Origin of the sequence: Bacteroides sp. 90-K9/2 (assembly GCF_047310725.1) — a bacterium.
Taxonomy (GTDB): Bacteria; Bacteroidota; Bacteroidia; order Bacteroidales; family Bacteroidaceae; genus Bacteroides; species Bacteroides vicugnae.
In genome coordinates this window covers 56,762-150,018 of record NZ_JBCGVL010000006.1, presented here as the reverse complement: position 1 = coordinate 150,018, position 93,257 = coordinate 56,762, and the positions used below count along the sequence as shown (strand labels likewise).

Below are 93,257 nucleotides of genomic sequence, written 5' to 3'. Positions count from 1 at the left end.
TTCCTCTTGGACTTGAACCAAGGACCCTCTGATTAACAGTCAGATGCTCTAACCGACTGAGCTAAGGAAGAATGTTTGCAATCAAGATTTTCAACTTTGCTCTTCCTCTTGGACTTGAACCAAGGACCCTCTGATTAACAGTCAGATGCTCTAACCGACTGAGCTAAGGAAGAATGTTTTTCTCAATTGCGATGCAAAAGTACTAGGTTTTTTTGAAATATGCAATATCTTTGCAAAAAAAATATTAGGAATGGACAAAATAATAGGATTGGGCAACGCCCTGGTAGACGTACTCGCAACCCTGAAGGATGATACTCTGTTGGATGAAATGGGTTTACCCAAAGGAAGCATGCAGCTCATCGATGACGCTAAGTTACAGCAGATTAACGCAAAATTTTCACAGATGAAAACCCATTTGGCAACAGGCGGATCGGCAGGAAATGCCATCCTCGGACTGGCTTGTCTGGGTGCCGGAACAGGGTTTATCGGAAAAGTGGGAAATGATAATTATGGAGAATTTTTTCGTGAAAATCTGTGGAAAAATAAGATTGAAGACAAATTATTGACGTCAGATCGACTGCCTTCCGGTGTGGCATCCACTTTTATTTCACCGGATGGGGAGCGTACTTTCGGAACCTATCTGGGAGCAGCGGCTTCTTTGAGAGCAGAGGAACTGACCTTGGATATGTTTAAAGGTTACGCGTACCTATTTATAGAAGGCTATCTTGTTCAGGACCACGAAATGATTCTTCATGCCATTGAACTGGCTAAAGAAGCCGGTTTGCAGATTTGTCTCGATATGGCTAGTTATAACATTGTGGCTAATGATCTGGAATTCTTCACCTTGCTAATCAACAAATATGTCGACATTGTCTTTGCAAACGAAGAGGAAGCGAAAGCCTTTACCGGCAAGGAGCCGGAGGAAGCTTTGAGAGTGATTGCCAAGAAATGCAGTATTGCTATCGTAAAAGTCGGGGCAAATGGTTCTTATATCCGTAAAGGGACAGAAGAAATAAAGGCTTCAGCCATTTCGGTTCAAAAGGTGGTGGATACTACCGGTGCCGGTGACTATTTTGCTTCCGGATTCTTATACGGATTGACTTGCGGATATTCGTTGGATAAATGTGCAAAAATAGGTTCTATTCTCTCGGGAAATGTTATTCAGGTAATCGGAACAACGATATCACAGGAACGCTGGGATGAAATTAAGTTAAATATTAACAGGATTCTGGCGGAATAACAAAGGATTGAGCTACTTTTACGACTCATTTAGATTGAAAGAGGTATGAAAAAATTGCTGAACAGGCAGATAGCTATTGTTGCAGTAGCGGTGATAGCCACAGTTGCTTTCTTTAGTTTCAAGAGTGGAGACGACCGTAATTTCCAGATTGCAAAGAATCTGGATATATTTAATGCGATTGTGAAAGAACTGGATATGTTCTATGTAGATACCATTGATCCGAATAAAACGATTCGGGAAGGAATCGATAATATGCTTTATACGCTGGATCCTTATACGGAATATTTCCCGGAAGAGGATCAGAGTGAACTGGAGCAGATGATTAAAGGATCATTTGGTGGGATGGGTTCTTACATTGCTTATAATACGAAACTAAAGCGTTCGATGATTTCTGAACCTTTCGAGGGAACGCCTGCTGCAAAAGCCGGTCTGAAAGCGGGAGATATCCTGATGGAGATTGACGGACAGGATCTTGCCGGTAAGAATAACGCGGAAGTCAGCCAGATGTTACGCGGACAGGCAGGTACCAGTTTTAAGTTAAAGATTGAGCGCCCGAATGAGAAAGGCGGACGTACACCGATGGAATTCACGATTGTGCGTGAGTCTATTCAGAATCCGGCAATTCCTTATACTGCCGTATTGGATAACAAGGTAGGTTACATCAGCCTTAGCACTTTTTCCGGCAACCCTTCCAAAGAGTTTAAGAAAGCATTTCTGGATTTGAAGAAACAGGGCGCTACTTCGTTGGTGATAGACCTTCGTAGTAATGGCGGCGGATTGCTGGATGAAGCAGTAGAAATTGCGAATTATTTCTTACCGCGTGGAAAGGTGATTGTGACGACAAAAGGAAAAATCAAACAGGCTAGTAACACTTACAAGACATTGCGCGAACCGTTGGATTTGGACATTCCGATTGCGGTACTGGTAAATAGCGGAACCGCTTCTGCTTCCGAAATCTTATCAGGTTCTTTGCAGGATCTCGACCGTGCCGTTATCGTTGGTAACCGTACCTTCGGAAAAGGACTGGTACAGGTTCCCCGCTCTTTGCCTTATGGCGGAACGATGAAAGTGACTACCTCCAAATATTATATTCCGAGTGGCCGTTGTGTACAGGCTATTGATTACAAGCATCGTAATGAAGATGGAAGTGTAGGAACCATTCCTGATAGTTTGACTAAGGTATTCCATACGGCTGCCGGACGTGAAGTACGCGACGGAGGTGGTGTAATGCCGGATATTGTTATCAAACAGGAGAAACTACCGAATATCCTCTTCTATCTGGTACGCGATAATCTGATTTTCGATTATGCAACACAGTATTGTTTGAAGCATCCTACCATCGTTGCTCCGGAGAAGTTTGAGGTGACAGATGCCGATTATAATGATTTTAAAGCGTTGGTGAAGAAAGCCGACTTCAAATATGACCAGCAAAGCGAGAAGATTCTGAAAACGTTGAAAGAAGCTGCCGAGTTTGAAGGATATATGGATGATGCTTCAGAGGAGTTCAAAGCACTTGAAAAGAAGTTGAATCATGATCTTGACCGCGACTTGGATTATTTCTCATCTGATATAAAGAAGATGATTGCTACTGAAATTATCAAGCGTTACTATTACCAACGTGGTAATATCATCCAGCAGTTGAAGGATGATGACGGTTTGAAGGAAGCAATGAAAATTCTGAATGATCCGGTGAAATATAAAGAAATGCTTAGTGCTCCGGCTGCTAAGGAATAAATGAATATATTTCGAACATAGATATATGCGGAAAACGCGGCTTTGTTACTAACAAGCCGCGTTTTCTGTATCTCTATATCTAATTGTAAAAGTCCTGTAAGGTCATGCCCGGACACTGATATTTGTGTCCTTAACCGATCTTTATTGGCGAATCAAAGGCAGGGTAAAATAGAATCTGCTTCCTTGTCCTTCCTGAGAGCGCAACCAGATGCGTCCGCCCATCTTCTCTACCAACATTCTGCAAAGAGTTAATCCCAATCCTGTTCCCTGAACAAAATCGTTGACCTTTCCAAAGCGCCGGAAAATAGTGGCAATTCTTGCTGCCGGAATGCCGATGCCGCTATCTTTAATATAGAACTCTACAAAATCCTCCTTTTCCCGATAGCCGAAATGGATTTCTCCTTTCGGGGTAAACTTCGTAGCGTTACTAAGCAAGTTACTTATAATTTGTATGATGCGATTCCAGTCTCCCGAAGCATACATGTCCGTATCTACGTCGTCCAAAATGAGCCTGACACCGTTTTGCGTCTTATGGCAGAATTGTTGTTCCAGTTGCAGGCAGATATCTATTAATTTGATCGGGCGGATATTGAATTTTAGAGAATCAGCTTCAAGAGATGCCAGATCCAGAATATCATTGAATAGATTCAGCAGCATTTCCGAATTTCGTTCGATGATTTCCGAATATTGGTTCTTCTCTTCCGCAGATGCTGCGGAAGTGATTAGTTTGGAGAACCCTACAATGGCATTGAGCGGGGTACGTATTTCATGGCTCATATTTGCCAGAAAAGCAGATTTCAGCCGGTCCGACTCTTCCGCCTTGATTCTGGCGGCCTTTAGCTCTTTCTGTTGTTGGGCATTCGTCTGTTCCGCCTCCCATTGTTGGGATATATCACGGCACATACACAATAGATATTCCTTATCCAAAGGAAAGATACGGTTTTCGTAGTGATGTAAAACACCGTCCAACATAAGATCATGTCTGGCTGTTGAACTTTCTCCTGTGAGAATCACCTTATCCATATTCTTGCGGACACTTTCATAAGCCTCTTTGGGTAGAATGTCTTTTACGTTAGTAGTGGTGATATTGTTGGCGCTGATACCTTCTACGTGATTAGTTGCCGGAGAAGAAGCAAGCTCTATGATGTTGGCGTCATGGTCGAAGACGGTGAGCATGTCAGGAAGAGCATCCAGTATCCGGGTGCTATATTTATCACGAAAACGTTCTTTGGAGGGAGAGGAAGAATCAGAAGAAGAATGAGAGGAAAGAAAATCTATTTTCTCCTCTAATTGTTCGATTATTTCTAAAAGGTCTTCCTTTGTTTTGTTTTTGTAATTCCTCATAGAAGATTTATTGTTATTCATTAGAATGTTGTAGAATTTGTTTTATCTGTTGCAAATATAAGACAATATTCCGAGATGCTGACTGCCTCCCTAGTTATTATAATATAAAAAAAACGGATAGCTTTTGCCCTACTAATCAGAATGTTCTATCTTTGCGTCCATTATATATAAATGATTTACAATATGTCTACAGAATTATTCTCTACTCTGCCCTATAAGGTGGCAGATATTACACTTGCTGATTTCGGACGCAAGGAAATCGATTTGGCAGAAAAAGAAATGCCCGGCCTGATGGCTCTTCGCGAAAAGTATGGAGAATCCAAACCGTTAAAAGGCGCCCGCATTATGGGCTCGTTGCACATGACCATTCAAACGGCTGTGCTGATTGAAACATTAGTGGCTTTAGGAGCTGAAGTACGTTGGTGCTCTTGTAATATATATTCAACACAGGATCATGCTGCTGCTGCAATAGCTGCTGCCGGCGTGCCGGTGTTTGCATGGAAAGGCGAGACTCTTGCCGATTATTGGTGGTGCACGTTGCAGGCATTGAGCTTTGACGGCGGCAAGGGACCGAATGTGATTGTAGATGATGGCGGTGACGCGACAATGATGATCCACGTGGGTTATGATGCAGAAAATAATGCTGCCGTATTGGATAAGGAAGTACACGCAGAGGATGAAATAGAACTGAATGCCATTTTGAAAAAAGTGTTGGCAGAAGACAGCACCCGCTGGCATCGTGTAGCGGAAGAAGTGCGTGGCGTATCTGAAGAGACAACGACAGGCGTACACCGTTTGTATCAGATGCAGGAAGAAGGCAAATTGCTGTTCCCGGCATTCAATGTGAACGACTCGGTAACGAAATCTAAGTTTGATAATCTGTACGGTTGCCGCGAATCGTTGGCCGACGGAATCAAGCGCGCAACAGATGTGATGATTGCCGGAAAAGTAGTAGTGGTATGCGGTTATGGTGATGTGGGTAAAGGCTGTTCTCATTCCATGCGTTCTTACGGAGCGCGGGTGCTCGTGACGGAGGTAGACCCGATCTGTGCACTGCAGGCTGCAATGGAAGGTTTCGAAGTAGTGACGATGGAAGAAGCTTGCATGGAAGGTAACATCTTCGTGACTACGACAGGAAATATCGATATTATCCGTATCGACCACATGGAGAAAATGAAAGATCAGGCTATCGTTTGCAACATCGGCCATTTCGATAATGAAATTCAGGTAGATGCTTTGAAACATTATCCGGGCATCAAATGTGTGAATATCAAACCGCAGGTAGACCGTTATTATTTCCCGGATGGACATAGCATCATCTTGTTGGCCGACGGTCGTCTGGTAAATCTGGGATGTGCAACAGGACACCCGTCATTCGTGATGAGTAATTCATTTACCAATCAGACATTGGCACAGATAGAACTGTTCAACAAGAAATATGATATCAATGTATATCGCCTGCCGAAGCATCTGGACGAGGAAGTGGCCCGCCTGCATCTTGAAAAGATCGGTGTGAAACTGACTAAGCTGACTCCCGAACAGGCTGCTTATATCGGTGTGTCGGTGGATGGTCCTTATAAAGCAGATCATTATAGATACTAATTAGATTTACGATTAGACGATTTACCATTTACGATTGATAAATGCAGGAGATTGATATCCCACCGTTATCAATTGTAAATGTTAGATTGCCAATCGTATTTATTTTTATATTCAAACTTCAATCGTAAATAGTAAATCGTCTAATCGTAAATGAAAAAGTTTCTTCCCGACTTAATAGCCATTCTGGCTTTTATCATTCTTTCTTTTGCCTATTTTTTCCCGGCTGATATCGAAGGTCGTATCTTGTTTCAGCATGACACGGCTGCCGGAGTCGGTGCAGGACAAGAATCGAAAGAGTACCTCGAACGTACTGGAGAACGTACACGTTGGACGAATTCGATTTTTGGAGGTATGCCTACCTATCAGATGTCTCCGAGTTACGACTCGACAACGTCTCTGAAAGGAGTGGAGAGGATTTATCGCCTCTTTCTCCCGGATTATGTAGTGCTGACTTTTATCATGATGCTGGGATTTTATATCCTCTTGCGGGCATTCGGAATATCGGCCTGGCTGGCAGGATTAGGCGGAGTGATATGGGCATTCTCTTCCTATTTCTTCATTCTGATACCGGCAGGGCATATCTGGAAGTTTGTGACATTGGCTTATATACCACCTACGATTGCAGGTGTCGTCTTGGCTTACCGGAAGAAATATCTGTTGGGCGGGATCATTACGGCCCTGTTCATCGCCCTTCAGATTCAGTCGAATCACATTCAGATGAGTTATTATTTCATGTTTGTGATCCTGTTTTTTGTAGGAGCTTACTTTGAAGATGCTTATAAAAAGAAAGAATTGCCTCATTTCTTCAAGGCCAGCGGGGTTTTGGCACTGGCTGCCGTGGTAGGAGTCTGTATCAATATTTCCAATCTGTATCATACGTATGAATATAGTAAGGAGACGATGCGCGGCAAGAGCGAATTGAAGCAGGAGGGAGCTGCTGCCAGTCAGACGAGTAGTGGGTTGGATCGTGATTATATAACCAACTGGAGTTATGGTATCGGTGAAACGTTGACGTTGCTGGTTCCGAATGTAAAAGGGGGAGGATCAGGATCTACGATGTCGCAGAGCGAAGCTGCTATGGCAAAGGCTAATCCAATGTATAACGGTATCTACTCACAGTTACCTCAATATTTCGGCGAGCAGCCGTGGACAGCCGGTCCGGTATATGTGGGGGCATTTGTGATGTTCCTTTTTGTATTGGGGTGCTTCATTGTGAAAGGTCCTCTTAAATGGGCGCTGCTGGGAGCTACTATCTTCTCGATTCTGCTTTCATGGGGAAAGAATTTCATGGGACTGACGGACTTCTTTATCGATTATGTCCCGATGTATAATAAGTTCCGCGCTGTATCTTCTATTCTGGTAATAGCTGAATTTACAATACCTTTGTTGGCGATTTTTGCCTTGAAAGAGATTTTGAGTAAACCGGATATGCTGAAACAGGAAAAGAACTGCAGAGGAGTGATTGCTGCGTTGGTACTGACTGCCGGTGTTGCACTCATTTTAGCTGTCGCACCGGGCGTTTTCTTCTCCAGCTTTATAACGACACAGGAGATGACTGCTTTGAAACAAGCACTTCCTGCCGAACATTTGGCTCCGTTTGTAGCTAATCTGACTGAAATGCGCGAAGCCATTATTGCTTCGGATGCATGGCGCAGCTTCTTTATTATAGTGATCGGTTGCCTGTTCTTATTCTTGTATCAACTGCGGAAGTTGAAAGCCTCTTTCACACTGGCGGGTATTGCGCTTTTGTGTCTGATAGATATGTGGAGTGTCAATAAACGCTATTTGAATGACGAACAGTTCGTGCCGAAGTCGAAGCAGTCAGAAGCATTCGTGAAGACACAGGCGGATGAGATTATTCTTCAGGATACGACTCCGAATTATCGTGTACTGAACTTCATCGGTTTCCCCGGTAATACATTTAACGAAAACAATACAGCATATTGGCATAAGAGTGTCGGCGGCTATCATGCAGCGAAGCTTCGCCGCTATCAGGAAATGATAGACCATCACATCGTGCCCGAAATGAAAGAAACTTATCAGGCTGTGGCTACTGCCGGTGGACAGATGGACAGTGTGGATGCTTCCAAATTCCGTGTACTGAATATGCTGAATACCAAATACTTCATTTTCCCTGCCGGAGAGCAAGGGCAGGCTGTTCCTGTTATGAATCCTTATGCATACGGTAATGCATGGTTCGTAGATAAGGTGCAGTATGTAAATAATGCAAATGAAGAAATAGATGCTTTGAACGATATTCTTCCAACGGAAACAGCCGTAGTGGATGTGAAGTTTAAAGAACAGCTGAAGGGTGTGACAGAAGGATATAAAGATTCATTATCTACCATCCAGTTAACCAGTTACGAGCCAAATCGTTTGGTTTATAAGGCTTCCACTCCTAAAGACGGAGTTGTCGTTTTCTCTGAAATATATTATCCGGGATGGCAGGTTACTATCGATGGTCAGCCGGTGGATATTGCCCGTGCAGACTATATCTTGCGTGCAATAAATATGCCGGCAGGAGAACATACCATCGAGATGTGGTTTGATCCGCAAAGCATACACGTCACGGAAAGTATTGCTTATGCAGCATTGGCTTTATTGTTAATCGGAGTTATGCTTCTTGCGTGGACACAGCGGAGCAAGATAGCGAAGAAGCCTTAAAATGTAATAGTCATCAACCTTATAATGTATTGTAAGGCTGTAAAATAAAGGCGGCTCTCTTCCTCACGAAGAGAGCCGCTACTTTGCATTCACTAAAAAAATTATGAAAAACAAACGCTGTTCATAGAAATATATTAAGTGTGATGTTTTAGAGATTTTTCTGTTCAAAATCCGGTCTTTCGCCAGAGTGATTATCTTTGTGCATTCTTCTTTGAGCAGCCTTTTTCCGTGCGGCATTTTGTTCTGCCTGCCACTTTTCGTACTGCTCTTTTGTCAGAATCTTTTTTATCTTCTTTTCTTTGGCTTCTGCAGCTTTCTTTTGTGAATCGGCAGAATTGTTATCTTTGCTCATCATCGGTCCACCTCCCATTCTACCGGGAAAACCACCTTCTCTCATCATAGGCGGTTGGCCTCCACCCATTGGTGGGCGTCCTCCCCGCATCCCATGACCTTCTCCCATTGGCGGACGTTGACCATCCGAATTTTGCATAGCCTTGAAGAATGCTTTCTGCTCTTTCAGGTTCAGCTTGTATATTTTTTTATATTGTTTATCTGTCAACTGGAGTAACTTGTTCATTTGGTCTGTCATCTGCGTGGCTACCTTTTCCGGATTCAACACCTCACGTGGAAGACGCTTTTCTTGTTGCCTTTCTTGCGGCTCATTGGCTTCTTGTGCATTTATAAAACCTGCACAGCACGTTAAGCAGACTGCCAATCCTATCAATTTCATGTTTTTTCTCATCTCTCTTATGCTTTTATTTGTTTTAATACTTCAAAGCTAAGCAGATATCGGAACAGATAAAAATAAAATCGACTAAGTGCGGAGTTTTGTCTATCAAAAGCTCGACTCTACTCTCCTGTGGCTTATATTATCTATGCCTTGGGATGGAAAGGAGTTACGAGGTGGTAAACAAGTAGTTTCAAGCGTTGAAACTGTTGTTTCTCCGGCGTGAAACTTTTGTTTCTCCAGCGTGAAACTATTGTTTCTCCACCTTGAAACTTTTGTTTCTAACGCTTGAAACTGATAGTTCCACGGCTTGAAACAAGTCGTTTCAATACGGGAAAGACTATTAAGAACGCGTTGATGTTCTCTTTAGCAATAACTATTATTTAATTTAGGTGGTGATAGGTGATAGATGCGGTGATAGGTTACTGACAACCTATCACCGCTCTGAAAACACTATGGATAAAGGGTTTGATAATGCTGGTGATAGGTTGAAAGAGGATTTCTGTTTTTATATATGAGAGAGAACCGGATATACACAGATTTCTATATCTATTCCTGTGTCGGCTGAATCAGCTGATGGTGTATCGGGTTGAATCATTTATTCTTTTTCGCCATAAGCAAGATCACCTGCATCACCCAATCCCGGAACAATATAAGAATGTTCGTTGATTTCCGGATCAATGGCAGCGCACCAGATGGTTGTCTTGTCTTCAGGGAATACATTCTTTATATGGTCAATGGCCTTTTGGCTGGCAATAATGGAAGCAACGTGAATTTCAGCGGGATGACCTTTCGTCAGCATTGCCTGGTAACTCAGTTCCATACTGCCTCCTGTTGCTAACATAGGATCGGTGATAATCAATGTCTTGTCATCAATACGGGGAGATGCGATATATTCTATATGTATATCGAATTTCAGCGTATCTTTATATTTGCGGTAAGCGGAAACAAATGCATTTTCCGCCCCGTCGAAATAACTAAGGAAACCTTGGTGGAAAGGCAGACCTGCACGTAGAATAGTGCTGATTACTAAATTGTTGTCCGGCGTACTGACCGGAGCAATTCCCAGTGGTGTCTGGATATTCTTTACCGAGTATTTAAACTCTTTACTCATTTCATAAGCCATGATTTCTCCAATCCGTTCAATGTTACGGCGGAAACGCAGGCGGTCGTTCTGAACTTCTACATTTCTAATTTCGGATATGTACTGGTTTAGAATCGAATTAGTTTGGCCAAAATCAATTACTTTCATATTATATTTTAATCAAATTTTAATCTCATTTTCATAGTATTGTCAGCATACTGGCTTGCAAAGTAAATGATAATCTTTCAAATTGCAATATTCAGTTTGCAGATATTGTTAGGAATTTATAAAAGAGTTTCAATTAAGGAAAAATTTCTTCAATACCTTCTTCCTTTCCAAAGAAAGTATTACTTTTGTAGCCGGATTTACAAGGGGGTATTCAAAGCTCCCCATGTTAAGGTGAAAAGAGATAGAAAACAAAATACCAATTTTAATTAATTCAAAGAAAATGGCAAATTTAGATTTAAGCAAGTACGGCATCACAGGTGTGACCGAGATTTTGCACAATCCGTCTTATGATGTTTTGTTCGCTGAAGAAACAAAACCGAGTCTGGAAGGCTTTGAAAAAGGTCAAGTAACTGAATTAGGCGCTGTGAACGTGATGACAGGTATCTATACCGGTCGTTCTCCTAAAGATAAATTCTTCGTTAAGAATGAAGCTTCTGCTGATTCTGTATGGTGGACTTCTGAAGATTACAAAAACGACAACAAACCATGTACTGAAGAAGCTTGGGCTGACTTGAAAGCTAAAGCTGTAAAACAACTTTCCGGCAAACGTTTGTTCGTTGTTGATACTTTCTGTGGTGCTAACGAAGCTACTCGTATGAAAGTACGTTTCATTATGGAAGTAGCTTGGCAGGCTCACTTCGTAACTAACATGTTCATCCGCCCGACTGCTGAAGAACTTGCTAACTACGGAGAACCTGATTTCGTATGTTTCAACGCTTCTAAAGCAAAAGTTGACAACTACAAAGAACTGGGCTTGAACTCTGAAACTGCTACTGTATTCAACCTGAAGACTAAAGAACAAGTAATCCTGAATACTTGGTACGGTGGTGAAATGAAGAAAGGTATGTTCTCTATCATGAACTACATGAACCCGCTTCGTGGTATCGCTTCTATGCACTGTTCTGCTAACACTGATATGGAAGGAACTAGCTCTGCTATCTTCTTCGGATTGTCTGGTACAGGTAAGACAACTTTGTCTACTGACCCGAAACGTAAATTGATCGGTGACGACGAACACGGATGGGATAACGAAGGTGTATTCAACTACGAAGGTGGTTGCTACGCTAAGGTTATCAACCTGGATAAAGAAAGCGAACCGGATATCTACAATGCTATCACACGTGATGCTTTGCTTGAAAACGTAACAGTTGACGCTAACGGTAAGATTGATTTCACAGATAAGAGCGTGACTGAAAACACTCGCGTTTCGTATCCTATTTATCACATCGAAAACATTGTTAAACCGGTTTCTAAAGGTCCTCACGCTAAACAAGTTATCTTCTTGTCTGCTGATGCATTCGGTGTATTGCCTCCGGTATCTATCTTGAACCCGGAACAGGCTCAATACTACTTCTTGTCTGGATTTACAGCTAAATTGGCTGGTACAGAACGTGGTATCACTGAACCGACTCCGACATTCTCTGCTTGCTTCGGTGCTGCTTTCTTGTCATTGCACCCGACTAAATATGCAGAAGAATTGGTTAAGAAGATGGAAATGACTGGTGCTAAAGCATACTTGGTTAACACAGGATGGAATGGTTCTGGCAAACGTATCTCTATCAAAGATACTCGTGGTATCATCGATGCTATCCTTGATGGTTCTATTGACAAAGCTCCTACTAAGGTTATTCCTTTCTTCGACTTTGTTGTTCCTACAGAACTTCCGGGTGTTGATCCGAAGATCCTTGATCCACGCGACACTTACGAATGTGCTTGCAAATGGGAAGAAAAAGCAAAAGATTTGGCTGGACGTTTCATCAAGAACTTCGCTAAATTTACTGGTAACGAAGCTGGTAAGGCTTTGGTTGCTGCTGGTCCGAAACTCTAATTGGAGAATCAGATATAATATGGAAGGCGGTTCGATTTCGAACCGCCTTTTTTTGTTTATGCCTGTGCCTTTCTATGGGAATAAATGCTGCCTGTTTAAAACTTTTCCCTATATTTGCCAAAACGGGAGTACTAACCTTTAAAGGCAGTTATGGTATATCTAGCTACTGACAAACAGACCTATGCGGATCTAAGCATTACAGAGACTGCTAGTAATGAGCAATTTCTTTTCTCTTTGTTTTCCAAAACAGAGACAAAAGAAGGAAGAGCCCTGATGTTGAACTGGATTATGTATCCATTAAGTGATTTGGAGGCAATCCGTAAAAGACAGGAGGCTATTGCATGGGATGCTTTGCCCGAACTTCTTTTGAATGAAGAAGAGCTGGATTTTATTGAATATTACCTGGCTTATCGTGACCAGATACGGGAAGCTCATATTCTACTTTCATGTGCTACTGTTATCGACCGTCTGGTGCGGTATGATTCGACCCGTTATGTGATTTGCAGAGGGGTGAAATTAGTGGTTCATCTCTTGCATTGTCTGAAGAAATGGGCGGCAGAGTTACCACTGGATGCCCCGAAACTCATGAAAGAATCTGCTGCTATGATCGATAATATTCTCCATGGAAGTGAATTGGAGGAAGTATTGGAGCAGACCTCTAATGAAGAAAAAAGACTGTCTAACTTTGTCATAGACAAGTTTGATTATCTGTTCCGGTGTACTCGGCTGTTATCCTTGAAAGAACTCTTGTCTGTTATATATCTGCTTGATGTTTGCCGTACAGCTCACCGTGTGGCAAAAGAGAAGAACTTTTGTTGTATGCCGACAATGGTATCGACAATGGACTTCTCGGTAGAGGGAGTCGTTCATCCTTTTGTGAAAGATGCGCAGCCAAACAGTTGGCAGATGTCCCGAGGGAATATATGCATTTTTACAGGCTCTAATATGGCAGGGAAGTCAACAACTTTAAAAGCATTGACCTTGGCTGTCTGGTTGGCACATTGCGGTTTGCCTGTTCCTGTGAAATCGATGATTTGTCCTCTTTACGAGGGAATTTATACCTCTATTAATCTGCCGGATTCTTTGCGGGACGGACGAAGTCATTTTATGGCGGAAGTGCTTCGTATAAAAGAAGTGATGCAAAAAGCTTTAACCGGAAAACACTGTTTGGTGGTATTGGATGAGATGTTTCGCGGGACGAATGCTAAAGATGCGTTCGAGGCTTCCGTTGCCGTCAATGAATTATTGAAAGGTTTCTCTCATTGTCATTTTTTGATATCAACACATATTCTGGAATATGCGAAAGCCTTTGAAAAGGATTCTTCCTGTTGCTTTTATTATATGGAAGCAGAAATTATTGATGATTCATTTGTCTGTCCTCATCGGTTGCTGTCGGGGATTTCAGAAGCCAGAGTCGGGTATTGGGTCGTGAAAAAAATACTGTCGGGTTTGATATAGCTTCAATTTGTTGTATCTTTATTAGGATTTCTAATTATTAACTAATACTATTCCGATACCTTGCAGGCTATAGCGACCGGATATCTGATTGCATCTGTCAGTTATGGGTTGGAACAGTATATGGGAAACTACTATGCAGTGTGGTTTAGCTTTGCCAACTATTTGATTGTATTCCTGATATAACGAATGATGTATAAACATGGAATGTTTTTGAAAATATAAGACGGTACTTTATTTTTAATAGAAGCATATTTTGACTACTTTTGTACAGACTATAAATGGGTTATTAATCTTAAATAACGACGCGACGACCATGAAGAAATTTTATTTCCTTCTTATCAGTTCCTTATTCCTTACCTCCGGGCTTTATGCCGGAGAAACCGATTATACTCAAGGACTTTCCATCTGGTTTGACACTCCCAATACTTTGCAGGGGTATGCTGCCTGGTATGGCGGAAGACCGGATTTGTGGAAAGGTGAAAATAAACCGGTAACAGCAGGAAGCGGACGTAATCTGGATGCCAGTTGGGAGGCACAGTCATTGCCTATTGGTAACGGCAGCCTCGGCGCAAATATTATGGGATCGGTGGAAGCCGAGCGTATCACTTTCAATGAAAAAACGCTTTGGCGCGGTGGTCCGAACACAGCGAAAGGTGCGGACTATTATTGGAATGTCAATAAGCAATCGGCCCATCTTTTAGATGAAATACGCAAAGCATTTACAGAAGGAGATCAGAAAAAGGCTGAAATGCTGACGCGGCAGAACTTCAATAGTGAAGTATCGTATGAAGCTGACGGAGAAAATCCTTTCCGTTTCGGCAGCTTTACTACAATGGGAGAGTTTTATGTAGAAACCGGACTGAATATGATAGGAATGAGCGATTATAAGCGCATTCTGTCTTTGGATTCGGCTATGGCAGTCGTGCAATTCAAAAAGGATCGTGTGGCTTATCAACGTAACTTTTTTATCTCTTACCCTGCCAATGTAATGGTGGTACGTTTTAGCGCGGATCAACCGGGGAAACAAAATCTGGTTTTCAGTTATGCGCCCAATCCCCTGTCTATCGGCAGCATGGCTTCTGATGGAAATAAAGGATTGGTTTACACAGCTTCTTTGGATAATAATGGAATGGAATATGTTGTTCGCATCCGGGCAGAAGCGAAAGGAGGAACACTGTCTAATGCAGATGGAAAGTTGACGGTGAAGGATGCAGACGAAGTTGTATTTTATGTCACAGCGGACACTGACTATAAGATTAACTTTGATCCGGATTTCAAAGATCCGAAAACATATATAGGCGTTAATCCCGAAGAAACTACAAAGCAGTGGATGAATAACGCAGTGGCGCAGGGATATACTGCTTTATTCAATCAGCATTATAATGATTATGCTACTCTGTTCAACCGGGTCCGGCTGAATCTGAATCCAGCGGTGAAAGGAGTGAACCTGCCTACTTCTCAACGTCTGAAAAATTATCGGAAAGGACAACCGGATTATTATCTGGAAGAGTTGTATTATCAATTTGGACGTTATCTCCTGATTGCCAGTTCCCGTCCGGGCAATATGCCTGCCAATCTGCAGGGGATCTGGCACAATAATGTTGATGGGCCGTGGCGTGTGGATTATCATAATAACATCAATATCCAGATGAATTATTGGCCTGCTTGTTCTACCAACTTGAATGAGTGCGTGCTTCCGTTGATTGACTTTATCCGTACGCTCGTGAAACCGGGCGAGAAGACTGCACAGGCTTATTTCGGTGCTAGAGGATGGACGGCATCTATCTCAGGCAATATTTTTGGCTTTACCACTCCGTTGGAAAGTCAGGATATGTCGTGGAACTTCAATCCGATGGCAGGTCCTTGGCTGGCTACCCATATCTGGGAGTATTACGACTATACAAGAAACTTGAAATTTCTGAAAGAAACCGGTTATGAACTGATTAAGAGTAGTGCCGATTTTGCAGTCGATTACCTGTGGCATAAGCCGGATGGAACCTATACGGCTGCTCCGTCCACTTCGCCCGAACATGGTCCTATCGATCAGGGAGCTACTTTTGTGCATGCCGTGGTGCGTGAAATTCTGATGGATGCGATTGAGGCAAGCAAAGTGTTGGGTGTAGATAAGAAAGAACGTAAGCAGTGGGAGCATGTGCTTGCCAATCTCGTTCCCTATCAAATAGGTCGTTATGGTCAGTTGATGGAATGGTCGGTGGATATTGATGATCCGAAAGATGAACATCGTCATGTGAATCATTTGTTCGGTCTGCATCCGGGGCATACGGTTTCTCCGGTCACTACTCCCGAACTGGCGAAAGCTGCTAAAGTAGTATTGGTGCATCGTGGTGATGGTGCTACCGGTTGGAGTATGGGTTGGAAGTTGAATCAGTGGGCGCGTTTGCAGGATGGTAATCATGCTTATACTTTATTCGGCAATTTATTGAAGAACGGAACCATGGATAATTTGTGGGATACGCATCCGCCTTTCCAGATTGATGGAAACTTTGGCGGGACAGCGGGAATTACCGAAATGTTGCTCCAAAGTCATATGGGCTTTATTCAATTATTACCGGCTTTGCCGGATGCATGGAAAGATGGTTCTATCAGTGGTATCTGTGCAAAAGGAAATTTTGAGGTGGATATGATTTGGGAGAATCATCTGTTGAAGGAAGCTGTTGTGCGCTCTAATGCAGGAGGCAACTGTGTTATAAAGTATGCGGATCAGACTATCTCCTTTAAAACAGTGAAAGGACACAGTTATCAGATTAGATATGATGCAGCCAAAGGGCTCATTAAAAATTAAACGCAAAATATCGGAAAGTTAGAAAGAGAGGATGGTACTGGAGTATTTAAAATTATTCGTGACATTTGCGAAGATTGGAATGTTTACTATTGGTGGTGGTTATGCCATGATTCCGTTGATTGAACGGGAGATTGTTGCCAAACAATGGATGGGTAAGGAAGAATTTATGGAGATGTTTGCTTTGACACAGTCACTTCCGGGGGTGTTTGCGGTGAATATTTCTATCTTCGTAGGATATAAGTTGTATAAGGTGGGTGGGAGTCTGGTGTGTGCATTGGCTACGATTCTTCCTTCTTTCGTTATCATGATGCTGATAGCCATGTTTTTTGCACGGTTTCAGGATAATGAAGTGATGATTCGCATCTTTAATGGAATACGTCCTGCCGTAGTAGCATTGATTCTGTTTCCTTGTATTTCTGCTGCAAGAGCTTTGAAACTGAAGTATTTTCAGTTGGTTGCTCCTGCCATAGCTACCGTGTTGATCTGGCAGTTTGGCTTATCACCTATTTATATTGTATTGGCCGGAATTATAGGGGGATTGGTATATACATTATGGTTGAAGGAAAAAATAGCGAATAAACAGGTATGATATATTGGCAATTACTTTGGGTGTATCTTAAAATAGGTATGTTCGGTTTTGGGGGTGGATATGCGATGCTTTCCCTGATTCAACATGAGATAGTGGATCTCCATCATTGGCTGACTCCTCAACAGTTTACGGATGTGGTCGCAATTTCGCAGATGACTCCGGGACCGATTGGTATAAATAGTGCTACGTACGTAGGCTATGCGGTAACACAAAGTGTTTGGGGAGCTGTGTTGGCCACTGTAGCCGTTTGTTTGCCTTCTTTTATTTTGGTATTGCTCATTTCTTATTTCTTTGCGAAGTGTAAGGATAATAAGTATATTAAAGCGGCTATGTCCGGACTGCTTCCTATGTCAGTCGCCCTGATTGCTTCTGCTGCATTGCTTATGATGAATAGAGAGAATTTTATGGACTATAAAAGCATCGGTATTTTCGCAGTCGCCTTTGGGGTTACATGGAAATGGAATCTTCATCCTATTCTATTGATTTGTCTGGCGGGTGTGGTAGGATTGTTGCTGTATTAGTAATGCTTATAGGAAAAAGAAAATCCCGGTTAAACACTGCGTTTAACCGGGATTTCTATATAATATTATGAAAGAATGGTTAGTTCTTGTTTGCACGTTTACGTTCAATTTCGTCCAAAATCACTTTACGCATACGCATTGCTTTAGGGGTAACTTCTACATACTCGTCTTCCTTGATATACTCCAGTGCTTCTTCGAGTGAGAACTGGATAGGTGGAATCAGACGTACTTTATCATCCGAACCGGAAGCACGCATATTCGTCAACTTCTTCGATTTGGTAACATTGATAACCAGGTCGTTGTCGTGAGAATGCTCACCTACTACTTGTCCTGCATAAACATCATCCTGCGGGAAGATAAAGAACTTACCGCGATCCTGCAATTTGTCGATGGCATAAGCGAAAGCTGTTCCACTTTCCATAGCAATCATAGAACCGTTCGTACGACGTTCGATTTCTCCTTTGTGCGGCTGATATTCTTTGAAGCGGTGTGCCATGATGGCTTCACCGGCAGAAGCAGTCAGTACATTGGTACGCAATCCGATGATACCACGAGAAGGCATATCGAATTCGAGATTGATACGTTCGCCCGTGTTTTCCATCTTCACCATCTCGCCTTTACGACGGGTAACCATATCAATAATCTTGCTGGAATATTCTTCCGGTACATTGATGGTCAACTCTTCAATCGGCTCGCATTTCACACCGTCGATTTCTTTGAAGATAACCTGCGGCTGACCCACCTGTAATTCGTAACCCTCACGACGCATTGTTTCGATCAATACAGAGAGGTGGAGTACGCCACGACCGGAAACAATCCATTTACCGTCTTCCTCACTCTTTCTTACACGGAGAGCCAAGTTCTTATCGAGTTCTTTCATCAGGCGGTCATGGATGTGGCGTGAAGTCACAAACTTACCATCCTTGCCGAAGAAAGGAGAATCGTTGATCGCAAACAACATACTCATGGTCGGCTCATCAATAGCGATTGGCGGCAATGCTTCCGGATTCTCAAAATCACAAACTGTATCTCCAATCTCGAATCCGTCGATACCTACCAGTGCGCAGATGTCACCGGAAGAGACTTCACTTGTTTTCACGCGGCCTAAACCTTCGAAAACATGGAGTTCTTTGATTTTGCTCTTGAACATATCGCCGTTGCGTTTCGCAAGCGTTATATTCATACCTTCTTTTAATGTACCGCGATGTACGCGACCTACGGCGATACGACCGGTATAAGAAGAATAATCCAGAGAAGTAATCAACATCTGGGGAGTGCCTTCCAGTTGTTTGGGTGCCGGAATATTTTCGATGATACAATCCAATAGCGGAGTAATACTGTCAGTCTGTTGCTTCCAGTCGGTGCTCATCCAGTTGTTTTTGGCGGAACCGTAGATTACGGGGAAGTCCAGCTGGTCTTCCGTTGCGTTCAGGCTGAACATCAAATCGAAAACCATTTCGTAAACCTCTTCCGGACGGCAGTTAGGCTTATCTACCTTATTAACTACCACGATAGGTTTCAAACCGATTTCCAGCGCCTTTTGCAGTACGAAACGAGTCTGGGGCATCGGACCTTCGAAGGCGTCTACCAACAGAATACAACCGTCGGCCATATTCAATACGCGTTCTACCTCACCACCGAAGTCGCTGTGTCCCGGAGTATCAATAATATTAATTTTTGTACCGTTGTAATTGATGGATACGTTTTTGGAGAGAATCGTTATACCACGTTCACGTTCCAAATCGTTGTTATCCAGGATAAGTTCACCACTATTTTGGTTGCTGCGGAATAAATTTCCGGCCAATAGCATTTTGTCAACCAGCGTTGTTTTCCCATGGTCAACATGGGCAATGATTGCAATGTTTCGAATATTTTGCATATAATACCTATTATTTGGCTGCAAAGGTACGAAAATAGGATTAGAAATATATGCAATGATAGCAATTTTTTCTTGTAAATCGTTGTGTGATATAAAGATAATGCCTATCTTTGCACGCTCAAAAGAATAATTTATCAATTAAAATTCTAAGAATTATGTATTTAGACGCTGCTAAAAAGCAAGAAATCTTCGGAAAGTACGGAAAGTCTAACACTGATACCGGCTCAGCTGAGGCCCAGGTGGCTTTGTTTTCCTACCGTATTTCTCACCTGACTGAGCACATGAAGCTCAACAGAAAAGATTATAGTACTGAAAGAGCGTTAACAATGTTGGTAGGTAAGCGTCGTCGCTTGCTCGATTACCTGAAGGCAAGAGATATCGAAAGATATCGTGCTATTGTTAAAGAGCTCGGTTTGCGTAAGTAATCTACTTGTCGCGAAAAGATTAAGAGCCGTTCCTCATTATAGAGGAGCGGCTTTTTTAGTTTCTTCTTTTTCTTCCTGACAGTCGTATTTTCTTCAGTTATAATTGTGTCCATCTAAAGATTTTGCTATTTTTGCAACTTAATTATTATAATTTATCACCTTTGATAACTAAAATGCTTTCAAAATGGATACAAGTAAGATTGTTGGCGAAAAGATTAAAGCCCTCCGCGAAGATAAATCAATAAGCATAGAAGAGTTGGCACAACGTTCGGGTTTGGCTATCGAACAAGTTGAACGTATTGAGAATAATATTGATATACCTTCTCTTGCACCGCTAATTAAAATAGCGCGTGTGTTGGGAGTACGTCTGGGGACTTTTCTTGATGACCAGGATGAAGTCGGACCGGTGGTATGTCGTAAGAAAGAAGCCAAAGATGCGATTAGTTTTTCCAATAACGCGATTCATTCTCGCAAACACATGGAATATCACTCGTTGTCCAAGTCAAAGGCAGATCGTCATATGGAACCGTTTATTATCGATGTGATGCCAACGGAGGATACCGACTTCGTGCTTTCTTCTCATGAAGGGGAGGAGTTTATCATGGTTATGGAAGGTATCATGGAAATCAGCTACGGTAAGAATACCTATTTGTTGGAAGAGGGTGATAGCATTTATTATGATTCCATTGTTCCTCATCATGTACATGCTTACGAGGGGCAGGCTGCAAAAATCCTGGCAGTAGTTTACACGCCGATTTGAGTTAAGTATTAAGTATAAAGTATTAAGTATAGAAAGAATCCCATGCAATTATTTGATCGTACTTTGGGACAGTGGCTCGAGCACTGGGCTGAAGAGACTCCCGATAAGGAATATATCGTTTATTCCGACCGCAATCTCCGTTTTACCTGGAGCCAGTTAAACCGTCGTGTGGATGATATGGCGAAAGGGCTTATCGCCATTGGTGTGGAACGTGGTACCCATGTGGGTATCTGGGCGGCTAATGTTCCCGATTGGTTGACATTGTTGTATGCTTGTGCGAAGATCGGTGCGGTATATGTTACTGTGAATACGAACTATAAACAATCGGAGTTGGAGTATCTTTGCCAGGATTCGGATATGCATACGCTTTGTATCGTGAATGGCGAGAAGGACAGTGACTTTGTGCAGATGACCTATACAATGCTTCCCGAATTGAAAACCTGTGAACGCGGACATTTGAAGAGTGAACGTTTTCCGTACATGAGAAATGTAGTGTATGTAGGGCAGGAGAAACATCGGGGTATGTATAATACAGCGGAGATTCTGTTATTGGGAAATAATGTGAAAGATGATTGTTTGAGCGAACTCAAAAGCAAGGTGGATTGTCACGATGTGGTGAATATGCAATATACGTCGGGAACTACCGGTTTTCCGAAGGGAGTAATGCTGACACATTATAATATTGCCAATAATGGATTTCTGACTGGTGAACACATGAAGTTCACGGCAGATGATAAACTTTGCTGCTGTGTTCCGTTATTCCATTGTTTCGGAGTGGTGTTGGCTACCATGAACTGTCTGACTCATGGTTGTACGCAGGTAATGGTGGAACGTTTCGATCCGCTGATTGTATTGGCTTCCATTCATAAAGAACGTTGCACGGCTCTTTATGGAGTACCGACTATGTTTATTGCCGAGTTGCATCATCCGATGTTTGATCTCTTTGATATGTCTTGTCTTCGTACAGGTATTATGGCAGGTTCTCTGTGTCCTGTCGAACTGATGAAGCAGGTAGAAGAGAAAATGTATATGAAGGTGACTAGTGTGTATGGACTGACAGAGGCTGCACCGGGTATGACAGCTTCTCGTATTGATGATCCGTTTGATGTACGTTGTAATACGGTAGGGCGTGATTTTGAATTTACGGAAGTAAAAGTGATCGACCCGGAAACTGGTGAAGAATGTCCGGTTGGCGTACAAGGTGAGATGTGCAACCGTGGATATAACACCATGAAAGGATATTATAAAAATCCGGAAGCAACGGCAGAAGTGATCGATGAAAACAACTTCCTGCATTCCGGTGACTTGGGTATCAAGGATGAAGATGGAAATTACCGGATTACCGGACGCATTAAGGATATGATTATCCGGGGTGGTGAGAATATTTATCCGCGCGAAATAGAGGAGTTTCTTTATAAACTTGATGGAGTGAAAGATGTTCAGGTGGCAGGTATTCCTTCTAAGAAATACGGTGAGGCAGTCGGAGCATTTATTATCTTGCAGAAAGGTGTGAAAATGCAGGAAGCCGATGTTCGTGATTTTTGCAGAAATAAAATATCCCGTTATAAGATTCCGAAATATATATTCTTTGTGAATGAGTTCCCGATGACAGGTAGTGGAAAGATTCAGAAGTTCAGATTGAAAGATCTGGGATTGCAACTTTGTAAAGAGCAGGGAATAGAAATTATCTAGGACCTGTGATTGCTTAAAGACACACAAAGTTTTTCAATATAATAAACGGTGAACGGTGAACGAACTGCATGATTGTTTGCAGAGAGTTCACCGTTCATTATTTGTATTATTGTCTTATCCGGTTTTTGCTGTGGCGGGTTAAGTGCTGCGCGCTGCTAAATGAAATCATCACCCAGTTGCATTTGGGCGTCATTCACATATTTACGGATGGCATGTTCTTCATCTTTGCGGCAGATTAAAAGAACGTTGTCTGATTCTGCTATTAGAAATCCTTCCAATCCATCAATTACGGCCAGTTTTCCTTTTGGAAGTACTACCATGTTATCTTTACTATTATAAATAAGCGAATGGCATTTCAGAGTAACATTGCCTTCTGAATCCCTTTCCGATAAATCATAAAGTGATCCCCAGGTTCCAAGATCAGACCAGCCAAAATCTCCTAACGATACATACACGTTGTCCGCTTTTTCCATAATACCGAAATCGATGGATACATTAGGACATGCGGGGAAATTTTCTTCAATAAATGCTTTTTCCTTATCGGTGGCATAAATATCTTTTCCCGGTGCCAGTTTGGAAGCTAATTCAGGCAACAAATCTTCATTTGCTTTGATGATTGTATTTACATTCCACATAAACAGTCCGGAATTCCAGTAAAATTCTCCGCTTTCTACGAATACTTTAGCTAATTCCAGTTCCGGTTTTTCAGTGAATGTTTTTACTTTGTAGAAGTTTTCACCTGCGGGTTCATCTATTTGTATATATCCATATCCTGTTTCCGGACGATTGGGTTTAATACCTAATGTTAGTAGTTTTTCAGAGCGTGAAACAAATTCAAGTCCTTTTTCAATAGCGGCAAGAAACTCATCTTCTTTTAAAATTAAATGGTCTGAAGGTGCAACTACGATATTGGCGTTTGGATTCAGTGCCCGGATGTGGTAAGAGGCCCATGCTATACATGGAGCCGTATTCCGTCTTGCAGGTTCCAGCAGAATTTGGCTTTCGCTTACTTTTGGCAATTGTTCCTTCACTAAGTCTGCATACATTGCATTGGTAACGATGAAAATGTTTTCTGTTGGAATAACCTTTTGGAACCGGTCAAAAGTCTGCTGTAAAAGTGAACGACCCGTTCCGAAGAAATCTAAGAATTGTTTGGGCAATGTTTTGCGGCTAAACGGCCAGAAGCGGCTTCCAATGCCGCCACCCATAATCACGCAATAATTATCCTGGTTTGTCATGATAGTGACTCTATTTTAAAGTTTCTGCTAATGTACGGTTTATTCTCTGAATAGAGAAGTGTTTAAGATATGTTTTATTATTTTTTTCTCCTTTTTTTTGCCAAACTATTGTGGATTCAAAATAATGTCGTATCTTTGCACCGCAATTGAGAAATCAAGTATGCGCCCAGATGGCGGAATCGGTAGACGCGCTGGTCTCAAACACCAGTGGATTCACTTCCATCCCGGTTCGACCCCGGGTCTGGGTACGAAGAAACCTTCATAACGAGCTGAATATTAAGCTTTTATGGAGGTTTTGTCTTTTTCTGCTGAAACATTACTGAAACTTTTATGAGAAATAGCTGCTTGGAAGTATTTGGAAATCTATGTGAGTGAATTGAAGTACAAAATAGAAGCTATCCTATTATGATTGGCTGTTTAATACTTATTTGAGCTATAATATATTGGCATTTTAGCGACTTTCTCTATTCTGGTGACGCATTATATTCCTCATATATAAAATGGTCTAAAATAAGAGAAGGGGGGAGTAATATAAAGGGGAGGGGGATGAACTTCACTCCCCTTTGTATAAAATGCAGGTTTGTTTTTTATTTTTTCAGATTTTTATTTGCGTCAATAGGATATCTTAATAATAGTCCGTTATCTATATAAATAATATCAGAATCACTTTTTCTATAGGTTATTATTAATCCTTTATCTGTTTTTATAATATCACCTTTGGGGCTATTGAACACTTTTATTTTTCTGTATGTTTTTTCTATATCATCCTTTTCTTTTATTGTGATATCATGATTCGCATGTATTATAAAATATTCAATTTTGGGAATAGTGCTATGGTTGCTATTTTGTTCAGTAATAACCTCTTTGTATTTCACAGGGATGTATAAATGTGATTGCTCTTTTGTATTATCCTTTGAGTTAGGATCGTTTTTTTGTAACTCTAATGCATTTATTAATGTTAGGGTTTTTATAGGGTCGATTGCTGCTGTAAAAATGGTATGACCATTTAAAGTGTAGCCACAAGCTTTTATATCCTTATTTATAATAAAGAAATTCTTTTCATCTTGAGCATATAGATAATATTCACCTATAGTTCCCATCTGTTCATAATGTATCTTTAGTTTTTCGTTAAAATCATCATCTGTCACTATGATCTTATTTGGAAAAAAGGTAATATATACAAATTGATTATGAATAGTTTTAGGACTATTGTTATTCTCTGGGTACCAATTTACAGGTTGCGCTAATGCTAAACATTGAATTACTTCACCTCTTTTTGAATATTGTGCATGTGCTTCTATTGTAAATAGTAGTAATAATAAAACAGTTTTCATGATTAGAATCTATCTATGCTTTCCATACTTTTTATTATATCACTAGAGATACTGTATTTTAATGATTCGATATTGCTACTTATATTTCTGTAAATTTTATCTTTTAGTTCGTATTCGTCATATTCTTTTTTTATCTTTTCATACAATCGTCTACATTCTTTTTTTTCCTTTCTGGAGGAATTTGGGTTGTTAACGATTGTTGATAATCGCTCTAATTCGGAACTGTTTTCTTTAAACTTTGTGTTTATCCTTTTAGCTTCACTATAAAATGTCTCATTGATAATCCATGTCGAATTAGTGCTATGTAACATGTTTATATCTCTTAGAAACTCGGTCTCTTTTATCATCTTTTCAAGATCTTTACTGTTAAACCCAAATAGATTATGACCTGTGGGTTGTGGATGAACTTCTATTCTTAGAAAATTTATCTTATATTCGTTATCTCTACAATCAACTAAAAAAGTATATTTAATTTCTAGGTTAAGTACGTAGTTGAAGACGATTCCTTTACGTATCCCTTTTAGTATTGTTCTTCCTTGAATTTCACTTTGATAGTCAACTATATGGTTGGATTGCGAAATCCATTTATGAATAAGTTCCCAGTGAGTATTCTTGGATAGTTTATCTTTAATGATGCATATGTTTTCATCTCCTAGTATTTGTGAAAATACTGATGTTTGAAATAGTAGAAAAAGCAGTGCTAGAATATTTTTTTTCATGGCTTATTGATTTGTTATTAAGTATGTTAAAATTGATATGCAGATTACATATTGGATAATGTAAACCAATTGTTGTCTATAATTATAGAAAGGTAATCATCATACTTCTTTTATCGTTAAATATATTCCTAATTTCCTTCTTCCATTGGAGGAAGATTGAAAGAATTGTCTATATCATTGAAATAGTAATATTTCCCTTTTTCAAAAGGTGTTTTATCTAAATCTATGGTAGAAGTTTGTTTATTTCGGGTTATACGAAGAAATTTCACATTTCCTCGCAACTCACAAAAGAAAGCATAATATAGATCATCTATAGTTTTCAAATTGGTACTTTCTAATGAAGCTGTACCGCCACCACCTGAACAATATTCTATTTGCGTCTTATCACTTTTGTCAAACATCAACATAAAAGAATCATATTGTGCGTTTAATGTTATGTTTTCTGTGTTGTTTGTTATAGTGATGTTTTCCTTAAAAGCAAGGTATAGGGAATCTATGCAAGACATATAATAAACTGTAGAAGGATGAGAAGTACCTGTTACTTCATATTCTCCAGTTAATAGTTTGAAGGAATGTTTTTTATTCCAATTTCCTTTGATTGTAGCAATCGCTCCTGTTTCTTTGTTCGTAAATGTCAAATCAAAATTTTTAGGAGTTAACTGTTTAGTCTTAATGTACTTGTTATAGAAGTCTGTATAGGCAGTACTTCTAGCCCTAGTCATACTGCCTGATTCTGTGAAAGAGAAATCTAACGATACCTCAACTTCTTTGGACGGTTGCTCAATAGTGGACTCTTTACTGCATCCTATAAATACTAATGTGACAACGATTGTGAATAGAATCTTTTTCATAACTTTTCTTTTTATAGTTAAACATAAAGTAAATCAAATCAATACTTACCTCACGTCTAAACATAAAAAGAGCGTGAGTTGTACATTATTTGCTTTAAGAGGTACTACCACATACCCACCAATACAAATAAGCACCACCCACGCTTAAGCGTAGGCGTTTTGTGTGCCTATTGTCCTTGTATTGGTTTGAAAAGTGGTAGTTTTCTTAAAGCAAGTCCAATAGCAAAACGCTATGTTTCATAAATAGTAATTCAACACGACTGTTGTATACGATGCAAAAATATGAAAAGTTTTTGATAAAAGAATAAATATACTAGACATAGTTATATATTTAATATATAATATAATAATATGTGACCTGCCTATGTTCTTGAGTGGAATAAATTATTTGAAATTAATTCAGATAAATCCCACTCGCTTATTTCTGATTCGTTAAGTTTGGATGTAATACTACTTATCTGCCTTTTTCTTGCCTTTTTATCACTTTCAGATAATACATTATAAGTGTCTATTCTCTTATAAAGTTTCTTTTTAATTTCTTTTATCGAATATCCTTGATTAATGTAGCATTCAACACATTCTAACATTAAAATGTCAGCAGTTGAAATATCTTTCTTTTTTAGTGGTGACTTTATAGTTCTTAATGGATTTAATCTCTGATATTGAATTAACAAATTCTCATTCAAGGTTTTCGTCCATTGGGGATTAACAAGGTCGGCTAATTTAATAGCTTTGCCTTTATTAAGTGCTAGATGAGGCTTTGTATAATGTACTTCCCATTTGAGATAATATAAGGAAGGGTTCCAGCCCTCTTTTTTAATAATCTCTTTCATGGATAATCCTTGTTTGTGTATAATGTTTTTTCCAGCATCATACATTTTGAGTTTTACATATTTGTCTTTCCACCATCTAAAACTGCCTTTATCTTGGGGTTTTTCATATAAAATAAGTCTTTCTTGAGATCTTTCTCTATGATGCTGGATATACTCGCTTGGTTTAGTTGGTACTTCAAATATGATTCCATATTCAAATGCATTAACAGTTGCATCCCAGAAGTTGCAGTTGAGTATATTATTTAAGTACTTGATGGCTTCATTAAAAGACTTATTGCAAAAAATGAAATTATGACCTTGAAAGAAATATGGAATACTTCCTTTGATCCTCACTAGAGAAAGTTGTTGATTTATCCACACTTTTAAATGTGTGCATCCTTTTAGAACGTATTTTTCCCAACCTGAATTATAAGTTGCTTCGGGTTGTAAGTGTGCAAAATTAATTGTAACTTTGTTCTCAAGGTGCTTGGTTATATCTATATAATCAATCATTTTAATATCTTAAAAGAGTGGAGGCTGTGAAGCTCCCACTCTTTGTTTCTTTTAAATGGTTGTTGATAGATATTCCATAACCTCGTTTAAATTAGTAATCATTCCTGTAAAATAATAGATACGAATAGATTGCCAATCATCAGAAGTGTATAGTATGACCAAATCTCCTAAATCTGATTCTTTTGTAATTTTACCTTCATTATTACTAATGCCAATACTTCCATATCCAATAAAAAGGGGATATTCATCTATACTCCATATTTGAGTTCTTATTTTGTATGGTGCATTTTGTTTTAGAGGTGATTCTTCATTTTTTGTAAAACAGCCTAACATTTGTCCTGCGACTGGATGCAGAAGGTTTCGACCTTTTCTTGCGATTTTAGAAAGTTCTTCCTTGCTAATAGTTAATGTCTTAGGAAGATTTTTCATTCCTGAATGCCAAAGGTAGCTAGTTTTAGTTCCCTCTTTTTTAACATAAGTGGCTTCTTGGAGGATGCATTTAATAAATTGAACATTCATGCAATCCCTCCTTTCTGATCTCTAGCGCAGATATAATGCTGTTCCATGAATTTTTCTAAGTCGGCTCTCTTGACATAGATTTTTCTACCAAACTGGCTGAAAGGTATTCTTCGTTCATCACGATAAGTTTGCCATGTCTTAGGGCTGACTTTTAAGAGCTTTCTCGCTTCTGTAGAATCAATCCATTGGTTACCGACTTCATCTTGTTTCTTTTCTTTAATATAGTCTTTTAGCTCTATTAAAGTCGTGGTAACATTTTCCCATATCTCTTGTGGTAAAATGACCATTGTGGCTGATGGTTCATTGTATTTAATCATGAATAAGAATATAAACATCCCGAACAGAACGTACTGTCTTTGTTTTATTTCCTTGTTGCAAAAGTATTGCGTTATAATACAATGTAAACCAGAAAAATAGTTTCTTTATTTAGGTTTTACATTATCATGAAAACCTAGTTTTATAACCTGCTGAATATTAATAAATAGTTTAAACTTTAGAAAGAAACTTATTAGCTTGCTTTAGTTTAGATTTTATATATTGATATTTCTCTTGTGATGTTTTGTCTTTAAAATATGGCTCTAAAACATTAAAATATACGAGTAAGTCAACTATAAAGCATGATTTTTCAGTATTAGCCCATGTGTCATTGTATTCTTGTTTGATTTTAGGATTGAAATGGTCACCTTCATTGTTCAATATGTCATTCATAAAATCGATCTCATGTAAGAGTTTGGCTAATCTTTTTATCTCGATAGCGATTTCTCTTTCATTATCGGCATCTAACAATTCATAAGCTTCAATCATCTTTTTCTCAACTTCTACCAGCATATCTATTTCATTATCTTCTATAATATTTTTTTCTTCATTCCATTTAAGTTCATTACAATACAAATCTTTATTTTCTCGAAATAATTTTTTAAGTATTTGGTCAGATATATAATGGTTGTATTCTTTGTTTTTAGACTCTATTGTTGGATAACGTTTGGTTTTAATATTGACATTTTCTTCTCTAAAACATTTAGCCATGCGGATTGTATTAAGTCTATTTTTACTTTCTTTATAAGTTTTTCTATCTAATGCTTTAACTTCATTTCTCAATATTCTGTCTCTTTTATCAAAATCTTGTATTCCTATTAAGAAAGGGTATAAATCTTCGAAAATGACGACGTTGTACTTTTGAGCTAAGGTCTTTATATACTCAATACCTATTTTATCTTGCAATTCTTTTATGTAGTATTCAATTGTTGTTTTACCTATATCTGTGGTTGGAAAGAATTGCTTCAACTCGTCTTTAATAAGTGTTAATAAATTCAGACTTTGCATATTCTTTGTAATGATATAATTCTCTAAATATTTTGTTCTCATATTTTTATTGTGTTTAAAAAGGATAATAATTTTTATCTCTTGATTTGCTTGATGAGGCTATTTATTTCTTCGGAACTCATATTGTTAAGTAGCTTAATTAGCTCGTCTTTTGAGGAAGACTCTTCTTTCTGAAAAATGTGTTGTAATGCTCTATCGTTTTCAGCCGTATCAAAGCCTCCCATATACCCTTCTGTAACTTTCATTGAAGAATGAGCTAATAGGTCTTTCAGGTTGGCATTGTCAGTTCCTCTTTGTTTAGCTACTTTAGCAAATGAATGTCGACTAATGTGAAAGGATAGTTTTTTTTCAATCTCTGCCATCTTTGCAAGTTTCTTTAAATATTTATTGATTAGTGCATTTTTTGATGAAATTTGATTGAATAACTTTATTTTCAGCTCTGTAGGTAGTGTATCCTTTTCTTCCTGACTAATGGCTTTTGAATAAGGTTCGGAAGCATCTAATAAGGGAAAGATATAATCTGTCGCTTTTATTTCTTTTTGGTAATAATGGGAAAGTATATCTTTAGCCTGTTTTACTAATACCAAATCTCTATCTTTATGGTTTTTCCCCATTTGATAGTGAAGTCTGCCATCGCTAGTAATGTTACACCATCGTAATTGAATAAAATCTCCTGCTCGTATACCTGCGCAATAGAATGAGAAAAGAAAATAATTTCTGCAATGCCATAATAAAGTCCCTGCCTCTAAATCGAGATTTATTATTTTTTCGATTTCAGCCTCATCTAATTTGTCTTTTGTAGTACTTACTCCTTTGTATGAATATGATAAAAAAGGATTTTTTTCAGGTTTCATAAGTCCTTCTACCTCAATAGCTCTTTTTACTAATGTTTTAAATATATTGAAGTTGACTTGTATAGTGTTTGGATGAAGTTTTTTTTCATGTTCTCTCTCATTGTGCAAAGTGTGCATGTAGGCTTCAAACTTAGAAAGAAAAGCAGGGGTAAGTTCTGCAAAAGTTAGATCCTTTGCTTTTTTGCTTTTTAGAAATGATTCTAATTTGTTGCAGAAGCCGTTATATTTTTTCCAATTTCTATAACTTCCTGCATCGTATATCTCTTTTGTTCGTTGTTTAGCATATTGAAAGAATGATGACGTCCTTTCTCCTGCTACCATTTCAGCAGCAATTTTTTCAGTAGTTGCCAATCCATCTTCTTTTAATTCTTGATAGGTTTTTCTTGCCCTTTCTAATTCTTGAGCTAAGGTTGCATTCCAAGCTTCATAATTTGGCTCTCTTTGCCTTATCCAATTTCCTTGTTTGGCATCTTTGTTAAAGTCTGTTTTTCTACTGACTGAAATCGATGTTTTAATTCTTTTATGCTTTTTGTTTTGAGTGATACGCAATAAGACTGCATAGGTCTTATTTTTGCTGGCTCTGTTATTGAGCTCAAAATTGAATGTAACTGCCATATCTATATCATTTTAATATCTTGATAACAAAGATAGTAAAATTCTGTAATTACTGAAACCTTTACTGAAACTTTTTGGTGCTATTATTATATTTAGTTACATTTGTTATCCATATAAAGAAAGGTAAATGGTTGATTAATAGATGATTTTGTTTTAATAGAGTATAACTGAATGGAAATTAAGTAGTTCGGGTCTGGGTACTGAAGCGGAGAAAGTTGAAAAGCTCTCTCCGTTTTTCTTTTCTACTCCTCGTAACTCGTTGGTTTGCTGATAGATTAAATCTGGTACTTTGTTATAAGAATTGGTTCGATATTACGGGCTTTGATGTCACTTTCGTGGATAATCTGATAAAACAGGATGAAATGTACATCCCAGCATTAAAGAAAAAAGTGCCGGTATTTTATTATTATGATTAGTGGTTTTTCGGATTTTTCGTTAGAATTTCCGGATTATTACTTCTATAGGTTGTAGTTGTGTAGTGTGTTGTTGTACTATGTACTGCCAGTGTTTGCAGGGTGTCCTGATCTTTCGGTATGACACCCCAGCAAATCATTGATTATAGAGCTAGTCAGTCGTTATCTGTCCAGCCATTTCTTGAATGTGGCAGCTTTCTCCCGGCTTATCAGAATTTCCTCCTGCGGATATCCGTTCATTTCTACCTTTAATTTATAGTTGAACCAGTTGCTGACTTTCTTAATGTGTCCCACCTGTATCATATGCTGGCGGTTTGCACGGAAGAAAGAAGTAGGGTTCATTTCCTTTTCCAGTTGGTCCAATGTGGAAGGAATGGTGGCAGAGGTGCCATCCGTCAGATAAAGGCGGGTTATGTTCTGTTGAGAGTGGATGAAACAGACGTTTTGGACTTCGATAGTGATATATTCGTCTCTGCGGGATACCAGAAATCTTTCCCGATAATGAGGGGTGGGAATAGCCCCACTCAGGTATTCCAACAGCTGTTCCAGATTCGGGGCAGTGGTAGTAGGAGATGAGGGGGATATTCTTTCTATCGCTTTTTGTATAGCTGCTTCCAATTCATCCGAGTCGATAGGCTTCAGCAAATAGTCGATACTATTGAATTTAAATGCCTGTATAGCATACTGGTCATAGGCAGTGGTGAAAATGATGGGCGAGACTATCTCCACTTGACGGAAAATGTCGAAACTTAATCCATCCTGTAGGCGGATGTCGGAGAATATCAGGTCCGGCTGCTCCCGTTGGAGGAAATCTATGCTTTGGACAATACTTTTGGTGATGCCGGAAATTTCGTAATCAGGGTGCAGTGCACAGATGTAACGTTGCAGGCGTTCGGCACTGTGGTTTTCGTCTTCTATAATCAGAACTTTCATGGAATTTATCATTTCGTTTAAAGCGTTGAAAGGGTGACACGATAGATGTGTTCATCCTGATAGATTTCAGGGGCGGGAGCACCAGTGAGCTGATACCGCTCTTTGATATTTCGCAGCCCGATGTGGTGGGTGGAAGAGTTCGGAGTAAGAGGTTTGCAGTTGTTTTCCACTACCAATTTGTTCCCATCAGAATATACACGGATGAATAGCGGTGTTTCTTCCGACACTTGATTGTGCTTGATAGCATTCTCCAGTAACATCTGCAATACAATGGGAGGGATCTGTCTCTCGCGGATAGCGTCCTGAACTTGTACTTCTACCTGTATGGCATCCTCAAACCGTATTTTGAGTAGGAAGATATAAGCCTCCAGACTGGATAATTCATCGGTAACGGATGAAAGATTCTTATCTACATTAGCTACGATATGCCGGTAAACTTTGGAGAGACATTTGATGTAGATGGGAGCTGTGGCATCTCCCGTCTCTACCAGGTCGAGCAGGATGCTGAGATTATTGAATATAAAATGCGGGTCTATCTGCATCTTCAGTGCGTCAAGGCGTGATTGCTGACGTTTCAGTTGTAGGTTTTTTTTCTTCTTTTGCAGAATGATGGAGATAGACATTAGAATGAGGATGACGGTAAAAGCAATGACAATAATCCGGCAATAGAAGACCCAGTACCGGTAGTATTCTGCCTCTGCGACTTCGGAGTCACGGATCGTTTTTCGAAGTTTATCCACATTCTCTATTTGAGCAAGGTCCTCGTTATAAGCGATGCTGTCTATCTGTGCTTGATAGTGCGTCAGTCTTTCCAAGCAGTCTGATACACCATTGAGAGAACCGGTACGTATATTCAGATCTGTCAACTGGCGATAGGTTTTCAGGCAGATAAAGGGGTTATTACTCTGACTGCTTCGGTTTAGGTAAAAACGAGCGGAATCGATTTGTTGAAGATCGGAATGTATCTTGCCGAGCAGATAGTCGACCGAGTCCTGATATAAATGCGGGATTTGCAGAGCATAGATACGAGCGGAGTCGGACATGTGCTTGTCGGCATATTTTTCGCTAAGGAGGAATAATAACCGGGCTTGCAAGGAGCCGGAGTAGCCTTTCATAGAAGCTGTTTTGAGCAGAGGAATACTCTCATCGCCATCATTTGTCCGGGCGTAATAGTGGGTGAGTTCAGAGTAGGCTTCGGCAATGAGAGAGGGATTGTTTAGTTCCCTGGCTAGAGAGAGGGCGGCGAGTTTGGCCTCTTTCTCTTTTTTCATCATGTGCTTAGTGTGGTAAACCTGCCCTTTGAAGTTGTTGAGGTAGAAGTTTAGTTCGCGAAGATCGTACACATCGTTGTTGTATTGTGTGCAGAGGGTGAAATATTCTACGGCTTCGAGCAGGAAATTAGAGTGGCGGGCTATCTCGCCCCGGTAGTAATATATTTCCGTCAGGTGTAATGAGTCCGCTTTATATTTGAAGTAAGGACTGACGATGTTAAGTAGCGAATCCGGCACAAGATATTCCTGTATGCCGATGAGAGCACCGGCTTTTACTAAATCGCACATCATGTAGTTCCTTTCGCTCAAGAAAGTACGGTTTATCTGTTCCACATCTTCCAGTGCTTTTCGTGGATTCACTTCAATGAGTCCGTTGGCATACTCCAGACGGCTGCGTGCGGAGCGGTTCACACGATAGAGGTAGTAAGCGGAAAAGCTTACCACAAGCAGGAATATTGCGGCTGTGAGATAAATACGTTTTCTTATCATAACTGCGTAATCAAGTCTGAAATGCAAGTCTATTTATTAGGATGGACTCTTATCTTTGTTTGGGCAAAAGTAGTAAATAATACCAAATAGCATTACATCTTCATCACAACTTTATATGAAGAGGATAGGTCTTTGGCTTCATTCATTCCGTTTCACCACTTATCTCTGCGGTTTCGTCCCCCAAAAATCCGGCTTTGACCAGAATTACATTGCGGGAGCGGGCGCTGACACCTACTTTTGCACCGCTCTTGTGAGAACTAATCAATCACTATAATACATTGAATTTTATGAAAATGGAAACAAACAAAATGTGGCAAATCTTCATGCTGACAACACTCCTTACTCTTGCCGGATGCAAGAACGGAGGAGGAGAATATTCGCAGTCTGTATCGGAATATGCGACGATGCAGGTGGCACCAGTCAATAAAACTCTTTCTACCCAATACCCGGCGGCTATCCAGGGTAAGCAGGATATTGCTATCTTTCCGCAGGTGACGGGAACCATCACCCGATTGTGTGTAAACGAGGGACAGGCGGTGAAACGTGGACAAGTGCTTTTCATCATCGACCAGGTTCCCTATCAGGCAGCTTTGGCCACAGCCCGGGCGAATATGGAAGCAGCCGATGCTACATTGGCTACGGCACAACTGACTTACGATAGCAAGAAAGAACTCTTTGCTCAAAACGTCATTTCGGCTTATGAATTGAAAACGGCCGAGAATAATCTGTTGATGGCGAAAGCCGGACGCGCACAAGCCAAAGCGCAGGAGCTGAGTGCTGCCAATGACCTTTCCTACACCGAAGTGAAAAGTCCCTCGGATGGAGTGATCGGTACACTTCCCTATCGCGTTGGTACACTTGTTAGTGCCGGAATGGCACAGCCACTAACTACTGTATCAGACAACTCGGACATGTATGTTTACTTCTCAATGACGGAAAATCAACTCTTAGGACTCATTCGCCAATATGGTTCTAAAGAGAAGGCTTTGCAGTCGATGCCTGCTATCGAACTGGTGCTGAATGACCGGACTACCTACGAGGAAAAAGGTACCATAGCAACTATCAGCGGAGTAGTGGATGCTTCGACAGGAACCGTCAGTGTACGGGCAGCATTCCCCAACAAGAACGGACTGCTGCATAGTGGAAGCTCGGGAAATGTGGTGGTGCCGGCGGTCTACAAAGACGGTATCATTATCCCTCGTGCAGCAACATACGAAGTGCAGGACAAGGTCTTTGTCTATAAGGTAGTGGATGGCAAAACGCATTCTACCCAAATAAGTGTGGAGCGTGTGGACGGTGGACAGGATTACATCGTGACGAACGGACTTGCCGTAGGGGATGAAATCGTGACAGAAGGTGTCGGACTACTACAGGATGGAATGCCGATAACAAAGAAGAAGTAACTAACTCAAAATTGAAAAAACAATGAACTTACGAATATTTATAGAACGCCCCGTGCTCTCCGCCGTCCTTTCCATTGTGATTGTAGTGGTGGGGATTATCGGGTTATTCACCCTACCCGTGGAGCAATATCCTGATATTGCCCCGCCTACTGTTCAGGTGTACACTGCATACGACGGTGCCAGTGCTGAAACGGTGCAGAAGAGTGTCATCGCTCCGTTGGAGGAAGCCATCAATGGTGTGGAAGACATGACTTATATGACTTCCAGTGCTTCCAATGCCGGTTCAGCCGAAATAACCATTTACTTTAAGCAAGGTACCGATCCGGACATGGCCGCTGTCAATGTACAGAACCGTGTGTCGAAAGCTGCCGGACAACTTCCTGCGGAAGTGACCCGTGTGGGTGTCAGTGTCAACAAGCGACAGAACGGTATGCTCCAGATATTTACCTTGCATAGTCCCGATAGCTCATTAGACGAGAACTTTCTCTCGAACTATATCAATATTAACTTGAAACCTGCCATCTTGCGTATTTCCGGAGTGGGAGATGTGCAGGTGATGGGTGGTGTCTATTCCATGCGCGTATGGCTTAAACCTGACGTCATGGCACAGTACAAGCTGATTCCTTCCGACGTGACTGCTGCACTGGCCTCACAAAACATTGAAGCTGCAACAGGCTCCATTGGTGAGAATTCCAAGGAAGCTAAAGCGTATACCATGAAATACCGAGGTCGATTGATGACTCCCGAAGAATTTGGAGAGATCGTGATCCGCAGCACTAAGAATGGTGAGGTACTTCGTTTAAAAGAGATTGCCAACATCAGTCTCGGACAAGAATCGTATTCTTATCAAGGTAGTTTCAATGGTAAACCCGGTGTGTCATGTATGGTTTATCAGACTGCCGGTTCTAATGCCACAGAGATTAATCGTGAGATTGACGCTTTTCTGGCAGACGCTTCCAAACGTCTTCCCAAAGGGGCGGAAATAACCCAGCTGATGAGTACCAACGAATTTCTCTTCGCCTCTATCCATGAGGTATTGAAGACACTGATTGAAGCGATTCTGCTGGTAATCCTTGTGGTATATGTTTTCTTACAGGATATTCGTTCTACACTGATTCCGCTGGTGGGTATTTTTGTTTCTCTTATCGGAACTTTCGCTTTCATGGCGTTGGTAGGATTCAGTATCAATTTGATTACGCTTTTCGCATTAGTGCTGGTCATCGGTACAGTGGTGGATGATGCCATTATTGTGGTCGAGGCAGTGCAATCCAAGTTCGATTCCGGCTACCGTTCGCCCTATATGGCCAGTGTGGATGCAATGAAAGGACTGTCGGGTGCTATCGTTACCACTTCACTGGTGTTTATGGCGGTATTTATTCCGGTGTCTTTCATGAGTGGGACTTCGGGTACATTCTATACGCAGTTCGGTCTGACAATGGCTGTGGCGGTAGGTATATCTACCATCAATGCATTGACACTAAGTCCTGCCCTCTGCGCCTTGATTCTGCGTCCCTATACCAATGAGGACGGCACACAGAAGCAAAACTTCGCAGCCCGTTTCCGCCGTGCGTTCAACACTGCGTTCGAATCATTGTCAGAGCGGTATAAAAAAGGAGTTCTCTTCTTTATCCGTCGCAAATGGTTGACGGGCGCCTTTGTTGCCGGGACAGTCGTAATCCTTGCCCTGCTGATGAACAGCACCAAAACAGGCCTTGTGCCCGATGAAGATCAGGGACTGGTGTTTGTTGCCGTATCCACTGCGCCGGGTAACTCGCTCTATGCTACCGATGGCATAATGAACCGTGTAGAAGAACGTATTCAGCAAATCCCACAGGTGAAACAGGTACTCAAAGTGACCGGTTGGTCAATGGGTGGTGCGGGTAATTCTTCCGGTATTTTCTTTGTTCGCCTTACTTCGTGGGATGAACGACCGGAGGAAGAAGATCACGTGCAGGCAGTAATCGGACAGATTTATGCCCGTACCGGAGATATCAAGGATGCCACAGTTTTTGCCATGGCTCCGGGTATGATACCTGGTTATGATATGGGTAATGCGCTCGATATCCAAATGCAGGACAAGGCTGGAGGTGATCTCACAGAGTTTTTCAGCATCACTCGCCAGTTTATCGACTCGTTGAATCAGCGGCCTGAACTGGCAATGGCTTTTTCATCTTTCGAAATCAACTATCCCCAGTGGCAGGTCGATGTGGATGCTGCTAAGTGTCTGCGTGCCGGAATCATGCCTGATGAGGTGCTTTCTACCTTGGGGGGATATTATGGAGGTAGCTATGTCAGCAACTTTAACCGCTTTTCGCGCGTCTATCGTGTGATGGTGCAAGCTGATCCGAATTATCGTCTGGATGAGGCTTCGCTCAACCGTCATTTTGTTCGCTTGAGCAATGGGGAGATGGCACCGTTGAGTCAGTTCGTCACACTGACCAAAGTATATGGAGCCGAGAGCCTGAACCGTTTTAATATGTATAACTCCATTGCACTCAATGCCATGCCTGCCGAAGGGTACAGTTCGGGTGAAGCCATCCGTGCCGTACAGGAAACTGCTGCCCGTGTGCTTCCCGCCAACTATGATTTCGATTTTGGCGGACTGGCGCGAGAGGAGAGCAATCAGAGTAATACCACCATCGTGATTTTTGCTATCTGCCTATTGATGGTTTATCTGCTATTGAGTGCGCTTTATGAGAGTTTCTTCGTTCCGTTTGCCGTCCTGCTTAGTGTTCCGGCCGGATTGATGGGTAGCTTCCTCTTTGCCAAATTGCTTGGATTGGAGAATAATATCTATCTGCAAACAGGACTTATCATGCTTATCGGTCTGTTGGCAAAAACTGCTATTCTTCTCACCGAATATGCTACCGAGCGCCGTCGTGCCGGTATGAGTCTGACGTCTGCTGCGCTTATTGCTGCTAAAGATCGTTTGCGTCCTATTCTTATGACGGCACTGACGATGATTTTCGGTATGGTACCTTTGATGTTAGCATCTGGCGTAGGAGCCAACGGAAACAGTTCACTCGGTACGGGTGTGGTAGGCGGTATGCTGGTGGGTACATTGGCACTGTTATTCATTGTGCCGGCTATGTTTATTGTCTTCCAGGCAATACAGGAGAAAGTGCGACCGATTCAGTTTGATGCCACTGTTGCCGACTGGCAGATAAAGGAAGAGGTGGAGAAAGCCGATGAAGAAAGAAAACAATATTTGGAGAATAAGAAGAAATGAAAAGAAATATCATCACCCTTGCCATAACGACGCTCATGCTGAGTAGTTGCGGCATCTATACAAAATATCAACCGGCAACGACCGTCCCCGAAGATCTTTTTGGGGCGGCGGAAACGGTTTCTGATACAATTCATAATATTGCCAAGTTGAATTGGCGTCAATTGTTCGTCGATCCTCATCTGCAATCCCTCATTGAGCAGGGGTTGCGGAATAACACCGATCTACAGTCCGCTCACTGGCGAGTGGAAGAAGCCCGTGCTTCACTTAGTGCGGCCTGCCTGGCTTATCTGCCCTCATTCGCTTTTTCACCGCAGGGCACTGTGAGCAGTTTCGATAAGGGGAAAGCTGGACAGAGCTATTCCCTGCCTATTACTTCCTCTTGGGAAATTGATATCTTCGGTCGGCTGACGAATGCCAACCGTCGTGCTAAAGCTCTTTATATTCAAAGTCAGGAATATGAACTCGCTGTTAAGACACAATTGATAGCCAATCTAGCGAATACCTATTATACACTTTTAATGCTGGATGCTCAATTGGCCATCTCCGAGGAAACAGAAGTAAAATGGAAAGAAAGTGTACGCGTTATGCAAGCTTTGAAGAATGCCGGTCAAGGTAACGAAGCAGGTTTGGCACAAACCGAAGCTACCTACTATTCCATCTGTACCACTGTTTTGGATCTAAAGGAACAAATCAGGCAGGCGGAAAACAGTCTTTGCCTGATGCTGGGAGAAACTCCGCAATTTATCCGTCGTGGCACACTGGACGGACAGGTTTTGCCACAGGATTTATCCGTAGGTATCCCTTTACAACTTCTTGCTAATCGTCCTGATGTCAGATCATCAGAATTGGCTTTGGCGCAAGCCTTTTACACGACTAATGAGGCACGCTCTGCCTTTTATCCATCCATCACCCTCAGCGGTTCTGCCGGGTGGACAAATGGAGTAGGTGAGGTGGTTATGAATCCGGGTAAGTTGTTGCTGTCAGCTGTTGGCTCCCTTACGCAGCCCTTATTTAATAAGGGGCAGAATATAGCCCGTCTAAAAATAGCTAAAGCGCAACAGGAAGAAGCGAAGTTGTCTTTCACGCAAACCCTACTCAATGCCGGTGCTGAAGTGAACAACGCTTTGAAGCAAAATCAAACGGCCCGGGATAAATCCGATCTTTACCGGCGCCAGATCTCTTCTCTACAAACGGCTGTTACCAGCACACAGCTGCTTATGCAACATGGAAATTCCACTTATCTTGAAGTCCTCACCGCCCAGCAAACTCTACTGACAGCACAGTTGACACAGGTGAGTAACCGGTTTCAGGAGATACAAGGAATAATCAATCTGTATCAAGCACTAGGAGGAGGTAGGGAAGAGTAATGGAAATAATTGAATGACACTCATATCCGGCTGAATATTTATAATGTGGAGAAACAATAAATAATGTAAAAAAGCAGATTTTCTTTTCATCGTAGAATTAACTTTCAAGCTTTAGTGAGGTCTAACATACATTACTCACTTAATATGATATTTAGAATTATGAGAAAGCAAATTTTAGGTTTGGCAGTTGCACTATTGATTGGCTCAACTGTATGTATGGCTCAAAATCGTCAGAAAGGAAAAGCTGATAGAGAGAAACGCATAGAACAAATGGTTACTGATTTGGGACTGAATGAAAAGCAGGCCAAAGATTTTAAAGCTGCAATGGAAGAGATGAGACCTGCAAAAAATAAATCGGATGAAAAACCTTCACGAGAAGAAATGCAAAAGAAAAAGAAGGAAGTCGATGCTAAAATAAAAAGCATTCTGACCGATGAACAATATAAGAAGTATCAGGATATGCGTAAGAAGGATAACGCGAAGAAAAAGAAAAAAGCAAAATAAGTACTGTGAATTTAAGCTAAACCTATCATATGGATGATTATAAAAGATTGTCTGTTATGAGGCTATGTTTATTTCCTGTTCTTTCATAAATATTTATTTAATCTACATTTTAGTTTTCGTTCTACTAAAGTTGGATGTATGTTCTCCATTTAAGGTGAAAACATATATTCAACTTAGGTGGAGCGATTTTTTATGAGATAATGAAGAATATGAAGTTAAAGAGGAACTACAAGCAAAAAAGTAGCGGTAGTTATATCTATCTAATTGTGGGCTATTTTTTTATAATTAATGCATATTGAGAAATGCTTTGTCAACACATATATCTTCTATAAAAGCATGAGATAGATAAAGCCTGCCAGTTTGGTAAGTCAAGATTGATAATCAAATTCGGAGATATTACTTCGGCAGTGACGGATGTTATTGTTAGTGCTGACGACGCTTATCTTTCAATGGGTGGAGGAGTTTCTGCATCTATCCTATGCAATTACGATAGACTGGTCTCAAAAGGACGAATTTACAGTAGAGAAATCCATTAACAGTATTATTAAAAAGAGCTTGAATGTATTGTCCGTTCTGGGATTGAAGAGCATTGCTTTTCCTGTAATAGCTACCAGAACTGCGCGATACAGCCTCATCGAACATACTTGCTTCAGAATACCATAAAAGCAACCCTGCTGGACTTCAATGTATTTGTCCGAATCCTGATAACCTCAAATGAATTATTCATAAATTTTATCCAAAAGAAGAGAAAAGAATAAAATAAACAAGAGACGTCGTAACAACCTATCCATAAAAAGATTATATTTATTGCAGCGAGAGAGCACTTTAAGTAATGCTTAAGAGGAAAAACGAAAAGTAGTATATATACTATATATTTTCTATTATTAATTACTTAAACACATTTTTTATGGAAGCCAAGAAATCAAAAAAGGCTGCAATTGAGAATCAACGGGGTTCTTGGTTGTTGATGGGTTTGGTTGTTGCGCTAGCCTTCATGTTCGTTTCGTTCGAATGGACACAACATGATGTCAGAGTTGCAGCACTATCACCAGATGATGAATCCATCTTTGTAACAGAGCTAGTTCCAATCACATTCCCAGACGAGAAACTGGAACCGCCTCCTCCTCCCGAAACTAAGGTAACAGAATTGTTCGAAATAGTGGAAAACAATATGGAGGTGACGGATGACGTTTCTACAGTGTCAGAGGATATGAATGCAGTTCGTGACGTTATTTGGATACCCCCAGTGGTAGAAACAGAAACGGTAGTTGAAGACATTATTCACGTAAGTGTTGAAGTCATGCCGGAGTTTATTGGAGGTACAGCTGCTTTAATGAAATATTTAAGTAGTAATATCAAATATCCAACGATTTCGCAGGAAACAGGTTCACAAGGAAAAGTCATTGTTCAGTTTGTTGTAGACAAAGACGGAACGATTTCCAATCCTGAAGTTGTGCGAGGGGTTGATCCTTATTTGGATAAAGAAGCTATCCGCGTGATAAGTTCTATGCCGAAATGGACTCCCGGAGTGCAAAATGGTAAGAAAGTTCGAGTGAAATTTACTGTACCGGTATCATTCAGACTACAGTAGTAACTTGGAATAAATGAGTATGAGGGTCGGTTCTTGATGGGAACCGACCCTTTTTCAATAAAAAAATATATCTTTGTCGGGAGAATAAAAATACGAATGATTGTTTTATGAATCTTCTACTCTGTATAAAAAGACCTTTTATCTGGCTTTCCCGCTTTCGTTATCGTTGCGGATATGGCGTACATTCCCCTTTTGCTTTTAGTCTGATTACCGATGTGATTTATGAGAAGATGCCTTACTATGCCTATTCTTCTTTGAAAAAAGAACAGCAAAAGATGATGAGAGAGCGTGGGTGGACGAAAGGTTCTCAAAAAGTGAACCGTTTCCTGTTCCGGTTGGTGAACAGAGTACAGCCTGATACAATCATAGAAGTTGGGCGTCCGTCCTCTACAACCCTCTACTTACAATCCGCTAAACCGTCGGCTTCCTACCTTTTTGCATCCGATTTGTCGGAACTGTTTCTGGATGCAGACACTTCAGTCGACTTTCTGTATCTGAATGATTACCGGAATCCCGACTTACTGGAAGAAGTCTTCCGGATCTGCGCACATCGCACTACTCCTAAAAGTGTATTTGTTGTTCATGGCATTTGTTATTCCAAAGAGATGAAAACACTTTGGAAAAAGCTGCAGACCGATGAAAGAGTAGGCATCACTTTTGACCTCTACGACCTCGGTTTATTATTTTTTGATAAAACGAAGATAAAACAGCAGTATATTGTCAACTTCTAAGAACCTTTGTACGTTTACCTTATAGTAACTGTAAAAAAGAAGATCATGAAAAAGAGCCTTGTATATACAAAGACCGGAGATAAAGGAACTACCAGTCTTGTTGGTGGAAGCCGCGTCCCGAAGACCCATATCCGTTTGGAAGCTTACGGAACTGTAGATGAATTAAATTCTCATCTGGGATGGTTGAACACCTATCTGCAGGATGAATCAGACCGTGGTTTCATCTTAAGTATCCAGCATAAGCTATTTGCTATCGGTTCACACCTCGCCACCGATCAGGAGAAAACACAGCTGAAACCTGCTAGCATCATAACTCCCGAAAACGTGGAGAATATTGAGCGGGAGATTGATAAGCTGGACGAACAACTTCCGGAGCTTTGTGCTTTTATTATTCCCGGAGGAAGTCGTGGAGCAGCTGTTTGTCATGTTTGCCGTACTATTTGCCGGAGAGCCGAAAGACGTATTCTGGCTTTGTCCGAAACTTGTACAATTTCTCCTGAAGTATTAGCATTTGTCAACAGATTATCAGATTATTTGTTTGTATTATCCCGAAAAATTAATTTTGATGAACAAAATAATGAAATATTTTGGGATAATAGTTGGAAATGATAGATTTTGTTATACTTTTGCCGAAAAATAGAAAACGAGACAAATTTAGTATTCATTTTAAATACTCAAGATTATGTATTGGACATTGGAACTAGCATCAAAACTTGAAGATGCTCCCTGGCCGGCAACCAAGGATGAATTGATTGATTATGCCATGCGTTCGGGTGCTCCTCTTGAAGTTATTGAGAATCTCCAAGAGATGGAAGATGAGGGCGAAATCTATGAGAGTATCGAAGATATTTGGCCGGATTATCCTAGTAAGGAGGATTTTTTCTTCAACGAGGAGGAATATTAATAGCCTTTGAATAGGTTAAATAATTAAATATCAGCGCGATGAACAATGAGAATTTGTTTGTCGCGCTGGTGTTTTAAGGTCTCAAATGGTGTGGTTTGTTTGTCTAAATTGTAGTTTTTATTCTCAAAAACGGAGTTTGTTTGTCTAAAATTCCATATCTTTGTTTCTCCTCAGGAATATTGCTAAAAGGAGGAAAAAGCGTATGGGAAGACCGAAAAGACTATATCCGTTGGGCAAATACCGCCTTCGTACACCGAAGGAGATTGATAGAGATAAAACCTATCCTGTCGAGTTGGAATATACTTGGAACAGGCAGATAATCCGTAAGACTACAAATGTCTTTGTCAAGGTTGCAGACTGGAATCAGAACGGCAATCAGGGACGGGGTGAAATCCGTGCAAGCTATGGTGGTGAGTTCAAACGGCTGAACCAACTTCTGCTTGCACGTGTCGAACGTATAGATTCGCAGCTTGCCGAGTATAACGAAAAACATCCGAACCAAATTACAGCGGATGTCGTTTCCGGTTTTCTTGCAGACAAGCCTCTTGCACGTCGTGATCAAGGAAAAGATTTTGTTGAGTTCACATTGGAACGCCTTTCTTCGGATTATTCAAGGAATAGAATCGGTAGAAGCCGATACGAGAACGGAAAGAGTTGCATGAACATTTTTCAGACTTTTTTACGGGCAACCAAACAAGGCACATACCGTTCGGACGCAATATATGTAGGTGATATGACACCGGAACTATTGGACAGTTATATCGTTTGGCGCAAGGAAATCAAACAGAATAGCGATGCGACAATCAATCATGCCTTGACACCGATATTGAAAGCGTGTGCATACGCGAGTGAAATGAGCATGATAGATCCAGCCGTGAATGCAAGGATTCAGGATATGCGTATCGTTACAAAAGTTTCACTTTCAGAGGAAGAGGCTGAGTTTGACGGGAAAAGCCTGACTAAAGAGCAGATGTCTGCTCTTTTAGAATATTACAAAACCTGTCAGGAACTACGTAGAAGGGAATTTTTAGAAATGTTTTTCTTTGCGTTCCACGCTTGCGGACTTCGTGTGGTGGATGTGATGACCCTGCAATGGAAACATATCGATTTTGCCCGGAAAGAGTTGCGGAAGATTATGATAAAAACAAACAAACGTCATGTGATTCCTCTGACTGAACCTGCATTGCGCATATTGCAACAATGGCAGGAAAAACGTGCAGGATGTCGGTATGTATTTGACCTTGTGAAAGAAACTTTGGATTTGGATGATGCGGAGGCTCTTTATAAGGCTCGTAATAATGCGACTAAATGTATCAATCAGTCGCTGGCGGTCGTGGGAGAGCAGATTGGGCTACCTTTCAGTCTTTCAATGCATGCGGCCAGACATTCGTTTGCGGTCTTTGCCCTGAATAAGGGATTGTCCATGTCTGTAGTCAGCCGATTGCTCGGCCATGGCAGTACGGATGTAACGGAGAAAGTTTATGCTCGTTTCTTGCCGGAAACCTTGTCTGCAGAAGTAGCCCGACTGAAAGACGAGTTAACTCCGCTTGAAATAATCTGATTTTAGAATTTATAGTATTGAGATAATTAGTTTTTGTTTCTATGTAATTGAAATATTTATGCTACAAATAATATTCTTGGTTATAGGTCTTTGTATTATCGTTCTTGCATTGTCCTTTGCTTTCAAAAGATATGCAAGGCTGATTCTGTGGTCAAGTGCAATCACCTTGTTTGCTGGTACACTATTGCTTGTCGGAATCGGTGTGATAAATCCGATTGATGGAGACAATACTGGCTCTACAACGTTTTGGGGTACTATCATAACATTGATTTCAGGTGCAGCTCTCGCCTTTTGTGCTGAAATGCTGAAAGAGGGAAATAAGGGAAAAATAAAGGTGCAAAATGGCAATTCCTCTGTTTCAGGGAAGCAGACGACAGATAACGAGGAAACTGTTGTTTTGATTGGGATGTTGCATACTGAACTGGCTATAAAAGTTTTCGCCAAAGCGATAGAGGCTGGTTATATGAGTGAAAAAGGTTCCCATTATAAGTGGAATGATTCCAAAGTTCTGTTGGCATATATGTGTGGGCGGATATATTGTGGAGACAAGCCTGAATATTCCGAAATGGATGAGAAATCATACTGGAAATTCGGCAGAATGGGAGTCTTTCCCGATACAGAACTGAGCAACTTGTTTGAAATGCCTGATTTGGGGCAATCCCGGTCGAATAGGAAAGACCTTGCCGTTCCTGCAAAATCTAAGGAAATAGATAAATTTTTCGAGTAGCTGTCTGGCTACTCTTTTTGTTTATATCAATGCTTTAATTCCCAATTCTAATATTATCTAATACAATCTTAACTTCGGTCTAATTCATTAGCCTAATCCATCCTAACTTCCTAAGTGCTAAGGACTCTCTAATTTCGCTGCCGTTATGGTCGATGTGCACAGTCGTGCCATAACATGAACCCGGCTTATAGTCCGAGTGTGCATCAGGAAGGTTAAGCCATAATACGAAAAAAATATGGCTAAAAAATTAGATGGAGAGAAAAATTTATGTGAACGGGAATTACTTGAGAAGATTCTCGGCATAGTAGAGAAACAGTTGCAATTACCACTTCCAAGTAAGGCAGGTGGGTGCTGTCTCTATGACAACAAGTCTTTGATGGAGAAACTGAACATCAAAGAGAAATATCTGAAAAAGTTGCGTGACAACGGTTATCTCGGCTACTCACGCGAGGGTGACAAATATTGGTACACGCAAGAAGATGTAGATCGTTTTCTGCGTCATTTCCATTATGAGGCTTTCGCTGTAGGTGGAGTGCTGCCTAAACAGGAAGGAGGTGGCTATGTTTGATAATCTGCATTTAACCAATATGCTGCGTTCCGAAGTGGAAAGTATTCCTGAAACAGGTCTTCCGTTGGATGCCTTTCCGGACAAGATACAGGAGATTATCCTGAACCTTGCCAGATACGAAAATTTCAATGTAGAATATACAGCGTCTATAATCCTTTCTGCTGTTGCTACAGCAATAGGCAATTCTTGTCATATCCGTATAAAGGGCGAGTGGAAAACTTGCCCATCCCTTTATATGATGTTGGTCGGTCGTCCGGGACTTGGGAAAACTCCTCCTCTCGGTTTTATATATAAGCCAATTAATGAGCATGATGACCGGCTGCATGAAAAATATAACGAAGAGTGTGACGAATATGAAAGAGCCATGTCTGTCGGCAAGCACGGAAATGACGGGGAGGGACAGTTGCTCAAAAAGCCCAATTTTGTAACGACAGTCATTTATGATTCTACTCCAGAGGCGATGATGAATATTCATCAGCATAATCAACGTGGGATAACATTGGTAGTTGATGAAATTCTGGCTTTGTTCAATTCGGTCAAAAGGTATAATAGCAAGAACAACCTCATTGAAGATTTGTTGACAGCGTATAGCGGACAGCCGTTAAAGGTTATCCGCAAGTCAGAATCACGTCCGATTCTAATCAAGAATCCATGTATTAATGTCATAGGCTCGATACAGACAAATATGTTGCAGGAGGTTTTCCGTACAGAGTTTCTTGCCAATGGATTGCTTGACCGGTTTCTGTTTGTCTATCCCAAGAATAGGAAAATATCCGGATGGAGACGGGAGGAAAGAAATACTGTCCGTCCTGATATTATGAGCCAATGGAGGACAATTATCAACAGAATTTTCAGCATTCCTTGTATTCTTGATGATAAAGGTGCAACGTTAAATCCCCGTATTCTTACAATGTCTGACGATGCGGAAGAATACTTTTACGAATGGTATAATGGAATTATCAATGCTGTAAATGCTATTGAGGACGATGCCGATGTTGAAAGTCGCAAGATGAAACTCAACGGGCATGTTGCACGTCTTGCACTATTGTTTCGGGTAATGAAATGGGCTGTTGATGATGGCGATATGCAGTACGTGGAATTGGATTCTGTGAAAGCTGCAATCCGTATGATTGATTATTATGAGGAAACATACAGGAGGATTCGGGAAGCCATTGTCATGAACAGTATCGGTGAAACAAAGGAAGCTTGGCTATCCTTATTGGAAGATAGGTTTACTTCCGGGGATGCTGTTATTGCGGGTAGAAAAGTTGATATGTCCAGGCGTACTGTCTATTATGCGCTTGACCAATTGTGCCGGCTTCAGCACCCTCTTATAGAAAAGCTTCAGCATGGAGTCTATCGCAAACTCATTACAGAAAATACTGATGCACCTTGCACTATTGCACTTTCATCTTGTCAAGATACCGTGCAATTTTCTCAAAGTGCAAAAGTGCAGAGTGCAACCACACTAAAATCAGAGGATCATGAGTGAATACAGATTCCATTTACAGAAATACCGTCCTGGAAGCAAGACTACTTGTCCGAGCTGTGGTAAAAGCCGATGTTTTGTCAGGTATATTGATGAACAAGGCAGCATTAGCTTTCCCAGTAATGTCGGCAAGTGTGATCATGAAAACAGTTGTGGCTACCACTATACACCTAAGGAATACTTCAAGGATAATCCTGATGTATTGGAAATGGATGAGGGAAACGGCAAGTCGCTCCTTTCTGCCCCTTATAAGCAGGCAGATAAAACTCCGTCTTGTATTGTTCCTTCGTATATTCCATCATCTTATGTGTTAAGGAGTCTGTCGCATTATTCAATCAACCCTTTATATCAGTATTTCTGTCATGTATTTGGTGAAGATGAGACAACCAGATTGTTTGAAATGTATCGCATAGGGACATCTTCAAAATGGAGAGGCGCAGCGGTTTTCTGGCAGATAGATATAAATGGGCAGGTAAGAACCGGAAAGGTAATGTGCTATAATGCAGAGACAGGGCATCGGGTTAAAGGGCCTCAGGCTTTTGTCAGCTGGGCGCATTCTGAGTTGAAGTTGCATGATTTCCGTTTGAAGCAGTGTCTGTTTGGAGAACATCTTCTGAAAAATTCATCGTCTCCGGTAATGCTGGTGGAAAGTGAAAAGACCGCTGTTGTAATGAGTCATTTTATCCCCGATTATATATGGCTGGCAACAGGTGGAAAGAACGGTTGTTTCAACAGTGAAGCTATGCAGGTTCTCAAAGGTAGGGAGGTTACTCTCATCCCTGATTTAGGAGCAACCGAACAATGGAACGCGAAGTCCGCTTTATTATCTGGCATTTGTAAAAAGGTTACTGTCTCTGACATTCTAGAACGTACAGCTACTGAAGAACAACGCAGTCAAGGGTTGGACATTGCAGATTTCTTTCTCTTTTCACCGTCCAAACGTCAAATACTTCAACTGATGATACAGCGTAACCATGCTTTGCAGTTGCTCATTGACGGACTGGATCTGGCATTGGTGGAGTAATCCGAAGTCTTACTTCGGGAATTTATAAGAAAGTCCATAACACAATAAGGACTTTTTGCCTGACAGCAATAAAGTTCCTCCGGCATCCGGCAGAATCCGGTTCGGAGTGAGCAAGCTCAAACATAAATCATTTATAAAAAGAATACCTATATGAATACAGATATAAAACAAGCTATGCACGTCGAAGCCGGCAAATCATTCGGCACGGCAGAGGCCAATGAAAATGAAAGACGTTGGAACGATGACAAGATTGACAGAAAGAATCAGGATCCGACCAACCACTACGACAAGACCAGAATGAAGTTGAATTTCGAAATCGGTTCTGACGGAAAAGTTCATCCGTTAGGTTATCAGGAGAAACCGCTCGAAGTACGTTTGCAGGAACGGCTGGACGAATTGGGTTGGAAACCGTTCAAGGCGGACAGCAAAATCCAACCGAACTGTTGTGCGAAATTTGTTTTTGGAGGCAACCATGACCGGACGCTTGAAATGGCTTTCGGGAATCAGTCCGTCAATCTGGAGAAAGGTGCGGACAACAGCCATCTGCAACGTTACGAGGGAATCGAGAATTGGGCAAAGGACGTCTATGACTGGTGTGCCAACAGATATGGCAAGGAAAACATTGTTGGGTTTCAGGTGCATCTCGACGAGAGCAGCCCGCATATTCATGCCCTGATTGTTCCGGTAGGTGTCCGCCCCAAAAGCGGACGGGAGTGTGTGATGTGGTCGGCAAAGTTCGGGAAAGACCGCTATGAATATGGCCGGATATTGAAAGATATGCACACTTCTCTATATGAAGATGTCGGCAGCAAATATGGCCTTGAACGTGGGGACAGCATTGACGGGCGCAATGTACAACATCTGCACAAGCGCGATTATATCCGCAAACTGACTAAGGAGGCTAAACAGGCAGAGAAAGCCGTCAAGGGGCTTCAATCCATGATGCGGAATCTGGAATCAAGGATTTTCAGTTATAGGCTGCAGCTTGAAGAAGCGGAAAAGGAATTGGCTTCCGGCAAAATTACACTCGACAGGTATGAAGCGCAGAAAGCGGATATACAGAAACTCATTGCCGAGTATCAGACCAAACTTGAAGACAAGACCGACAAACTCCACGTAAAGGAGCAGGAACTGGAACGGCTGACTGCAGATGCGACAAAAGCCCGTTCGGTTGTCCAGCCATTCCGCAATCACAAGGTTGATTTCACGACACCGCAAATTACTGAAAAAGTCCGCCTGTTCGGTACGGACAAATGGGTTGAGCGTCAGAATCAGCATATCGCCAAACAGTTTACTGAAATTGTCCGCAAAATAGAATCCCTGTACAGAAATGATGCGGCACGGCAGGTCGAAGCTGCCCAGCGTAATGTGCTGGCGGATTATGGGGAACTTTACCAACTGAGACGGGAGAACAAATCCCTTTCAGACACAAACGAAAGTTTGGAATCGGAGTTGAATACATTGCTTGAGCAATTGGCAGTACCATCGGTACGAAACCTTATTTTTGCTGTTGCCGATGCACTTATCGGTGGACAACCAGTACCGATTGCCTCCGGTGGCGGTGGCTCCATCTCCGACCTTCGATGGGACGGCCGCAGACCAGACGAAGAGGAAGAAGCCTATCGGAGGAGGTGTTTGATGTTTGCGATAGGAGCGGTAAAGAAGCTGAATGAGAAGAAAAGTTATAGGAGAAGGTGATTCTGCATTTGTATATTATCACTAATCTCCAATATTTCAATAAAGAGTTGGGATAGTTGCGAATTATTGCGACTATCCCAATTTCACTTATACATTTCGCTAAATCAGAATTTACCGACACCTGCCCGCTCATCAGAAGCGGCAGCAATTCATTGCGCTGCCTAGTTAGATCTATGATCTCCTCTTGCAACTTGATTATCTGATTGAAAATGGGTGATATTAATTCTTCGAATCTATCCGCAATATCTTTATTGTCAGGTATAGCTATTGTGCTTTGTTGTAAATGGTCTTGCGTAATATGCCCCATCGTCGTTTTCCTTGCTTCTGCCATTTTCTTAAATACATCCACATAATTCAAAAGTTGAAAGTAGTAGAATGACTTCGGAAAATCATTTGCAGATGTGACCTTAAAGATGTGCTGATTAAGTCCTCCAAGTCCATAAGCCCAAAGCATAACTTCTAGTGATGCCGACCATGAAAATAGTACATCACCATTATACACCTTAACAGATTCTGGTATATTGGGCGTTACCTTTTCAGTGTCAGCAGAAATACCTTCGTGCATTTCTCGTATCTTGATAACAGGCAATGGCAATTCACCATCCTTTGGTCTGAATTTCTGACAAGCTAAACCATTTGTAAAAACAGCAATCTCAAGGAGGTTCCCGCAATGCCAGCCAACCGGACTCTCTCTCTTCAACTTATCATTCCAAATCATCTTGCCACCACTTGACTTATATGGCTTTCCCTCCTCATTCGGAAAGTCAAACTGCACAAACCAATAGTCATAGAGTTGCTTGGTGATGGCCTCTAAATTCTGATTTAGCAGCCTCTTATATTATATAGAGGAAAAAATTATCAGAATTATGAAAGAGAACATCATTCAGGCGATAGTTGCGAAGATGCAGCGTGACTTGGATTACCGACAAATAGCACGGCTTAAAGCCGTGCTTGCATCAGAACTGCATAATGTAGAAATCATTGAAAAAAGCGATTGCGCCACACAGCAAACGCAAGAGAATGAGCATCTTCTAAACTCCTTTATATCTGCAAAAAAGATAGAGGGATGTTCGGACAAGACATTAGCATACTACCGCAATACCATTGAGCGATTGTTGGTTACGCTCTCTTTGGCTATTTGCCACATCAGTACAACGGACATTCGCACTTATCTGTCCGATTATCAAGAAGAACACCAATCAAGTAAAGTAACCATCGACAATATGAGGCGCATTTTCTCCAGTTTCTTTGCATGGCTGGAAGATGAAGATTATATCGCCAAAAGCCCGGTCAGACGGATTCACAAGGTAAAGACGGATTCACTTGTAAAGGAGGTACTTTCTGACGAGCAATTAGAGCAACTTAGGGATAGTTGCACTAACAAGAGAGACCTTGCCATTATAGACATTCTTGCATCCACAGGTATCCGTGTTGGTGAGTTGGTTAAACTGAACCGTGAGGATATAGATTTCCATGAGCGTCAATGTGTGGTATTCGGAAAAGGTAACAAAGAGCGTGTAGTTTACTTCAACGCCCGTACAAAACTACATTTGCAACAATACCTTAATGAGCGAACAGATGATAATCCTGCTTTATTCGTTTCCCTTAACTCGCCATATTCACGACTGACTATCAGCGGTGTGGAAGTTAGAATCAGGCAATTGGGGCAATCCCTTTCTATGCCCAAAGTTCATCCTCACAAGTTCCGTCGAACCCTTGCAACAATGGCTATCGACAAAGGTATGCCTATCGAACAGGTACAGCGATTACTTGGCCATGTACGCATTGACACTACATTACATTATGCTATTGTAAATCAAAACAATGTAAAATTGGCTCATAAGAAGTATTTGGGATAACTGAATCACAAGAATCTGCCTAAAAATGCGTAACTTTGCCCCTCAAATGGAAAAGGATATGCAATCTTACAGGCTTTCAGATTTAGTAAAAATAAAAAATGGCAAAGACCACAAGATGCTTTCAAACGGGAAATACCCTGTTCTTGGAAGTGGGGGCATTATGCGCTATGTTGACAAATTTCTTTACGATAAGCCAAGTGTCTTGTTACCTCGTAAGGGAACATTGGATAATATCCAATATTGCGATGTGCCATTTTGGACTGTAGATACACTATATTACACTGAAGTGAATACAAACTTAGCAAATCCGTATTATTTGTATCGATATTTGTCTCTATTGGATTTGAGCAATTTAGATTCGGGAACCGGAGTTCCGAGTATGACATTTGACAACTATTACGGACTAAAAATTTTCTTGCCAAATATTGAAAAACAAACAAAAATTGCCCAAATTCTTCAAACACTTGACAAGAAAATCATTATCAATCGTCAGATAAATCAGAATTTAGAGGCCATCGCCAAGCAACTCTATGACTATTGGTTTGTGCAGTTTGACTTTCCGAATGAGGAGGGAAAGCCATATAAGTCAAGTGGTGGTGCTATGGTTTGGAATGAGAAATTAAAGCGTGATATTCCTGTGTCATGGGAAACCAAAGCGATAGAAGATATTGCTGATGTTTACAATGGTGCAACCCCTTCAACTGTTAATGAACAAAATTATGGAGGAGATATTGTTTGGATTACTCCGAAAGATTTATCTGACCAGAAGCAAAAATATGTATATCAAGGAGAACGCAATATTTCGCAAGTAGGATATAATTCTTGCAGTACTCATTTATTGCCTCCAAATACAATATTGATGTCAAGCCGTGCGCCAATAGGTCTGTTATCTATTGCTAAGACTGAGTTGTGTACCAATCAAGGATTTAAGAGCTTTGTTCCCAAAGCGGAAAACATATCAACTTACCTGTATTATTATCTAAACATTCACATCAAGCAGATAGAACAACTAGGCACAGGAACAACATTCAAAGAGGTTTCTCGTGAAGACGTGCTGAAATTTCCAATTCTAAAGCCAAATGATGCAATCTTGGATTTATGGGAAGAGCGAGTGTCAGCTTTTAATAACAAACAGTTTGAAATTCAAAAAGAAAACGAATGCCTTACTAAGCAGCGTGATAAGCTTTTGCCTCTGCTGATGAACGGTCAAGTGTCGGTAAATTCTGATTTATCGCTCGATTAATTTCTATTTTGTAATCGTAATTGTTCCATATATCAGCTATTGTCTTTTGAATATCATAGTCAGGAAACATAAAACACAACGACGAAAGATCAGAAGGGTTTATAGAAGGGTATGCAGACACAGCTGTATCTGCTATGTTTCCTATATAATTAGTTATAGCCGGTTGGGTAAGCAATAAATATAAATATCGTGGGTCTATTTTGTCTTTGTATAAATCCTTTATATCTATAGTTGCAAAGCCTGTTGATACAATAAAATTATTTTGTGGGCGCCTCAATATCCCGTAATGTTTTAAGCGAGGACGAACGGTTGAATAAATAATAGTATTATTAGTTACCTTACGTTGCGCTCGACTAGGAGCTTCTTTTGTATTAATAATAACAGTACCCGAAACAACATTCTCCGTAATGCTGCTTGTATCAAGATAGATAATCTCCTTAAATGTTTCGGATCTGCTAATAGAGCTTTTATTAAAATCAGCAATGTCTGCCAGCTTATATTTTTTTAATTCCATTTATCGTGTTGCTTTTTTAACATAATCTTGAATTAAAGATAGATTTACCTCAATCTCACTACGCTTGGCTAATAACTGATTAAGATGTGCTTTCTGTTCCGCTTTTTCTTGCGCAGCTATGATATGGTCAATTCTAGCTCCTCCTATAAAAGGGTATACTATATCAACTTCCATTTGGGCTTCTTCAATCTCCTTATCCAATTCTGCAAGTTGTCGTTGATATTTGCGTTGAGCTTCTACTATATCCAAATTATTAGCAGCCACAAACACATCAAGCAGGTTACGAATTGCTGCAATCTGTTTTTGTGCCTCCTTCGATGAAGTGCGAGCTATATGTAGCGCGACAATTATAGCAATTACACTAATTATTGGGCTTAATAAGGTGGCCCATTGAACCAAGTTTTCACTCATAATTCACTCTGCTCCCCATTTAGATTTTCACCTAATCTTGCCTCAATTTCTTCAATAGTAGGTATCGTACCTTCCACCTTTTCCGGGTATAGTTTTTCGAGGTCATATTCGGATATGCCTAATGGAAGATTGCTGCCCTCTAATGCGTATTGGGCAAGCATTGAATCCTTTTGGCGGCAAATAAGCAGACCGATTGTAGGATTATCTCTTCCCTCTTTTCTCAGAATATGATTACAAGCTACTACATAACCACTTAACTGTCCTAAATCTTGAAAATCAAACTCGCCTATTTTAACTTCAATTACCACATAACATGATAAATTCAAATTGTAGAAAAGCAAGTCAATAAATTTTTCCTTTTGTCCAATTTGAAGGCGGTATTCTTTGCCAATGTATGCGAATCCCGTACCGAGTTCCAATAGAAATTGCGATATATTGGCCAGCAAAGCATCTTTAAGAATTTGCTCGTTGTAGGGTTTCGTGATTCCTGTAAAGGCAAAATTGTAAGGGTCTTTCGTAAGTTCTTGTGCGAGATCGCTTGTCTCGTCCGGCAATGTACGGGTGAAGTTTGTCAAGGCCTTTCCTTCTCGTTCGTATAGGTCGGAGTCCATAAAGTTGAGAAGTACATTACGACTCCAGCCCTCTTGCATTGTCTTTTTAACATAGAAAAAGGCCTCTGCAGGTTCAGTGCCATATCTGTCTATCAAATAACGGTGATGTCCCCAAGGTATGGAAAATAGCATTTCTTCCAATTGTCCCACAGGCTGTGGGACAATCTCTGAAGAATCTTTTACAGTTTGTTGTGCTTTACCATTCTCTAATTGTCCCACAAGTTGTGGGACAATTTTTAGGTATTGAGAATAAAGCAAATAAAATTTCTTTGCATAGTAGATGTTTGTACGTGATAGGCCTGTTGAGTTTGGATTCTTGAGCTGTAAATCCACAGAGAGATTCTTAATGACACTCTGCCCCCAACGTTCTTCAACGTGCATTTCTTCTATGTCTCGACCGAGTTCCCAATAATACTTGAGCAATTCTCGGTTTACTCTTACGGCTGCTTTGATTTGACTTTGCCGATAACGCACACTAAGATCTTCTACCCACCGGCTATAGTCCTTGTCTATGATGGTCAATCCTTTACTCATTGTCACCTACATTTGCGTTGAATTGCAAAGCATCCAACTGTTTCATGATTTCTCCTTCCAAACGATGGCTTTCTGCAAATTGTTCGGCAAGCGTTTGCTTGTAGTTCGCCATACGAGCATTAAACTCATCTTCGGTTATATCTATATAATCAATCTTGATGTCGAAATATTGCCCGGCAGAAAGAGAATATCCCTTTTCCTTGATTTCTCCATAGCTAACTGCCACAGAGAAATCTTCCACTGCCTCCTTTCGCTGGAATGTGCCAACAATCTTCTCTATCTCATCATCATTCAGTCGCACCTTTTTCAATCCGTTGGCATCCTTGTATTCTTCGCCTAATTTGCTGGCATCAATCAAGATTACTTTGTCAGCGGTTGCAGACTTATCAAAGAACAGCACACTGACATTCGTACCTGTATTGGCAAACACGTTACTTGGCATGGAAACACAGCCAAATACCACTTTGTCATCTACAATTTTATGAAGAATTTTATTTTCAATGCCACTTTTAGCTGTAATAAAACCTGTCGGAATGACAATCGCACCTTTACCTGTCTTTTTCAGCGAATTGATAACGTGCTGAATGAAACAGGTATATATCGCCATTGACTCCTTCTTTTTGGCAGGCACATTGGGTACTCCTGCCCAAAAACGGGCTGGCATGGCGGCTATCTTCTCTCTGGTATCAGAGAAGTCCATCTTGAAAGGCGGATTGCTCACCACAAAATCAAACTGGCGCAACTGCTGTCCGTCATCGCTCTTGTGATAAGGGCTTACAAGTGTATCACCTTGAATGGCATTGTCGAGCGAAGACACAAGTCCGTTAAGCAGCAAATTAAGTTTCAACATCTTATTGCTTCGCTGAGATATATCCTGCGAGAAAATGGTACAACGGTCTTCACCTATTTGATGACTGAGTGCCATAAGCAATGTACCTGTTCCAGCCGATGGGTCGTAACACTCCATACTATGCAGGTCGGCATCGTCACCCACCAACAGACGAGCCATAATCGTGGCAATGGCGTGAGGCGTATAATATTCCGCATACTTGCCCCCTCCGGCTGTATTATAGTCTTTAATCAGATATTCAAAGATACTGGAGAAGAAGTCGTAATTCTGTGCAAACGCTTCCTCGAAAGAGAAATTCACGAGTTTATCCACCAAAGCACGGGCAAATGGCGCACGTTGGGCTGAATCGGTCACAAACGGTGTCAATGCCTCGAACAATGGAATCTTTGTGTTGGCTGTGGTCTGCGTGGAGAATATATCAGCATTCAGCTCCGCTATGTCCGTCATCGTGGAGTCGAATATCGCGTCAAAATCACCTTTTCCTTGCTGATTCCAAAGATTAGCAATCAGATGGTATGGTTCGAGCATTGGAACATCGGGCGAAATGGCACTCTGAATAAGCATACGTTCATCATCTGAAAGATTTTCGTATGCCGTTTCCCATTTCACGTCTCCTGTCAATTTCTTGGCTATTTCGCTTTTCGCATTTTTCAGTTCATAGCCGAATTTGTCATTCAGGAATTTATAGAGAAATACCTGAGTGATAATCTTATATTCGTTACCATCGTTTCCCATGCCGTATGATTGGCAGGTGGCTTTAAGCCCATCGATGAGTTTTAATGTTTTTTCTTTAATCTCTGACATAATCCTTATGTAATGCCGTAAGTGGCGTTATATTGGTTGATATACTGTTGTGAAATGCGTGTTTGGATGAACTTGTAATCGTCCATTTCAGGCTTGATTTGCGGAAAATGAAACAGACATCCATTGATGAGAGCCATCACCGTGCGCCCGAAATAAGCATCCTTTTTCAGAATGTCGTTACGGTCATACACTTTGGCATCTACATCCTCTTTTATAATATTGAGGATGGCAGCAATCTCTTCGTCAAGGAAAGAGAACATAGGCTTCTGTCCTTTATCTTCCCTTTGCTTGTTCACTTCACGGATGCGCTTGTGTACACGGGCAAATTTTTCATCGCCCTTGTACTTTTTTAGCAAGACATTGTTGCGCTTTTGCAGTTCTTGCAGGCGACCAATGATTTCATCCAAAGCCTGTGTTTCTTCGTTGAACTTGGCTATCGTGTCAATCACAAAACCGTGTTCCTTGAAGCGTTCCATAAAGGCTTCACGCAACGAGATAAACTCCGGATCGTCTTGGTCGAAGTTTTGGGTAAATGAAGAAATGGTGCGTTGCCATTTCTCTTTCAATTCCACACCACCGGATATAAGGCGCATTTCTTCTTGTCCTATTTTGGAGAAAGTGAACTCTATATCCATCATTGCCTCATTGATTAGAGTTTTCGTTTCCTCATTTGTATTGAAAGCCTCTTTCTGATTGATGATACTTATCCGTCTTTGCACCTCAGAGAGTAGTTGCGGCAACTTGGTGATTTCGAGTTTGGCAAATTGCTCTTTCATTTCATCATCACCGAATGTACGCACGATGTTCGCCATGTTCTTGGCTGATTCCAATGCCTGTTTGAGGTCGATCAATACAGCTTTATCCTCTTCGGTGGAGATTTCAGAAGAAAATTCTTCCGCATTATCGTATGTGTAATTGAAAAGCGTTTGCCGAACTTTCTTCATCTGATTCAATATCTCTTCCTTGTCCTCAATGACTTGGGTAAAGGTATCGGTGGCAGCGGATTCGCCAGTCTCATCCACGTCATTAAAGCGATTTAATTCTTGCAAATATGCTTCATTGGTTTCCTTGAAGTTGCGCTTAATGTCAGCAAAATCAATGACAAAACCGTAACGCATACCGGGATAAGGGCGGTTTACACGTGTTATGGCTTGAAGCAGATTGTGGTCTTTCAATTTGCGCCCGAAATACAGGCGTTTCAAACGTGGCGCATCAAAACCAGTCAAAAGCATATTGAAGACAATGAGAATATCCACTGTCATATTTTTTTTGAAGTCTTTGACTATCTGCTTGCGAGTTTCCTTGTCATCCGTATCGTGAAGAATGATTCCGGCTTTCAGCGGTCTGTATTTTGATTTGTAATCCACTTCCGGCTCACCCACCACATACGAACCATCGGCAAGTTTTATCTTGATGGGCTTTGGCTGATACTTCTGCCACTCCTCTTGGAATACATCATAAAGTCGTCTTGCCTGTTCGCTGGTTTCACAAATGACCATACCACCTAAAGTATCATCTCCTTGTATCTTGCGAAACTCTTTTAAGTCCGTCATAATGTAACGGGCTAACTCGTTTACATAACTTGGATGCTCTATGATTTCCGACTTACGAATGTCTTTCTTTTGCACAAGGGTTTCCAGTTTGTCGTACACATCAGACAAACGTTCTTTGTAGGAGGTTTCTATATCCTCACGTATGATTTTCAGCGTGTAGCCATCCGCAATAGATTTATCGTAGTAATAGGTATGCAGATAGTTACCGAACACCTTGCAACTGGCGCGTTCTTCCTTTAACAGCGGTGTACCTGTAAGTGCGATTTTGACCGCATCGGTGTCGGCATCAAAGAGATTGGCAAGAAAGCAACCACCGGGTTTATATCCTCGGTGTGCCTCGTCAAGAATGAAGATGCGTTGAAGATTGGTTGCATAATCACTGATGCGTACTTTTTCTTTATCCTCGGCAAAGCGTTGAATGTTCACAACCGTGATTTCTGCCTGTCCGCTTACACCTTGTTGTGCCTGATTACTGCGGAACTGCTCCATCAGTTCAGCTCTTGTATTGGCGGTAGATACTACCAACCCACGAGCTTCGAACTCTTGTGTGGCTTGTTCCAAAAGGTCAAGGCGGTCTACTATAAAATAGAATTTGGCAACCTTATTCTGTTTGGAATAGAAATCGTTAAGAATATAGGTCAGATAATATGACAAGGCAGTTTTACCACTACCTTGTGTATGCCAGACTACGCCAGATTTCACCCCCTCTGCTAGTTTTTGGCGAATAGCCAGTGAGGCAAACAGTTGCTGATAACGCATGATGTGCTTTTGATCAGTAGATTCTATCTTCCCGTCCACCTCGCGTTCCATTCTGACGTATGCTAGACCATATTTGATAATGTACAACAACCGTTCAGGCGAACACATGGATGTCAAGATTCTGTTTGTGGGCGTGTTGAAATCAAGATTGGTCTGGTATTCAGGACTTGTATGGATTACTTGGCAGTTGTAATCAGACAATATCTGTTTTTCCACCGTCTTGTCAATCTCCTTATACGGATAGTCACGATGAAATGGTGCGATTTTCTGACCGCTTAAATTTTCTTCACGGAAGCAATTGAATGGTGCGTATGAACGTGCCCCTGTACAATAGAAAGCCCCTTGTATAGGTACGATACCGCCCAACGCATCATATTCCATATTGTTGCTGAATATCATCAACTGCGTAATGTTGATGAAGCGACGAAACTTTTTATTTGGGAAGCGTTCTTTATTCATTCGTGCGCTCTCTGCCAACATACCACCATGATTGTTGGGCTTCTTCACTTCCACAAAGCAAAGAGGCAAGCCGTTTACGAACAAAGTAATGTCAGGTCGAAATTCGTCCTGTCCGTTCTTACAGGAAAATTCGGCTGTGAAATGGAACGTATTATTCCAAATGTTATCAAAGTCTATCAGCTTTACAGGCGAAACAGCTTTGAGACGGTTGTAAAAACCTCGACCGAGGTCATCATCGTTCAGTTCCTTACGAATATCTTTAAAAACTTGAAGAAACTCTCCCTCATGTCCGGGATTCAGATTCTTAAACTGCCGTTCAAAAACCTGCAAAAGAATATTCGTATCACCGTCATAGACCGTGCCATTCTTATCTTCACTCAACTTGCCGAAGTAAGTATATCCTATTCGGGTGAGGTGAACCATTGCAGGCATCTGCACCCGTGTCGCTTCCGAGAACTGCTTCATGTCACCTATCCTTTTTGTCGGTTATCAAATCTTTTAAATCCACTTGTAGTATCTCCGCTATCTGCTGCAAGGTATCCAAATTTGGCTGAATTCTATTGCAAGCATAGGCATTCACCATACTGAAACTCTTGCCAAGTTGTTTGGCTAACCACGTTTGAGAAATACCTTTCTCAGATAAGGCGGCTTTAATCCTATTTAGTTTCATATTATTTCTCAATTGAATAGTGCAAATATAGGGAATTATATTCGATAAATCGATTTATTTTGCGTACATTTGCATCAACATATGAATATCAATATGAAAAGACATCAGATAATCCACATTCGTCTCAAACAGGAGTCTGATATGCGGAAAATACGACGTCAAAAAAGAATTAAGAAAACGCTTCATAAAAAAAGAGTATATCGGCAGCTAAGAAGAATGACCGGAAATATACAAAAAACGCGTCAAGGTCCTCAAGGCTTGAAAACATATGAAGCTATTGCTCCATCAAGATTTAATATTAGTAATATTGATGAATTAATTAAGTTTCTACAAGAGACTGAAAGTATTTGCAAAAGACACAAAGTTAATTTTCTGAAAGTTAATTTAGATAATGTTGTTGCTATTGACATGTATGCCATTTCTTTAATGTTGTCTATGCTTAATAAGTTGTCATGTAGAAATATAAGATATTGGGGAACATATCCAAGTGATATTCAATGCCGTCAATATATTATAGACTCTGGTTTCTTGGATATTGTCAAGACCAATATAAAGAAGCCAGAAGACCGTCAAAAGGGAAACCAAATTTATATGGTTGGGAAGAATTGTGTAGATAGTAATAGAATAGGAAAATCCGTTCGCGAGTCAATGACCCATCTTGTAGGTACGCCAACTATATATCCTCCGGTCTACGATAATATGTGTGAGATTAGTGCAAATTCTGTTGAGCATGCGAATGAACACATGAGAGAAAAAAATTGGTTAGTTTCCATTTCTATAGAAGGAGATAAACTACACTTCATTTTAACAGATACAGGCCTTGGGATTCTCGCAACTTTACGGAAGAAAACGTCTCAAAAAATTAAGGATATGTTTCTTAAGAGTGAAGCAGATGTATTAAGAGATGTTTTCAAAAAGCTATATCAATCAATAACAGGCGAAATAAATAGACATAAAGGATTGCCAATAATATACGAATCATTTGAAGAGGGCTTTGTATCAGACTTACAGGTCTTAACAAATAAAGTGTTATTAGATTTTGAAACAAAACAGTCAACTTCTTTAGGTCGGGGCTTTAATGGAGTTCTTTTCTCATGGACAGTCTCATTAAATAATTATAATAAATGGATAAATTCACTATAATGGAACAGATTAGAATTAAGGTTTTGGATTTCACAGAGAATCCGGGTCCACGATACATTAGACAAGATAAAAAAGGGGAGTCAAATTCTGGTGAGGCATTTTATCTACAGACATTAAATGAAGCATTTACACAGGCTTATAAGGAGAATAAACAGCTAGTATTAGAATTAGATGGAGTATCAGGTTACCCGTCTTCTTTTCTTGATGAAGCTATAGGCGAGCTGGTATTTGATTTTACTTTGGAAATCGTAGAAAAACACCTCGATTTTGATACACATATGTACAAAAGAAGAGTGGCTCAAGTAAAAGAAGAAACCTATCCTCAATGGGAAGAAAGAAGAAAAAAGAATGATACTGTAGTACATTCTTCGGGGATAAGTGGAAACATTTATCATATTAATGGTGATGGGAAATTAGATGTAATACCGATATTATGACAATTGCAGATATTCTTACTTTTGTTGGGATTGCCGTATCTATAATATTTGGCTTCTTTGTTACTCATATTTGTTCAATAAGGGATACGAGGACAAGGGTTCTTAAAGACTATTATATCGAGCAAGTAAAAGGAATTAAAGGCCGCGTAGGTGATTTTTTTCATAAAGTAGCTTTTGGAAAGGGGTCATTCCGGAAAGTAGTGAGTTGGTATGACCATTTGGCTATTGATGTTAAAGGGACAGACCAAGGTGTACGAAAATCATTAGACCTTCAAATTGCAGAGTTTATGGATATTCTTGATCAATATTATGGAGAAATAACAAATTGGGAAGATTTTAATAATCAATACTCTGCATCTCGTTATATTCCCTCGACAGAGCATAAGTCTAGATTATTGCAGATGAAATATGAGATAGACGAATTTCTCAATGACTATGTACACCATATAAATCAGTCTAATAATTATCCTATTTGGAAGGTTCAATACAGGCGAATAAAACAGAGCTACTACTATTATAAAGGAAAAGGCTATAAATGCGCTTTTTGTCGTTCCATTTGGGAAAGAACAGAAAAACATTTTTGGGAATGTATTATTGTTTTAGCGATTATCGGAATAACAATTTTCCTGATAAGTAAAGTTTCGATTGAAAAAAAAGATGACTTGTATACTCCATTGAATAATATATCCAATAAGCAAGATTCAATATATAGAGAGATTCATTTGTTTAACAACAACTACAAACCTGTAGAGATTCAATCTAAGACTTTTAACAATTCATCATTCTTCAGCGCAGACAGAGTAGATTCCGTACAGATAAAATTGTATCAGGGACAACCTAAACAATAAATGCAGTAGAGTTATAAGGTATCCAAACATTTGTTTGTCCGTCCATTCCTCTTATCGCCTCAGACCGTCTCAGACGGTGTGGTTTGTTTGTGCAAAATTCATCGATTATTATATAGTATGCTGATAATCAATATAGATGAATTTCTTCAACGAGGAAGAGTATTAGGCCTGCGATAAGTTTAATAAAACATTAAATATCAATGCGACAAACAATGAAAATTTGTTTGTCGCATTGATGTTTTATGGCCTTATATAGTGTGATTTTGTTAGCATGTGTGGAACGAATTGATGCTCTGCTTGCTGAATACAATGAAAAAAACAGACCAAATCACCGCAGGTGTGGTGGGCATTCTTGTTTTTCTCCTCTTATGCCACCTCCGTACATTTGGTATAATTTATGGCTTGATGTCTTTTCCCATTTGCAAAAATACGGGTGTTCTTCTATTCGGAGCGAACAAAAATTACGGGTCGAATTACCCATTTTTCGGGAAATGCAATCGAGGCATCAATACATTTGATGCTGAAAAATGAAAAACCGAAATAAGTGTAGTTTCAACCGAATTTCTTGTAAAGCCTTGCTGAAAAGTTCCCTCTAATTTTGCAAGGTCTAAGAACAAATGAAGCTTTTAAGAAATATGAAAAAGAAAATTATCGTATGGACAGTGCCCGTATAAAGTCCGCCGTACTCCAGGTTGAATGTCATCTCTACGCACAACGGTTGGAAATGAGGGAAAAAGTAACCCCATATGGTATTTAAAGGTACAACTACCGGATTGACAGATTATGAATCATAAACTATACACACAATGGAATACAGAATATTAGGATTAAGCGGACTGCGAGTCTCCGCAGTGGGTTTGGGCTGCATGGGCATGAGCCATGCCTACGGTGCACCTGCCGATAAACGGGAAATGACGGAACTTCTCGGTGATGCCGTGGATATGGGCTATACTTTCTTCGACACCGCAGAAATCTATGGTACTGCCGATCGTCCGCATGATAACGAGGAACTGTTGGGGGAAGCCCTGCGTCCCTACCGTGACCATATCGTTATCGCCACGAAATTCGGCTTGACTTTTGACGCACCTGAAGCGCCAGGACCTCACGCCCTGATACCCGATGCACGTCCCCAAAGCATCCGTCATTCGGTGGAAGAATCGCTCCGTCGCCTGCGTACCGACCGCATCGACCTTTACTATCAGCATCGTATTGATCCGAACATTGAGCCCGAAGTGGTAGCGGAGGTTATGGCAGATCTTATCCGTGAGGGTAAAATCTTACATTGGGGTATCTCGGAAACAACGGAAGAATACTTGCGTCGTGCTCACCGTGTCTGTCCGGTAGCGGCTATACAAAACCGTTTTTCAATGATGGCACGCTGGCACGAGCCGCTACTGCCCGTTGTCGAAGAACTCGGCATCGGTTTCGTGGCACATTCGCCGCTTGCCAACGGCTTGCTGACTAACTGTTATACAGCCGACACATCTTTCGAACCTGCTACCGACTATCGTGCGTCGATGCCGCAATATCGTCCGGAGAGTTTCGAAAAGAACCGTGCACTGTTCTCCTTGCTTGAACAGTTGGCGGACGGACATAGGGCTACCGCCTCGCAAATCTCACTGGCGTGGATGATGAACAAGCGTCCGCCCATCATCCCTATTCCCGGCACACGTCATCTGTGCAGGCTGAAAGAGAACATAGGTGCGGCGGATATTCGCTTGGCTGATGAGGAGGTGAAGGCTATTGATACGGCTCTTGATGCAATGGAGATGAGCGAAGTGTTTGGAGGATCACCTATAAAAAATAGCTTATGAAACCGAAAATAATATGCCATATCATGAGTTCCATCGATGGACGACTGATAGACGGGTGTTGGGCTGCTCCCTATGAAGTGGAATGTAGTGGTCTCTTGAAAGTCTATGCCGTTATCGTCGGTCCTTTAACCATGCGTCGGCGGTTGGCATAAAGATGCCATTCATTTCTGGGAAAAATACATTTCCCGTAAAAATGGTATTTCTTACCGTAAATAACATAAGAACAGTGTCTTGTCTTCACCGTATCTTTGCAATAAAATATAGAGAAACAATGAAAAAGACAATTACAACTGTATTGTGTGCGACAATGGCTGTATGCAATACATTAAATGCACAGGAGAATATGGAAATGAAAGAGAAAATGCCATTCGTTTATGTGGATGCTAAAACAATCAAAAGCCACAATGACAATCCGTTTGGATTGGTCTATGCCGACGCTATTGCGGAAAACAAAGCGGGAGCAGTAAACATTCATCCCATTGCTTACGACTTGAACGGACTTAAGATCGCCGCCAATGTTTATATCCCGTCGGGATATGATGTCACGAAAAGCTATCCGGCTCTTGTTGTTGCCCACCCGAATGGAGGAGTGAAGGAGCAAGTCGCCGGGCTATATAGTCAGCGTATGGCTGAGGCTGGTTATATCTGTCTTGCCTTTGATGCAGCTTATCAAGGGGGCAGCGAGGGGGAACCGCGCAACACGGACAAACCTGCCTATCGTATAGAGGACATTCGCCGTGCCACCGATATTCTGGCGCAGTATCCGGGTGTGGATGCAAATCGCATCGGCATTCTCGGCATCTGTGGCGGAGGCGGTTATACGCTGAAGGCAGCACAGACCGACAAACGCTTCAAGGCGGTGGCCACATTGAGCATGTTCAACACGGGACTTGTGCGTCGCAACGGTTTCCTCGATTCGCAAATCAACGAAGTGCAGGAGCGTCTTGCCGATGCCTGTGCAGCCCGTCAGAGTGAAGCCGAGGGCGGAGAACCGGAATATGTTGGCGACATGAGCGGGATGACGCCGGAGCAGGCGGCAAAACTTCCGTTCGATCTTTATCGTGACGGATATGAGTATTACCTCCAGAGCCATGCGCATCCCAATTCGACATTCAAATATACCAAGAGCAGTCTTGTAGAACTGATGGCTTTCGATGCGAGCGAGGGAATGTATCTCATCAATCAACCGTTGCTGATGATTGCAGGCAGCATTGCCGATACATTTTATATGACCGAACAATGTTACAGCAAAGCGATTGGAACGCAGAACAAGGAACTGTTCTTTATCCCCGGTGCAACACACATCAAAACTTACTATGTACCGGAATATGTAGAACAAGCAACAAGCAAGCTGACTGAATTTTTCGGGAAGAACCTTTAATCTGTGACTGCATAATGAAAAAAACATTGTTAAAAGCGGTGAAACTTGCAGTTGTATCGATAACAGCTGCAAGTTTATTTCGTATTAATTCCTATTTTTGCATATATAGAGATTAAACGGATAGGATATGGATTATCAGAAAGATGTAATCGTTGCTGACAGGCTCGGCGTCGTAAAAACTGATTCCGAGGTGGAGTATTTGGCTCACTTGCTTTGTTTGAGCGGAACATGCCATTATCGTTTCAATGAGCGGGATTTTGAGCTGCATGCCGGGGACTTGTCTATCATCCGCAAGCGTAAAATGATAGAGAAGATACAACCGTCGGACGACTTCCAGTGTAAGATAATCTATGCGAAGCCCGGTTTTATTGAGTTGTGTACGCCGCAGACCAACTATGGCATGAAAGGCTCGTTGGCCCTTTTTCTCAATCCGGTCATGCACTTGACGCCTGACCAACAGATTGTATGCCGCCGTGATTTCGATCTGTTGGAACTTCGGGTCAAAGACACGGAACACCATTTCTACCGCGAGATGCTGCTCAATACCATGCAGACGGCCATTCTCGACTTTTTCGATTTTCATGCACGTATTTACGGTGAAAGCGATATCTCCACGCAGAATGCCTCCATCATGAGCCGCTTTCTGAAAATGTTGGAAGAGGGTACGTATCGGGAACATCGGGAAGTAACCTATTATGCCGATTGTCTGTGTGTAACATCCAAGTATCTCTCCGAAGTATCGAAGAAAGTAAGCGGATATGCCGCTAACTACTGGATCAACCGTTATACGATACTCGACATTACCCGCTTGCTCCGCAATAAGTCCTTGACGTTCGTTCAGATTTCCGATATGTTCGATTTTTCGTCACCAGCTTATTTCAGCCGCTATGTGCAACAAAATTTAGGTGTCAAACCATCGGATTACAGAGAATAGTTATTTTTCAATTCTTGCATAATCGGTAAAATTCGCAGTTTTTGCCGATTTTTTTGTATCGTCGCTTTTCTGCATCTTCTCTATCTTTGCATATGTAACAATTAAAAAAATCAGAGCGATATGAAATCACTAGTCATGACAGTATTGATGTTCCTGACCTTGCCTGTTGGAACGAAAGCACAGGAGAGTCAGAAAGTATTTACTCCCGAAGAGCAGACGATTGTCGATTTATCCAACAAAAAGTGGAATTGGATGGCAGAGAAGAGCGTGGAGAAGTTGGCAGAGTTGTTTCATGAGAACTCGCAGTTCGTTCATATGGGTGGTTATTGGGGCAAGCAGGAGGAACTGAATACCATCCGTACAGGCGGCATTTGGTACAAGAAAGCCGAAATACATGATGTGCAGGTGAAGTTTGCGGCAGGAACGGCAACGGTCTACAGCCGGATTCATTTGAACTCGGTAGTCGGAGGCAATGCTGTACGCTTCCCTTTTATCGTTACGGAAGTCTATGTAATGGAAAACGGCAAATGGCAACTTTCTACACTTGCCTTTACAAGAACTTTAGGTGAATAATTGAATAAGAAATAGACATGAAAATCAGTAATTTATTTTTTATGGCCATGTTGTGTGTTTCATCAGCTACGGCTTATGCGCAGACCGTTGAAACTTTCCGCCAACCTTATCCGTTTGGCGAGAAGCTCTCTCCGACCCCGAATTTTACGGGCGAAGTATGGCTTGCTCCATTGAGCGAACTGAAAGAGTTGAATGTTCCGATGGCAAATGTAACTTTCGAGCCGGGATGCCGTAATAGTTGGCATTCGCATAAAGCGGGTCAGTTATTGATTGCTACAGCAGGCATTGGTTACTATCAGGAGAAAGGACAACCGGCTCGTCGATTATATCCGGGCGACATTGTAGAAATTGCTCCCGACGTAGTGCATTGGCATGGGGCCGCACCGGACAGCTGGTTTGCTCATGTAGCCATTACCACCAATCCGCAGGCTAATGCGGCGGTATGGCTCAATTCGGTGAGCGATGAACAATATAGTAAAGTGACAACTGAATCGGAAAACCGCTATGTAGAAGCTAATAAGGTACTGACAGTCCGCGAGCAGGCTATCGTTGCGATAGCATCCTATACGGGAAAAGGAGATTTGGATCATCTGAAACCTGCACTTGTTGAGGCGTTGGAAGCTGGTATGACCATCAATGAAATCAATGAGGTGCTGATTCATTCCTACGCCTATTGCGGATTTCCCCGCAGTTTACGGGCAATCCAGACTTTTATGCAGGTAGTGGATGAACGGAAAGCGAACGGAATGAGCGATCCCGTTGGCCGGGAAGCGTCCATAATCAAGGATAACAACAGTCGTTACGAACGTGGATGCGATGTGCTTGCCGAAATATCGGGTGTGCCGATTGATGCACCGAAAGCGGGATATGCAGTATTCGCTCCGACCATTGAACGATTCCTTAAAGAACATCTTTTCGCCGACCTTTTCGAGCGCGACCTGCTGACCTATCGGGAGCGTGAACTCGCTACGGTGTCTATTCTTGCCGGTGTGGGTGGCGTAGAACCGATGGCTGTCGGACACATGTCTATCTGCCTGCATCTCGGTATCACTGCCGAACAGCTCTCGGCATTGTTGAACATCGTGGAGATGAATCTCGGTAAAACCTATTCGGAACCGCTTCGCGGAGTGTTGAACCAATTAACAAAAAAACAATGAAAAAAGTGATTTTATCAGTATTGTTGCTGTCTGTTACAGCAATAGCAGCAGCGCAGAATATAACGATTGCCAAACAAGGACATTTTTCGGTAGGCGGACAAACTGTCCAGCGACCGGGAGCATACGATAACAGTAAATTTATCGGCTGGGCAGCGCAAGAAGAAACCGGTCAAAGTTATCGTGCCGACCATGCCTTCGTGGATTTTCAAATACCGGTCGATAGCAAGAAACTTCCTCTCGTATATGTGCATGGTTACGGAGGATCAGGTGTGTGCTGGCAGATGACACCCGACGGCAGGGACGGATTTGCCACGCTTATGTTGCGTCATGGCTGGAGTAGCTATGTGGTAGATCTTCCGGGTAGGGGACGCGCTGGACGCACGTCTGCAACAACTACGGTAAAGCCCGTAGCCGACGAGATGTTTTGGTTCGATATATGGCGTATCGGTATTTGGCCGAACTACAACGAGGGTGTCCAATTTCCCAAAGACTCCGTATCGCTCTCGCAATTCTTCCGTGAAATGACTCCCGATTTAAGTAATCATCAGTTGGATATTCCCGCACTCGGCGCATTATCCGAGCGTATAGGCAATCATGTACTTGTCACCCATTCGGCAGGTGGTTTCCCCGGTTGGATGTCTGCCATGCAAAATTCAGAGGTTAAGGGTGTCGTATCCTATGAGCCGGGCGGGTTTGTGTTTCCTGAAGGCGAAGTGCCTGATCGTATTGACGGTTTGACTGGAGGTGTAGCTGGTACAGCCGTTCCGATGGTACAATTCAAACGGCTCACGGAAATCCCTATTATTCTTTATTTCGGAGATTATATACCGGAAACGCCTTCCAAAAATCTGGGAGACGAAAATTGGCGTGTGCGCCTTCAAATGGCTCGCAAGTTCGTCGAAACCATCAATCGGCATGGAGGGAATGCTACATTGGTGGAACTGCCTAAAATCGGAATCTATGGCAATACGCATTTTTTGATGCAGGATTTGAATAATAATGAATTGGCAAGGCTGCTTGATGAGTGGCTAATCAATGCGCTTCTTGAAAATTCGCTCATTCAACCATACTGACGGTCTGTTCTTGACAAAGGCCATTCCTGATTGTCCAAAGATGGTAAGAAGTATGTGTTCGCTTCAAGTCTGTCTGCGGCATTCAAAAGTATATAAGAATACCCGATAACCTTTGCAAGAAGGCTATCGGGTATTCTTATATTGTCAGCTACGGTTTCTGGCTTTAGAACTAGAATACAGGCATCTGCCAGATAAATCCCACAGAAATACGGTTAGTACTGTAATTCTCCTGTCCCAGCACTTTGGCGCGGGAAGTAAAATCATACGAACGTCCCACGTAGGTAACAAAGAAGTGCAGATTGGTTTCCATCGGGTAATATTCGATACCGCCCAGATATCCCCAGGAAGTACGGTAATTGCCCTTTTCTATACCTTCGGATGCCTTGCCTACAGAAGCCGTTTCGTACATACCCTTCACAAAAACATTCCATTTCGGAAGAAAGCGGTAATTACATTTGGCAACAACCGAAAGATAGTTCGCATCAAAAGCATTATGCCCGCCCGGACGACCTACGATACTGGTAATGATTCCTTTGCGGTCAATATCCTCTTTTGAATACATGAAATCGACAAAAGCATTCCATTTTCCAAGATTCAACTCGTTGCCTAAAGCATAATAATACATATTGTGACTTTTGGCCTCGTTCATGACAGAAGCCGACCAACGGGTTTTAAATACATTATTGAAATTACCGTTCCAGTTCAATGTGTAGACTAGTGGCATTTTGCCCGATTTCAGATCGGGGAGATTGCCTTCGGCATCCTCTGTAATCCCGTAAGTGCTGTCGAAAGAACTGTTACGGCTGTTCAATATCTGCAGGTTAAGCTGCTGTTCGGGAGTAATGTTATAACCCACATTCAATCCGGTCATGAAGTTGCTCATGTAATCAATCATATCGCTGTATTGATAGATGTCGATCGGATTCAGGTCGAACTCGATACCACCGTATGCGGCACATTGCTTTCCTGCAAAAAGACTAAACTGGTCATTCAGCTTGATACCGATTCCGGCATAGTCGATAGAAGTCGGGAGATTATCAATCATGCCGTTTGCATCGTTCGAGCGGTTGAGGCGCTGACGATAGCGGTAAGACAACCAGTTGTTGATATTTCCTTTCGCTTCGATACGGAGTTGGTGCATATTAAAGTCACCCTCTTGAAAACCATTCTGGAAATGAGCGTCAAAGCTCCCTTGCATATTCAGATAAAGATTGAATTTATCTGTTTTCTTTTTCACGTCTGTCAGCTCTTCAAACAGGGGAGTGTTCGGATTGAATTTCTCCTTTTTCTCTGTTTTTTGAGCATATACTCCCTGTATGCTGCCCGCCAGAAGCAGCATGAATATCCATTTTTTCATAAGTAAGTCCGGTTTTTAGTATTCGTTGAAATATTGCTGAATCTGTTTCCAGTCTGTAGTTTTTGTTAGTGCAAGCATTAACAAAACACGAGATTTCTGCGGGTTCAGTTCCTGCGAAGCCACAAACTGATATTTGGCGTCGTCCACCTCTGCATCCAGTGTGGTAGGTCCGGTCGGGACACGGGAAGAACGAACGACAAGAATACCTTTTTGGCGGGCATCCGTCAATACCGGGAAGATGTTCTGGTGAATATTTCCGTTTCCTACTCCTGCGTGGATAATTCCTTTGTAACCGTTGCTAAGCATCGGAGTCACCATATCGGCTTCAATGTTGGAATAGCTGTACACGATACCTACTTTGGGAAGCGCGTTCAGATGCGTGACATCAAAAACGGACTGGGTAGTATGTTTCTTTAGCGTTACTTGATTATAGAACACTTTTCCGTTCAGTACATAACCCAGTGCGCCGGAGTTGGGGGCTTGGAAAGTTTGCACATCGACAGTGTTCATTTTAACCGTACTTTGCGCTCCGAGGATAAGGCCGTTCATGGCAACCAATACCCCTTTGTCTTTCGATTCTTTTGCGGCTGCGGTAACAACGGCATTGTAAAGGTTCAACGGGCCGTCGGCGCTTAGAGCGGTAGACGGACGCATGGCGCCTACTAATACCACCGGTTTGTTGCTCTTGACAGTCAGATTCAGGAAGTAAGCAGTTTCTTCCATGGTGTCTGTTCCGTGAGTAATCACGATGCCGTCAATGTCCGGGCGTTTCAGTAGTTCGTTGATTTTCTTGGCAAGCGTCAGCCAAACCTGGTCGTTCATGTCCTGCGAGCCGATTTTAACGATCTGCTCTCCCGTTACGTTGGCGATGTCTTTAATTTCGGGCACAGCATCGAGCAGCGCGCCGATGGCAACCTGTCCTGCCGTATAACTGGTTCCGGTAGCCGAGCTTCCCGTACCTGCGATGGTTCCTCCCGTAGCAAGAATATGAATATTCGGTTTTGCGGCGAATGCCATAGTTACGGAAAACAGTAGTGTGACTACTACCAGTCCAAAGCTTTTGAATTGTTTCATAACTGAATGATGTTTAGGTTAATAATATGAATCTATTAGAATATTTGTATAAAAAGCAAACCTAGTGCGATTGCCACAACGGTCGATATCAGACCGGGCATCATAAATGAATGGTTCAACACATATTTGCCGATTTTTGTTGTCCCGGTACGGTCGAAATTAATCGCAGCCACCACAGTAGGATAATTCGGAATAAAGAAATATCCGTTCACGGCAGGGAATAAAGCGATCAGCATATAAGGAGAAATTCCCAACGCGATACCCAGAGGAACGAGTGCCCGTACGGTGGCGGCCTGACTATACAGCAGAATAGACATCACAAACAGGGCGACACCGAACAGCCACGGCATTTGTTGTACGATCCCCTGGATAGAGAGCGTCAGCTGTCCCATATTTCCCTGAAGAAAAGTATCTCCCATCCAAGCAATACCGAAGATGGCAATCACCGCCTGCATACCTGCCGGGAATACGGAACCTTGCGTTGCCTTAATCCCGTCCGTCTTCGTTACTAACAGGATAATTGCGGCAGCCGACAACATCACGATTTCGATGATGGAAGACATTCCCAAGGTGACTATTTCCCCGTCAATCAGGAAACTGGGGCGCATTCCTTCAAAAGAACCGAAAAGCACGATAAAAGCAGTTGCCAATATAAAGATGATGACGGAAATCATTGCCGAACGTTTGTTCTTGACATCTTTAATCTCCACCTTTTTATTGTTGAATAAACCTTCTTTCAATCTTTTCTGATATTCGGGATCTTCCACCAGTTCCTTGCCGACTCTCATGGAAAACAAGGCGCCTACCAAAACTCCGACGATGGTGGCGGGAATCGTAATCTTGAGAATGTCGAACAGGGTAATGTCGAATCCGGCTAAAAGTCCGAGAAGTGCCACGGTAGCGGCAGAGATCGGACTTGCCGTAATGGCCTGCTGGGAAGCGATGACGGCAATCCCCAACGGACGTTCCGGGCGTATCTTTGTTTCGGTGGCAACCTCTGCGATCACCGGCAGTACGGAATAGGCCACGTGCCCGGTTCCGGCTACAAAAGTAAAGAGGTAAGTCACCAGCGGACTAAGCAGAGTGACGTGTGAAGGATTTTTACGAAGCAAATGTTCTGCCAGTTTCACCATATAGTCCAGACCTCCGGCTGCCTGCATACAGGAAGCGGCCGAAATTACAGCGGCAATCATTAACATAACGTCGATAGGAGGCGCAGTGGGTTGTAAACCAAAAACGAACGTAAGTATAGCCAACCCTACGCCTCCCATTACGCCAAGTCCGATACCTCCCAGGCGCGCGCCAATAATAATGGCTGTCAGAACAAATGCTAATTGTAATATCATAGATTGCTGTTTTAAGTTCCAAACAAAGATAAGTGATTTCTCTCTTTGTATTTTCTTTTTCTTGTATTTACAACAAAAAAGTCTTTGAATAGTTTTTGCATATTTATTAAAACAATAACAAAGTTCATTGGTTATTATAAGAACTAACGAAAACGTTATTACTATAAAACAACCGATATGGAACAGAATTTATCAAAAAAAACTCGTACAGAGAGTGACCTGATAGGTAGTCGTGAAGTGCCGGAAAGTGCACTCTATGGAGTACAGACACTCCGTGGTATCGAAAACTTTCGCATCAGCAAGTTTCATTTGAATGAATATCCTTTGTTCATTCAGGCATTGGCTATTACCAAGATGGGAGCCGCCGTTGCCAACCGTGAACTGGACTTATTAACAGAAGAACAAGCGGATGCTATCTTGAGAGCCTGTAAAGAAATACTTGAAGGAAAGCATCACGAGCAATTCCCCGTAGACATGATTCAGGGAGGAGCCGGTACGACCACTAACATGAATGCCAATGAAGTGATTGCCAACCGGGCATTGGAACTGATGGGACATCAGCGGGGAGAGTATCAATACTGTTCACCCAACGATCATGTCAACCGTTCGCAATCGACCAACGATGCTTATCCTACTGCCATCCACATTGGACTGTATTATACTCATTTGAAGTTGGTTAAGCATTTGGAGGTTCTGATCGAGTCTTTCCGGAAGAAAGCGAATGAGTTTGCGCATATCATCAAAATGGGGCGTACCCAACTGGAAGATGCCGTACCGATGACGCTTGGGCAAACCTTTAATGGCTTTGCAAGTATTCTGTCGCATGAAGTGAAGAATCTCGATTTCGCCGCACAGGATTTTCTGGCAGTCAATATGGGAGCAACGGCCATCGGAACAGGAATTACCGCCGAACCGGAATATGCGGAGAAGTGCATTGCCGCTTTGCGCAAGATTACGGGATTGGATATCAAACTTGCAGACGATTTGGTAGGAGCCACTTCGGACACTTCCTGCATGGTAGGCTATTCGGGAGCGATGAGGCGTGTTGCTGTTAAAATGAATAAGATATGTAATGACTTGCGGTTGCTGGCTTCCGGTCCGCGTTGCGGATTGGGGGAAATCAATCTGCCGGCAATGCAGCCGGGCTCTTCCATCATGCCGGGAAAAGTGAATCCGGTTATTCCCGAAGTCATGAATCAGATAGCCTATAAAGTAATAGGAAACGACCTCTGCGTAGCCATGAGCGGTGAAGCGGCTCAAATGGAACTGAATGCAATGGAGCCGGTAATGGCACAATGCTGTTTCGAGTCTGCCGATCTGTTGATGAATGGTTTCGACACTTTGCGCACGTTATGCATCGACGGCATTACGGCTAATGAAGAAAAATGCAGGAGAGATGTGCATAACAGTATCGGAGTAGTGACAGCCCTGAATCCGGTGATCGGATATAAGAACTCTACCAAAATAGCCAAAGAAGCATTGGAAACCGGGAAGGGAGTTTATGAACTTGTTTTGGAGCATAACATTCTTTCCAAAGAAGACTTGGATACTATCTTAAAACCGGAGAATATGATTAAACCGGTGAAGTTGGACATTCACCCGAATCGTTGATTGATATATAGTAAGTGGAGATTGGTTTAAGATGAGAAATCGCCGGGCAGATCATTGATCTGTTCCGGCGATTTTTGATTATTTATTACTTTGACCTTATATGGGAATAATTGCTAATTTATCCGGCGAAATGGTTATTGTTTATTACTTCGAAAGCGACGAACTTTGCAATATCATTCGTTGTTAACCTGATAAGCAAGTCTTGAACCCATTAAAAGTTATATAGATATGAATGCATTTGATGTTATTATTATCGGTTTCGGTAAGGGAGGAAAGACCCTTGCGGCAGAGTTTGCAAAACGTGGGCGGAAAGTCGCCATTGTTGAACGTTCTGATAAAATGTATGGAGGAACGTGTATCAATATCGGCTGTATTCCGACAAAGACGTTGGTTCATCAGGCTAAAATTGCTTCCGGTATGGAAGACTCCACATTTGAAGAAAGAAGTGCGTTTTATCGCAATGCTATTGCTGTGAAGGAGTCTGTGACAAGTGCGTTGAGAGGCAAGAATTACCATAATCTGGCGGATCATCCTAATGTAACAGTTTATACAGGTGTAGGTTCTTTTGTATCTGCCGATGTGGTTTCTGTCCGTACATCTACTGAAGAAATATGGTTGACATCAAAGCAAATAATTATCAACACCGGAGCGGAAACAATAATTCCGCCTATTGAAGGAGTTGCGGACAATTCTTTGGTTTATACCAGTACTTCAATCATGGAATTGACCGATCTTCCCCGTCGGCTGGTTATTGTTGGCGGCGGTTATATTGGTTTGGAGTTTGCGTCTATGTATGCTTCGTTCGGTTCACAAGTGACGGTACTCGAAAGTTATCCGGAGCTGATTGTCCGTGAGGATCGGGATATTGCTGCAAGTGTAAAAGAAACATTGGAGAAAAAAGGCATTGTTTTTCGGATGAACGCGAAGGTACAATCTGTGAAGCATGTTGAAAATAGGGCTGTCGTTGTTTTCTCTGATTCACAAACTGATGAGGTGTTCGAACTTGAAGCTGATGCCGTATTGTTGGCTACAGGACGCAGGCCGAACACGAAAGATCTGAATCTGAAAGTTGCCGGAGTGGAGACGGACGCACGTGGAGCGATCATTGTGGATGAATATCTGAAGACAACTAATCCGAATATACGTGCCGTGGGTGATGTGAAAGGTGGTTTGCAGTTCACTTATATTTCATTGGATGATTATCGGATTATCCGCGAAGATTTGTTTGGAGATAAGGAGCGGAAAACAAGTGACCGTAATCCGGTTGCTTATTCCGTATTTATTGATCCTCCATTGGCACGTATCGGATTGAATGAGGATGAGGCTCGTAAGCAGAATTTGGATGTGATTATCAAGAAATTGCCTGTTATGGCGATACCGAGAGCAAAGACATTGGGAGAGACGGACGGTCTGCTGAAAGCTGTCATTGATAAGAATACGGGAAAAATAGTAGGTTGTATGCTGTTTGCGCCTGATGCCAGCGAGGTCATTAATATAGTTGCCATGGCAATGAAAACAGCTCAGGATTATACTTTCCTGCGTGATTTCATCTTTACTCATCCCAGCATGAGCGAAGCGTTGAATGATTTGTTCTCATAGAGTAGTAAGAATACGTCTTTCTAGTCGCATACGCTGTGTGGGGCTCATCCTGATTTCAGTTGTCGGGTAAGTTGTGTTTTTCCCGTGATTACTGGTTGGCTAATTTCCGGTCAGTGGTAGCTTGAATTTGTTTAGAGGCTTGAAACAATTTGTTTAGAGGTGTGAAACAATCTGTTCGCAGGCTTGAAACTAAAGTTTCCCCTATGGGGGAACAATGGTTTCCCTACGGGGAAACTATAGTCTCTCACCGGGAAACTATTAGTATCATTACATGAAACTTTTATTCGTACTATTGGAAACTGGAACTTTCCTAATGGATAAGCCATTTGCAACGTGAGGGTAGTGTGAGGGTAACTTCTACCCTCACCTTTACTCTCACACCTGTAATGCTGATGAATAAAGGGATTGAACCAATGGGTGAGGGTGTGAGAGTAAAAACCACTACAACTTTTATTTGTGAGAAAGTTCCATAATCAAGAACGAGAAGTAGAGTCGTCTTTTGTCAGATTCATTTTAATACATAACTTCCAGTATTTATTTCCATATTTCGACTGCATTTCAAAAAAAACATATATCTTTGCCGTACGCTTTCAGCCCATCAGCGTGATGGAATAGGCAGAAAGCGGTTTTTATTTCCTTATTGGAGTAAAAGCGTATTATCTCTCGCTTCCAGAATAGCAAATCTAAGCAAAGAGAGATGATACGGCAGATACTCCACGTGAACGGATGTATATCAACATATTCGTAAGAGATGTGTTATATATAAACGATTGACGTGGGTGTCTGCTGTCATCATTATCTTTTGCGCGGGTATTGCTAGCCTTGGAAGCAGATAATGGTACAGCAGCATCTGCGTCTTTCTTGTATTCGGCCGGTTATAAATTGCCCCAATTTAACCTAGCCAATCCCCACCCGGCGGACTGCAAAAAAGCGTGGATGCTCGTTGTACTAATATATATGAATAAAATATTATTCATCCCTTATTTGTATCACACATGAAAAAACAAACGCTATGGCACAATGGATTAGTATAGAAGAGGCAGCTGCAAAGTACGGATTCGAGACAGAATATCTCTGGGTCTTGGTAGAAATGCGAGAAATCACTGTGGACTACGAAAGGCCGGGCATCGACATCATCAGTGATGACAGTGTTCAGGAGTTTATGAGTCGAAATGAAAAAGGAGCTACCTTGATGTATATCGAAAAACTGGAACGATATTGCATAGATAAGTCAAAACTTTGTTCAATATACCTATCACTCTTAGGCAAACAAGATAAAGAAATCACAAGATATAAAGCAGCCGGAATCCTCTATGATACCTTACAAGTCAAATGGCTGAAACAATGCGACCGGTTGCGGAAGTTGGAAAAAGAACTCGTCTTGGGGCAGACTACTTGCTGTACCTGTTGGCTGAAAAGAATCTGTATGAAAATCAGGAAGTAAAATCGGATTAATTTAATACTTATTTGCTAAAATATCAATTGCTTCATAACCGTACCAATTGGATAAAATCGAACTTATAAGAAATTCTTATTAGTTCGTCAGGAGGGGCAACGACGTCTTTAAATGAACAAACAACCAAGAATTTGTGTTTATTTAATCTAAATATATATCTTTGTCCCGAATTATAAACACGTAAATTTATGAAAAAGATTTTTGGTGCTTTAATGATTGCTATGTGTATAGCTATGGCAATGCCTGCTCAGGCGCAGATACACTTTGGTGTAAAGGGAGGTTTGAACTTGTCAAAGGCGAGTTTCTCTAATGTGAGCGAAAACTTTAAAAAGGATAATTTCACAGGCTTCTTTATCGGTCCGATGGCCGAGTTTAATATTCCAATCGTAGGGTTGGGAGTAGATGCATCTTTGCTTTTTGCTCAACGGGGTATCAAAGTTTCAGAAGGAAATGAAGATTTTACTGTTAAGCAAAACGGTATTGATATTCCTGTGAACCTGAAATATACCATTGGCTTGGGAAGTCTGGCAGGCATTTATCTGGCTGCAGGTCCTGATTTTTATTTCGATTTTGAAAAGAAATCGGGAATTGATAAGAAGAAAGCAGAAGTAGGTATTAATGTGGGTGCGGGTGTGAAATTGCTGAACCATTTGCAGGTGGGGGCTAATTACAATATCCCATTGGGCGATACTGCTGATATTGACACTGGTGGTTCTTATAAGACTAAGACTTGGCAAGTATCTGTAGCCTATATTTTTTAAGTAGTCTGTCGCTTTACATAGTATATGAAAAAGAGTTTCCGATAACCGGAAACTCTTTTTTTGTTTGAGATGATCTTGTTACACTCTCGAATATATTTTCTTCTATTCTCGTATAAAGTAGAGTTTTCTTTTTAAGTGTTCTTCCTTCCTTCTTTTAAATCCCCGTTTTTTTATTGTATTTTTGTGGCTGCAATGAAAAAGTATGTAGATGTCATATTACCGCTTCCGCTTCCGAAGAGTTTTACTTACTCTTTGCCGGATGAATGTGCAGAAGATGTGAAGATAGGCTGCCGTGTGGTAGTTCCTTTCGGGCGGAAGAAGTTTTATACGGCTATCGTCCTCAACGTTCATTATTGTGCTCCAACGGAATACGAAGTGAAAGATATATCTGCATTACTGGATGCTTCTCCCATCTTGTTACCCGCTCAATTCAAATTTTGGGAGTGGATAGCCGACTATTATCTCTGTACACAAGGCGATGTCTATAAAGCGGCACTTCCCTCCGGACTGAAACTGGAGAGTGAAACGATTGTTGAATATAATCCTGATTTTGAAGCGGATGCGCCATTGCCGGAACGTGAACAACGTATTTTGGACTTACTTGCCATAGATTCGCAGCAGTGCGTCACTAAACTGGAGAAAGACAGCGGCATCAAAAATATCCTTGCTGTCATCAAGTCTCTGCTCGATAAAGAAGCGATTTTCGTCAAGGAGGAATTGAGACGTACTTATAAACCGAAAACAGAGGCACGGGTCCGGCTTGCGGGTGCAGCGGATGAGAAACGGCTTCATATCCTGTTTGATATCCTGTCTCGTGCTCCGAAGCAGTTGGCGTTGCTTATGAAATATGTGGAGTGTTCTGGTGTTTTAGGAGCGGGAACTCCGAAAGAAGTCTCCAAGAAAGAACTGTTGCAGCGGGCTAATGTGGCTCCTTCTGTATTGAATGGATTGGTGGATAAGAAGATTTTTGAAATCTACTACCATGAAATCGGCCGGTTGGACAAGCAGGAGAAGGAGATTGTCGAATTAAATCCTTTAAATGAGTTTCAACAACGTGCATTTGATGAAGTCGTACAGTCTTTTCAGGAGAAAAACGTTTGTTTGCTTCATGGGGTAACGTCCAGCGGTAAGACTGAAATTTATATCCATCTGATAGAAGAAGCGATTCGCCAGGGAAAGCAGGTGTTATATTTGTTGCCGGAAATTGCATTGACCACTCAAATTACGGAGCGTTTGCAACGGGTTTTCGGTGCCCGTCTGGGTATCTATCATTCTAAATTCCCCGATGCCGAACGGGTTGAAATATGGAGGAAGCAACTGGGAGAGAAGGGATATGATATTATTCTGGGCGTTCGTTCTTCTATTTTCCTGCCTTTTCGGAATCTGGGATTGGTGATTGTGGACGAAGAGCACGAAAATACATATAAACAACAAGATCCCGCTCCCCGCTATCATGCGCGTAGCGCAGCTATTGTACTGGCTGCCATGTACGGAGCTAAGACTCTGTTGGGTACGGCTACTCCTTCTATCGAGTCGTGGCAGAATGCAAGAGAGGGAAAATATGGTTTCGTACAACTGAAAGAACGATATAAAGAAATCCAGTTGCCGGAGATTATTCCGGTGGATATTAAGGAATTGCATCGCAAAAAACGGATGGTCGGACAATTCTCACCGCTCCTGATACAATATATGAAAGAGGCTTTGGAACAGAAAGAACAGGTGATTCTCTTTCAGAACCGTCGTGGGTTTGCCCCGATGGTGGAGTGTCGTACCTGCGGCTGGGTGCCCAAGTGTAAGAATTGTGACGTAAGTCTTACTTATCATAAAGGAATCAATCAGTTAACTTGTCACTATTGCGGTTATACCTATCAACTGCCGAAATCCTGCCCTGCCTGCGAGGGGACAGAACTGGTGAACCGTGGTTTCGGTACGGAAAAGATTGAAGATGACATCAAAATTCTTTTCCCGGAAGCTGCCGTAGCCCGGATGGATTTGGATACTACACGTACCCGCTCTGCCTATGAGAAGATTATTGCAGATTTCGAGCAGGGAAAGACGGACATATTGATCGGTACGCAAATGGTTTCAAAAGGATTGGACTTCGATCATGTCAGTATAGTAGGCATATTGAATGCCGATACCATGTTGAATTATCCCGATTTCCGTTCCTATGAACGTGCGTTTCAGTTGATGGCGCAAGTAGCGGGACGTGCCGGACGTAAGAACAAACGCGGACGGGTGGTATTGCAAACCAAGAGCATCGATCATCCTATCATTCATCAGGTCATTGCCAATGATTATGAAGATATGGTAGGCGGACAATTGGCGGAACGCCAGATGTTCCATTATCCTCCCTATTATCGGCTGGTATATGTTTATCTGAAAAATCATAATGAAGCGTTACTGGATCAGATGGCGGCAGTGATGGCGGATAAGTTGCGGTCAGTATTTGGCAATCGGGTATTAGGTCCGGACAAACCTCCTGTTGCCCGTATCCAGACTTTGTTTATCAAAAAGATCGTCGTTAAGATTGAGCAGAATGCCCCGATGGGACGTGCGCGGGAATTGCTGTTACGCATCCAGCGCGAGATGTTGGCGGACGAACGCTATAAATCTTTGATTGTTTATTATGATGTAGACCCTATGTGATTTAATATTTTTCCCCCATATAATAACCTTTATTAATTTAATTAACTAACCATGAAACGACTTACTATTTTTTCTCTGACTTGTCTTTTTAGCATGGGTGCAGTTTTTGCCCAGCAAGGAGTAACTCAATGCGGTGTTCCGACAGGACAACCGAAGTTCCCTTTACTGACTTATCAGGAGTTGCCTGATCCTACTGCACCTTCTGATAAAGAGTGGGCAGCGGTGACTTCCACTCAAGTCTCTTGGGGTACAACAGATATCCGGTATGCAAAACATCAACTCCCGCAGTTGAAGAAACAACAGACTGTTTCCCTGAAAGGCTGGCGTGGCGAACGGGTGAACGCGCAAGCTGTTGTGTGGACAGGCGTAGAACTGAAAGACCTGAATTTCAGCTTTGGTGATTTCAAGGATAAAAAGGGAAATGTTCTTCCCAAAGATGCATTTACAGGTGGTTTTGTCCGTTATGTGATGACGGATGAATTGAACAAAGATGGGAGAGGGGCGTGCGGACACCGGAAATCTGTGGATTATGATTCATTATTGGTGGCCGACCCTATTGATACCAACCTGAAAACGATGGCTTTGCCTGCTCGTACTGTTCAACCGGTTTGGGTACAGTGCTGGATTCCGCAATCGGCTACTCCCGGAACTTACCGAGGGGAGTTATTAATCAATGACGGCTCGCGTTTATTGCAACGCCTGAATCTGGAAATTACCGTTTCTCCCCGTGAGCTTCCTCAACCTTCGGAATGGGCTTACCACTTGGATTTATGGCAAAGTCCTTATGCAGTGGCACGTTATTATCAGGTTCCTTTATGGAGTCAGGAGCATTTCGACGCCATGCGTCCTTTAATGAAAATGTTGGCAGATGCCGGACAGAAGATTATCACGGCGACTTTGACGTACAAACCCTGGAATGGTCAGACAGAAGATTATTTTGATACAATGGTCACCTGGATGAAACGGGCAGATGGAACATGGGCTTTTGATTATACCATCTTCGACCGTTGGGTGGAATTTATGATGAGTGTAGGCATTGATAAACAGATTAATTGTTACTCAATGGTTCCCTGGGAGTTGTCATTCCAATATTACGATCAGGCAACCAACTCTTTGCAATTCGTGAAAACTGCACCGGGTGAAGCGGCTTATGAAGAAATGTGGGGAGCGATGCTTGCCTCTTTCTCCAAGCATCTGAAAGAAAAAGGATGGTTTGATATTTGTGCCATTGCGATGGACGAACGTCCGATGGAAGTGATGCAGAAGACGTTGAAAGTGATTCGTAAAGCTGATCCGGATTTTAAAGTTTCATTGGCTGGAAACTATCATGCGGAGATTGAGCCGGAACTGTATGATTACTGTATTGTCATCGGACAGGATTTTCCGGAAGAGGTGCGTCTTCGTCGTGTTGCCGAGAACAAACGTACTAATTACTATACTTGCTGTACGGAAGCCCATCCTAACACGTTTACTTTCTCTGAGCCTGCAGAAGCAGCTTGGATGAGTTATTATTCATCTAAGAAACAGCTGGATGGCTATCTGCGTTGGGCATATAACAGCTGGCCGTTGGAACCGTTGCTCGATTCCCGTTTCCGTAGCTGGGCAGGTGGAGATACTTATCTTGTATATCCGGGAGCTCGCAGTTGTATCCGTTTCGAACGTTTGATTGAAGGAATACAGGCGCATGAGAAGATCCATATTCTTCGTCAGGAATTTGAGAAAAAAGGAAATAAGGCCGGATTAAAGAAAATTGAGAAAATGCTTGCTCCGTTCCATTTGGGTAGTATGCCGGAAATCCCGGCCGCAGTAACCGTGAACCGGGCTAATCAGATATTAAATTCGTTCTAGTACTGTGGTGAACTATCATATTTAGGCACGGATTACACGGATAACACGGTTTTTAATTGGTTAATCTTTTCAAACCGCGAAATCCGTGTAATCCGTGCCTAAAAATATATAAGTATTCTATATCATTTCTGTATCGTTAAAAGTAAATTATGAAGAAAATATTATTTGTCTGTTTAGGAAATATCTGCCGTAGCTCTACGGCTGAAGGCGTAATGCTTCATTTAATTGAAGAGGCGGGACTGGAAAAAGAATTTGTGATAGATTCTGCCGGAATCCTGTCTTATCATCAGGGCGAATTGCCGGATAGCCGGATGCGTGCTCATGCTGCTCGTCGCGGTTATCAATTAGTGCATCGTTCTCGCCCCGTCCGTACGGAAGATTTCTATCATTTTGATCTGATCATCGGTATGGACGACCGGAACATAGATGATTTGAAAGACAAAGCCCCTTCTCCTGAAGAATGGAAGAAGATTCATCGCATGACGGAGTATTGCACCCGTATTCCTGCAGATCATGTCCCTGACCCCTATTATGGAGGGGCCGAGGGTTTTGAATATGTACTCGATGTTCTTGAAGACGCTTGCGCAGGTTTGCTTACTTCTTTAACTCAGGATAACTGATCCGGGTATGATAAGCAATCTTTAGTTTTTCTTTGAACACAGTTTTCACAGTCGCTATGTCCTTGAAAGTGATAGGACATTCCTTAAAGTAACCTTCAGTGACCTGGGAATCGATAATCTTGTCGACCAGGTTGCTGATTGTTTCTTCCGTATATTCCGGGAGACTGCGTGATGCGGCTTCCACGGCATCCGCCATCATCAGGATAGCCTGCTCTTTGGTGAACGGATTCGGACCGGGATAGGTGAACTGTTCTTCATTCGGTTCTTCGTCCGGATGCTCGTTCTTCCAGGAAATATAGAAATATTTTGTTTTTCCCCGTCCGTGATGCGTGCTGATAAAGTCCTTGACAGCTTTAGGCAGATTGTGTTTATCAGCTAATTTCAATCCATCCGTCACATGACTGATGACGACCTGTGCACTTTGTTCGTAATTCAGGTTCTTATGCGGGTTTATTCCTCCTGACTGATTTTCTGTGAAGAAAGCAGGGTTTTCCATCTTGCCAATGTCATGATACAAAGCTCCTGTACGTACTAACTGGCTTTTGGCTCCAATACGGATGGCTGCTTCCGCAGCAAGATTGGCCACCTGCATGGAATGTTGGAATGTGCCCGGAACCGTTTCGGACATTTGCCGTAAAAGGTCATTATTGATATTCGAAAGTTCTACCAACGTTACATTGGAAGTAAATCCGAAAGTCTTTTCCAATAAAAAGAGTAAAGGATAGGTGAATAATAACAAGATTCCATTGATGATGAAGTAGGTGTACATTCGTATGTTTAACTTCGAAAAGTCGGTGGAAAGGCCGTTCTCTGTCATCAATTCGAAGGCGAAATAAATGGCTGCATAAGTCAGTATGACCAATAAAGCTGTCCGGAAAAGTTGGGACCTTTGCGATAGCTCTCTTAGACTGAATATTGCCACCAATCCTGCTGCCAACTGTGTCAGAATGAATTCATGCGGAAAGCGTAGGGATATGGAGCATATCAGTATGGTAATGACATGCGTCAGGAAAGCAGTCCTCGAATCAAGGAAGACGCGGATGATAATGGGCAGCATCGCGTACGGGATGATATACACATTAAATAGATTATGTGTTACCATGAAAGCGGTTATGACACTGTAAAATACAATCAACGTGAATAGCAATGACAGACTGCCTTTCCGTTGATAGTAGTCTTTCCGGAACAGGTCGAGATAAAGCATAAAACAAAGCATCAGCATTCCTACAAACAGAATCTGTCCGCCGAGAATCAGACGGTTCTGTCCCATGGACTCATTCCGTTTGATGGATTCTTTGCGTAATGACTCCAGGATATTATAGGTATGCGGGCTGATGATTTCCCCCCGGTCAATAATCTTTTGCCCGCTGACTACCAATCCGTTTGCCCAGGAATAGTTGTTCAGAATCTCTTCTTTGGCAGCCTGGGTACGTTCCTCGTCAAAAGTAAGGTTGGGAGTGATGTATTCGTTCAGTGAGCATTGCCTTAAAATTTCCCGGTTGAAATGAGTGGAATCTGCCGACAACAAGTGCTCATAGGCTTTTTTTACCGTGTAAAGATTCTCGGTAGCCTGTGGATTAGCCAGTTTATCATCAATCACCATGACGGATGAAGTGCTGTCTTTGTGAAGCTGCTGTATATTCTCTGTCGAAACGATACCTGCCTGATAGATTTCTTTTAAAGTGCGTTCGATGTACCGTAAATAATCAATGGAAGGGAGAATACCTTTCAGATTCGTGTGGTAATTCTCCTTCAGTTTGGCGATTGCGTCTTTCTCTATATTCTTATCCAGTTGATAATAAGGTTGGAAGAAAGCCATCAGGCTATCTTGTTCCCTTTTTACTACTGCATCCTCTTTATAAATAGGAAAGTCGAAAGTAGCGATCAACTGTCCGTACTTCCAGGGCTTGTTGATGTCGAACTGGTAATTGAATTTTCCGTCACGTGGCAGGAAATAGACAATCAGTGTTACAGTGCCCACAAATAGCAGTGATTTATATAGTAAATCTCTCCATGAAAATCTTTTTTTCTTCTTCAAATGTTCCATATCCACTGAAATTTTTGCGAAAAGTACAAAAAAAAACAATAGTGTGGAAAAAAAGGTTTAATTTTGCCACGATTTACCTATACTAACCCAAATTATGGCAGAAAGAAAAGTAAGAGTTCGTTTTGCTCCAAGTCCTACGGGAGCATTGCACATCGGTGGTGTGCGTACAGCTTTGTATAATTATCTATTTGCGCGTCAACACGGCGGAGACTTGATATTTCGTATTGAAGACACTGACTCTAACCGGTTCGTTCCGGGAGCGGAAGAGTATATACTCGAATCTTTTAAGTGGTTGGGTATCCACTTTGACGAGGGGGTGAGCTTCGGTGGTGAACACGGTCCGTACCGTCAGTCGGAACGCCGCGAAATCTACAAGAAATATGTGCAGATTTTGCTGGAAAATGGAAAAGCATACATCGCTTTTGATACTCCGGAGGAACTGGACGCTAAGCGTGCTGAAATTGCTAACTTCCAATATGATGCATCTACCCGTGGTATGATGCGCAACTCATTAACTATGCCGAAGGAAGAAGTGGATGCACTGATTGCTGAAGGCAAACAATATGTTGTTCGTTTCAAAATCGAACCGAATGAAGATATTCATGTAAATGACCTGATTCGTGGTGAAGTAGTAATAAACTCATCTATTCTGGATGATAAAGTGCTTTATAAATCGGCTGACGAACTGCCTACTTACCATTTGGCAAATATCGTGGATGACCATTTGATGGAAGTTTCCCACGTGATTCGTGGTGAGGAATGGTTGCCTTCCGCTCCTTTGCATGTGTTGTTGTACCGTGCTTTCGGCTGGGAAGATACGATGCCGGAGTTTGCTCACCTGCCTTTGTTGTTGAAACCGGAAGGTAATGGAAAATTAAGCAAGCGTGACGGTGACCGTCTAGGATTCCCTGTATTCCCATTGGAATGGCACGATCCGAAATCCGGAGAAATCTCTTCTGGTTATCGTGAATCCGGTTATTTGCCTGAAGCTGTGATTAATTTCCTGGCTTTATTGGGATGGAATCCGGGTAATGATCAGGAAGTGATGTCGATGGACGAATTGATTAAATTGTTTGATCTTCACCGTTGCAGCAAGTCGGGAGCTAAGTTCGACTATAAAAAAGGAATATGGTTCAATCATCAATATATACAGCAGAAACCTAACGAAGAAATTGCGGAACTGTTCTTGCCTTTCTTGAAAGAACAAGGCGTAGAGGCTCCTTTCGAAAAGGTAGTGACTGTGGTTGGCATGATGAAAGACCGGGTAAGTTTCATTAAAGAACTGTGGGATGTATGTAGCTTCTTCTTTGTGGCTCCTACCGAATATGACGAAAAGACGGTGAAGAAACGTTGGAAAGAAGATTCTGCCAAATGTATGACCGAATTGGCGGAAGTGATTGCCGGTATTGAAGATTTTAGCATTGAAGGACAGGAAAAAGTCGTTATGGACTGGATTGCAGAGAAAGGTTACCATACCGGTAATATCATGAATGCTTTCCGTCTGACATTGGTGGGTGAAGGAAAAGGCCCGCACATGTTCGATATTTCCTGGGTATTGGGCAAAGAGGAGACGATAGCTCGTATGAAACGGGCGGTAGAGGTTTTGAAGTAATCGACACAGTACTATGCTTTACGACCTGGCAATAGTCATTTATGACTTTATCGTCCATTTGGCTGCTCCGTTTAGCCGCAAGCCCCGGAAGATGATGAAAGGGCATTGGGTGGTGTATGAACTTTTACGCCAACAAGTGGAAAAAGGGGAACAGTATATTTGGTTTCACGCTGCTTCACTGGGGGAGTTTGAACAAGGACGCCCTCTGATAGAAATGATTCGTGAGAAATATCCTAACTATAAGATATTGCTGACATTTTTCTCTCCTTCCGGTTATGAAGTGCGTAAGCATTACCGGGGGGCGGATATTGTTTGCTATCTGCCGTTTGATAAGCCGAGGAATGTGAAGAAGTTCCTGGATATTGCAAATCCTTGCATGGCGTTCTTTATCAAATATGAGTTTTGGAAGAATTATCTGGATGAGCTGCACAAGCGCCGTATTCCGGTATATAGTGTGTCGTCCATCTTCCGTCGCGAACAGATATTCTTTAAATGGTACGGTGGCACTTATCGCAATGTCTTGAAAGATTTCGATCATCTGTTTGTTCAGAATGAGGCATCCAAACGTTATTTGTCGAAAATCGGCATCAGTCGTGTGACAGTGGTGGGGGATACCCGTTTTGACCGGGTACTGCAAATCCGCGAAGAAGCGAAAGAACTTCCGTTGGTGGAGAAATTTAAAGGAAACAATTCTTTTACTTTTGTTGCCGGAAGCTCATGGGGACCTGATGAGGATTTATTCCTCGAATATTTCAATAATCATCCGGAAATGAAGTTGATTATTGCTCCGCATGTGATCGATGAGAATCACCTGGTTGAGATCATCGGTAAACTGAAACGTCCGTATGTGCGCTATACCCGTGCTGACGAAAGAAATGTATTGAAAGCGGATTGCCTTATAATAGATTGCTTCGGCCTATTGTCCTCTATTTACCGTTATGGTGAAATAGCTTATATCGGCGGTGGTTTCGGAGTAGGAATCCACAACACATTGGAAGCGGCTGTATATGGTATTCCGGTGATTTTCGGACCGAAGTATCAGAAATTCATGGAGGCTGTTCAATTGCTGGAAGCAAAAGGTGCTTATTCTATCAAAGATTACGATGAGCTGAAAACTTTGTTGGATCGTTTCCTGACAGATGAGGTCTTTTTGCGCGAAACCGGAACGAATGCCGGTTATTATGTGACTAGCAATGCCGGTGCGACGGAGAAGATTATGCACATGATTAATTTCTAATAGCTTACTAACTGATATAATTTAGGCACGGATAACACGGGCTATGCGGTTTTTAGAAATATAACAGCATAAAGTGACCATGTAATCCGTGCCTGAAATAAATTAGAAAGGGCGTTTTTACACACTACCGTTATTTCATACTTTTCACAGCGTTTTGTTATCAGACTGCTATTTCTTGATTTAATATGGTGGGAGAATGATGGGAGGTAGCTAAAAATAGAATGAGAAATAATTATATGAATGTTATTAGGTGGATAAAAAGATGAGAGATACTTGTTTTGAAATGTATCTCTCATCTTATATCTGTTTAGTTATCTGATGTTTATCTTCTACTTATACCATTGAGAATACATCAGATAGTTGTGAGCGATTTTCTGATTAAGCTCTTTGGCTTGCTCAGGGTCTACGTTTTTGATAAACTTGGCAGGTACTCCTCCCCAGATGCTTCCGGGTTCAATAATGGTATTGCTTAATACCAATGAACCGGCGGCAACAATTGCACCTTCTCCTACTACGGCATGGTCCAGGATGGTTGATCCCATTCCAACTAGAGCATAGTCTTTGATGGTTGCCCCATGGATCGTGACATTGTGTCCTACAGATACATGGTCGCCTATTTCAATAGTCGATTTCTGGTATAATGTATGCAAGACACTTCCGTCTTGGATGTTAACGCCATTGCCGATTCGTATAGAGTTGACATCTCCTCTTAATACGGTACTAAACCAGATGCTACAATCATTTCCTATTTTTACATCTCCTATAATAGTTGCGTTATCTGCGAGAAAACAGTTTTCTCCGATTTCGGGGGTGAATCCGCGTACTGATTTTATTAAAGCCATGAGATTTGTTTGATTTAATAATGTTTTTTAGTTGATACTATGTTATGTTGTCCGACACCCGGGTGTCGGTCGTCCTGACACCCGGGTCTTGGTAAGCTTGACATCCGGGTGTTGGGTATGCTGACACCCGGGTGTCAGACATCTTATTTCTTAAATAGAAGTGGTAGCTTCCTGTAACCAGACTTTTTCTTCCTCGTTAAGATCTGGAGATAGCTTTTCGTAAACAGTCTGATGGTAATTATTCAGCCATTCGATTTCCTCCTTTGTCAACATCTCCTTGATGATCCCCTTTTTGCAGATAGGACATAAAGTGATAGTCTCAAATTTAAGATATTCTCCAAACATTCCTTCTCCATCTTTGCAGACTAACGTCAGATTCTCCGTACGTATCCCGTGACTGCCTGCCTTATAAACACCAGGTTCGTTGGATGTAACCATACCGGGTTGGAGAATTACAGGGTTCTCATTCATACGAATGCTTTGTGGACCTTCATGTACACTCAAGAAATGCCCGACGCCGTGCCCTGTGCCATGGAGAAAGTTCATTCTGTGGTTCCAGATAGGCATACGCGCCAGTACATCGAGTTGCGCACCACGGGTTCCGGCTGGGAATTTGGCCATAGCCAATGCTATGTGTCCCTTTAATATTAAGGTATAATCCGTCTTTTCCTCTTCCGTCAGTTCGCCTAATGCGATGGTACGAGTGATGTCAGTGGTTCCGTCCAAGTATTGTGCCCCTGAATCTAAGAGTAGGAACCCTTTAGGCTGAAGGGGGACATCGCTTTCCGGCGTTGCCGAATAATGCACGATTGCTCCATGCTCTTTATATCCTGCAATGGTGTCGAAGCTTTCTCCCATGTAGAGAGGCTGTGCTGCTCTGAACTCATGCAGCTTTTTATCTATACTTAATTCAGTTTCTTTTCCGGTGGATACAGATTCTTCCAGCCACTTGAGAAATCTGACAAGTGCCACTCCATCCCGTTGCATGGCAGCATGGATGCCGGCTATTTCCTGCTCATTACGAATGGCTTTCAATAATGTGACGGGAGACTCGCCGCGAATAATGGAACATTTCGGATGGATGGCCGAGTAAATCGCATAATTCGTTTTCCGTGGATCAATAAGAATATTTTCTCCGGAGAAAGAATTCAGGAATGTCTCTACCTCATCATATTTCTGTATTCCTATTTGTTGTTTTTTTAGATAAGTCTCGACCTCCGGCGTCACTTTTTCCGGAGAAACAAAGTAAGTCACCTCATCCTGTGTAATTAACAGGTAGCTCACTATGACTGGATTGCAATGTACGTCGTTTCCTCGTAGATTGAGAGTCCATGCTATTTCGTCCAGTGCAGATATGAATAAAGCATAGACGCCTTTCTTCTTCAACTCCGAACGGATGGCGGATATTTTTTCTTCGCAGCTTTTTCCTGCATATTTGATATCATAAATAAAAGCTGGAGAGTCAGGGATGGAGGGACGGTCTTTCCAGATGTTTTTTAATGGATCTCCAAATATATCTACCTGTAACTGATGTACCGCTAGTTCTTCTTTCATTTGTTCTACCTGTTGCACGGAGAACATTTTCCCGTCAATGCTTACAGATTCTCCGGGTTTTAAGTGCTGGCAGAGAAACTCTGTTATGCTTGGAGTTTCCGGCAACATCTCTTTGTAGAGTGTGATGCCGCTGCCTTCCAGCTCTTTCTCTGCCTGAAGGAAGTAACGTGAGTCGGTCCATAATCCCGCTTTGTCCATCAGGATGACCGCTGTTCCTGCGGAACCTGTGAAACCGGAAATCCATTCGCGTGACATCCAGTGGGGAGCCACATACTCACTAAGATGAGGGTCGGTGCTGGGGATAATGAATGCTTTGATGTAATTGGGATGGAAGGTCATGCGCAAAGCATGCACTCGTTCTTTTATGTTCTGTTTCATACCTTATTATATTATTATAGACATGTAAGTGTTTCAAAGGTACTAACTTTCTGCATTTAATGACTTGTTTATGAATAGTTTTTGAGAAATATTTGCCGAAAGTTTTGTGAATAAAGAAAGTATGTGTAATTTTGCGGCGCAATTTGACTGCGGAATTTTTTTAATCATAACATATTAATAGTAACAAAATGATTGTAGTACCTGTAAAAGAAGGCGAAAACATTGAAAAAGCGCTGAAGAAGTTCAAAAGAAAATTTGAGAAAACTGGCATCGTAAAAGAATTGAGAAGCAGACAGCAGTTTGATAAACCGTCTGTAACTAAAAGACTTAAGAAAGAACGCGCAGTTTACGTACAACAACTTCAGCAAGTAGAAGATTAAT

General features: G+C 41.7%; 76 protein-coding genes, 3 tRNA genes and 1 pseudogene. 50 read left to right on the top strand and 30 right to left on the bottom strand.

The genetic code is table 11. The features are described from left to right. Nucleotides 1–69, bottom strand: a tRNA-Asn gene (locus AAHJ11_RS15185). A 30-nt stretch (nt 70–99) separates the two neighbouring features. Next, nucleotides 100–173: transfer RNA gene (locus tag AAHJ11_RS15180), tRNA-Asn, on the bottom strand. A gap of 77 nt (nt 174–250) precedes the next feature. Between AAHJ11_RS15180 and AAHJ11_RS15175 the strand changes: the two genes are divergently transcribed. Together AAHJ11_RS15175 and AAHJ11_RS15170 are read left to right on the top strand one after the other, a co-directional pair. Beyond that, complete coding sequence (locus tag AAHJ11_RS15175; protein ID WP_195650237.1) at nt 251–1,240, top strand: adenosine kinase; 990 nt, start codon at nt 251–253, stop codon at nt 1,238–1,240. A 45-nt stretch (nt 1,241–1,285) separates the two neighbouring features. Next, nucleotides 1,286–2,974 (top strand): S41 family peptidase, encoded by a 1,689-nt coding sequence (locus AAHJ11_RS15170; protein ID WP_004302403.1) that lies wholly within the window; start codon nt 1,286–1,288, stop codon nt 2,972–2,974. A 141-nt stretch (nt 2,975–3,115) separates the two neighbouring features. On the opposite strand, the gene AAHJ11_RS15165 is transcribed toward AAHJ11_RS15170, so the two are convergent. Beyond that, nucleotides 3,116–4,318 (bottom strand): PAS domain-containing protein, encoded by a 1,203-nt coding sequence (locus AAHJ11_RS15165; RefSeq protein WP_195650239.1) that lies wholly within the window; start codon nt 4,316–4,318, stop codon nt 3,116–3,118. Between the two features lie 171 nt (nt 4,319–4,489). Between AAHJ11_RS15165 and ahcY the strand changes: the two genes are divergently transcribed. Then, the gene (gene ahcY / locus AAHJ11_RS15160; protein ID WP_117936946.1) at nt 4,490–5,920 is read left to right on the top strand and encodes an adenosylhomocysteinase; all 1,431 of its coding nucleotides are present in this window, start codon (nt 4,490–4,492) and stop codon (nt 5,918–5,920) included. A gap of 150 nt (nt 5,921–6,070) precedes the next feature. Next, nucleotides 6,071–8,584, top strand: a complete 2,514-nt coding sequence (locus AAHJ11_RS15155; RefSeq protein WP_320982907.1) for a YfhO family protein — start codon at nt 6,071–6,073, stop codon at nt 8,582–8,584. A 148-nt stretch (nt 8,585–8,732) separates the two neighbouring features. On the opposite strand, the gene AAHJ11_RS15150 is transcribed toward AAHJ11_RS15155, so the two are convergent. Next, nucleotides 8,733–9,326 (bottom strand): hypothetical protein, encoded by a 594-nt coding sequence (locus tag AAHJ11_RS15150; protein ID WP_148365558.1) that lies wholly within the window; start codon nt 9,324–9,326, stop codon nt 8,733–8,735. A 583-nt stretch (nt 9,327–9,909) separates the two neighbouring features. Beyond that, nucleotides 9,910–10,563 carry a uracil phosphoribosyltransferase gene (gene upp / locus AAHJ11_RS15145; RefSeq protein WP_004310703.1) on the bottom strand — a complete coding sequence of 218 codons (654 nt, stop codon included), beginning with the start codon at nt 10,561–10,563 and terminating at the stop codon, nt 9,910–9,912. Nucleotides 10,564–10,843: 280 nt separating this feature from the next. Between upp and pckA the strand changes: the two genes are divergently transcribed. From pckA to AAHJ11_RS15120, 5 genes are all read left to right on the top strand, one after another. Further along, on the top strand, nt 10,844–12,451 hold the full coding sequence (pckA, locus tag AAHJ11_RS15140) for a phosphoenolpyruvate carboxykinase (ATP) (RefSeq protein WP_143259220.1): 1,608 nt from the start codon (nt 10,844–10,846) through the stop codon (nt 12,449–12,451). Between the two features lie 150 nt (nt 12,452–12,601). Further along, a complete protein-coding gene (locus AAHJ11_RS15135) occupies nt 12,602–13,909 on the top strand; it encodes a MutS-related protein (RefSeq protein ID WP_217720992.1) in 1,308 nt (435 codons plus the stop codon). 313 nt (nt 13,910–14,222) lie between these two features. Beyond that, the gene (locus AAHJ11_RS15130; protein WP_320975086.1) at nt 14,223–16,712 is read left to right on the top strand and encodes a glycosyl hydrolase family 95 catalytic domain-containing protein; all 2,490 of its coding nucleotides are present in this window, start codon (nt 14,223–14,225) and stop codon (nt 16,710–16,712) included. Between the two features lie 31 nt (nt 16,713–16,743). Further along, nucleotides 16,744–17,301 carry a chromate transporter gene (locus AAHJ11_RS15125; protein ID WP_320975087.1) on the top strand — a complete coding sequence of 186 codons (558 nt, stop codon included), beginning with the start codon at nt 16,744–16,746 and terminating at the stop codon, nt 17,299–17,301. Beyond that, the gene (locus AAHJ11_RS15120; RefSeq protein WP_148365554.1) at nt 17,298–17,822 is read left to right on the top strand and encodes a chromate transporter; all 525 of its coding nucleotides are present in this window, start codon (nt 17,298–17,300) and stop codon (nt 17,820–17,822) included. The genes AAHJ11_RS15125 and AAHJ11_RS15120 overlap by 4 nt, the downstream gene beginning before the upstream one ends. Before the next feature lie 79 nt (nt 17,823–17,901). Here AAHJ11_RS15120 and typA read toward each other — a convergent pair whose 3' ends face one another. Beyond that, nucleotides 17,902–19,701 carry a translational GTPase TypA gene (typA, locus tag AAHJ11_RS15115; RefSeq protein ID WP_148365553.1) on the bottom strand — a complete coding sequence of 600 codons (1,800 nt, stop codon included), beginning with the start codon at nt 19,699–19,701 and terminating at the stop codon, nt 17,902–17,904. Between the two features lie 155 nt (nt 19,702–19,856). Between typA and rpsO the strand changes: the two genes are divergently transcribed. The 3 genes from rpsO to AAHJ11_RS15100 all read left to right on the top strand — a co-directional run bounded on the left by rpsO (nt 19,857) and on the right by AAHJ11_RS15100 (nt 22,578). Further along, nucleotides 19,857–20,126, top strand: coding sequence for a 30S ribosomal protein S15 (gene rpsO, locus AAHJ11_RS15110; RefSeq protein WP_004296393.1), 270 nt, complete (start codon nt 19,857–19,859; stop codon nt 20,124–20,126). A 184-nt stretch (nt 20,127–20,310) separates the two neighbouring features. Then, on the top strand, nt 20,311–20,886 hold the full coding sequence (locus tag AAHJ11_RS15105) for a helix-turn-helix domain-containing protein (RefSeq protein ID WP_004296396.1): 576 nt from the start codon (nt 20,311–20,313) through the stop codon (nt 20,884–20,886). 42 nt (nt 20,887–20,928) lie between these two features. Then, nucleotides 20,929–22,578, top strand: coding sequence for an AMP-binding protein (locus AAHJ11_RS15100; protein WP_148365552.1), 1,650 nt, complete (start codon nt 20,929–20,931; stop codon nt 22,576–22,578). Between the two features lie 155 nt (nt 22,579–22,733). On the opposite strand, the gene AAHJ11_RS15095 is transcribed toward AAHJ11_RS15100, so the two are convergent. Beyond that, on the bottom strand, nt 22,734–23,816 hold the full coding sequence (locus AAHJ11_RS15095) for a mannose-1-phosphate guanylyltransferase (RefSeq protein ID WP_195650244.1): 1,083 nt from the start codon (nt 23,814–23,816) through the stop codon (nt 22,734–22,736). Between the two features lie 164 nt (nt 23,817–23,980). On the opposite strand from AAHJ11_RS15095, the gene AAHJ11_RS15090 reads away from it, so the two are divergent. After that, nucleotides 23,981–24,064 (top strand) — tRNA-Leu (locus tag AAHJ11_RS15090). Between the two features lie 339 nt (nt 24,065–24,403). Here the strand turns inward: AAHJ11_RS15090 and AAHJ11_RS15085 are convergent. The 10 genes from AAHJ11_RS15085 to AAHJ11_RS15040 form a co-directional block, all read right to left on the bottom strand. After that, nucleotides 24,404–25,150: a hypothetical protein gene (locus AAHJ11_RS15085; protein WP_320996300.1), complete on the bottom strand. Its 747-nt coding sequence runs from the start codon at nt 25,148–25,150 to the stop codon at nt 24,404–24,406. Between the two features lie 2 nt (nt 25,151–25,152). Further along, a complete protein-coding gene (locus AAHJ11_RS15080) occupies nt 25,153–25,869 on the bottom strand; it encodes a hypothetical protein (RefSeq protein WP_320996301.1) in 717 nt (238 codons plus the stop codon). A gap of 128 nt (nt 25,870–25,997) precedes the next feature. After that, a complete protein-coding gene (locus AAHJ11_RS15075) occupies nt 25,998–26,720 on the bottom strand; it encodes a hypothetical protein (RefSeq protein ID WP_320996302.1) in 723 nt (240 codons plus the stop codon). 362 nt (nt 26,721–27,082) lie between these two features. Further along, entirely contained in the window at nt 27,083–28,045 is a 963-nt protein-coding gene (locus tag AAHJ11_RS15070; protein ID WP_320996303.1) for a hypothetical protein, read from the bottom strand. Nucleotides 28,046–28,096: 51 nt separating this feature from the next. Continuing rightward, nucleotides 28,097–28,564: a hypothetical protein gene (locus AAHJ11_RS15065; protein ID WP_320996304.1), complete on the bottom strand. Its 468-nt coding sequence runs from the start codon at nt 28,562–28,564 to the stop codon at nt 28,097–28,099. Further along, a complete protein-coding gene (locus AAHJ11_RS15060) occupies nt 28,561–28,881 on the bottom strand; it encodes a helix-turn-helix domain-containing protein (RefSeq protein ID WP_320996305.1) in 321 nt (106 codons plus the stop codon). The genes AAHJ11_RS15065 and AAHJ11_RS15060 overlap by 4 nt, the downstream gene beginning before the upstream one ends. Nucleotides 28,882–29,050: 169 nt before the next feature. Next, nucleotides 29,051–29,929, bottom strand: coding sequence for a hypothetical protein (locus AAHJ11_RS15055; RefSeq protein WP_320996306.1), 879 nt, complete (start codon nt 29,927–29,929; stop codon nt 29,051–29,053). Nucleotides 29,930–29,961: 32 nt separating this feature from the next. Then, nucleotides 29,962–31,356, bottom strand: a complete 1,395-nt coding sequence (locus tag AAHJ11_RS15050) for a site-specific integrase (RefSeq protein WP_320996307.1) — start codon at nt 31,354–31,356, stop codon at nt 29,962–29,964. Nucleotides 31,357–31,931: 575 nt separating this feature from the next. Beyond that, nucleotides 31,932–32,702, bottom strand: coding sequence for a LytR/AlgR family response regulator transcription factor (locus AAHJ11_RS15045; RefSeq protein WP_148365550.1), 771 nt, complete (start codon nt 32,700–32,702; stop codon nt 31,932–31,934). A gap of 17 nt (nt 32,703–32,719) precedes the next feature. Further along, nucleotides 32,720–34,462, bottom strand: coding sequence for a histidine kinase (locus AAHJ11_RS15040; protein ID WP_413579755.1), 1,743 nt, complete (start codon nt 34,460–34,462; stop codon nt 32,720–32,722). 293 nt (nt 34,463–34,755) lie between these two features. On the opposite strand from AAHJ11_RS15040, the gene AAHJ11_RS15035 reads away from it, so the two are divergent. From AAHJ11_RS15035 to mobV, 15 genes are all read left to right on the top strand, one after another. Beyond that, nucleotides 34,756–35,865 carry an efflux RND transporter periplasmic adaptor subunit gene (locus tag AAHJ11_RS15035; protein WP_370540853.1) on the top strand — a complete coding sequence of 370 codons (1,110 nt, stop codon included), beginning with the start codon at nt 34,756–34,758 and terminating at the stop codon, nt 35,863–35,865. Nucleotides 35,866–35,887: 22 nt separating this feature from the next. Then, entirely contained in the window at nt 35,888–39,094 is a 3,207-nt protein-coding gene (locus tag AAHJ11_RS15030; protein WP_413579754.1) for an efflux RND transporter permease subunit, read from the top strand. After that, complete coding sequence (locus AAHJ11_RS15025; RefSeq protein ID WP_413579752.1) at nt 39,091–40,461, top strand: TolC family protein; 1,371 nt, start codon at nt 39,091–39,093, stop codon at nt 40,459–40,461. Before AAHJ11_RS15030 ends, AAHJ11_RS15025 begins: the two co-directional genes overlap by 4 nt. 159 nt (nt 40,462–40,620) lie before the next feature. Continuing rightward, entirely contained in the window at nt 40,621–40,965 is a 345-nt protein-coding gene (locus tag AAHJ11_RS15020) for a hypothetical protein (protein ID WP_164727336.1), read from the top strand. 414 nt (nt 40,966–41,379) lie between these two features. Next, on the top strand, nt 41,380–41,628 hold the full coding sequence (locus AAHJ11_RS15015; protein ID WP_320980386.1) for a hypothetical protein: 249 nt from the start codon (nt 41,380–41,382) through the stop codon (nt 41,626–41,628). 244 nt (nt 41,629–41,872) lie between these two features. Beyond that, on the top strand, nt 41,873–42,556 hold the full coding sequence (locus tag AAHJ11_RS15010) for an energy transducer TonB (protein WP_320975092.1): 684 nt from the start codon (nt 41,873–41,875) through the stop codon (nt 42,554–42,556). Between the two features lie 107 nt (nt 42,557–42,663). Then, the gene (locus AAHJ11_RS15005; RefSeq protein WP_148365545.1) at nt 42,664–43,287 is read left to right on the top strand and encodes a hypothetical protein; all 624 of its coding nucleotides are present in this window, start codon (nt 42,664–42,666) and stop codon (nt 43,285–43,287) included. A 45-nt stretch (nt 43,288–43,332) separates the two neighbouring features. Next, nucleotides 43,333–43,896, top strand: a complete 564-nt coding sequence (locus tag AAHJ11_RS15000) for a cob(I)yrinic acid a,c-diamide adenosyltransferase (RefSeq protein WP_148365544.1) — start codon at nt 43,333–43,335, stop codon at nt 43,894–43,896. A 73-nt stretch (nt 43,897–43,969) separates the two neighbouring features. Next, entirely contained in the window at nt 43,970–44,191 is a 222-nt protein-coding gene (locus AAHJ11_RS14995) for a DUF2795 domain-containing protein (protein ID WP_002558131.1), read from the top strand. A gap of 202 nt (nt 44,192–44,393) precedes the next feature. Then, entirely contained in the window at nt 44,394–45,752 is a 1,359-nt protein-coding gene (locus AAHJ11_RS14990) for a tyrosine-type recombinase/integrase (protein ID WP_413579748.1), read from the top strand. Nucleotides 45,753–45,810: 58 nt separating this feature from the next. Then, nucleotides 45,811–46,479 (top strand): hypothetical protein, encoded by a 669-nt coding sequence (locus AAHJ11_RS14985; protein WP_413579747.1) that lies wholly within the window; start codon nt 45,811–45,813, stop codon nt 46,477–46,479. Between the two features lie 235 nt (nt 46,480–46,714). Beyond that, complete coding sequence (locus AAHJ11_RS14980) at nt 46,715–47,047, top strand: helix-turn-helix domain-containing protein (RefSeq protein WP_122139780.1); 333 nt, start codon at nt 46,715–46,717, stop codon at nt 47,045–47,047. Continuing rightward, entirely contained in the window at nt 47,040–48,539 is a 1,500-nt protein-coding gene (locus AAHJ11_RS14975) for a DUF3987 domain-containing protein (protein WP_413579745.1), read from the top strand. Before AAHJ11_RS14980 ends, AAHJ11_RS14975 begins: the two co-directional genes overlap by 8 nt. Next, nucleotides 48,532–49,560: a DUF6371 domain-containing protein gene (locus tag AAHJ11_RS14970; RefSeq protein WP_413579744.1), complete on the top strand. Its 1,029-nt coding sequence runs from the start codon at nt 48,532–48,534 to the stop codon at nt 49,558–49,560. The genes AAHJ11_RS14975 and AAHJ11_RS14970 overlap by 8 nt, the downstream gene beginning before the upstream one ends. Nucleotides 49,561–49,710: 150 nt before the next feature. Next, nucleotides 49,711–51,258: a MobV family relaxase gene (gene mobV, locus AAHJ11_RS14965; protein ID WP_413579743.1), complete on the top strand. Its 1,548-nt coding sequence runs from the start codon at nt 49,711–49,713 to the stop codon at nt 51,256–51,258. 256 nt (nt 51,259–51,514) lie between these two features. Here mobV and AAHJ11_RS14960 read toward each other — a convergent pair. Then, nucleotides 51,515–51,976: pseudogene (locus AAHJ11_RS14960) on the bottom strand (restriction endonuclease subunit S); the annotation flags it as partial. Between the two features lie 148 nt (nt 51,977–52,124). Here AAHJ11_RS14960 and xerA point away from each other — a divergent pair. Next, the gene (gene xerA / locus AAHJ11_RS14955; RefSeq protein WP_413579742.1) at nt 52,125–53,117 is read left to right on the top strand and encodes a site-specific tyrosine recombinase/integron integrase; all 993 of its coding nucleotides are present in this window, start codon (nt 52,125–52,127) and stop codon (nt 53,115–53,117) included. A gap of 25 nt (nt 53,118–53,142) precedes the next feature. Further along, the gene (locus AAHJ11_RS14950; protein ID WP_413579741.1) at nt 53,143–54,360 is read left to right on the top strand and encodes a restriction endonuclease subunit S; all 1,218 of its coding nucleotides are present in this window, start codon (nt 53,143–53,145) and stop codon (nt 54,358–54,360) included. Here AAHJ11_RS14950 and AAHJ11_RS14945 read toward each other — a convergent pair. Genes AAHJ11_RS14945 through AAHJ11_RS14920 form a run of 6 tightly spaced genes read right to left on the bottom strand, consistent with a single transcriptional unit; the run spans nt 54,284 to nt 61,525 of the window. Next, a complete protein-coding gene (locus AAHJ11_RS14945; protein ID WP_413579739.1) occupies nt 54,284–54,874 on the bottom strand; it encodes a restriction endonuclease subunit S in 591 nt (196 codons plus the stop codon). The two genes, AAHJ11_RS14950 and AAHJ11_RS14945, sit on opposite strands and share 77 nt — an antisense overlap. Then, nucleotides 54,875–55,285, bottom strand: a complete 411-nt coding sequence (locus AAHJ11_RS14940) for a hypothetical protein (protein WP_413579738.1) — start codon at nt 55,283–55,285, stop codon at nt 54,875–54,877. Continuing rightward, on the bottom strand, nt 55,282–56,430 hold the full coding sequence (locus AAHJ11_RS14935; RefSeq protein ID WP_413579737.1) for a PDDEXK nuclease domain-containing protein: 1,149 nt from the start codon (nt 56,428–56,430) through the stop codon (nt 55,282–55,284). The genes AAHJ11_RS14940 and AAHJ11_RS14935 overlap by 4 nt, the downstream gene beginning before the upstream one ends. Continuing rightward, nucleotides 56,423–58,084 carry a class I SAM-dependent DNA methyltransferase gene (locus AAHJ11_RS14930; RefSeq protein ID WP_413579735.1) on the bottom strand — a complete coding sequence of 554 codons (1,662 nt, stop codon included), beginning with the start codon at nt 58,082–58,084 and terminating at the stop codon, nt 56,423–56,425. Before AAHJ11_RS14930 ends, AAHJ11_RS14935 begins: the two co-directional genes overlap by 8 nt. Before the next feature lie 5 nt (nt 58,085–58,089). Beyond that, a complete protein-coding gene (locus tag AAHJ11_RS14925) occupies nt 58,090–61,320 on the bottom strand; it encodes a type I restriction endonuclease subunit R (RefSeq protein ID WP_413579733.1) in 3,231 nt (1,076 codons plus the stop codon). Nucleotide 61,321: 1 nt separating this feature from the next. After that, entirely contained in the window at nt 61,322–61,525 is a 204-nt protein-coding gene (locus tag AAHJ11_RS14920) for a helix-turn-helix domain-containing protein (protein ID WP_005682081.1), read from the bottom strand. Nucleotides 61,526–61,618: 93 nt separating this feature from the next. Here AAHJ11_RS14920 and AAHJ11_RS14915 point away from each other — a divergent pair, with 93 nt between their 5' ends. The 10 genes from AAHJ11_RS14915 to AAHJ11_RS14870 all read left to right on the top strand — a co-directional run bounded on the left by AAHJ11_RS14915 (nt 61,619) and on the right by AAHJ11_RS14870 (nt 70,885). Then, a complete protein-coding gene (locus tag AAHJ11_RS14915) occupies nt 61,619–62,668 on the top strand; it encodes a hypothetical protein (protein WP_413579731.1) in 1,050 nt (349 codons plus the stop codon). Next, nucleotides 62,668–63,105, top strand: coding sequence for an STAS-like domain-containing protein (locus AAHJ11_RS14910; protein WP_413579729.1), 438 nt, complete (start codon nt 62,668–62,670; stop codon nt 63,103–63,105). The genes AAHJ11_RS14915 and AAHJ11_RS14910 overlap by 1 nt, the downstream gene beginning before the upstream one ends. After that, nucleotides 63,102–63,953, top strand: a complete 852-nt coding sequence (locus AAHJ11_RS14905; protein WP_413579728.1) for a hypothetical protein — start codon at nt 63,102–63,104, stop codon at nt 63,951–63,953. Before AAHJ11_RS14910 ends, AAHJ11_RS14905 begins: the two co-directional genes overlap by 4 nt. Before the next feature lie 806 nt (nt 63,954–64,759). Beyond that, nucleotides 64,760–65,767, top strand: coding sequence for an aldo/keto reductase (locus tag AAHJ11_RS14900; RefSeq protein ID WP_148365543.1), 1,008 nt, complete (start codon nt 64,760–64,762; stop codon nt 65,765–65,767). Further along, nucleotides 65,764–65,919, top strand: coding sequence for a hypothetical protein (locus AAHJ11_RS14895; RefSeq protein WP_167511797.1), 156 nt, complete (start codon nt 65,764–65,766; stop codon nt 65,917–65,919). Before AAHJ11_RS14900 ends, AAHJ11_RS14895 begins: the two co-directional genes overlap by 4 nt. Before the next feature lie 119 nt (nt 65,920–66,038). Beyond that, nucleotides 66,039–67,148 carry an alpha/beta hydrolase gene (locus AAHJ11_RS14890; RefSeq protein ID WP_217721021.1) on the top strand — a complete coding sequence of 370 codons (1,110 nt, stop codon included), beginning with the start codon at nt 66,039–66,041 and terminating at the stop codon, nt 67,146–67,148. Nucleotides 67,149–67,275: 127 nt separating this feature from the next. Continuing rightward, entirely contained in the window at nt 67,276–68,082 is an 807-nt protein-coding gene (locus AAHJ11_RS14885) for an AraC family transcriptional regulator (protein ID WP_217722735.1), read from the top strand. Nucleotides 68,083–68,202: 120 nt separating this feature from the next. Next, entirely contained in the window at nt 68,203–68,655 is a 453-nt protein-coding gene (locus AAHJ11_RS14880) for a nuclear transport factor 2 family protein (protein ID WP_148365540.1), read from the top strand. Nucleotides 68,656–68,702: 47 nt separating this feature from the next. Then, nucleotides 68,703–69,812, top strand: coding sequence for a cupin domain-containing carboxymuconolactone decarboxylase family protein (locus AAHJ11_RS14875; RefSeq protein WP_413579806.1), 1,110 nt, complete (start codon nt 68,703–68,705; stop codon nt 69,810–69,812). Continuing rightward, nucleotides 69,809–70,885: an alpha/beta hydrolase gene (locus tag AAHJ11_RS14870; protein WP_148365539.1), complete on the top strand. Its 1,077-nt coding sequence runs from the start codon at nt 69,809–69,811 to the stop codon at nt 70,883–70,885. Before AAHJ11_RS14875 ends, AAHJ11_RS14870 begins: the two co-directional genes overlap by 4 nt. 169 nt (nt 70,886–71,054) lie before the next feature. Here AAHJ11_RS14870 and AAHJ11_RS14865 read toward each other — a convergent pair whose 3' ends face one another. The 3 genes from AAHJ11_RS14865 to AAHJ11_RS14855 are packed head-to-tail and all read right to left on the bottom strand — an operon-like array spanning nt 71,055 to nt 74,662. Beyond that, nucleotides 71,055–72,242: a porin gene (locus AAHJ11_RS14865; protein ID WP_148365538.1), complete on the bottom strand. Its 1,188-nt coding sequence runs from the start codon at nt 72,240–72,242 to the stop codon at nt 71,055–71,057. A 15-nt stretch (nt 72,243–72,257) separates the two neighbouring features. Further along, nucleotides 72,258–73,316, bottom strand: coding sequence for an L-asparaginase 2 (gene ansB, locus AAHJ11_RS14860; protein ID WP_122137468.1), 1,059 nt, complete (start codon nt 73,314–73,316; stop codon nt 72,258–72,260). Between the two features lie 35 nt (nt 73,317–73,351). Continuing rightward, complete coding sequence (locus AAHJ11_RS14855) at nt 73,352–74,662, bottom strand: anaerobic C4-dicarboxylate transporter family protein (RefSeq protein ID WP_148365536.1); 1,311 nt, start codon at nt 74,660–74,662, stop codon at nt 73,352–73,354. Between the two features lie 177 nt (nt 74,663–74,839). Between AAHJ11_RS14855 and aspA the strand changes: the two genes are divergently transcribed. The 7 genes from aspA to AAHJ11_RS14820 all read left to right on the top strand — a co-directional run bounded on the left by aspA (nt 74,840) and on the right by AAHJ11_RS14820 (nt 85,206). Continuing rightward, complete coding sequence (aspA, locus tag AAHJ11_RS14850; RefSeq protein WP_148365535.1) at nt 74,840–76,273, top strand: aspartate ammonia-lyase; 1,434 nt, start codon at nt 74,840–74,842, stop codon at nt 76,271–76,273. Nucleotides 76,274–76,501: 228 nt separating this feature from the next. Next, on the top strand, nt 76,502–77,872 hold the full coding sequence (locus AAHJ11_RS14845; RefSeq protein WP_320980388.1) for an FAD-dependent oxidoreductase: 1,371 nt from the start codon (nt 76,502–76,504) through the stop codon (nt 77,870–77,872). Nucleotides 77,873–78,884: 1,012 nt separating this feature from the next. Then, nucleotides 78,885–79,316, top strand: a complete 432-nt coding sequence (locus tag AAHJ11_RS14840) for a hypothetical protein (protein ID WP_148365533.1) — start codon at nt 78,885–78,887, stop codon at nt 79,314–79,316. A gap of 200 nt (nt 79,317–79,516) precedes the next feature. Then, nucleotides 79,517–80,089: a porin family protein gene (locus AAHJ11_RS14835; RefSeq protein WP_234133088.1), complete on the top strand. Its 573-nt coding sequence runs from the start codon at nt 79,517–79,519 to the stop codon at nt 80,087–80,089. Between the two features lie 192 nt (nt 80,090–80,281). Next, nucleotides 80,282–82,738, top strand: a complete 2,457-nt coding sequence (priA, locus tag AAHJ11_RS14830; RefSeq protein WP_148365531.1) for a primosomal protein N' — start codon at nt 80,282–80,284, stop codon at nt 82,736–82,738. Nucleotides 82,739–82,789: 51 nt separating this feature from the next. Then, nucleotides 82,790–84,586 carry a DUF4091 domain-containing protein gene (locus AAHJ11_RS14825; protein WP_148365530.1) on the top strand — a complete coding sequence of 599 codons (1,797 nt, stop codon included), beginning with the start codon at nt 82,790–82,792 and terminating at the stop codon, nt 84,584–84,586. Nucleotides 84,587–84,735: 149 nt separating this feature from the next. Continuing rightward, nucleotides 84,736–85,206: a low molecular weight protein-tyrosine-phosphatase gene (locus AAHJ11_RS14820; RefSeq protein WP_148365529.1), complete on the top strand. Its 471-nt coding sequence runs from the start codon at nt 84,736–84,738 to the stop codon at nt 85,204–85,206. Here the strand turns inward: AAHJ11_RS14820 and AAHJ11_RS14815 are convergent. After that, the gene (locus AAHJ11_RS14815) at nt 85,181–87,253 is read right to left on the bottom strand and encodes an HD family phosphohydrolase (RefSeq protein ID WP_148365528.1); all 2,073 of its coding nucleotides are present in this window, start codon (nt 87,251–87,253) and stop codon (nt 85,181–85,183) included. The two genes, AAHJ11_RS14820 and AAHJ11_RS14815, sit on opposite strands and share 26 nt — an antisense overlap. Nucleotides 87,254–87,347: 94 nt before the next feature. Between AAHJ11_RS14815 and gltX the strand changes: the two genes are divergently transcribed. Further along, nucleotides 87,348–88,865: a glutamate--tRNA ligase gene (gltX, locus tag AAHJ11_RS14810; protein ID WP_122137475.1), complete on the top strand. Its 1,518-nt coding sequence runs from the start codon at nt 87,348–87,350 to the stop codon at nt 88,863–88,865. 13 nt (nt 88,866–88,878) lie between these two features. Further along, on the top strand, nt 88,879–90,102 hold the full coding sequence (locus AAHJ11_RS14805) for a 3-deoxy-D-manno-octulosonic acid transferase (protein WP_004296372.1): 1,224 nt from the start codon (nt 88,879–88,881) through the stop codon (nt 90,100–90,102). Nucleotides 90,103–90,431: 329 nt separating this feature from the next. On the opposite strand, the gene AAHJ11_RS14800 is transcribed toward AAHJ11_RS14805, so the two are convergent. Next, complete coding sequence (locus AAHJ11_RS14800) at nt 90,432–90,944, bottom strand: gamma carbonic anhydrase family protein (protein ID WP_008997822.1); 513 nt, start codon at nt 90,942–90,944, stop codon at nt 90,432–90,434. A gap of 150 nt (nt 90,945–91,094) precedes the next feature. Further along, nucleotides 91,095–92,876 (bottom strand): aminopeptidase P family protein, encoded by a 1,782-nt coding sequence (locus AAHJ11_RS14795; protein WP_413579725.1) that lies wholly within the window; start codon nt 92,874–92,876, stop codon nt 91,095–91,097. Between the two features lie 188 nt (nt 92,877–93,064). Between AAHJ11_RS14795 and rpsU the strand changes: the two genes are divergently transcribed. Then, on the top strand, nt 93,065–93,256 hold the full coding sequence (rpsU, locus tag AAHJ11_RS14790; protein WP_002558090.1) for a 30S ribosomal protein S21: 192 nt from the start codon (nt 93,065–93,067) through the stop codon (nt 93,254–93,256). The last annotated feature ends 1 nt before the right edge of the window (nt 93,257 follow it).

Coding starts and splice junctions, on each gene's coding strand:
- AAHJ11_RS15130 (WP_320975086.1), top strand. CDS start 14,223: ATGAAGAAATTTTATTTCCTTCTTATCAGTTCCTTATTCCTTACCTCC.
- AAHJ11_RS15005 (WP_148365545.1), top strand. CDS start 42,664: ATGAATCTTCTACTCTGTATAAAAAGACCTTTTATCTGGCTTTCCCGC.
- AAHJ11_RS14825 (WP_148365530.1), top strand. CDS start 82,790: ATGAAACGACTTACTATTTTTTCTCTGACTTGTCTTTTTAGCATGGGT.
- AAHJ11_RS14905 (WP_413579728.1), top strand. CDS start 63,102: ATGACAATTGCAGATATTCTTACTTTTGTTGGGATTGCCGTATCTATA.
- AAHJ11_RS15035 (WP_370540853.1), top strand. CDS start 34,756: ATGGAAACAAACAAAATGTGGCAAATCTTCATGCTGACAACACTCCTT.
- ansB (WP_122137468.1), bottom strand. CDS start 73,316: ATGAAACAATTCAAAAGCTTTGGACTGGTAGTAGTCACACTACTGTTT.
- AAHJ11_RS14980 (WP_122139780.1), top strand. CDS start 46,715: ATGGCTAAAAAATTAGATGGAGAGAAAAATTTATGTGAACGGGAATTA.
- AAHJ11_RS14900 (WP_148365543.1), top strand. CDS start 64,760: ATGGAATACAGAATATTAGGATTAAGCGGACTGCGAGTCTCCGCAGTG.
- AAHJ11_RS15105 (WP_004296396.1), top strand. CDS start 20,311: ATGGATACAAGTAAGATTGTTGGCGAAAAGATTAAAGCCCTCCGCGAA.
- AAHJ11_RS14915 (WP_413579731.1), top strand. CDS start 61,619: ATGAAAAGACATCAGATAATCCACATTCGTCTCAAACAGGAGTCTGAT.
- AAHJ11_RS15010 (WP_320975092.1), top strand. CDS start 41,873: ATGGAAGCCAAGAAATCAAAAAAGGCTGCAATTGAGAATCAACGGGGT.
- AAHJ11_RS15150 (WP_148365558.1), bottom strand. CDS start 9,326: ATGAGAAAAAACATGAAATTGATAGGATTGGCAGTCTGCTTAACGTGC.
- AAHJ11_RS15170 (WP_004302403.1), top strand. CDS start 1,286: ATGAAAAAATTGCTGAACAGGCAGATAGCTATTGTTGCAGTAGCGGTG.
- AAHJ11_RS15095 (WP_195650244.1), bottom strand. CDS start 23,816: ATGACAAACCAGGATAATTATTGCGTGATTATGGGTGGCGGCATTGGA.
- AAHJ11_RS14880 (WP_148365540.1), top strand. CDS start 68,203: ATGAAATCACTAGTCATGACAGTATTGATGTTCCTGACCTTGCCTGTT.
- AAHJ11_RS14870 (WP_148365539.1), top strand. CDS start 69,809: ATGAAAAAAGTGATTTTATCAGTATTGTTGCTGTCTGTTACAGCAATA.
- AAHJ11_RS14895 (WP_167511797.1), top strand. CDS start 65,764: ATGAAACCGAAAATAATATGCCATATCATGAGTTCCATCGATGGACGA.
- xerA (WP_413579742.1), top strand. CDS start 52,125: ATGAAAGAGAACATCATTCAGGCGATAGTTGCGAAGATGCAGCGTGAC.
- rpsU (WP_002558090.1), top strand. CDS start 93,065: ATGATTGTAGTACCTGTAAAAGAAGGCGAAAACATTGAAAAAGCGCTG.
- priA (WP_148365531.1), top strand. CDS start 80,282: ATGAAAAAGTATGTAGATGTCATATTACCGCTTCCGCTTCCGAAGAGT.
- AAHJ11_RS14925 (WP_413579733.1), bottom strand. CDS start 61,320: ATGAAGCAGTTCTCGGAAGCGACACGGGTGCAGATGCCTGCAATGGTT.
- AAHJ11_RS15015 (WP_320980386.1), top strand. CDS start 41,380: ATGTTATTGTTAGTGCTGACGACGCTTATCTTTCAATGGGTGGAGGAG.
- upp (WP_004310703.1), bottom strand. CDS start 10,563: ATGAAAGTAATTGATTTTGGCCAAACTAATTCGATTCTAAACCAGTAC.
- AAHJ11_RS15025 (WP_413579752.1), top strand. CDS start 39,091: ATGAAAAGAAATATCATCACCCTTGCCATAACGACGCTCATGCTGAGT.
- AAHJ11_RS15155 (WP_320982907.1), top strand. CDS start 6,071: ATGAAAAAGTTTCTTCCCGACTTAATAGCCATTCTGGCTTTTATCATT.
- AAHJ11_RS14910 (WP_413579729.1), top strand. CDS start 62,668: ATGGAACAGATTAGAATTAAGGTTTTGGATTTCACAGAGAATCCGGGT.
- mobV (WP_413579743.1), top strand. CDS start 49,711: ATGAATACAGATATAAAACAAGCTATGCACGTCGAAGCCGGCAAATCA.
- AAHJ11_RS14800 (WP_008997822.1), bottom strand. CDS start 90,944: ATGGCTTTAATAAAATCAGTACGCGGATTCACCCCCGAAATCGGAGAA.
- AAHJ11_RS14890 (WP_217721021.1), top strand. CDS start 66,039: ATGAAAAAGACAATTACAACTGTATTGTGTGCGACAATGGCTGTATGC.
- AAHJ11_RS15045 (WP_148365550.1), bottom strand. CDS start 32,702: ATGAAAGTTCTGATTATAGAAGACGAAAACCACAGTGCCGAACGCCTG.
- AAHJ11_RS14840 (WP_148365533.1), top strand. CDS start 78,885: ATGGCACAATGGATTAGTATAGAAGAGGCAGCTGCAAAGTACGGATTC.
- AAHJ11_RS14985 (WP_413579747.1), top strand. CDS start 45,811: ATGCTACAAATAATATTCTTGGTTATAGGTCTTTGTATTATCGTTCTT.
- AAHJ11_RS14940 (WP_413579738.1), bottom strand. CDS start 55,285: ATGAGTGAAAACTTGGTTCAATGGGCCACCTTATTAAGCCCAATAATT.
- AAHJ11_RS15055 (WP_320996306.1), bottom strand. CDS start 29,929: ATGAGAACAAAATATTTAGAGAATTATATCATTACAAAGAATATGCAA.
- AAHJ11_RS14855 (WP_148365536.1), bottom strand. CDS start 74,662: ATGATATTACAATTAGCATTTGTTCTGACAGCCATTATTATTGGCGCG.
- AAHJ11_RS15030 (WP_413579754.1), top strand. CDS start 35,888: ATGAACTTACGAATATTTATAGAACGCCCCGTGCTCTCCGCCGTCCTT.
- AAHJ11_RS14820 (WP_148365529.1), top strand. CDS start 84,736: ATGAAGAAAATATTATTTGTCTGTTTAGGAAATATCTGCCGTAGCTCT.
- AAHJ11_RS15070 (WP_320996303.1), bottom strand. CDS start 28,045: ATGATTGATTATATAGATATAACCAAGCACCTTGAGAACAAAGTTACA.
- AAHJ11_RS14935 (WP_413579737.1), bottom strand. CDS start 56,430: ATGAGTAAAGGATTGACCATCATAGACAAGGACTATAGCCGGTGGGTA.
- AAHJ11_RS15060 (WP_320996305.1), bottom strand. CDS start 28,881: ATGATTAAATACAATGAACCATCAGCCACAATGGTCATTTTACCACAA.
- AAHJ11_RS14835 (WP_234133088.1), top strand. CDS start 79,517: ATGAAAAAGATTTTTGGTGCTTTAATGATTGCTATGTGTATAGCTATG.
- AAHJ11_RS15100 (WP_148365552.1), top strand. CDS start 20,929: ATGCAATTATTTGATCGTACTTTGGGACAGTGGCTCGAGCACTGGGCT.
- AAHJ11_RS14920 (WP_005682081.1), bottom strand. CDS start 61,525: ATGAAACTAAATAGGATTAAAGCCGCCTTATCTGAGAAAGGTATTTCT.
- typA (WP_148365553.1), bottom strand. CDS start 19,701: ATGCAAAATATTCGAAACATTGCAATCATTGCCCATGTTGACCATGGG.
- AAHJ11_RS15165 (WP_195650239.1), bottom strand. CDS start 4,318: ATGAGGAATTACAAAAACAAAACAAAGGAAGACCTTTTAGAAATAATC.
- gltX (WP_122137475.1), top strand. CDS start 87,348: ATGGCAGAAAGAAAAGTAAGAGTTCGTTTTGCTCCAAGTCCTACGGGA.
- aspA (WP_148365535.1), top strand. CDS start 74,840: ATGGAACAGAATTTATCAAAAAAAACTCGTACAGAGAGTGACCTGATA.
- AAHJ11_RS15175 (WP_195650237.1), top strand. CDS start 251: ATGGACAAAATAATAGGATTGGGCAACGCCCTGGTAGACGTACTCGCA.
- AAHJ11_RS14995 (WP_002558131.1), top strand. CDS start 43,970: ATGTATTGGACATTGGAACTAGCATCAAAACTTGAAGATGCTCCCTGG.
- AAHJ11_RS15040 (WP_413579755.1), bottom strand. CDS start 34,462: ATGATAAGAAAACGTATTTATCTCACAGCCGCAATATTCCTGCTTGTG.
- AAHJ11_RS14815 (WP_148365528.1), bottom strand. CDS start 87,253: ATGGAACATTTGAAGAAGAAAAAAAGATTTTCATGGAGAGATTTACTA.
- pckA (WP_143259220.1), top strand. CDS start 10,844: ATGGCAAATTTAGATTTAAGCAAGTACGGCATCACAGGTGTGACCGAG.
- AAHJ11_RS14885 (WP_217722735.1), top strand. CDS start 67,276: ATGGATTATCAGAAAGATGTAATCGTTGCTGACAGGCTCGGCGTCGTA.
- AAHJ11_RS15135 (WP_217720992.1), top strand. CDS start 12,602: ATGGTATATCTAGCTACTGACAAACAGACCTATGCGGATCTAAGCATT.
- AAHJ11_RS15085 (WP_320996300.1), bottom strand. CDS start 25,150: ATGAAAACTGTTTTATTATTACTACTATTTACAATAGAAGCACATGCA.
- AAHJ11_RS14970 (WP_413579744.1), top strand. CDS start 48,532: ATGAGTGAATACAGATTCCATTTACAGAAATACCGTCCTGGAAGCAAG.
- AAHJ11_RS14805 (WP_004296372.1), top strand. CDS start 88,879: ATGCTTTACGACCTGGCAATAGTCATTTATGACTTTATCGTCCATTTG.
- AAHJ11_RS14795 (WP_413579725.1), bottom strand. CDS start 92,876: ATGAAACAGAACATAAAAGAACGAGTGCATGCTTTGCGCATGACCTTC.
- AAHJ11_RS14865 (WP_148365538.1), bottom strand. CDS start 72,242: ATGAAAAAATGGATATTCATGCTGCTTCTGGCGGGCAGCATACAGGGA.
- AAHJ11_RS15125 (WP_320975087.1), top strand. CDS start 16,744: ATGGTACTGGAGTATTTAAAATTATTCGTGACATTTGCGAAGATTGGA.
- AAHJ11_RS15050 (WP_320996307.1), bottom strand. CDS start 31,356: ATGGCAGTTACATTCAATTTTGAGCTCAATAACAGAGCCAGCAAAAAT.
- AAHJ11_RS15065 (WP_320996304.1), bottom strand. CDS start 28,564: ATGAATGTTCAATTTATTAAATGCATCCTCCAAGAAGCCACTTATGTT.
- rpsO (WP_004296393.1), top strand. CDS start 19,857: ATGTATTTAGACGCTGCTAAAAAGCAAGAAATCTTCGGAAAGTACGGA.
- AAHJ11_RS15120 (WP_148365554.1), top strand. CDS start 17,298: ATGATATATTGGCAATTACTTTGGGTGTATCTTAAAATAGGTATGTTC.
- AAHJ11_RS14875 (WP_413579806.1), top strand. CDS start 68,703: ATGTTGTGTGTTTCATCAGCTACGGCTTATGCGCAGACCGTTGAAACT.
- AAHJ11_RS15000 (WP_148365544.1), top strand. CDS start 43,333: ATGAAAAAGAGCCTTGTATATACAAAGACCGGAGATAAAGGAACTACC.
- AAHJ11_RS14930 (WP_413579735.1), bottom strand. CDS start 58,084: ATGTCAGAGATTAAAGAAAAAACATTAAAACTCATCGATGGGCTTAAA.
- AAHJ11_RS15080 (WP_320996301.1), bottom strand. CDS start 25,869: ATGAAAAAAAATATTCTAGCACTGCTTTTTCTACTATTTCAAACATCA.
- AAHJ11_RS14990 (WP_413579748.1), top strand. CDS start 44,394: ATGGGAAGACCGAAAAGACTATATCCGTTGGGCAAATACCGCCTTCGT.
- AAHJ11_RS15075 (WP_320996302.1), bottom strand. CDS start 26,720: ATGAAAAAGATTCTATTCACAATCGTTGTCACATTAGTATTTATAGGA.
- AAHJ11_RS14950 (WP_413579741.1), top strand. CDS start 53,143: ATGCGTAACTTTGCCCCTCAAATGGAAAAGGATATGCAATCTTACAGG.
- ahcY (WP_117936946.1), top strand. CDS start 4,490: ATGATTTACAATATGTCTACAGAATTATTCTCTACTCTGCCCTATAAG.
- AAHJ11_RS15020 (WP_164727336.1), top strand. CDS start 40,621: ATGAGAAAGCAAATTTTAGGTTTGGCAGTTGCACTATTGATTGGCTCA.
- AAHJ11_RS14945 (WP_413579739.1), bottom strand. CDS start 54,874: ATGGAATTAAAAAAATATAAGCTGGCAGACATTGCTGATTTTAATAAA.
- AAHJ11_RS14845 (WP_320980388.1), top strand. CDS start 76,502: ATGAATGCATTTGATGTTATTATTATCGGTTTCGGTAAGGGAGGAAAG.
- AAHJ11_RS14975 (WP_413579745.1), top strand. CDS start 47,040: ATGTTTGATAATCTGCATTTAACCAATATGCTGCGTTCCGAAGTGGAA.